The 111380-nt window shown below is 47.8% G+C and carries 138 protein-coding genes, 5 tRNA genes and 1 pseudogene (2 of these 144 cut by a window edge); 48 read left to right on the top strand and 96 right to left on the bottom strand.

The window, feature by feature from the left end:
- The 6 genes in view from HGT70_RS04195 to ccmA are tightly spaced (at most 31 nt apart) and all read right to left on the bottom strand, a layout consistent with a single transcriptional unit that may run on beyond the window.
- Positions 1-661 carry the start of a heme lyase CcmF/NrfE family subunit gene (locus tag HGT70_RS04195; protein WP_214194990.1) on the bottom strand. Its footprint begins 1301 nt before the window's first position, so 661 of the gene's 1962 nt are visible here — the first part of the coding sequence; the start codon lies at positions 659-661; the stop codon falls past the left edge of the window.
- Entirely contained in the window at positions 658-1137 is a 480-nt protein-coding gene (gene ccmE / locus HGT70_RS04190; RefSeq protein ID WP_071430891.1) for a cytochrome c maturation protein CcmE, read from the bottom strand. Before ccmE ends, HGT70_RS04195 begins: the two co-directional genes overlap by 4 nt.
- Complete coding sequence (gene ccmD / locus HGT70_RS04185; RefSeq protein ID WP_214194989.1) at positions 1134-1358, bottom strand: heme exporter protein CcmD; 225 nt, start codon at positions 1356-1358, stop codon at positions 1134-1136. The genes ccmE and ccmD overlap by 4 nt, the downstream gene beginning before the upstream one ends.
- Positions 1355-2095: a heme ABC transporter permease gene (locus HGT70_RS04180; RefSeq protein WP_071430895.1), complete on the bottom strand. Its 741-nt coding sequence runs from the start codon at positions 2093-2095 to the stop codon at positions 1355-1357. Before HGT70_RS04180 ends, ccmD begins: the two co-directional genes overlap by 4 nt.
- A 31-nt stretch (positions 2096-2126) precedes the next feature.
- Complete coding sequence (gene ccmB / locus HGT70_RS04175; RefSeq protein WP_244968820.1) at positions 2127-2783, bottom strand: heme exporter protein CcmB; 657 nt, start codon at positions 2781-2783, stop codon at positions 2127-2129.
- Complete coding sequence (gene ccmA, locus HGT70_RS04170; RefSeq protein ID WP_071430898.1) at positions 2783-3397, bottom strand: cytochrome c biogenesis heme-transporting ATPase CcmA; 615 nt, start codon at positions 3395-3397, stop codon at positions 2783-2785. Before ccmA ends, ccmB begins: the two co-directional genes overlap by 1 nt.
- A gap of 365 nt (positions 3398-3762) precedes the next feature.
- Between ccmA and HGT70_RS04165 the strand changes: the two genes are divergently transcribed.
- Positions 3763-4968, top strand: coding sequence for a diguanylate phosphodiesterase (locus HGT70_RS04165; protein ID WP_071430900.1), 1206 nt, complete (start codon positions 3763-3765; stop codon positions 4966-4968).
- 1018 nt (positions 4969-5986) lie between these two features.
- Here HGT70_RS04165 and yfiB read toward each other — a convergent pair.
- From yfiB to pgaA, 7 genes are all read right to left on the bottom strand, one after another.
- On the bottom strand, positions 5987-6466 hold the full coding sequence (yfiB, locus tag HGT70_RS04160; RefSeq protein ID WP_241569219.1) for an outer membrane lipoprotein YfiB: 480 nt from the start codon (positions 6464-6466) through the stop codon (positions 5987-5989).
- A gap of 5 nt (positions 6467-6471) precedes the next feature.
- Positions 6472-7671 carry a diguanylate cyclase DgcN/YfiN gene (gene dgcN, locus HGT70_RS04155; protein ID WP_214194988.1) on the bottom strand — a complete coding sequence of 400 codons (1200 nt, stop codon included), beginning with the start codon at positions 7669-7671 and terminating at the stop codon, positions 6472-6474.
- Between the two features lies 1 nt (position 7672).
- Complete coding sequence (yfiR, locus tag HGT70_RS04150) at positions 7673-8182, bottom strand: regulatory sequestration protein YfiR (protein WP_214194987.1); 510 nt, start codon at positions 8180-8182, stop codon at positions 7673-7675.
- A gap of 133 nt (positions 8183-8315) precedes the next feature.
- Positions 8316-8735, bottom strand: a complete 420-nt coding sequence (gene pgaD, locus HGT70_RS04145) for a poly-beta-1,6-N-acetyl-D-glucosamine biosynthesis protein PgaD (RefSeq protein ID WP_071430910.1) — start codon at positions 8733-8735, stop codon at positions 8316-8318.
- Entirely contained in the window at positions 8732-10066 is a 1335-nt protein-coding gene (pgaC, locus tag HGT70_RS04140; RefSeq protein WP_214194986.1) for a poly-beta-1,6-N-acetyl-D-glucosamine synthase, read from the bottom strand. Before pgaC ends, pgaD begins: the two co-directional genes overlap by 4 nt.
- Entirely contained in the window at positions 10059-12065 is a 2007-nt protein-coding gene (pgaB, locus tag HGT70_RS04135; RefSeq protein ID WP_214194985.1) for a poly-beta-1,6-N-acetyl-D-glucosamine N-deacetylase PgaB, read from the bottom strand. The genes pgaC and pgaB overlap by 8 nt, the downstream gene beginning before the upstream one ends.
- A gap of 2 nt (positions 12066-12067) precedes the next feature.
- Positions 12068-14491 (bottom strand): poly-beta-1,6 N-acetyl-D-glucosamine export porin PgaA, encoded by a 2424-nt coding sequence (gene pgaA / locus HGT70_RS04130; protein WP_214194984.1) that lies wholly within the window; start codon positions 14489-14491, stop codon positions 12068-12070.
- Between the two features lie 694 nt (positions 14492-15185).
- Between pgaA and HGT70_RS04125 the strand changes: the two genes are divergently transcribed.
- Positions 15186-15701 carry a glyoxalase/bleomycin resistance/extradiol dioxygenase family protein gene (locus HGT70_RS04125; RefSeq protein WP_071430915.1) on the top strand — a complete coding sequence of 172 codons (516 nt, stop codon included), beginning with the start codon at positions 15186-15188 and terminating at the stop codon, positions 15699-15701.
- Positions 15702-15802: 101 nt separating this feature from the next.
- Here HGT70_RS04125 and HGT70_RS04120 read toward each other — a convergent pair whose 3' ends face one another.
- From HGT70_RS04120 to HGT70_RS04075, 10 genes are all read right to left on the bottom strand, one after another.
- Positions 15803-16783, bottom strand: a complete 981-nt coding sequence (locus tag HGT70_RS04120) for a glycoside hydrolase family 43 protein (protein ID WP_214194983.1) — start codon at positions 16781-16783, stop codon at positions 15803-15805.
- Positions 16784-16787: 4 nt separating this feature from the next.
- Complete coding sequence (locus tag HGT70_RS04115) at positions 16788-18200, bottom strand: glycoside-pentoside-hexuronide (GPH):cation symporter (RefSeq protein WP_214194982.1); 1413 nt, start codon at positions 18198-18200, stop codon at positions 16788-16790.
- A gap of 481 nt (positions 18201-18681) precedes the next feature.
- Positions 18682-18990 carry a hypothetical protein gene (locus HGT70_RS04110; RefSeq protein WP_214194981.1) on the bottom strand — a complete coding sequence of 103 codons (309 nt, stop codon included), beginning with the start codon at positions 18988-18990 and terminating at the stop codon, positions 18682-18684.
- A 23-nt stretch (positions 18991-19013) separates the two neighbouring features.
- Complete coding sequence (locus tag HGT70_RS04105) at positions 19014-19730, bottom strand: hypothetical protein (RefSeq protein ID WP_214194980.1); 717 nt, start codon at positions 19728-19730, stop codon at positions 19014-19016.
- Positions 19730-21610, bottom strand: coding sequence for a hypothetical protein (locus tag HGT70_RS04100; protein ID WP_214194979.1), 1881 nt, complete (start codon positions 21608-21610; stop codon positions 19730-19732). The genes HGT70_RS04105 and HGT70_RS04100 overlap by 1 nt, the downstream gene beginning before the upstream one ends.
- Before the next feature lie 50 nt (positions 21611-21660).
- Positions 21661-22578: a glycine-rich domain-containing protein gene (locus tag HGT70_RS04095; RefSeq protein ID WP_214194978.1), complete on the bottom strand. Its 918-nt coding sequence runs from the start codon at positions 22576-22578 to the stop codon at positions 21661-21663.
- Positions 22571-23350 (bottom strand): baseplate wedge 1 family protein, encoded by a 780-nt coding sequence (locus HGT70_RS04090; protein ID WP_214194977.1) that lies wholly within the window; start codon positions 23348-23350, stop codon positions 22571-22573. Before HGT70_RS04090 ends, HGT70_RS04095 begins: the two co-directional genes overlap by 8 nt.
- Positions 23347-24546, bottom strand: coding sequence for a baseplate J/gp47 family protein (locus HGT70_RS04085; RefSeq protein ID WP_214194976.1), 1200 nt, complete (start codon positions 24544-24546; stop codon positions 23347-23349). The genes HGT70_RS04090 and HGT70_RS04085 overlap by 4 nt, the downstream gene beginning before the upstream one ends.
- Positions 24546-24899, bottom strand: coding sequence for a contractile injection system sheath initiator (locus HGT70_RS04080; RefSeq protein ID WP_214194975.1), 354 nt, complete (start codon positions 24897-24899; stop codon positions 24546-24548). Before HGT70_RS04080 ends, HGT70_RS04085 begins: the two co-directional genes overlap by 1 nt.
- Positions 24896-25552: a Gp138 family membrane-puncturing spike protein gene (locus HGT70_RS04075; RefSeq protein ID WP_214194974.1), complete on the bottom strand. Its 657-nt coding sequence runs from the start codon at positions 25550-25552 to the stop codon at positions 24896-24898. Before HGT70_RS04075 ends, HGT70_RS04080 begins: the two co-directional genes overlap by 4 nt.
- A 221-nt stretch (positions 25553-25773) precedes the next feature.
- Between HGT70_RS04075 and HGT70_RS04070 the strand changes: the two genes are divergently transcribed.
- Positions 25774-26142 (top strand): hypothetical protein, encoded by a 369-nt coding sequence (locus HGT70_RS04070; RefSeq protein ID WP_214194973.1) that lies wholly within the window; start codon positions 25774-25776, stop codon positions 26140-26142.
- Between the two features lie 11 nt (positions 26143-26153).
- Here the strand turns inward: HGT70_RS04070 and HGT70_RS04065 are convergent, their stop codons facing one another.
- The 29 genes and pseudogenes from HGT70_RS04065 to HGT70_RS03935 form a co-directional block, all read right to left on the bottom strand.
- Positions 26154-26510, bottom strand: a complete 357-nt coding sequence (locus tag HGT70_RS04065) for a hypothetical protein (RefSeq protein ID WP_244968819.1) — start codon at positions 26508-26510, stop codon at positions 26154-26156.
- Complete coding sequence (locus HGT70_RS04060) at positions 26510-26788, bottom strand: hypothetical protein (RefSeq protein WP_244968834.1); 279 nt, start codon at positions 26786-26788, stop codon at positions 26510-26512. Before HGT70_RS04060 ends, HGT70_RS04065 begins: the two co-directional genes overlap by 1 nt.
- A 74-nt stretch (positions 26789-26862) precedes the next feature.
- Entirely contained in the window at positions 26863-27894 is a 1032-nt protein-coding gene (locus HGT70_RS04055) for a baseplate hub protein (protein ID WP_214194972.1), read from the bottom strand.
- Between the two features lie 2 nt (positions 27895-27896).
- On the bottom strand, positions 27897-28196 hold the full coding sequence (locus tag HGT70_RS04050; protein WP_214194971.1) for a phage baseplate plug family protein: 300 nt from the start codon (positions 28194-28196) through the stop codon (positions 27897-27899).
- Between the two features lie 10 nt (positions 28197-28206).
- Positions 28207-28809: a phage baseplate protein gene (locus HGT70_RS04045; RefSeq protein ID WP_214194970.1), complete on the bottom strand. Its 603-nt coding sequence runs from the start codon at positions 28807-28809 to the stop codon at positions 28207-28209.
- Entirely contained in the window at positions 28809-30689 is a 1881-nt protein-coding gene (locus HGT70_RS04040) for a lytic transglycosylase domain-containing protein (RefSeq protein WP_214194969.1), read from the bottom strand. The genes HGT70_RS04045 and HGT70_RS04040 overlap by 1 nt, the downstream gene beginning before the upstream one ends.
- Positions 30679-30831, bottom strand: a pseudogene (locus HGT70_RS16585) (DUF6889 family protein); the annotation flags it as partial. The gene HGT70_RS04040 and the pseudogene HGT70_RS16585, both read right to left, overlap by 11 nt.
- 35 nt (positions 30832-30866) lie before the next feature.
- Positions 30867-31295 carry a phage tail assembly chaperone gene (locus tag HGT70_RS04035; protein WP_214194968.1) on the bottom strand — a complete coding sequence of 143 codons (429 nt, stop codon included), beginning with the start codon at positions 31293-31295 and terminating at the stop codon, positions 30867-30869.
- A gap of 10 nt (positions 31296-31305) precedes the next feature.
- Complete coding sequence (locus tag HGT70_RS04030; RefSeq protein WP_214194967.1) at positions 31306-31746, bottom strand: DUF3277 family protein; 441 nt, start codon at positions 31744-31746, stop codon at positions 31306-31308.
- 10 nt (positions 31747-31756) lie between these two features.
- A complete protein-coding gene (locus tag HGT70_RS04025; RefSeq protein ID WP_214194966.1) occupies positions 31757-32902 on the bottom strand; it encodes a DUF3383 family protein in 1146 nt (381 codons plus the stop codon).
- 2 nt (positions 32903-32904) lie between these two features.
- Positions 32905-33450 (bottom strand): phage neck terminator protein, encoded by a 546-nt coding sequence (locus HGT70_RS04020; protein WP_214194965.1) that lies wholly within the window; start codon positions 33448-33450, stop codon positions 32905-32907.
- On the bottom strand, positions 33440-33829 hold the full coding sequence (locus tag HGT70_RS04015) for a head-tail adaptor (RefSeq protein ID WP_214194964.1): 390 nt from the start codon (positions 33827-33829) through the stop codon (positions 33440-33442). The genes HGT70_RS04020 and HGT70_RS04015 overlap by 11 nt, the downstream gene beginning before the upstream one ends.
- Positions 33816-34364, bottom strand: coding sequence for a hypothetical protein (locus HGT70_RS04010; RefSeq protein WP_214194963.1), 549 nt, complete (start codon positions 34362-34364; stop codon positions 33816-33818). Before HGT70_RS04010 ends, HGT70_RS04015 begins: the two co-directional genes overlap by 14 nt.
- On the bottom strand, positions 34361-34768 hold the full coding sequence (locus HGT70_RS04005; RefSeq protein ID WP_214194962.1) for a DUF4054 domain-containing protein: 408 nt from the start codon (positions 34766-34768) through the stop codon (positions 34361-34363). The genes HGT70_RS04010 and HGT70_RS04005 overlap by 4 nt, the downstream gene beginning before the upstream one ends.
- 11 nt (positions 34769-34779) lie before the next feature.
- The gene (locus tag HGT70_RS04000) at positions 34780-35721 is read right to left on the bottom strand and encodes a DUF2184 domain-containing protein (RefSeq protein ID WP_214194961.1); all 942 of its coding nucleotides are present in this window, start codon (positions 35719-35721) and stop codon (positions 34780-34782) included.
- A 13-nt stretch (positions 35722-35734) separates the two neighbouring features.
- Positions 35735-36214, bottom strand: a complete 480-nt coding sequence (locus HGT70_RS03995; RefSeq protein WP_214194960.1) for a structural cement protein Gp24 — start codon at positions 36212-36214, stop codon at positions 35735-35737.
- A 9-nt stretch (positions 36215-36223) separates the two neighbouring features.
- Positions 36224-37441, bottom strand: a complete 1218-nt coding sequence (locus tag HGT70_RS03990; protein ID WP_214194959.1) for a DUF2213 domain-containing protein — start codon at positions 37439-37441, stop codon at positions 36224-36226.
- 45 nt (positions 37442-37486) lie between these two features.
- The gene (locus HGT70_RS03985) at positions 37487-38140 is read right to left on the bottom strand and encodes a phage head morphogenesis protein (protein WP_214194958.1); all 654 of its coding nucleotides are present in this window, start codon (positions 38138-38140) and stop codon (positions 37487-37489) included.
- Positions 38097-39560 carry a DUF1073 domain-containing protein gene (locus tag HGT70_RS03980; protein WP_214194957.1) on the bottom strand — a complete coding sequence of 488 codons (1464 nt, stop codon included), beginning with the start codon at positions 39558-39560 and terminating at the stop codon, positions 38097-38099. The genes HGT70_RS03985 and HGT70_RS03980 overlap by 44 nt, the downstream gene beginning before the upstream one ends.
- An 18-nt stretch (positions 39561-39578) precedes the next feature.
- On the bottom strand, positions 39579-40823 hold the full coding sequence (locus HGT70_RS03975) for a PBSX family phage terminase large subunit (protein WP_214194956.1): 1245 nt from the start codon (positions 40821-40823) through the stop codon (positions 39579-39581).
- Positions 40816-41214: a DNA-packaging protein gene (locus tag HGT70_RS03970; protein ID WP_214194955.1), complete on the bottom strand. Its 399-nt coding sequence runs from the start codon at positions 41212-41214 to the stop codon at positions 40816-40818. The genes HGT70_RS03975 and HGT70_RS03970 overlap by 8 nt, the downstream gene beginning before the upstream one ends.
- A 55-nt stretch (positions 41215-41269) precedes the next feature.
- The gene (locus tag HGT70_RS03965) at positions 41270-41542 is read right to left on the bottom strand and encodes a DUF2560 family protein (protein ID WP_214194954.1); all 273 of its coding nucleotides are present in this window, start codon (positions 41540-41542) and stop codon (positions 41270-41272) included.
- A 110-nt stretch (positions 41543-41652) separates the two neighbouring features.
- Positions 41653-42327 carry a phage antirepressor KilAC domain-containing protein gene (locus HGT70_RS03960; protein ID WP_214194953.1) on the bottom strand — a complete coding sequence of 225 codons (675 nt, stop codon included), beginning with the start codon at positions 42325-42327 and terminating at the stop codon, positions 41653-41655.
- 280 nt (positions 42328-42607) lie between these two features.
- The gene (locus HGT70_RS03955) at positions 42608-42868 is read right to left on the bottom strand and encodes a hypothetical protein (RefSeq protein WP_214194952.1); all 261 of its coding nucleotides are present in this window, start codon (positions 42866-42868) and stop codon (positions 42608-42610) included.
- A complete protein-coding gene (gene lysC / locus HGT70_RS16830; RefSeq protein WP_425328678.1) occupies positions 42865-43098 on the bottom strand; it encodes an Rz1-like lysis system protein LysC in 234 nt (77 codons plus the stop codon). Before lysC ends, HGT70_RS03955 begins: the two co-directional genes overlap by 4 nt.
- Entirely contained in the window at positions 42992-43396 is a 405-nt protein-coding gene (locus HGT70_RS03950) for an Rz lytic protein (RefSeq protein ID WP_214194951.1), read from the bottom strand. Before HGT70_RS03950 ends, lysC begins: the two co-directional genes overlap by 107 nt.
- A 34-nt stretch (positions 43397-43430) precedes the next feature.
- Positions 43431-43877 (bottom strand): lysozyme, encoded by a 447-nt coding sequence (locus HGT70_RS03945; protein WP_214194950.1) that lies wholly within the window; start codon positions 43875-43877, stop codon positions 43431-43433.
- The gene (locus HGT70_RS03940) at positions 43874-44227 is read right to left on the bottom strand and encodes a phage holin family protein (protein ID WP_214194949.1); all 354 of its coding nucleotides are present in this window, start codon (positions 44225-44227) and stop codon (positions 43874-43876) included. Before HGT70_RS03940 ends, HGT70_RS03945 begins: the two co-directional genes overlap by 4 nt.
- A 247-nt stretch (positions 44228-44474) precedes the next feature.
- Positions 44475-45098: a hypothetical protein gene (locus HGT70_RS03935; protein WP_214194948.1), complete on the bottom strand. Its 624-nt coding sequence runs from the start codon at positions 45096-45098 to the stop codon at positions 44475-44477.
- An 82-nt stretch (positions 45099-45180) separates the two neighbouring features.
- Here HGT70_RS03935 and HGT70_RS03930 point away from each other — a divergent pair, with 82 nt between their 5' ends.
- Complete coding sequence (locus HGT70_RS03930; protein ID WP_214194947.1) at positions 45181-45354, top strand: hypothetical protein; 174 nt, start codon at positions 45181-45183, stop codon at positions 45352-45354.
- A gap of 1 nt (position 45355) precedes the next feature.
- On the opposite strand, the gene HGT70_RS03925 is transcribed toward HGT70_RS03930, so the two are convergent.
- Genes HGT70_RS03925 through HGT70_RS03905 form a run of 5 tightly spaced genes read right to left on the bottom strand, consistent with a single transcriptional unit; the run spans position 45356 to position 47899 of the window.
- A complete protein-coding gene (locus HGT70_RS03925) occupies positions 45356-45979 on the bottom strand; it encodes a recombination protein NinG (RefSeq protein WP_214194946.1) in 624 nt (207 codons plus the stop codon).
- On the bottom strand, positions 45942-47075 hold the full coding sequence (locus HGT70_RS03920; protein ID WP_244968818.1) for a DNA cytosine methyltransferase: 1134 nt from the start codon (positions 47073-47075) through the stop codon (positions 45942-45944). Before HGT70_RS03920 ends, HGT70_RS03925 begins: the two co-directional genes overlap by 38 nt.
- The gene (locus tag HGT70_RS03915; protein ID WP_214194945.1) at positions 47068-47253 is read right to left on the bottom strand and encodes a phage NinH family protein; all 186 of its coding nucleotides are present in this window, start codon (positions 47251-47253) and stop codon (positions 47068-47070) included. The genes HGT70_RS03920 and HGT70_RS03915 overlap by 8 nt, the downstream gene beginning before the upstream one ends.
- A 10-nt stretch (positions 47254-47263) precedes the next feature.
- The gene (locus HGT70_RS03910; protein WP_214194944.1) at positions 47264-47713 is read right to left on the bottom strand and encodes a DUF1367 family protein; all 450 of its coding nucleotides are present in this window, start codon (positions 47711-47713) and stop codon (positions 47264-47266) included.
- Positions 47714-47716: 3 nt separating this feature from the next.
- Entirely contained in the window at positions 47717-47899 is a 183-nt protein-coding gene (locus tag HGT70_RS03905) for a hypothetical protein (protein WP_244968817.1), read from the bottom strand.
- A 133-nt stretch (positions 47900-48032) separates the two neighbouring features.
- On the opposite strand from HGT70_RS03905, the gene HGT70_RS03900 reads away from it, so the two are divergent.
- The gene (locus tag HGT70_RS03900) at positions 48033-48548 is read left to right on the top strand and encodes a DUF4145 domain-containing protein (RefSeq protein WP_342355565.1); all 516 of its coding nucleotides are present in this window, start codon (positions 48033-48035) and stop codon (positions 48546-48548) included.
- Between the two features lie 144 nt (positions 48549-48692).
- On the opposite strand, the gene HGT70_RS03895 is transcribed toward HGT70_RS03900, so the two are convergent.
- The 6 genes from HGT70_RS03895 to HGT70_RS03870 all read right to left on the bottom strand — a co-directional run bounded on the left by HGT70_RS03895 (position 48693) and on the right by HGT70_RS03870 (position 52136).
- Positions 48693-48962, bottom strand: a complete 270-nt coding sequence (locus HGT70_RS03895) for a DUF7301 family protein (protein WP_214194941.1) — start codon at positions 48960-48962, stop codon at positions 48693-48695.
- A gap of 21 nt (positions 48963-48983) precedes the next feature.
- Positions 48984-50417, bottom strand: coding sequence for a DnaB-like helicase C-terminal domain-containing protein (locus tag HGT70_RS03890; protein ID WP_425328677.1), 1434 nt, complete (start codon positions 50415-50417; stop codon positions 48984-48986).
- Positions 50414-51271, bottom strand: coding sequence for a DNA replication protein (locus tag HGT70_RS03885; RefSeq protein ID WP_214194940.1), 858 nt, complete (start codon positions 51269-51271; stop codon positions 50414-50416). Before HGT70_RS03885 ends, HGT70_RS03890 begins: the two co-directional genes overlap by 4 nt.
- Positions 51268-51423: a hypothetical protein gene (locus HGT70_RS03880; protein ID WP_198363405.1), complete on the bottom strand. Its 156-nt coding sequence runs from the start codon at positions 51421-51423 to the stop codon at positions 51268-51270. The genes HGT70_RS03885 and HGT70_RS03880 overlap by 4 nt, the downstream gene beginning before the upstream one ends.
- A gap of 34 nt (positions 51424-51457) precedes the next feature.
- Positions 51458-51793 carry a hypothetical protein gene (locus tag HGT70_RS03875; RefSeq protein ID WP_214194939.1) on the bottom strand — a complete coding sequence of 112 codons (336 nt, stop codon included), beginning with the start codon at positions 51791-51793 and terminating at the stop codon, positions 51458-51460.
- Positions 51794-51908: 115 nt separating this feature from the next.
- Positions 51909-52136 carry a transcriptional regulator gene (locus tag HGT70_RS03870; RefSeq protein WP_214194938.1) on the bottom strand — a complete coding sequence of 76 codons (228 nt, stop codon included), beginning with the start codon at positions 52134-52136 and terminating at the stop codon, positions 51909-51911.
- 106 nt (positions 52137-52242) lie between these two features.
- Between HGT70_RS03870 and HGT70_RS03865 the strand changes: the two genes are divergently transcribed.
- The 20 genes from HGT70_RS03865 (at position 52243) to HGT70_RS03775 (ending at position 61769) form a co-directional block, all read left to right on the top strand.
- Entirely contained in the window at positions 52243-52938 is a 696-nt protein-coding gene (locus HGT70_RS03865; RefSeq protein WP_214194937.1) for an XRE family transcriptional regulator, read from the top strand.
- Between the two features lie 393 nt (positions 52939-53331).
- Positions 53332-53586, top strand: coding sequence for a transcriptional antitermination N peptide (locus HGT70_RS03860; protein ID WP_214194936.1), 255 nt, complete (start codon positions 53332-53334; stop codon positions 53584-53586).
- A 2-nt stretch (positions 53587-53588) separates the two neighbouring features.
- Complete coding sequence (locus HGT70_RS03855; protein ID WP_214194935.1) at positions 53589-53984, top strand: DUF2528 family protein; 396 nt, start codon at positions 53589-53591, stop codon at positions 53982-53984.
- Between the two features lie 104 nt (positions 53985-54088).
- Complete coding sequence (locus HGT70_RS03850; protein WP_214194934.1) at positions 54089-54346, top strand: DUF7446 family protein; 258 nt, start codon at positions 54089-54091, stop codon at positions 54344-54346.
- Positions 54347-54475: 129 nt separating this feature from the next.
- A complete protein-coding gene (locus HGT70_RS03845; protein WP_214194933.1) occupies positions 54476-54832 on the top strand; it encodes a DUF551 domain-containing protein in 357 nt (118 codons plus the stop codon).
- Positions 54833-54882: 50 nt separating this feature from the next.
- Positions 54883-55074: a hypothetical protein gene (locus HGT70_RS03840; RefSeq protein ID WP_214194932.1), complete on the top strand. Its 192-nt coding sequence runs from the start codon at positions 54883-54885 to the stop codon at positions 55072-55074.
- 170 nt (positions 55075-55244) lie between these two features.
- On the top strand, positions 55245-55670 hold the full coding sequence (locus HGT70_RS03835; RefSeq protein WP_214194931.1) for a tellurite resistance TerB family protein: 426 nt from the start codon (positions 55245-55247) through the stop codon (positions 55668-55670).
- On the top strand, positions 55670-55822 hold the full coding sequence (locus HGT70_RS03830; protein ID WP_214194930.1) for a DUF3927 family protein: 153 nt from the start codon (positions 55670-55672) through the stop codon (positions 55820-55822). Before HGT70_RS03835 ends, HGT70_RS03830 begins: the two co-directional genes overlap by 1 nt.
- Positions 55823-55907: 85 nt before the next feature.
- A complete protein-coding gene (locus HGT70_RS03825) occupies positions 55908-56942 on the top strand; it encodes a coiled-coil domain-containing protein (RefSeq protein ID WP_214194929.1) in 1035 nt (344 codons plus the stop codon).
- A 19-nt stretch (positions 56943-56961) separates the two neighbouring features.
- The gene (locus HGT70_RS16710; protein ID WP_280527724.1) at positions 56962-57087 is read left to right on the top strand and encodes a hypothetical protein; all 126 of its coding nucleotides are present in this window, start codon (positions 56962-56964) and stop codon (positions 57085-57087) included.
- Positions 57088-57199: 112 nt separating this feature from the next.
- Positions 57200-57520 carry a hypothetical protein gene (locus tag HGT70_RS03820; RefSeq protein WP_214194928.1) on the top strand — a complete coding sequence of 107 codons (321 nt, stop codon included), beginning with the start codon at positions 57200-57202 and terminating at the stop codon, positions 57518-57520.
- A complete protein-coding gene (gene bet / locus HGT70_RS03815) occupies positions 57520-58266 on the top strand; it encodes a phage recombination protein Bet (protein ID WP_214194927.1) in 747 nt (248 codons plus the stop codon). Before HGT70_RS03820 ends, bet begins: the two co-directional genes overlap by 1 nt.
- A complete protein-coding gene (locus HGT70_RS03810) occupies positions 58266-58886 on the top strand; it encodes a lambda exonuclease family protein (RefSeq protein ID WP_214194926.1) in 621 nt (206 codons plus the stop codon). The genes bet and HGT70_RS03810 overlap by 1 nt, the downstream gene beginning before the upstream one ends.
- Positions 58883-59212: a hypothetical protein gene (locus tag HGT70_RS03805; protein WP_214194925.1), complete on the top strand. Its 330-nt coding sequence runs from the start codon at positions 58883-58885 to the stop codon at positions 59210-59212. Before HGT70_RS03810 ends, HGT70_RS03805 begins: the two co-directional genes overlap by 4 nt.
- A gap of 85 nt (positions 59213-59297) precedes the next feature.
- Entirely contained in the window at positions 59298-59888 is a 591-nt protein-coding gene (locus HGT70_RS03800; protein WP_244968829.1) for a hypothetical protein, read from the top strand.
- Positions 59888-60427, top strand: a complete 540-nt coding sequence (locus HGT70_RS03795) for a phiTE_072 family protein (protein WP_214195200.1) — start codon at positions 59888-59890, stop codon at positions 60425-60427. The genes HGT70_RS03800 and HGT70_RS03795 overlap by 1 nt, the downstream gene beginning before the upstream one ends.
- Positions 60424-60828 carry a hypothetical protein gene (locus tag HGT70_RS03790; RefSeq protein ID WP_214194923.1) on the top strand — a complete coding sequence of 135 codons (405 nt, stop codon included), beginning with the start codon at positions 60424-60426 and terminating at the stop codon, positions 60826-60828. Before HGT70_RS03795 ends, HGT70_RS03790 begins: the two co-directional genes overlap by 4 nt.
- A gap of 1 nt (position 60829) precedes the next feature.
- Positions 60830-61144, top strand: coding sequence for a DUF551 domain-containing protein (locus tag HGT70_RS03785; RefSeq protein ID WP_214194922.1), 315 nt, complete (start codon positions 60830-60832; stop codon positions 61142-61144).
- Positions 61145-61277: 133 nt separating this feature from the next.
- Positions 61278-61514, top strand: a complete 237-nt coding sequence (locus HGT70_RS03780) for a DUF4060 family protein (RefSeq protein WP_425328676.1) — start codon at positions 61278-61280, stop codon at positions 61512-61514.
- A gap of 72 nt (positions 61515-61586) precedes the next feature.
- The gene (locus tag HGT70_RS03775) at positions 61587-61769 is read left to right on the top strand and encodes a helix-turn-helix transcriptional regulator (protein WP_214194921.1); all 183 of its coding nucleotides are present in this window, start codon (positions 61587-61589) and stop codon (positions 61767-61769) included.
- Here the strand turns inward: HGT70_RS03775 and HGT70_RS03770 are convergent.
- A complete protein-coding gene (locus tag HGT70_RS03770) occupies positions 61753-62922 on the bottom strand; it encodes a tyrosine-type recombinase/integrase (RefSeq protein WP_214195199.1) in 1170 nt (389 codons plus the stop codon). The two genes, HGT70_RS03775 and HGT70_RS03770, sit on opposite strands and share 17 nt — an antisense overlap.
- 194 nt (positions 62923-63116) lie before the next feature.
- Between HGT70_RS03770 and HGT70_RS03765 the strand changes: the two genes are divergently transcribed.
- A tRNA-Arg gene (locus tag HGT70_RS03765) sits at positions 63117-63188 on the top strand.
- Positions 63189-63218: 30 nt separating this feature from the next.
- Here HGT70_RS03765 and HGT70_RS03760 read toward each other — a convergent pair.
- From HGT70_RS03760 to HGT70_RS03750, 3 genes are all read right to left on the bottom strand, one after another.
- Positions 63219-63344 (bottom strand): DUF2256 domain-containing protein, encoded by a 126-nt coding sequence (locus HGT70_RS03760; protein WP_157725332.1) that lies wholly within the window; start codon positions 63342-63344, stop codon positions 63219-63221.
- 74 nt (positions 63345-63418) lie between these two features.
- The gene (locus HGT70_RS03755) at positions 63419-63940 is read right to left on the bottom strand and encodes a GNAT family N-acetyltransferase (RefSeq protein WP_214194920.1); all 522 of its coding nucleotides are present in this window, start codon (positions 63938-63940) and stop codon (positions 63419-63421) included.
- 132 nt (positions 63941-64072) lie between these two features.
- Complete coding sequence (locus tag HGT70_RS03750) at positions 64073-64927, bottom strand: SDR family oxidoreductase (RefSeq protein WP_214194919.1); 855 nt, start codon at positions 64925-64927, stop codon at positions 64073-64075.
- 198 nt (positions 64928-65125) lie between these two features.
- Between HGT70_RS03750 and ahr the strand changes: the two genes are divergently transcribed.
- Both ahr and HGT70_RS03740 read left to right on the top strand, forming a co-directional pair.
- Positions 65126-66142, top strand: coding sequence for an NADPH-dependent aldehyde reductase Ahr (gene ahr, locus HGT70_RS03745; protein WP_071430934.1), 1017 nt, complete (start codon positions 65126-65128; stop codon positions 66140-66142).
- 149 nt (positions 66143-66291) lie between these two features.
- Positions 66292-66720 (top strand): GNAT family N-acetyltransferase, encoded by a 429-nt coding sequence (locus HGT70_RS03740; protein ID WP_157725333.1) that lies wholly within the window; start codon positions 66292-66294, stop codon positions 66718-66720.
- A 205-nt stretch (positions 66721-66925) separates the two neighbouring features.
- Here the strand turns inward: HGT70_RS03740 and HGT70_RS16770 are convergent, their stop codons facing one another.
- The 6 genes from HGT70_RS16770 to HGT70_RS03710 form a co-directional block, all read right to left on the bottom strand.
- Positions 66926-67108, bottom strand: coding sequence for a DUF2474 domain-containing protein (locus tag HGT70_RS16770; protein ID WP_214194918.1), 183 nt, complete (start codon positions 67106-67108; stop codon positions 66926-66928).
- Complete coding sequence (cydB, locus tag HGT70_RS03730) at positions 67092-68099, bottom strand: cytochrome d ubiquinol oxidase subunit II (protein ID WP_214194917.1); 1008 nt, start codon at positions 68097-68099, stop codon at positions 67092-67094. Before cydB ends, HGT70_RS16770 begins: the two co-directional genes overlap by 17 nt.
- A 1-nt stretch (position 68100) precedes the next feature.
- Positions 68101-69522 (bottom strand): cytochrome ubiquinol oxidase subunit I, encoded by a 1422-nt coding sequence (locus HGT70_RS03725; RefSeq protein ID WP_071430940.1) that lies wholly within the window; start codon positions 69520-69522, stop codon positions 68101-68103.
- A gap of 296 nt (positions 69523-69818) precedes the next feature.
- Positions 69819-70115, bottom strand: coding sequence for a hypothetical protein (locus tag HGT70_RS03720; RefSeq protein ID WP_232526840.1), 297 nt, complete (start codon positions 70113-70115; stop codon positions 69819-69821).
- Positions 70116-70229: 114 nt separating this feature from the next.
- The gene (locus HGT70_RS03715; protein ID WP_157725335.1) at positions 70230-70940 is read right to left on the bottom strand and encodes a hypothetical protein; all 711 of its coding nucleotides are present in this window, start codon (positions 70938-70940) and stop codon (positions 70230-70232) included.
- A gap of 185 nt (positions 70941-71125) precedes the next feature.
- Complete coding sequence (locus HGT70_RS03710; RefSeq protein ID WP_071430946.1) at positions 71126-71587, bottom strand: universal stress protein; 462 nt, start codon at positions 71585-71587, stop codon at positions 71126-71128.
- A 362-nt stretch (positions 71588-71949) separates the two neighbouring features.
- Between HGT70_RS03710 and ypdK the strand changes: the two genes are divergently transcribed.
- On the top strand, positions 71950-72024 hold the full coding sequence (ypdK, locus tag HGT70_RS03705; RefSeq protein WP_143056412.1) for a membrane protein YpdK: 75 nt from the start codon (positions 71950-71952) through the stop codon (positions 72022-72024).
- Positions 72025-72058: 34 nt separating this feature from the next.
- Here ypdK and glk read toward each other — a convergent pair whose 3' ends face one another.
- Both glk and HGT70_RS03695 read right to left on the bottom strand, forming a co-directional pair.
- Complete coding sequence (gene glk / locus HGT70_RS03700; protein ID WP_071430948.1) at positions 72059-73024, bottom strand: glucokinase; 966 nt, start codon at positions 73022-73024, stop codon at positions 72059-72061.
- Between the two features lie 136 nt (positions 73025-73160).
- Entirely contained in the window at positions 73161-74402 is a 1242-nt protein-coding gene (locus HGT70_RS03695) for an Nramp family divalent metal transporter (protein WP_214194916.1), read from the bottom strand.
- A 355-nt stretch (positions 74403-74757) separates the two neighbouring features.
- Between HGT70_RS03695 and HGT70_RS03690 the strand changes: the two genes are divergently transcribed.
- Positions 74758-75942 carry a NupC/NupG family nucleoside CNT transporter gene (locus HGT70_RS03690; protein ID WP_214194915.1) on the top strand — a complete coding sequence of 395 codons (1185 nt, stop codon included), beginning with the start codon at positions 74758-74760 and terminating at the stop codon, positions 75940-75942.
- A gap of 58 nt (positions 75943-76000) precedes the next feature.
- Here the strand turns inward: HGT70_RS03690 and HGT70_RS03685 are convergent, their stop codons facing one another.
- From HGT70_RS03685 to HGT70_RS03670, 4 genes are all read right to left on the bottom strand, one after another.
- Positions 76001-76498, bottom strand: a complete 498-nt coding sequence (locus HGT70_RS03685; protein WP_071430954.1) for a DUF2938 family protein — start codon at positions 76496-76498, stop codon at positions 76001-76003.
- Between the two features lie 146 nt (positions 76499-76644).
- The gene (locus tag HGT70_RS03680) at positions 76645-77799 is read right to left on the bottom strand and encodes an AI-2E family transporter (RefSeq protein ID WP_071430957.1); all 1155 of its coding nucleotides are present in this window, start codon (positions 77797-77799) and stop codon (positions 76645-76647) included.
- A 152-nt stretch (positions 77800-77951) separates the two neighbouring features.
- Positions 77952-78027 (bottom strand) — tRNA-Ala (locus HGT70_RS03675).
- Between the two features lie 48 nt (positions 78028-78075).
- A tRNA-Ala gene (locus tag HGT70_RS03670) sits at positions 78076-78151 on the bottom strand.
- Between the two features lie 285 nt (positions 78152-78436).
- Here HGT70_RS03670 and HGT70_RS03665 point away from each other — a divergent pair.
- Positions 78437-78787: a YfeC-like transcriptional regulator gene (locus HGT70_RS03665; protein ID WP_071430959.1), complete on the top strand. Its 351-nt coding sequence runs from the start codon at positions 78437-78439 to the stop codon at positions 78785-78787.
- Positions 78788-78823: 36 nt separating this feature from the next.
- Here HGT70_RS03665 and gltX read toward each other — a convergent pair whose 3' ends face one another.
- Positions 78824-80239 carry a glutamate--tRNA ligase gene (gltX, locus tag HGT70_RS03660; RefSeq protein ID WP_214194914.1) on the bottom strand — a complete coding sequence of 472 codons (1416 nt, stop codon included), beginning with the start codon at positions 80237-80239 and terminating at the stop codon, positions 78824-78826.
- 267 nt (positions 80240-80506) lie between these two features.
- On the opposite strand from gltX, the gene HGT70_RS03655 reads away from it, so the two are divergent.
- Positions 80507-80582, top strand: a tRNA-Val gene (locus HGT70_RS03655).
- A 4-nt stretch (positions 80583-80586) separates the two neighbouring features.
- Positions 80587-80662, top strand: a tRNA-Lys gene (locus HGT70_RS03650).
- A gap of 41 nt (positions 80663-80703) precedes the next feature.
- Here HGT70_RS03650 and HGT70_RS03645 read toward each other — a convergent pair.
- Positions 80704-81621: a LysR family transcriptional regulator gene (locus HGT70_RS03645; RefSeq protein ID WP_214194913.1), complete on the bottom strand. Its 918-nt coding sequence runs from the start codon at positions 81619-81621 to the stop codon at positions 80704-80706.
- Positions 81622-81714: 93 nt separating this feature from the next.
- On the opposite strand from HGT70_RS03645, the gene HGT70_RS03640 reads away from it, so the two are divergent.
- The 4 genes from HGT70_RS03640 to HGT70_RS03625 all read left to right on the top strand — a co-directional run bounded on the left by HGT70_RS03640 (position 81715) and on the right by HGT70_RS03625 (position 87078).
- The gene (locus HGT70_RS03640) at positions 81715-82692 is read left to right on the top strand and encodes a bile acid:sodium symporter family protein (protein ID WP_214194912.1); all 978 of its coding nucleotides are present in this window, start codon (positions 81715-81717) and stop codon (positions 82690-82692) included.
- Positions 82693-82841: 149 nt separating this feature from the next.
- Positions 82842-83978 carry an HlyD family secretion protein gene (locus HGT70_RS03635; RefSeq protein WP_214194911.1) on the top strand — a complete coding sequence of 379 codons (1137 nt, stop codon included), beginning with the start codon at positions 82842-82844 and terminating at the stop codon, positions 83976-83978.
- Positions 83971-85542 (top strand): DHA2 family efflux MFS transporter permease subunit, encoded by a 1572-nt coding sequence (locus HGT70_RS03630; RefSeq protein ID WP_214194910.1) that lies wholly within the window; start codon positions 83971-83973, stop codon positions 85540-85542. The genes HGT70_RS03635 and HGT70_RS03630 overlap by 8 nt, the downstream gene beginning before the upstream one ends.
- Positions 85543-87078: an efflux transporter outer membrane subunit gene (locus HGT70_RS03625; RefSeq protein WP_214194909.1), complete on the top strand. Its 1536-nt coding sequence runs from the start codon at positions 85543-85545 to the stop codon at positions 87076-87078.
- Positions 87079-87106: 28 nt separating this feature from the next.
- Here HGT70_RS03625 and HGT70_RS03620 read toward each other — a convergent pair whose 3' ends face one another.
- The 3 genes from HGT70_RS03620 to zipA all read right to left on the bottom strand — a co-directional run bounded on the left by HGT70_RS03620 (position 87107) and on the right by zipA (position 90352).
- A complete protein-coding gene (locus HGT70_RS03620; RefSeq protein ID WP_071430971.1) occupies positions 87107-87322 on the bottom strand; it encodes a DUF3820 family protein in 216 nt (71 codons plus the stop codon).
- The gene (gene ligA, locus HGT70_RS03615) at positions 87322-89334 is read right to left on the bottom strand and encodes an NAD-dependent DNA ligase LigA (protein WP_214194908.1); all 2013 of its coding nucleotides are present in this window, start codon (positions 89332-89334) and stop codon (positions 87322-87324) included. The genes HGT70_RS03620 and ligA overlap by 1 nt, the downstream gene beginning before the upstream one ends.
- 67 nt (positions 89335-89401) lie before the next feature.
- Positions 89402-90352 carry a cell division protein ZipA gene (gene zipA, locus HGT70_RS03610; RefSeq protein ID WP_214194907.1) on the bottom strand — a complete coding sequence of 317 codons (951 nt, stop codon included), beginning with the start codon at positions 90350-90352 and terminating at the stop codon, positions 89402-89404.
- A gap of 214 nt (positions 90353-90566) precedes the next feature.
- Here zipA and cysZ point away from each other — a divergent pair, with 214 nt between their 5' ends.
- The 5 genes from cysZ to crr all read left to right on the top strand — a co-directional run bounded on the left by cysZ (position 90567) and on the right by crr (position 95394).
- On the top strand, positions 90567-91322 hold the full coding sequence (gene cysZ, locus HGT70_RS03605) for a sulfate transporter CysZ (RefSeq protein ID WP_214194906.1): 756 nt from the start codon (positions 90567-90569) through the stop codon (positions 91320-91322).
- Between the two features lie 115 nt (positions 91323-91437).
- Positions 91438-92406, top strand: a complete 969-nt coding sequence (gene cysK / locus HGT70_RS03600; RefSeq protein WP_071430981.1) for a cysteine synthase A — start codon at positions 91438-91440, stop codon at positions 92404-92406.
- Between the two features lie 323 nt (positions 92407-92729).
- Positions 92730-92987, top strand: a complete 258-nt coding sequence (gene ptsH / locus HGT70_RS03595; protein ID WP_071435029.1) for a phosphocarrier protein Hpr — start codon at positions 92730-92732, stop codon at positions 92985-92987.
- A 134-nt stretch (positions 92988-93121) separates the two neighbouring features.
- The gene (ptsI, locus tag HGT70_RS03590) at positions 93122-94849 is read left to right on the top strand and encodes a phosphoenolpyruvate-protein phosphotransferase PtsI (RefSeq protein WP_071430982.1); all 1728 of its coding nucleotides are present in this window, start codon (positions 93122-93124) and stop codon (positions 94847-94849) included.
- A gap of 41 nt (positions 94850-94890) precedes the next feature.
- Positions 94891-95394, top strand: a complete 504-nt coding sequence (gene crr / locus HGT70_RS03585) for a PTS glucose transporter subunit IIA (protein ID WP_071430983.1) — start codon at positions 94891-94893, stop codon at positions 95392-95394.
- A 35-nt stretch (positions 95395-95429) separates the two neighbouring features.
- On the opposite strand, the gene HGT70_RS03580 is transcribed toward crr, so the two are convergent.
- The 10 genes from HGT70_RS03580 to HGT70_RS03535 all read right to left on the bottom strand — a co-directional run bounded on the left by HGT70_RS03580 (position 95430) and on the right by HGT70_RS03535 (position 103919).
- On the bottom strand, positions 95430-96758 hold the full coding sequence (locus tag HGT70_RS03580) for an ATP-binding protein (RefSeq protein ID WP_071430985.1): 1329 nt from the start codon (positions 96756-96758) through the stop codon (positions 95430-95432).
- Positions 96755-97435, bottom strand: coding sequence for a response regulator transcription factor (locus HGT70_RS03575; RefSeq protein ID WP_071430987.1), 681 nt, complete (start codon positions 97433-97435; stop codon positions 96755-96757). Before HGT70_RS03575 ends, HGT70_RS03580 begins: the two co-directional genes overlap by 4 nt.
- A gap of 88 nt (positions 97436-97523) precedes the next feature.
- Complete coding sequence (gene cysM / locus HGT70_RS03570; protein WP_214194905.1) at positions 97524-98408, bottom strand: cysteine synthase CysM; 885 nt, start codon at positions 98406-98408, stop codon at positions 97524-97526.
- An 84-nt stretch (positions 98409-98492) separates the two neighbouring features.
- Positions 98493-99569 carry a sulfate/thiosulfate ABC transporter ATP-binding protein CysA gene (cysA, locus tag HGT70_RS03565; RefSeq protein WP_071430991.1) on the bottom strand — a complete coding sequence of 359 codons (1077 nt, stop codon included), beginning with the start codon at positions 99567-99569 and terminating at the stop codon, positions 98493-98495.
- Positions 99559-100404 (bottom strand): sulfate/thiosulfate ABC transporter permease CysW, encoded by an 846-nt coding sequence (cysW, locus tag HGT70_RS03560; protein WP_071430993.1) that lies wholly within the window; start codon positions 100402-100404, stop codon positions 99559-99561. The genes cysA and cysW overlap by 11 nt, the downstream gene beginning before the upstream one ends.
- Positions 100404-101237: a sulfate/thiosulfate ABC transporter permease CysT gene (gene cysT, locus HGT70_RS03555; protein WP_071430995.1), complete on the bottom strand. Its 834-nt coding sequence runs from the start codon at positions 101235-101237 to the stop codon at positions 100404-100406. The genes cysW and cysT overlap by 1 nt, the downstream gene beginning before the upstream one ends.
- Complete coding sequence (cysP, locus tag HGT70_RS03550) at positions 101234-102244, bottom strand: thiosulfate ABC transporter substrate-binding protein CysP (protein WP_071430997.1); 1011 nt, start codon at positions 102242-102244, stop codon at positions 101234-101236. Before cysP ends, cysT begins: the two co-directional genes overlap by 4 nt.
- Before the next feature lie 125 nt (positions 102245-102369).
- Positions 102370-102984, bottom strand: coding sequence for an RpoE-regulated lipoprotein (locus HGT70_RS03545; protein WP_071430999.1), 615 nt, complete (start codon positions 102982-102984; stop codon positions 102370-102372).
- Positions 102985-103058: 74 nt separating this feature from the next.
- Positions 103059-103487 carry a DUF2919 family protein gene (locus tag HGT70_RS03540; protein WP_071431001.1) on the bottom strand — a complete coding sequence of 143 codons (429 nt, stop codon included), beginning with the start codon at positions 103485-103487 and terminating at the stop codon, positions 103059-103061.
- 6 nt (positions 103488-103493) lie between these two features.
- Positions 103494-103919: a GNAT family acetyltransferase gene (locus HGT70_RS03535; protein WP_214194904.1), complete on the bottom strand. Its 426-nt coding sequence runs from the start codon at positions 103917-103919 to the stop codon at positions 103494-103496.
- A gap of 173 nt (positions 103920-104092) precedes the next feature.
- On the opposite strand from HGT70_RS03535, the gene amiA reads away from it, so the two are divergent.
- The 3 genes from amiA to ampH all read left to right on the top strand — a co-directional run bounded on the left by amiA (position 104093) and on the right by ampH (position 107174).
- Positions 104093-104956, top strand: a complete 864-nt coding sequence (gene amiA, locus HGT70_RS03530) for an N-acetylmuramoyl-L-alanine amidase AmiA (protein ID WP_071431005.1) — start codon at positions 104093-104095, stop codon at positions 104954-104956.
- A gap of 37 nt (positions 104957-104993) precedes the next feature.
- Positions 104994-105902 carry an oxygen-dependent coproporphyrinogen oxidase gene (gene hemF / locus HGT70_RS03525; RefSeq protein ID WP_214194903.1) on the top strand — a complete coding sequence of 303 codons (909 nt, stop codon included), beginning with the start codon at positions 104994-104996 and terminating at the stop codon, positions 105900-105902.
- 135 nt (positions 105903-106037) lie between these two features.
- Complete coding sequence (ampH, locus tag HGT70_RS03520) at positions 106038-107174, top strand: D-alanyl-D-alanine-carboxypeptidase/endopeptidase AmpH (RefSeq protein ID WP_244968814.1); 1137 nt, start codon at positions 106038-106040, stop codon at positions 107172-107174.
- 80 nt (positions 107175-107254) lie between these two features.
- On the opposite strand, the gene ansP is transcribed toward ampH, so the two are convergent.
- Complete coding sequence (gene ansP / locus HGT70_RS03515; protein ID WP_071431011.1) at positions 107255-108724, bottom strand: L-asparagine permease; 1470 nt, start codon at positions 108722-108724, stop codon at positions 107255-107257.
- Between the two features lie 375 nt (positions 108725-109099).
- Here ansP and HGT70_RS03510 point away from each other — a divergent pair, with 375 nt between their 5' ends.
- The 3 genes from HGT70_RS03510 to HGT70_RS03500 are packed head-to-tail and all read left to right on the top strand — an operon-like array spanning position 109100 to position 110810.
- On the top strand, positions 109100-109480 hold the full coding sequence (locus tag HGT70_RS03510) for an ArsC family reductase (RefSeq protein ID WP_071431013.1): 381 nt from the start codon (positions 109100-109102) through the stop codon (positions 109478-109480).
- A complete protein-coding gene (gene dapE / locus HGT70_RS03505; protein ID WP_214194901.1) occupies positions 109481-110608 on the top strand; it encodes a succinyl-diaminopimelate desuccinylase in 1128 nt (375 codons plus the stop codon).
- A 10-nt stretch (positions 110609-110618) separates the two neighbouring features.
- Positions 110619-110810, top strand: a complete 192-nt coding sequence (locus HGT70_RS03500) for a YpfN family protein (RefSeq protein WP_071431017.1) — start codon at positions 110619-110621, stop codon at positions 110808-110810.
- A 46-nt stretch (positions 110811-110856) separates the two neighbouring features.
- On the opposite strand, the gene ypfH is transcribed toward HGT70_RS03500, so the two are convergent.
- Positions 110857-111380 carry the 3' portion of an esterase gene (ypfH, locus tag HGT70_RS03495; protein ID WP_071431019.1) on the bottom strand. 181 nt of this gene lie beyond the right edge of the window, so the window shows 524 of its 705 coding nt (coding positions 182-705); its start codon lies beyond the right edge, outside the window; its stop codon occupies positions 110857-110859.

Below are 111380 nucleotides of genomic sequence, written 5' to 3'. Positions count from 1 at the left end.
TGGTTAAGAATACCCACGCGGCCGTCGTCCAAGGGCGCGACCACCTTGCCCACGCGGTATCAAGACGCCCTGTCATCAGTGAGGCAATCGCGAAGGCGAAGGCAACAGAAAATCCGACATAGCCCATATACAGTAAAGGAGGATGGAAGATTAACCCGATATCTTGCAGCATCGGGTTAAGGTCGCTGCCATCGACAGGAAAATTAGGGAGTGTTCGGATAAACGGATTCGAGGTCAAGGTTAGAAAAAGCAGGAAGCCGAGATTAATCATCCCCATCACGGCAAGCACGCGTGCCACCGAATCTAACGGCATTTTACGGCTCAAACAGGCAACCGCGAAAGTCCACCCGCTTAGCATCAGCAACCAAAGCAGTAAAGAGCCTTCATGGGCGCCCCAGGTGGCTGCAATACGATACCAGACCGGCAGTAATGTATTCGAGTTCTCGACCACATAAGCGACGGTAAAATCATTTTCAACAAATGCGTTCACTAGGATAAGGAAAGCGGCCACGATACACAGAAAGAGTGCGTAGCTCAGTGGCCTTGCCAACGACATTAAACGCAGATTCAGCGTCCTTGCCCCCCATAGCGGACAGAGACTAAGGACGAGAGCGAGGCCAGTGGCCAGACATAACAGAAAACTTCCAATCTCGGGCATCATGAGTCGCTACCCACCTTCGTCACTCCGGCTTGCTGGTGATTTTTCTTCATGGCATCCTCAATTTCCGGTGGTGTATATTTCTCATCGTGTTTCGCTAACACTTGCTGTGCAGTAATCAACCGGTTGGACGTGAGCACTCCTTGCGCGACCACCCCCTGCCCTTCCCGGAACAAGTCCGGCAAGATCCCAACATAGCTAACGGATACGACACCATTGGCGTCATACAGTTTGAAACTCACCGCTAAGGTCGTCGGATCGCGTTTGACACTGCCAGGCATCACCATTCCCCCGACACGCAGACGCTGTCCAGGCTCAGGGATTTGATGGTCTTCGCCCTTACCATTGATGATTTCGCTGGGAGTATAAAAAAGATCGATATTTGAGCGCAGTGCGTACATGACGAGCGCAGTGGCGATCCCCAGTCCTACGACAATCGCTAATACGGTGATAAGCCTCTTACGGCGGCGAAGGTTCATGCGCGCTCTCCTGGAGTCTGTTTACGTTTCTTCGCCGCGAGGATACGCCGCTCTCGGTCTTGTTTTAGCGCTATTGTCTGCAATAGCCGCTGACGCTGATATAAGGTATGGGCGACCATCGCCCCCATAATCAATACGGCGATACCCACCGATAGCCAGACATAAAACGCATAGCCCCCCATCGCAAAAAATTGCGACCATGAATTAAAAGCGGGTGTCATGATGATTTCTCCTTGTTGGCTATCTCACGCGCCCAAGGTCTATGCTGCTCAGTGAGTAATAATAAATTGCGCAGTCGAGCTAAGGTCAGCGTAATGAAGAAGAGGAGATAGCCCAGGATCGACCAGCGCAAAGGCGTGCGCATTGCAGGAGCGATCGCTTGTTGCAATAGTCCAGAAGAGCCTTGGTGTAAGGTATTCCACCATTGAACCGAGTAGTGGATGATCGGTAAATTAACGACACCAACAAGGATTAAAATACTCGCGGCACGCCCTGCTGCACGGCGATCATCAAAGGCGTGGTAGAGCGCGATAATCCCCATGTAAATGAAGAGTAGAATAAGCTCTGAAGTAAGTCGCGCATCCCAAATCCACCACGTGCCCCACATAGGTTTCCCCCACGCGGAACCGGTAATGAGTGCTATTAGCGTAAACGCAGCGCCTATCGGAGCCATTGCTCTAGCGACCAAGTCAGACATTTTCATCTGCCAGACTAATCCAGTGAAGGCGCTTACAGCCATCGCAGCATAAATACCCATCGACCACATGGCTGCCGGAACGTGCAGATACATGATGCGATAACTCTCACCCTGCTGATAGTCTGGGGGCGCAAACACAAAGCCCCAGCCCCAGCCTAATGCTAGGCTTATCAGTGCTGACACACCGAACCAAGGCAGGCATTGGCTACAGAGTCGATATAATCGATCCGGTTTTGCCAAGAGATGTAACCATTTCCACATAACAATGCTCGCTTTTATAATTTTATATTTTTTACTGCAAACTGACACGTAATGCTGCAGCGATCGCAAACGGAGCAAGTACCACGCTGACCACTAACATCGCGGCAAGAATGGCCAAATACCCCGTGATCGCAAGTCCCTGGCTGGCCGCATCGACGGCACTGCTCGCAAATATCAGAATAGGGATGGCTAAAGGTAATACGAGTAGGCTTAACAATACGCCGCCGCGACGTAATCCTACCGTTAGCGCAACGCCGATTGCACCGAGAAAACTAAAGGTCAACGTCCCGAACAATAAGGTGAGTACCAGCCCCCACCAGCCATTAAAATTCAACGATAGAAACAACGAGGCCAAGGGCGAGAGAATGATGAGTGGCAAGCCACTGGTTAACCAATGGGCAAATACTTTAATCAATGCCACGCTAGGTAATGAGGTGGGAAGTAATAATAGTTGCTCTAGCGAGCCATCCAGATAATCATCGCGGAACATTTTTTCAAGCCCGAGCAGCGAAGCCAGTAACGCCGCAACCCAAACAATGCCCGGCGCTATCCGTGCGAGCAAATTACTCTCGGGACCGATTCCTAACGGGAACAGCGTAATGATAATCAAAAAAAACCATAGTGGATTAATGATATCGGCACGATGACGAAACGCTATTTTTAATTCTCGGCGTAGCAGTTGTAACATTATACCGTTTCCTCACTAAGCCGTAATCTTCTCAGTGACGGCATCGAGGACGGTAAGTCTTGATGGGTTGTCAGCACTATCATCCCCTGCTGAGCAAGGTGGTCGGTAAATTTTTTAACCAGTGTACTTACCCCCCATTTGTCGATAGCGGTCAGCGGCTCATCGAGGATCCACAGAGTCGCTTGGCTCAACCACAAGCGGGCCAAGGCGACGCGTCGCTGCTGGCCTGCTGAAAAATTCGCGACAGGGATTTCTTCATATCCGGCCAGATCTACTTCTTCTAACGCACGATAGATCGCTTCTCGGGATGCCTTCGGGTGGTAGAAGTGGAGGTTTTCGTAGGCGGTCAGTACCTGTTTAATTCCCGGCTGATGAGCTAGGTACAACATTTCCTGATGCCAGAGTTCCCGTTGCTCAGTAATCGACTGGTCACGCCAAGAAATGAGGCCTTCCTCGGGCCGGCTTAAGCCGGTCACTAGCCGTAGAAGCGTGGTTTTTCCTGCGCCATTTTCTCCCTCGATCTGCATGATCTCGCCTGCAGAAAGCGTAAACGTTAAGTCTTTGAACAAGACACGTTCATCGCGAAAACAGCTGATATTGAGGGCTTGTAGCATGGTTAAATGGCTGGTTGGCAGTAAGAATAGACAAAACTATACCATAAGCCGCTACATTGCCGAATCTTGTTTCACTACAAATGTTACAAAAAGGTTTAATTACGCGGAATTATTGTCGATAAATACAGCAAATGTAAAGTTTTGTTACTCAATCTCATACAATATTAAATTCTTTTCATATCGATTTTGCACCGGACGCTGAATAGCACTAAACTCATCGTTAATTGCCAGGATTCATGCAGGCGAGTTATTTGATGGAATAGGTATGTAAGGCTAGGCAAAAACAGCTTTGCCCTGGTCATTATCTTATTCCAATAAAATTTGTTAGAGTGCTAACTAATTCACATCCTTCATTAGGATCATCAATGCTTACGACCATCATCTATAGAAGTCATATCGGTAAAAATACTTCAGAACCCGAAGTAGAAAAATTTATTGAAAAGGCTAACCAGCGTAATGCTAACGCGGAAGTAACGGGCATTTTACTATTTGATGGTGAGCATTTTTTACAGTTACTCGAAGGCCCTGAAGATAACGTCGAAAAGATTTATCGCATAATTTGCGATGATAATCGTCACTTCTCGTTAACTGAGCTATTGCGTGATTATTCTGTCGAACGCCATTTCGGTAATGCCGGCATGGAGCTTTTCGATCTGCGTAACTACGATAAATCAGCAGTACTCGATGCCGTATTAGAGCGTGCCACGTCAAAGTTTAAACTGACTTACGACGATCGTACTCTACAGTTCCTCAAAACCTTTATTGAATGTGATAACAAAGACAGCTATCTCGAATTAACGGAAAGTGAGACGTGGCAATTCGAGTCTTACCAGCAGCCTTCTTTAGCAGCAGAATGTCCTGAAGATGAGCCTTATACTTTTGGCTTCCAACCGATCATCGACCCGTCGTCTCGTAAAGTCCTGAGCTATGAGGCAAAGATGCGCGCACCCGACGGACAATCCCCACTGAAGTTCTTCGCGAGCTTGCAGCGTGACGAGATCTATCAGGTCGATTTGGCATCGAAGCGAACGGCTCTGTGTATGGCAAAAGCCTTACAGTTACAAGATTCTACCTTGGTCCTGCGACTACTGCCGATGACTTTGGTTAAAAATCCTGACGCCGTAACGTTTCTCCTAGAGTCCATTAACGAAAACGGCTTCGTTCCACAACAGATCGTGATTTCCATCTCAGAAGATAGCGTCGTTAACGAGGATGAGGCCTTTACTGCCGAGGTGATGAAGCTAAAACGATCCGGTATCCGACTGGCGATTGATAATTTCGGTGCGGGAATGGCTGGCTTACTCTTGCTCACCCGAGTCCAACCCGAAGTTGTGATGATAGACGGCGATATGTTGCGCGACGTTCATAAGAATGGACCTAAGCAAGCGATCAACCAGTCCATCATTAAGATTTGCAGTTCTCTGGAAATCCAAGTCGTCGCGTCCGGTATCACTCAAGCCGAAGAGTGGTCGTGGCTGCGCTTAGCGGGTGTTAAGGCCTTCCAAGGCAACTTATTTGCTGACGTTATCCCACGTAAATTACCCGCCATACAATGGCCAGTGAAATCCTAAACTCAGGAAAACGCACATGCCCCTTCTACCTGGAAGGGGTCTACACTCTTATCAGTTCAAGACGTATTATTATCTAAAACGCTTCGCTCACGGTAATTTAACGTCTAAAAAAATCATAACGAATACCGCCATTAATACGCTAACCCAGTATAACCAAAACCATAGCAGACCGAGGTTATTGTTGTGTTGACGTTTAAAAATATAAACCGGCAGTAGAAAATACCACCACCAATGTGGGACAAACGCATGATGGGCCTTGAGGAATTTTCGATCATTAATAAAACTCCAAACTGTCATGACTGAGAAGATGATGGGCGAATACATCGGCGCGACAACCATAAGTGCAATATAAATAATATTAATCCAAACAGTGAGAAATTGAAAATTACTATTATTCAATAAATCTGAACTGTTCGTTCTATTATAAGCAGACACCATAAAATTTCCTTCTAATAAAAAAATTCACATCAATTAGCCAACTCCCCTCTACAATTTAACTTTTTACGATGATTATTCTTCATCCCATCATCATCAGTGGCGGGATAAATATTACTAGACGGTGATAATACAGTTAACACCCTCTATAACACTCGTAATAACGATATATTGTTAAGATATTCTAGGGCAGTCTAACGGATAAATTCCGTTCTAATTTGCGCCAAGCACACGTAGATGTTCATGATCTTGATCAATGAGTTCTGCTTATTACGGGGGGGTAATTTATGGTTTCCAACGATTGAAATTATATAAATCGATGCTGTAAGAATTAATTAGAAATGAGATATTTAATAGGCGATGGTTAAGGTAAAAGTACATTGACACGATCCACAGTATTGAACAAAGCGTCTTACCGAAAAAAACCGGTAAGACGAAAAAAACAGTTTGAATATTATTCTCTTAGTAGAGCGCTCCAACTATTATTGCAGTGGTGAAGAGGATCGATAATCAAATATAATTTAGCATAGTTCTTCGGGCTGCTTATCGACGTCATATCACTCCTGAGGGATATTCGTTACCCTTAAGGTGCCTCTATAACAATCGCAACTCGTCTATTCAGTGCTCGTCCTTGTGCGGTCTTATTACTCGCTATCGGTTTAGACATCCCGTAGCCATTTACCGTAACATGACTCGCATCATAGCCTGTGCTGCTTTCCCATATCTGCGCGACACTTTTTGCACGCCGATAGGAAAGCTTCTGGTTATAATCAGCCTTACCGTAGTTGTCAGTGTGACCATTAATTGCTACGTGCGAAATACCGACTCGTTTTAAATTATTAGCGATAGTAGTAATTTTTTGATGACTTCCCGGTGTGAGTTTATATTGCTCAGTTCCGAACAAAATTTTATCGTTAAGCCCCAATTCCCAATGAGTTCCTAAGTACTGAAATCCTTGTTGGTGTAAGGCCTTTTTTTGCGCCGTATTAAATTTACCCTCAGTTTGGCATCCGGATAATAATAATGTCAAGGCGAGAGAAAAAACCATCAATATAAATCGCATGTCATTTACCTTTCCGTTTTTTTGTTCAGATACATGTGAGAATCTGCTCTCAATAGTATGTCGCTTACTTCTTCATCCTTATTTGCCATGGTGAAACCTATTGTCAACGAGAAGGAAATTGAATGGCCGTCTACAATTTCAATAGGAGTTCTAAATCTCTCATGTAGAACCGAGATAAATGTCCGGACCTGATGGTCGCTCTCCATATTAGAAAGAATCATTGCGAACTCATCTCCGCCCAAGCGTGCGACGCAATCCTCCTCTTTCACCAAGGATTTTAATCTATTACTTACCTCTTGTAGCACTCTATCGCCAGCCGCATGGCCCCACGTGTCATTAATTTTCTTAAACTTATTTCCATCCATAAATAAGATATAAAAAGAAGAACAAGGACCATTATCACTTAACATAAACTGCAACTGGTTAATGAATGCTGCACGATTATCAAGACCGGTTAGCGAATCCTGATAAGCTTTAATGGCCAATGTTTTATTTTCATAGACGAGATCGCCATTTAGTCTTTCGATCTCGTTGATGAGACTATTAACATTATCTGAGAAATGCTGAAACTCCTTCAATGAATTATCCGGTAAACGTTTCGTAAAATCCTTAGTATGAATAACGTGATTAATCTTTGTAGTGATTTGGTTCATCGCCACCAAGATCTTTCTATACATGATAGAGCTTAATATGAAAGAAAATATAAATATCAATATCATTCCAATCGTTAGAATTAATACTGAGTAAAGTATAAAGTTAAATAGATAACTATCATTACCCACAATAAATAACCAACCTACCACTTGCTTATCGTGAAAAATCCCTATTTTCTTTTTATTTGGGTAGAGCCAACTATGAAGATAACACCAAATGTACGATGTCTGTTGGCGATGTTCCCAACGAGCGATAACATGGCCATCTTTTGCATACAGTACTGCTGATTCAAACATTTTCTGCTGACCCAAAGCGTTAATTTTACGATTAGCATTATAGCTATCGTCAAAGACAGTTGCTGCGGTTAAACTACTACTCAAACTGGTTGAAAGCAGATCCATATTACGCTGTTCGTAGTCTTTTATAAAATAGATTGCCGTGGAAAATAACAACACCCAGCATGCAAAGAGATTGAGCAGTGAATTGAGCAAGCTCACTTTTCTAATTTTTTTTCTTATTGAATTTTTCTTTTTCTTTTTCAGACGAAGCATTTTACTCATCCCCATCTTTGGATAATAATAGGACATCTGAGTTTACTCTAACGCCTGAGCGAGAAAGAGAATCTAAGTTAACCGAAAATTTAAATACTTGTTGACGCCGCTTAAGACAAAAAGAAGCGCCTGCAACACAATCGGGATTATTTTCGCTAATCGTAAGGACATTTTTACCTGTAAGAGAATTGATAATATCATTCTGTTCTTTAACCGATTCTCGCCCAAAATAAATTGCATCACATCCAGCAGAAAGAAATTGGGTAGGATTACTGATAGCAACTACTTTATAGATGGGGTTACCCGCAGCCTCACCCATATTAAAATAGTTTATCTGCTGCGAGACGCAAAGCAAGGGTTGGCCTTCAACATTAGGCCAATGGGAGAAACTCAATATTCCCTCAACTATTTTATTGGTAGAGACTTGCACGTCCCCGTCTCCAGTCATCGACAAAGCAAAGTGGGATATAAAAATAGAGATAAAAATCAAAAATCTACTGGCCAATTTCATTGTTTTTCTCTTAATTAGCCATCAATGTTGTATCGTAACATTTTATCATTTAACCCTTACCGGTGCCATATCTTGATGCATTTCCTTATCCTCATACAGTATTCAATAATGAGGATACCCTAATATATTTTCCTTACGGCTTTGCAGAGAGTCTAATTATTTCGCTCTGCATTATTTCTCCAGAGGGTGAATGAAAGACTTTTATCACTCTATGAGTTTCTAATTTCTCCAGTTCGGTAACACTAATGTCGAAACTCTTAGCTAAGCATTCCTGATTAGGTATATTCTTCCTTGCCCTTCTCTCTTGACTAAAAAACAACTGGTTATACTTCGCCCACAAAATAAAGAGAAAAACATAAATAAGTGCAAATAATAAGTAGTTAAGCAGTGTTATCGCAGGCGAAGCCTCTAAGCGATATTGACCAGAAAACAACAACTGATATTCATGGAATATTAGATAAAGAAAACCTCCCCAAGCAATTAGAGTTAACAAACTATCTATTATTCTTATGGTGATACGTGGTTCGGTAATAATGATAGGCCGAGTATTCATTTTGTTGTCCTCTCTATTCCTCGATCTGAATGGCTCCATCGCGCACGACGTTGTTGTTTTTTTAACATTACCTTCGGGAAGGCCACCAGTGTGGTGAATAGGCTTAACATCCAATAGACAACGGGAAACCACACCACCCAAAATAGTGACTGAAATATTTTATTTTCATATCGATGCTCAATAATAATACTGACTAAAAACTGGAATAGACAGACTACCGCTAACGTAATTCCCGTGAAATGTGGGGGGAATAAGGTTTCGACGTGGAGATTAATCGGTAATGTCACAAACAACCCAACGATAAACAGTAAAACACTCATAGCATAGGAGAAAGCCCACAGGGTGGATAACATAAATTCCCCTAACAATACCCACATCCGTTTATGTTCAAAAGACCAAATATTTTTCATGTTTTTGACGAATACTTCGGCTCCGCCTTGCGCCCAGCGTAGTCGTTGTTTCCACAGCCCTTTAATTGTCTCAGGCATTAAAATCCAACAAATCGCTCGCGGTTCGAAGAAAATCGACCAGTGCTGTAGTTGAAGCTTCCAACTAATATCAATATCTTCCGTAATCATCTCAGGGCTCCAGTAACCCACCTCTTCCAATGCCGTCCGGCGAAAGGCGGTAATCACTCCAGAGACGGTAAATACATGCCCATAAATTCTCTGCGTTCGCTTAATCAATCCAATAATCGATGAAAACTCACCGACCTGTATCCGCCCCACCAGCGTTGAGCGCGTTCGAATCCTAGGATTACCGGTCACGGCGCCGACACGAGGATACTTAATTAATGGAGCGACCAAAAAAGCGGCCATATCAGGCTCCGGCAATGCATCGCCATCGATACACACTAAAAAATCACCCTTAGCCGCTGCGGCACCGGTACGTAATGCGATAGCCTTACCTTGGTTTTCAGCAAGATGAATCACTCGTAATGTCGGGTACTCTATCGCCAGCTCGGTTAAAATATCTCCGGTATTATCAGAGGAACCATCATTGATCGCGATAACTTCCAGATTGGTATAGCGTTGTTTTAATGCCGCCTCCACCGTTTCTCGTACGTTTGGACCCTCGTTATAACAAGGGATTAACATGGAGATCAGCGGAGAATCCGCGCCTTGATTATTACTAATATCCGGTGTTGTTGACCAATAGCGCTCGCGATGAAACCAAAAATAGATCCCACCGGCCATCCACAGAGCCGCCATAAACAACGGCCATAAAAACACGAAATTAAGCATAACTTCGCCCGTAAAGGTGGCCGCGAATCCCAATGGGAAACTCAAGACTAAACAAAGAATGGTAAAAGTGAGAATACGATCAGTCATGAGCAGGATACCAAGCCGATGAGAGGTAAGGACGAATAGAAGAAAGCGCCGGTTTATTCGTCAGAAAATTATCTGGGTAATAGCCGTAATTTCGTACACCAAGTAATTGCAGTGTTTCAATCCATTCAATCAACTGACGGTCACTGAGCGATTGCGCCATAGAGGGACGATGCCAATCGACACTCTGCAACTCGATGATAGTTTTATCGAGCCCCCCTGGTATTTGCTTGATGCGTTCCACCACTTGCTTGAGCCATCGGGCTTGTTCAGAAGCTGGGATATTTTCCATTTCAGGCATGGCCATGGGGACGGTCCAGCGGTAACTCCTTATAAATTGAGCGAGATTTTGTGCCGTCCACTGTTCACTTTCAGGATTAAGAACAGGCTGCGCGTAGATATTTCTCGCCGATTCGACGTGCGGTCCCCGTATTTCTCGGACGGCATGCATCAAATATTGCGTAAAGTCGATGAGTACTTGGCTTTTATAAGTGCTCCAGCGAGATAATACGGCTGGTGATTGACGGATGGCGCTGATCGATGCCGGAAAGCCAGCCTCTTTATACGCTTGTAGTGCTTGGGGACTGCTATCTTCGAAATCGGTTAGTACGGCATCATCATGAAATAAAATACCGTTTAAGGAGGCATTCGCCGCAAGATCTTGGTAGATCTCCGTAATCTGTTGCCGAGCTTCAGGGCTCCAGGGTGAGAGACGCTTGTATGCTCCCTGTTCTGCAGTGTGTCCCTCCTCCCCTGCCACTCGAGGTAGATTTTTATCCAGATCAAAAGCAAGGACCGGCATCCAAGCGAAGACTTTTACATTCGCTCTATTTTGTAATTGCCAAGAGACGAAGTTAAATAAGTCTGCTCGAACGGGCAGATGGCGGTTCGGAAAATAGAGCGATTTAACTAAACCGTTGCCTTGCGGATCGGCAAATGCTTGTAAAAATACATGCGTCACCCGTAAATCGAAGACTCGCTGGATCAGCTGATCGATATTTTTCTGTTGTTGATGTGGATTGGGGTCATACACATAATCTAAATCAACGTGGATCATCCTGACTGCGGCTTGGTCGCCGGTCTGTGTGATATCCGTGACGAAGCTTTGCAAGGACGGGTTACCTGAAATGAGTACCCGTGGGAGTGTCATCAAGTTATCGGCATGGCCAAGCCCATCATTCAATGTAAAAGCCATGGTATAACCTTGTCGCTGAGCTAATGCTAAGCTGGTGCCATTCTCTGCACCATAGGGCCAGACAAGAACTCGCGGAGACTTCCCGATAACTTTCGTTAATTTATCGGTGATTTTTTTTATGTCGGTACTAATACGCTGCTCGAATTGCTTTGTATTCTCATAATGCTTCGTATTGGGATCGTAATAACGGCTCGTCATCGCCGGCTCTAGACTACCTTGCGGATTAGCGGAAATGCCAAAATGCGCATTCCAAGTATGAGAACCGATCTCGACCAGTCCTGAATCACTCACCTCTTTAACCATTTCCCAGGTTGCAAACTTTTCTCTAGCAGTAGGAAGTCCTCCGAAATCGATAGGTTTATGCGCAGGGCTATCGACCCAACTTCCTACGGGCGCCCATAGCGCTGGCCACTTCCATGCTTTGAGTAGCGGCCAGACACGCGTATAGAAACTGCTGTAGCCATCGTCAAAACTCAGTAATACGGCTTTAGACGGTAGCGTCCCCTTGTGTCGATGTGCGTCTAAAATTTGTTGTACGCTGACTGGCTGATAGCCATTGTCGCGAAGCCAATTCATCTGTTCAATGAGTGCGCTAGTGCGGACCGCAAGATAGCGCTGATCTGCCCCCCCATCTTCCACATCATGGTAAGCAATGGTGAGAAAACTATTCTTTGGCCAGGGTTGTTGCGACAGGGGGTGCCCGCGTTCAGAAGGGGGCGTAAATGGGACCGATGCAGCCGTAGCAAAGCGTGAGCTTACCAGTAACGTAAAGACCAGCCATAAGAGCCCGTTGATTAATTTTTTCATCCTTAAAACCTCAGCGTCATATCAAGCTGTGCAGAGAGGGTATTCTCATACTGACCATCCCAAGGCTGACGGCCCCAGATTAAGGTCAGTCCTGAGGTAAAGCGCCTGTTCCATTCTATTTCGTGACCATAACGGATTTGCGTGCTTGAGCCGGTGGGTTGCCCGTGTTGTTGATACACCCCACTGCCGACGCTCAGCTGCTGACGCCATACTTGAGCATAGTGGCGACTAATTTGGTGGGTTAAGGTAAAACCCGGGATCACGGAGAGATCATTCTTAGGGCTATAATAGGCGACGTTTTGCTGACTATTTTGGCTACCACTAATTTCCGGGGTAAAATCGAGGGTGACCCGCGGGGCTGTCCACAACCGCTCCTTAGCGGATAACTGATACTCAATACGGTGATTACCATCAGAAAAATGGGTGGGGCTGAGTGAAAATTGGTACTCACGTCGTTCATTTTCACGCCATCCAAGCCCTACGCTCGCATTATCGGCGGTAACATGATTTCCCCGAGCGCGTAAGGGCGCTTGGGCAGAAAAACGGGCGGCTTGACCGGTAATGCGCCAGTGATCGTCGAAGTCGTGCCAGCCAGCGAGCTGCCACCCCGTATGCTCATCCCCAGAGACCTGTTGATGGTTGATCTCCATTTCAGCCTGATAGTCTCGTCCCCGCCATTCAGCACCCACCGAGCCGATTGAGGCGTGTTTTTTGCCCTCCTCAAAATGGCTCTGTTCGAATTGATAGCCGCTAAAAAGTCGCACATTAGTGCTTATTGGCGGTGTGTAGAGACGACTTATCGTCGTGATATCCCGACTCCCGGTTACCGGGCTGTTAGAGTGCAGGCCGTGATTGACTCCAACTTGCAGCTCCCAACTCTGCTGTAAACGGCGAAAAGCATCTAGCGCTTGGATAGCGGGTGAGCTAGCGGAACGCGCAACAAGATCATCCGTCAATAGGTCCATTTGGTGCCACTCTTGCAGGTTACCCGCCACATAAGCCTGCTCCGTTTCCAGAGAAATATTATCCGGCATCAGGCTTTCAGCCCGCTTTAGTACTCTCTCAGCATGACGATCCGCCCCCCGTGCAGAGAGAACGCTCGCGTATTGAATCGCAAGCCCCTGATTACCGGGGGCACTGGTCGCTAGGCGCTGGCTTAACCGCTGCGCATCACTGAGGTTCTGGGTATCAACGAGGTAATCAATTTTTAAAGACTGTAAGCTGAGCCAACTATCGTTAGGTTGTTGCAGGGCGAGTCCCCAGACTTGTGTTTTCCATGGAGTTTGCACGGTGCGCAGGGCCAACTGCTTACCTGCCTCTTGAGGCTGATCGCTTTCTAGCAAGGCATAAAACTCGGTCGCAAAGCGATCATCATCTTGCCGCGCGACAGGAACCGGTATCGACGATAATACCGTTAAGGCTTGGCGTGGCTGTTTGCGCGCCAACAAGGCGGTTGCAACCCAAGGTTTAACGTAGTCGGGCAGTGACTGTTTTGCGTGTGATAATCGATGATATTCTTCAATAACTTCATCATAATGTTCTCGCGAAACCAACGCCCCTAGGCGGTCATTACGTAAACGTCCCAACTGTTGTTGGGCTTCAGGTAATTCTCTCCATTGGCGGCACAATTGCCGGTAAAGGGCTAACGCACGGTCAGCCGTTTCAAAACGCGATTGAGGGTTATCCGTCTGGATGAGTGCATCACGTACCAACCCCGCAGCATAGTCGAGTTGTTTTTCTCTCAGTACTTGCGTGGATAACGATAAAGAGTGCGCGGCATCTAACGCTGGTCGAGGAAGGCGGTTAATGGAATAGAGTTCGGCAAGTTGCTGCTGAACACGTTGGTCAGCAGGCGCGCGCTGTACGGCTTGGGTAAGTATGAATAACGCTTCTGATGGCTTTTGTTCGCGCAACCGTAGATACGCGAGCACTAATTGGTAGTCAAGCGGCTTTCCGAGGCGATAAATCTGCTCGGCGGTATCGGCGGCTGCCGTAAACTGGCGGGCGTCTGCTTCTGTCATTGATAACGAAGAGAGATAGTCGATCGCTTGAGGGTCTCGCTTTACCGCTTGTCGCCAATGTTCGATCGCCTCAGGCCAGCGCTGCTGATTACGTTCTGCCGATGCCACCGCCGCAAAGGCTCTTGCTGGAAGTTCTGGCCGAGTTCCATAACGTTGCCACACTGCAAGCACCGTATCGTTATCTTGTTGCCAGCTCGCCACCTGTAGCCAATCCGCAATCTGGCTGCTGCTAAGAGAATGGCGCGCTGATCTGTCAGCGAAATACGTCATCAACTCGCGAGTATGCCCTTCCCGCGCTCGCAAGATCAGCTCATCGTAAGAAGTCGCCTTGGCATCAGTGAGTAAAAGCAGGGAGAGCGAGCATAATAATGCTGGCCACCGTCTAGTTAATAGTACGCTCGTCATTGAGTTTCTCTTTCGCATCCTTGCCATTTCATTTTTTCTGCAAATACTGCTCAGAAAAAGTGTAAAGTTCGAGTCGAGGCACTTTACTGGATAGGAGATGCTCTTTAAGAAACAAATACCAATCAATAAGGATAATTTAATTGCTAAAACCTATTTAAATAACCTTAGATTACTGAAAATCAAACTAAAACAGACTATTAGAGCGTTTATTAATCACGATGTTTTTCGGATGGGAGCCATTCCTATCGATAAATTAAGATATATCTGGTGTCAGCAGTTCGTCTTAATTACGTTGTTACTCTCTTTATTCGTTTATGAATGACGTTCAACGTCGAATTATTCTCTGAGACTGAGAGATTTACTCCTATTTTTTGACATGCTTGATAGATAGATTATTTATCGTATTCCATGAACTAACATTAGAATATCTAATAGGTATTTAAATTAAGCCATTTCCAACCCAACTTAAATTACTCTCTCACTACATAAAATTCTTATTATTTCTCAACGCTTATTCTTGTCCCTATAAGCCAGACGGGTATAGAAAGGCTAGTTTACTCGTATTATTGAGTTAAGCGTTTTTTCTCCGCTTTAAATATAAGTTTTGAACTGTATAAGCGCTTACAGCGCTATTGAGCTAACTACGCAATCTTATGCTAGCCTTTAAGTAGACTCTTAGATAAAGGTGATTGACATGATCCGTGGTATTGAACATATCGGCATTACCGTTGAAGATCCCGATAAAGCCGAACTCTTTTTCAAGAATACCTTTGGGGCCGAGGTCCTACATAGGGTGGTGCCTTATGGTGATAAGAGTAAGCATATTGCAGGCGACAAGCTTAGCCCCCTTCAAGGCTTCCCTCCCGAGCTGGCGATGACATCGGTCACGATGTTGCGATTAGCCAATGGGCCTAATATCGAAATTATTGGTATTACTCCATCGATAACTAATCAACGACGCAATATTGCGGATGCCGGGTTTAACCATATTTCTCTCTACACCGACGACATCCTAGCGGCGGGTGAGAAGATGCGCCTCAATGGAGCCACTCTGTTCGAGGGACCCAACGACAATTTCAGTCATGAAGCGGGAGAAGGGAATCAGACGTGGTTCGGTATGACACCTTTCGGGTTGTTAATCGAACTGATCGCCCTGCCCTCAGGCGTTGAAACGGTCGGCGAGACCTCACGCTGGATACCTGAATCTTAGCCTTCGACAACTAGGCACTCTCTTACCCGCTAATCTCCTAGTGAGGTAAAGTGCCTAGTACCTACCTAATTCCTCGCTTGGGCTGCTAGTAGCCAGACACATTATCTATTCGTACGACCTTGTAACAGCAGCGGCCGATTATCCGCTGCCGGCTCCCCAAACTCGGGCCAATTATGCTCGTTCCACGAGAAGGTTTTGATACGGGTATGACGATTGGGGTCGTAAAGCGGATCACCCTCAATCTCCGTATAATTACGCGCATGGTAGACCAGTACATCTTCCCCCTGCTCATTACGGGTAAAACTATTATGCCCGGGGCCGAACTGACGATTCGTACGCTGCGTAGAGAAAACCGGCTGCGCCGATTTCTGCCAGCTGGCGGGATCGAGAAGATTACTCGCGACACTGGCCCACAGTAGCCCAATACAGTAGTTCTCGTCGGTAGCGCTCGCGGAATAGGTAATAAAAATAGTCTCTCCACGAATAATAACCGCTGGTCCTTCGTTGACCCAAAACCCGATGGTTTCCCATGCAAGCTCAGGCTGACTGAGTCGTACCGGTGACGATTTTAGCGTCCAAGGATTAGCCATCTCTGCCAAGTAGAGGTTTGAATTACCTCGTATGGCCGGATCTTTCTGCGCCCACAGATAGTAGTTTTTACCCTGATGGCTGAAATGCGTCGCGTCGAGAGAGAAACTATCGATGGGCGTATAGACCCGGCCTTTCTCTTGCCAGCTTCCCGTTAGCGGATCGGCATCCTCACACACTAGCGCGTACATCCGATGCTGAAAGAGCCCGTCGACAATCTCTTGTGACGGAGCTGCCGCGTAGTAAATTACCCATTGATTATCGATAAAGTGTAACTCGGGTGCCCAGATCAACGCGCTCATCGGTCCACTGTCGGGCTTGCGCCAGATGACCGTGGCGGGCGTATCGGCTAGCCCAATCAGCGTTCGAGAGCGTCGAATCTCTAATCGGTCATATTCGGGTACCGAGGCAATAAAATAGTAGCAGCCATCCTGATGTAGCCAGATATGAGGATCTGCACGCTGTTCAATGAAAGGGTTAGGATAATCACTCATCTGTTCATTCCTTGTTAGTCTGTGTGAGACGCTGGGGTTTAGTCTGTTGAAGGTCTGCAAGCTCGCGATAATGGCGACGGCGAGTCGCCAGATCGTCTTGGATCCTACGCATAGTGTCGCGATCGACTTTTAGAAGGCGTACCACACAGGCGGTAATTAGATAGCCGGCCGCCGGGATGAGAGTAAAAAGAAGAAGGATACCGTTTATCGCCCGCTCGCTCTGTTGCGCCGCCGCAGCGCTATAGCCGTAAGCGGATAATAAAAACCCGACCATCGCCCCCGCCACCGCTAAACCAAACTTGATAAAGAAGATGTTGCCGGAGAAGCTTATGCCTGTCACCCGCTTACCGGTTTTCCATTCGCCATAGTCATCCACATCTGCCATCAACGACCAGTGAAGAGGAGAAGGCAGTTGATGCAAGATATTCAGCAGAAAGTAGGCGACGAGGATCAGCGAGGTCGCATGCGGGTCGAGAAAATAGAAGCCGAATGAAAATAGCGTGAGACTAATATTGGCCCAGAAAAACACCTTTAACTTACAAAATTTATCGGTAAGCGGTTTTGCCAAGGCACTTCCGATCATCATACCGATCACGCCGAGACTGATAAACATACTCGCAAATGAGGTCGATTTCTCCATCACCCAGGTCACGTAATACATAGTGGCCGCCATACGAATAAAGCCCGGACAGACATTACAAAACGTCAGCAGTAAGATACGGACCCACTGATCGTTCTTCCAGACATCTCTCAAATCCGCTTTCAAGGCATGAGTCGAGGGTACTGCCGGTTGAATGCGCTCTCTTACAAAAGCGAAACAAAATAAAAACATACCTAATGCGATAAGGGCCATGACCCCCATCGACAATTGATAGCCAAGCGCCTTATCTCCCCCACCGAAAAAATCGGCCATCGGCAGTAAGGTCGAGGAGAGGATCAATGTGGCGATGCCTACCATCACAAAACGATAAGATTGGCAGGCGACACGCTCGTGCGGATCAGCGGTGATAACGCCCCCCAACGAACAATAGGGAATATTGATTGCCGTATAGGTAACTGACATCAAAAAGTAGGTCACAAAGGCGTAGATAACCTTACTGTGATAGCTCCAATCCGGTGTGGTGAACATCAATACGCTAAAGAGTACATAGGGCAGTGCTACCCAGAGCAAGTAAGGTCGAAACCGGCCCCAACGGCTGGTCGTGCGATCCGCAATCGCCCCCATAACAGGGTCGATAATGGCATCGATAACCCGCACCGATAATAAAAGAATACCGACCAACGCGGGGGCAAGCCCGAAGATATCCGTATAAAAGTAATTAAGGAACAACATAATTGCTCCGCCAATCATGTTGCATCCGGCATCTCCCATGCCATACGCAACCTTTTCTCTAAAGGACAATAGACCTTCCTTCATGGGTATTACCTCCCTCTCGATGGGCAGAAACGTGATGTTTTTAAATTCCCGTGCTGCTCTGGAGTATCGTCGAAGGAAGAGCCCTTAGTCAGGAGCAATATGCCATCAATATGGACAATTAGGTTGTCCCTCGAAAAGTGTTAGCGAGTCAGCAATTTTGCGGGATGGCTGGAAGTTGCTGCTGAGCCCAGCATTACAATCGAAGGCCATGAGCGATGAGAATAGAGATAAGAGCATGTCGCCAATAGAAAAGCGGCATGGCTTAGCTTGATAGAAGGGCGATAAATGCGGTAGTATTCGCACGCTGATTCACTCGGCGTATGTCTCCTTAGTTAAATGGATATAGTTAGTGTAATCGGTAAGTGCATAATTAATAACTAAAATGCCGAACTAACGCCAATCTCCCTGTACACATATATGTACTCACTCGACAATTTCTACCCCATTTTTCATCCTTGATATCAAAATTATTATAATTTTTTTACCCTTCCCCTCTCGGTATTTCCTTCACCATAAATGTCACCACTCCTAACACTCTGGCATCATCAAGAGCGTCACCCTCGATAATGCCATCGTTAGTTTTGAAAACTCCATCCCCCACTTCTGCAAACATCATTTTGCCGTTTACGTCCAGAAGCACAGTTGCGCCCTTCTTCACTTTATGCCCCGGTTCGGCCACGGCGTAACCCTCATTGGTTGGGATGATGATTGAGGATTGTGTGACATTCATAATCGACTCGGGAGTAAGTCGTGCTTCAACGTAATCTATTGCGGGGGATGGGAAGGCCATGGTTACCTCATAAGGATAACTTATCAGATAGCGACATTCAGCCCACTCATTCTTACCTGGGCTTTCTTGTATTTTCTGACAAGCTCGGCTTGAGTTAGAGCTTTATTATAGGTGGCAAACTCATAGAAGGATAACTGACTAGTAAGACCTCCAACTAGTGAGCCTAAGAGTATGTTGCTTGCGCCGCTGGCATAAGCGGTATCAAAAAAGGAGCCTGAAGCTTCGAAGGATAATCCCGAATTTTGATGGATAACAATAGAGAGTGTGTTTTGTAATTTACTGATAGATACACCGAAAAATATTGGCTTTGTGGCATCAAAGCTTCCAGCATTGGATTGTTTAGATGCCGCGTTCACCTGCAGAGTTTGGCTAGCAGTTTTGTAGATCGAAACGCCCGCAACAGGATTGTTGGTGTAGTTTCCAGCGATGATTAATGCCCCGGATGCATTCCCTATAGGCGCGATAACTCCTGTAAAAGATAACTCCCCATTATCGGCGAGCCCCGTAACTAAGTTATTACCTCCTCCGCTATTGAACTTTATCGCGCTATCTGCAAGAGAATAAGAACCTGTTGGCGACAGATTTTTTGAATTATCATTAGTCGCTTTTAAAGTGCCAGAGCGGAAATTCCAGAAATCATAAGCTTCAGTATCATATGGCAGGAAAGGTGATAGGTCGCCTGAGCTTACAGTGCCAAGCTTAGAGGGCGCAGAAACCGGTAATTGAATAACTAAGGACATTAGAACACCTCGCTTGTAGCAGTAAGTTTGAAATGGGGGCAGATGTAATACATTGGTTTGGTCTCATTATTGATAAAGCAAGTGTCTGAACATGAGTCGCGTAAATTCCCACTGGCTCCATTCGAGATATTCAGTCCATCCCCTAGATTATCGAATGCATAGCGAACCTCTGGAGCGCTCGATGGATTTGCACCTAAAGTTATTACAACGCTATTACCATCACTGCCTATTGCAATAGAGGAAATGGATTGTGCAGTGCCAGCAACATACACGGAAAATCCATAGTCCTTGGTTTTAGCTAACGTATCTGTGTCGAGCACCAAAGGCTTAAATGGAACATCGAAGAACACCTCGATAACATTCTCTCGATATAGTGCTGATATTGGGTTAATAGATAGTGGCTTTTTCTTATCAATGACTGCTTGCTTGTAAGCACGTCCATAGTATGCTCCTATCCATTTATAGCCTTCCGCTAATAGATGAAGCCCGTCTGTGTAGTGAGGGAATGGATACGTTGGCGCCACAAAATAAAAATAATCACTTTGCTGACATACCTCTAATAATGCTAGAGGGACTGCATCATTAATTTTCACCCGAGAGCTATGTTGATAAGTCAAAAACATAACGGGTGATGACTGACCGAATATATTCTGAGCGTCAGTCGTCAGGCCTGCTTGCAAATCTAACAGGGCTTTCTTGTGGGTTGCTTTTGTATAGGACTTGTCATTAGAGTTGGTTTCGCCCTGAAGCCAAGCTACGGCATGAAGTGCAATACTATCATTGAGAGAGTTAGCCCCATTGAGATGCTTAAGTAACTGATTAGTATACCACGCACTCCCCCTGGCTAATTGCTGGATAGTGTACGCCCCATGCCCCGCAGTGCTGCTAAAAATGATATGTGATGCAGGATTAACACCATTTTCTTTAAGCATGCATAAAGATGCGAAATTTGCAGAGCCTGAACACACTGTCTCTGCAGCATCAGGCTCTCCATCGGGTGTGGGTTTTGCATCATCTTCAATCAGCGGTTTTACTGCGCTGAAATCTCCACCATTACCTCTCACGCCGCTACCAAAAGTCAGGTTGCTAAATGGCTGATTACTGCTAATCACTGATTGAGCGCGAACGCCTGTACTTAGTGATTGGCCGTAGCCTAAGAGGTAGTTTGTTTCTACCTCATCAAATTCAAAAGGCATCAAGTCTTTTGAGCTGATATAGGATAAAGATGGAAATAAACCGACTAATTCATTTTTACTCGCATCATAGCCAAGAATAATATTGTTATTGTTGCCAATATGCAGGGGGATGATGCCGGTTGTTTGCCCATGATAGTTCGTAAAACCTAAACCCGATTTAATAGCCTCTTCTACATCACTGCGACTGATTCCAAGGCCATTTAACACCTGTAATTGGTCATCATATGCAAGCATTATATTCCCCTGCTTATCGATAATTACTGGGTATTTAGCTCCTCTGTAGTCGACAATACCAGTCGCTGACTTAACAAGCTGACTGACTAAGTCACTATTATCAGCAACATCTTCTGAAATAGAGTTCCCAGCTAGACGGGCAATCTCCGCCGCACTTCCATTATCATTTTTATAATAAATAAAGGAAGCCGATGCATCCGGCCCTTGCGGAACTCGGAAATATTGCCCGCTAGTCGTCCCAGCCAACCCAGAAGCAGTATCAGAGAAAGTAAAACTACCTAGGTCAAGTGATGTGATAATACTTTGCAGAGCAGCAATGCCTTTTAGCGCTTTGCCCGTTCGGCTAGTAACCTCAATGGAATCTCCGTTTATGAGTTGGTCAAAGGTGTCAGCATTATCCCAAATATCGCGCAGGTCAGAAGAACCAACAGGATTGTTAGTGTTATACATTTTTAATGTCTCATTTTAAAAAAAGTTGAGGGATTAGATTTACTGCGCGGTTATGCGTATTCTTCAATAATAACTATGCCTTGACTTCCTGCCGCCCCGTTCACTGATGATTGAGACTGCCCAATAGCACAGCCAGATGCCCCAGCGCCATAACCGCCACCTTGATTAGCCGCATTGTTAATTGCAGGGATTGAGCCACCTGAACCGAATGCACTGTTAGCACCTCTGGAGCCAATAGAGAAGGCAGTAGATACCGCAACGGCAACCTCAGCTCCACTTCCTGAATAGCCGTAAATATTCCATCCGCTAGGGCTGTCTGAGTTATTGTTAGTCACTGGCTGGTAAGGTGGAACTGCTGGACCAGCTGGTAGGCCTGCTTTCCCGCCTGGTGCAGAAATTATGGTCCCGACAGATGAGGTTCCACCATCTGCGCCGTATTGAGTAGATTGATTGCCTCCTCTGCCACCTTGACCCACGACAACCGCCAGTGTTGATAACGAGGTAACATCATAAATACCCTCTGCATAAGCTCCAGCTCCGCCGCCGCTACTCACTGAGGTCTGACCACTGCTTGTTGCTGAGGTGGCTGAACTTCCGCCGCCGCCGCCGACCATTCTTATCCGCCACCTTTTAGCGCCAGTCGTTTTGTTCATGTTCCCATTGCTGGTGAAGACTTGCGTGTTAATTAATCTTCCCGGAGCGGTATTTTGTAATCCTAATTTTAGGTTAGCCAATAGAGTTGCTGTATCACCATTGTCCAGCGCGTCCTTACCTGATGAGTCAACGATAAACTGTGCAAGAACCTGCGCCATTGTGGTTCCTTGGCGTAATGCCTTGTTTACCTGTGCTGATGATGCCTTACCTGACTGAAACCCTAGCATCAGGGCTGACAGCGCCTCCCAATCAGCTTGGTTAGTGACATTAGCTCCATTCCCAGCAGCAAAAGCCTTAAAATTATTATTAGCCATTAAATTTCTCTCCCCAGGAACCGCTATCGAATCCCTGCACATAATCAGTTTCTATATCAAAACCAAAGAAGGTATAACCATCCTTAGCCGTCTCTATTTCTCTAACGCGAACTCCGGCTGATTTGATGTTGAAATAACCACTATTAATGGCCCACCAAAGCTCGCTATTTATTGAATCGATTGGGTTGTCTGCATATCGTGAAGGCGTGTAATTCTCTGGAACCTTAATGAAGGGCCCTTTATTTATGGCGCTATCGAAAATCATTCTTTCTAATTCAGATATAGCAACATTCGGGTCACCGAGAATCCACAGGGATATGGACATGTCCTGGTTATCCACGATAGCGATGCGGATTCCCGATCCCTCGATTGCAGAATTTATGATTTCGGGCAGCGTATCGTTTTGACCATTCCAGCTGTTGATGCCTATTTTTATTTTCAGCACCAATCGGTAAATATCGTCACTCAGGTCAAGCAAGCCATCATCTGAGTCGTAGGGCCCTTGCCAGATGCCTTGGTCAAATCCTAAGTTGATTGTATCGAATGCGAAATAAATCCCCGATAGCGGCGTGTTCACCCTCCGTGAGCGCCCAATCCACTCACCCAAAATATCTAATTGCTTACCCACAGCAGTGTCGATATCGAAAGCCGACACAAGCGAATTTAGTGAGGTGTTGATGTCAATCAATGGCCGGGTAGATAGGTCGACATGCTGCGGAAATAGCACCTTAGAAGCGTGATAGTTTGATATTAGCTCGGTGTATTTACTCATGATGTCACCGTTATCGATATATTATCGACTGAGCACGAAGCCGCACCGTTGAAAGGTACGGTTATATTTTTTGCTGCTACGGCCCCGCTAGCAACGCCAATAAGAAGCTCGGTAATATCGTAATACTTTGAATCTCCGCCACTCACTACGCCTATATTTGCCGGTGAATAAACCCTGCTCAGTAAGACGTTAGAACCAATGGCGAGGCTATTGATGTAAGAAACAATGGCACTTTTAATCTCCAGCCCAACCTGTGACGTGTAACCGGTCAATGCTTCAATCGTTATCGACACATAGATAGGAATGTCTACTGGCCTCGAAAACCCAACATTATGTGGGTTACCATACCTATCGCTAACCGTTACTACGGTCGTTCCGTAAGGTGTGACCCCTTGGCCTTTAATGGAGCGTATTGTTTTAGCAATAACCTCAGCGTCACCACCTTCAACTACTGCAGCAATACTGTGCGGCGGGAGGCCATTGCTGTCGGTACTATCCGTATCGTTCTCATAAAGCTTGTGCCGGCTAACCCCTGAGATATTAGCCACAGCACCATCAACGGCATCGAAAGGGCTGATGCTCGCGAGAGATACACTGATTGCTTGCCTCTGCTTTAGCTCTGCATCCGTTTCAATGGCTCTACCAACTGCTGCCGAGGACGCGTTAGTCACCGACACCCACCCGAGGGTCGGTGTATTGATTGAAGTCACTATCCCGGGTTGAGCGGATATCGCGCCACTAGAGTTACAAGTCGCCGTAACCGTCACCGAGCCTGCAGAGGAGATCGTGGTAGTCGCTGGTAGATTCCAGATAACACCATTATTGTCTTTCACGGAACCGTTGGTGATAGTTGTGCCTGGTGTTCCAGTTAGGGTCACATCGACCGTCGAGCTAACCGCTGCCTTCCTAGCGATACCGTTTATTTTCACGTTTCGACTAAGGGCGTCAGACTGAGCTGTGGTTGGGCTAAAAGAGTTGTAACAGGCAATGGCAGTGTTATTGGCATCGTGAATAGCCAGAGATACTAGAGCGACCATCTGTCCGTCTTTGCTGTCTGGTTCTAGGTAAGCATCGGTGCCATAAATCTGCTGAAAATAACCAGTTAATGTTGTCAGGATAGTCTGGTAGTCAGGCGCACTTATCCCCTCAGCGATTACCGTTGCCGATAAGCCGAGTGTGTCTAAATCTAAGGCCATTACGCCTCCGAGGTTACTGTGGTTGTTCCGTAGATAGTTTCTACTGTTGCGGTGAAAATTACGCGGCGAGAGCTTGAATTTAACGTGGTATCAAAGGCTGTTATCGAGCTTACGCCCTGCGTTTCAAGGATTCGCTGTCTAATCGCCATGCTGTAAACCTCTGGCTTTTGTTTACCGAGAACTGACTGAATCCATGGAGTGCCTTCAGTGGTATCGAGGAACCATTGGCCCCGCCAAAGTAGAAAGCGTGTCTTGATGGCCTGTGCGACGGCCTCCGGGGAGTTGGTCAGCCATGTCGCGTCACCTTGCCCAAAAGAATAATCGCCATCGTCTGTTTCTCGCCTATATCTCATTCCGGCTTACCTGTGCTTGAGTTACCGGGTTGAACTCCGGTATGGGTATGCGATTGAACGCTGATACTTCCGGCCTTCATATCGCCAGTAGAAGTCACTGCGCCATTAACCTGAACATCCCCGTTGAGTGTAATAATCGGGGCCGTGATATTTACCGAGCCTGATTGCGTTAACTCGATGAATTGTGCGCCGCTGTCGGTGCGGATCTGAATACTGTTAGTAGACACGCCTTTCAACGCTCTCGGGTTAGAGGTTGGCCCCGGTATAACGAATGCATCAGATAGGTCGTGCATCCTGTCGTCTACTGCCTTATTAATACCGCCAGATTGATGCCAGAAGTCGATACCACGGTCAGCGAACATAATCAGACATTCATCCCCCTCACTGAGAGGAAAGGTTATCGACACACCTCCACCGCGGGGGAATATCACAGGGCAATCTTGCAGTAATGGTAGGTCTTTCGATACCAGATTTCCCGCGCTATCCTGACCCCATCCACTAATCGCTGGCTGTACGGTTGCCGTGCAATTCTCAGCATCGAACGATTGAATGATGCCGGGCGTTGATACGCGCACGCTAGCAGAGGTTTTCCGTCGTAGCGTTTCATCAACCTGTTCACTGCTTCCGGTCTGTGAATTCAGCTGTACGGGCATATTTACTCCAATAAAAAACCCGCCGAAGCGGGTAATAGCTGTTCAAATATCAGGATTTATACCTTAGCCCTTTAGTGGTAAAGATCTGTCACTTCTGACCTGGAGTAATCTCTACGCCTTCAAGTTGGATCTTGCAAACCTTGTTGGTTATCAATTTCAGTGAAACCAACAAAAGTTTAGCGCTCAGGCTAACCCTATCTCTAAAGGAACCCTTCAAGTCTATGGATAAGTCAGTTTTCACAATAAACCTCCAAGGTAATGATTACCAAGATTTAATATCAAATATAAAAGAGATAATCCCCAAAGAATCTGTGAAGACATCTGTAAGGATGAGGATAGGTGATTCTTTCGACGGAGGAACATCCCAGCTTGGGGCTATCCTTGAGTTTCTGCAAAATAAAGATGTTTGCTACACGGTAGCAGCCATTGTAGCTGCATGGATTAGGTCAAAAAATAACAAGAAAATTTCAATCAAAACGAAAGACTCAACAATCGAAGCGTCTAACCTAAACGAAAAACAACTATTCGTAATCTTTCACTCCAAAGGCTGTTCAATTGACCTATTAAAGGAAGATAAAAAGCCTGAATAATCAGGATAGTTTTATAGATTCTGATTTAACACGATGCTGCAGTCTGCAGCACTTAAACCAAGAACATCCGCAGACTCGCTATACTGGCAGGACTGTTTTACTCGACGGAAACCAAGCAACCCATAACTATCCCCGTTGGTCTTCAATAGCTCCTTAGCATCACCACCTTCTCTTCTTGCTTGCCCGGAAGCCTCCATATCAGCAAATTTAGATATGGCAACGTGTACCGCTAAGTTGTCATTAAGATCTGGATGACTATTAAAGAAGTCAGAAAGCGTCCCTGCATTAGATGAAAGTGATAATAGAAGCAGGCTCGCGGATAGAGCCATACCTAAGTATGAACTTACGTTTAGCTTTATGTTTTTCATTACTTAACCCTCACACAATCATACGTCAAGAACTGCCGATGCTCGTCCATGTTCATCCTGACGACTTCGACGTTGAGGATGGCTTTGCCGTCGCGCTTGATATAGTCCAACCCTAGCCAGCGACCTATTTTCGGGTCGGGTAGCATCCATTGGTATTTGATATTGCGATAGTCTTCTTTCGCACCTAGAAAAGTAAATTTCTGAGATTCAGGCCTAACATTGTTAATGTGCATAAATCCATCATTACTTGAAGATAGTGTGAATGGCCCGCAATTCATTAAAGGCCTTGCAACATCATCCGCAACCGCACCAAAAGACAGCGCCGCCAAAAATGCAACCACATATTTTTTCACTACAACCCTCCGCTTTTATTCAGCGTACTGGCAGATTGCAAATCCTGCCCACCCTTAGCCAGACAAAGCAGATCCATATACCAGTTCTGCCCCCGTGTATCACCAGTATAATCAATACTGCCCACGAAGTAATCGCCATCGGTATTAATTGCGGCCGGTTGCGCCCCTGTGATGCCATTAACGTAGATATTACCACCTGATTCTGTCTGCGTAATCGCTCCGCCTTGTGAGCTGGCAATCTGTTCAGTTGTCAGGGCCGTACGGTATACCGAACCTTGGTCTAATCGAATGAGTCCACCTAACTTGATATTCGGGTTAATCAGGCAGCGTACGTTAACGCCAGCACCCATCGTCTGCTGTGGCCTACCGATAAGGCCAGTATCAGCGTTTAGCACCACTAGATTATCGATGGGCTTAGACTCTTTGACGATATGCACCTTGTTATCTTCGTACCACCAGTGCGCATCACATTGCCGAGCTAGGTCATTGATAATTTCATTCGTTGAAGCATGAAGCGTTTTAGCGCGGGGGAATACCGTGTCGGGAAAGTTGGTTACCTCTCCTGCGGTGATCCCATAGGGCGCATAGCTGTTCATGGCCACGCGGAATACGTCGTCAAACGTCCAACCTGCAGCAATGGTCGTACTGATTGCCGCCTTCAAATGGCCTTCCCAGCTATCGATACACTGCAGCAATATCCATGAGTCGGTGATATTGTCCTGCCCCGCTATAGAGAATCGGATATCGCCATTAAAAATCAGGCCGATGTTCTCGTCAGGGTAATTGCCAAACTGGTCAGGATTCCCCTTGTAGCCAGCGATAACCCTGATTCGGGTAAACTCTTGCGACAGTAGAATGTTTTGCGTGGTAGATGACAGGTTATAGATTTTGAAGTTGCCGACGAATCCGTTGAAAATGGTTGCTGGCTGTTTCTGAATCTCAAACGTTACCTTCAAGTCAGTCAGGCTGATACCCTTCCCGTCCCTCCCGAAGACCTGAATTTCAAAATGTCGCATCCAATTAGCTGACATACTTACTCCGTTACCACGCAAAGTTTATTGTTAACACCCAGGTCATACTGAGTCGGGTCAGTTAACCCATCGTTCCCAATGACGTACAGAGAGAATCCTAGCGATAGGTGCTGATACTGACCTAGCAAGTCAGCACCAGACCCCATGGGAATACCGCTAACAATCGCTGCGCCCGAGGAATCCATTAAGTCCATACACCAGAAGGCCCCGCGCCAGATAATCTTGAATTTATAATTCGTATTATTAATGGACGCGTCAAACACCTGATTCTCGGGAACCAGTGGCAATACTGTTGTGGTCATAGTCGGCCTATTATTTGATTAGCGAGGCTACAGAACTGAGAAGAGACTGATTAGCAGCAACCGGTGTTTTGACGCCTGTAGACTGCACGGCGCTAGTATTTGCACCCTGAGTCATGTTTTCTTTACTGGCTACAGTAATTGTTTTTGACTGTGTGACGATTACTTCACGAAACGTCACTGTCACCATCAGCACGTTCTCAGAGGTTTTATCGGTGGTAACATCGAGTGAGCGGATCAGCATGTTGCTGTAAATACGCTTGCCGGTCACCACATCCATCGGCTCACGGGATCGCTGCAGAGCCAGTAATTCGTCATAGCGCTCTCTTGGACTACTGCCCAACGAAAGGCCAACGCTCGACGTATCAAATAGGTCCGTTAAGCTCCCCCCACCGGAAAACCCTATTTCCATAACCAGTTCAGAGGGTCGGCGGTAGGCATGGTCAGAGACAAAACCCGTCCCGCCATCGGTACTCGATGTCATGGATGTTGGGCGCTCTACGGGGTGCTCGGTGATTTCCAACATATCCGAATGTCGCTCAGTGATAACGACATCAGGAATAATGGTGTCTATCTTTCTAGTGCGCTGATGTAACAGAACTGAGAGAAAATCCATTAACTATTCCTCCCTGATAGTTGCTGTGCTGCCCGTGAATTAACCTGACTTTGACGCTCTGCTATAACGTTTCCAGCTTCGCGGGGGTTATTGACGTCATGGATATGGATTACCGTTTCTTGGTTGAGAGTGTTACTCGGCCTCATATTAGCCATTACGCTAGGGATATAGTTCTGTGTTTCCCGTGGCATTAAATCCAAGCCGTGCTTCTGAACGTTACCTAGCCCCCAGTTATATGAGGCAAGCGTTTTTGACAGGTCTCCACCGTTAGCTCTCATCAGCTGAGAAAGATACTTAGCAGCAGCTTGGGCGGCTTTGGTGGGATCGAAAACATCATTGCCGCGCAATCCTAAATCAGAGGCCGTTCCGGGCATTATCTGAAATAATCCCTGCGCCCCTGCCTTTGACTGAGCGTTAGGGTTTCCAGACGACTCAGTAGTCGCCACTCCACGGAGTAACCCTTGAGGTAGCTTGTACTGACTCTCTAAACTATCGAAAACAGGCTGTAATTTATTGAGGAGTTTATACCCAGCGCCGATAACCCATTTTCTTGCACTTAATGCGCTTTCGGTAACGCCCGGCAAAGCATCTTGCGTGGTACTGCTACGCTGGTTAAGAATTTCTTTCCCGGCAGTGTAGGCATCTTTCCATCGACCATCTTTGATGGCACTTAGCATTTGAGAGATGTAATTGAGCATCTTCCCAAAGTCGCCGAGATTGGTCATCAGGTTTGAAAAATCCCACTGTCCTGTCCACTTTTTCGGATCGATACCAAAGAGACCTAAAACACTATCTTTTAGGTGATTTACACCCTTAACAGCACTATCAATCTCCGGCTTCCACCTAGCCCAATCAATAAGCGACTGCCCACCTTCTCGCCACGTTTGGTAATCTTCGAACAGCAACGCAATGGCTGTTGCTAATGCTATGACTCGACCAATAGGCGACATCATGAATGCGCTATTGAGTAATCGCCACGCAACGACTAACCCACCAATAACCTCGATGAGCTTTCGGGTTCCGCTGTCGAGCTTGTCCCACCAATCAAGAACGCTTCCCACACCATCAACTAAGCGCAGCACGACCCTGGTTAATATGGTCGCAACCCACATTAAGCCGTTAGCGCCTGATGTGATGGTCTGCTCAATACGAGGGAAGTTATTCACCACTTGCCGACGGAGGTTATCGATTGACCCCGCCAATCCGCCAGCCAAGGTTGAGCCTATTTTGTCCCGTGCCATGCCAGCCATAAGCCCAAATGAGCGAAGGCTGGTCATGAACTGGTTAGACTGTACTGCGGCTGTGTTAGCGTTGTAGCCGATAGCCTTAGCCATCTGAGTGTATTGCGTGGAGAAGGTACCAAGACCCCGCCGCATTGCCATTAGAGTGTTTTCATCGATACCCAGCATCTGAGCGAACTGATTAGCTCGATAGTAAGGCATGTTACTGAGACGCTGCCCGACGCCTGTGAAGATGGCTGACATATCCCGCATATTGCCGCTAGCATCGCGGGTCTGCACACCTAAGCGATTAAGAAACCCCTCGGCGCCCGGATTATTACGCATGAACCTCGAGAGCGACTCAAGTGAGCCTCTAGCCCCCTCAACCGTGCCGCCCATTTGTGAGGCTGCATAACCTATCGCCTGAATGCCTGAGACACTCGCGCCTGTCCGTTGTGAAGCCCAATAGAGGTTATCAAGGCCAGAGGCGATCTTCGCGGTAAAGGCAACGACAGTTAATGCTGATGCCTCCACAGCGGTCGCCATCTTCACGGTATTAGCAGCGACACTAACCAGTGTTTGCTCAAACTTCCTTTGCCCTGATTGGTCTACTTGAAAGCCAAGAGAGACAAGGAAGTCTTGAATTGTTTCAGCGTTCATTTGCCTCTCTCCATCGCTGTATGCGCATTTCATTATCTGCTTTCATGTCTAGGTAGTCATTCATCAACGCAACGTCATAGAGACTCAATGAGCCATCTTTAAGCGCGATATAATGACAAAGCCCTGCATCAACAGGGCGAAGTAGGTAATCAAGGCCATCGGAAAGTGTGTCGAGGGTTAAGCCGCTGGCAGGGTTTGCGTCTCGCTGGCGGGGAGTTCTTGCAAAAAATCACCAATATTCTCCCCGATAACCTTACCGACGATTTGCAGCATAGTTGGCAGGTTAATGTCATCAAACATTAGCTGACCACTGTTAATCAGACTGGCCCAGTTAGTTCCGTTCTGGCGCGATACGACTGACAGGCAGGGCTTGATAATCGCATCAACGCTATCGTCCGACATATCAGCTAACGCCCCAGCAACTTTCGGTAGCACTGATTCAACCGCGCTCATTACCTTTTCTTGATTGCCGGCAGCGTCTTTGATGATGTTCAGGTCTGAAACCATCCCCGCTAGCACCGGTAGTAACTTACGCGCCACTTTGAACTGGGTGAACACGTCCATATTAGTAGTGCGGTACTGTTGACCTTTTAATTCAAACTGCATGATTTACCCCTTAAAACGTGCCTAGTACTTCATCGATTTTTCCGCAATCAAACACCCACTCAACCGTGCCGCCGTCTTTGGCATTTACATGGTCAGGTTGCTTCTGGAATGCGACAGAGCGAGCCGTGGTAATGTCTCCTGATGCATGGTTACGAATAACGATTATGTTATTTCCCCACGTTGCAGATGATTGGCTTTGCGCGTTGTAGGCAAGAGACAGTTGCTTGTTCTTCGGTGATGTTTTGAGATACCGGACGCTAATGGTTCCGCTTTTCCCAGCGTGTAGAGAGTGCATAACCTCGCCATCCGCACCTACAGTCATGGTGTTTTTATTTTCGGTCATGGTAACGGTGATACCTTCCTCGGAGTTGGCAGAGCCATAACCTAGGTCGATATTCCCTGTCACACCCGTTAGGGACGCTGATACGTCCATAAAGCTATAAGTTGACATTCATTTCCCCTTAACGGACAACGTTGACTTGTACATCAGCGTAGTGAATCGCACCCGCTAACTTGATTGCACTCTGGATAAGCGTTGATTTACGCTTCTCTCGGTCAGCCTGTGATTGCTGAGTGAGTGGTGTTGCGTAAACGTAGTAACCTTTGGTCAGCGTGTCGCCCGTGCTGAGCTGGCCTAAATCACCACCATTCCAGACACCAGGAGCAACTAAACCGTTGTTAGCCGCCTGCTCAAGAGACTGCTCGACGTTAGCAATTAGTCGCGTAATACCTGCTTCGGTCTGCGGAATCTTCGTTGTAGACGTATAAAGTAGATTAAACAGGTTGGTCTGGATGTAGTCTTGCAGCCAATCAAGGCCGTGGCGTTCATCAAAGAAATCACCATTAGCCATGACACCCTGCTGGATGATTGCCGTGTCATTTGCGTAGTAGACGTAAACGTTACAGTTTTTGCTATCCAGCGCTGCGGCTTGGCTGGTCGTCAGGGTTTCGTAGGTGATACCCGGCTCTTGCTTAAACTTCAGCGTGATGGCGGTATTGTTACCTGTGAAGTTCACGGTAAATGCACGACCGAACAGTGAGGCAGAAGCGTACTTACTTGACGTTGAATACTGAACGAAAGTGCGAGAGTAGTTAGCAGCTTTTAGTTTTGCAGCAATATCATCAGTCGCAGTTGAAACTAGCGCATCAGGTTCAGCAGTCGTCACCCCTAACACACGGCTAACTGTTGATGACTCAATCGCTCCCGCCACGGCCAGAATATCCGCATCAGAAATCGCATCGCTATCTGCCAGTTCAAGCCCGTACCAGTTGGTATAACCAAGCGCAGCATTAACAGCTTGTAGCGCAGTTTCAGCCTCACCAGTTTCACCCGTGGCCAGAGTTTTCGCCCAGCGACCGACATAGACCTGAGTCGGCTTCGGTGATTGACCAAAGAACGGTGTAGCCGCCAAGTATTCCGGGCTAGATACGCCAAAGTCGTTGCCAATATCAGCTAATGACGAGTAGAGGCGAATGCGCTCCGTGATGGGGATAACGGTTGATGTACCTAAGATAAGTAACGAGCCGAAGTTACGACCCGTTGCCGCAGACGGTGACATGATGATGTCAACATTCACGACATTAGAGACAGGTAGACCCTGTGCCATAATTAATCTCCAAAGAGTTTTGTTTCTGCTGATTTGATGGAGCGGATCGCAAATTTGCGCGTCACTTTCCGGCGAACAGTGATCGATACGTCGTAGCGGCGCATCCACTGATTATTGATAAGCTCGGGGAAGTTGATGATGTCGCCCACGTTATAAAGCGTCATGCCAGCATCCTTGATTGTTTCGTTGTTTTGCTCGACCGAACTACCATCGCGGAAGATGGAGGCCATGGACATGCCGTTAGGGCCGTAGAATGAAGCAAGGCAATCAATCGACTCGTGCCGAAGCAAGTTATCCGACTCTGAATCGACAGCCTCCATTGCTACCGAGAAGTCACCGCGCACACCCGTTACCCCGAAAGCACACCAATCGGCTGTTACGGGAGGGAGGGCTGCTTGAGTCTGCTGCCAACGTGGTTTAACCATCTTGGCATCGTAACCGCTTACCCCACGAAACCATCGGCTCAGCAATCGGTCTAAGTCCTCGCCATATACCGCATCAGTGCCTTGCTCAGTGAGATAGCCAGCCTGTGTCGAATCAGATGCCATTTGCAGGACCTCCATCGAAAGGAAGTAGCTCACAGTGAGCCTGAACGAATCCAGCGCCGTATTCGGTGTAGTAATCCACGAACGACACACGGTAATCGCGGCCCCGGTATGTCACTACGTCGGCATCAGTATCTGTCGCACCTTCAGTTAACGTGAATTTCGTGATAACCAGTATCGCACCGCGAACAACTTGCCCTGCCTCAAGCCTTGCATTCTCAAGCGATTTATCGACCGTAACCACGCCCGCAAAGGGTATCTTTGAGGTTGTATTGCTCGTGAAACCATCGTCGTCTGTTGTTTGTGCTGAGCGAGTGGAGACTAGCGTGGTGTCCATGAACTCAGGCGAGAGAAGTACCTCACTAACGTCAAGAGTTGGCATTTTTATCCCTCACGACATAGGTGATTGAGTCTCGATACTCACCGGTATCTATTAGCGGCATGGCATTAGCGTTGTTAGGATCTCCGCCGTTGGCTCTACTCTTCATCTCAGCTTTCGCACCTTTCCGACCCTTCCTAGCCCGAGCCGCTACGGTACCGTCTGCTAATGGCACAAACCCAGACTCATCAATGACGGCTTTCACTGCATTGACCGCTAAAAACCCAGCCCTATTTAAGTCACGAGTAGCCGCGCTACCGTCACCCGTCAGGATGGACTGAGCGGCAGACTTGAGCAGGGGAAGCGTTTCAGACTGAGCCTTGCGAACACCAGGTACTAAATGAGGTCGGGCGGGGATATTCTGAGCAGGTGATCCGTTCTCGTTGATATAGCCAATCGCAGCATTACCGATATCGGCATCCTCACGCTCGCTTTTACCTTCGGGAATGCCGACCAGAACATCCTTCTTACCAACCTCTTTCAGTGCTTGCAGTATCTTACCGCTCAGGTCTGAACGGATAGTTAAGCCAGACTTCATAGTTGCCGACCTCCCATTCCGAACATGCCGATAAGCTGCCAGAACTCAGCACCATACCGGGTGTAGTTCCAGAATCCCGCGTCAGGGCTAAGGGTCGAGCCGTTATCGAACGACACCGACACCTTGTCCACTGACTTAGACGAAACCACACCACTGGTTGAACCTGTCGCCCCGCCTATCAGAGAAGCCGCCGAATCAGCGGCATACAGTGTTAGGTAGTGCGCCACAAACAACTCCGCGAAATAAGGGAATAGCTTAACGCCAGTTAACTTTTCAGATAACAGCGTGTCGGCAAGCGTAAGTCGGAAGTTGATTTGTGAATCAGGAAACTTTGTGGTGTCTGCGAACTGCGGGAAGTCTTTTCGGAACTGGTCAGCATCTGGCAACGATTGATTGTTGCTCATGCTTCACCTCGTTAGATGCCGTCCATGTAGGCAAGCGTCTCTTTGTACACTGGCTCTACCGCACCCAGCTTTCCGTAGTAGGTTACCAGTTGGTAAATACCGCGGTACTGGACAGGGATTGAACGCAACGGAACCATCGGGAAGCGAATGAACTTCTTATCGTTGGTATATGCCAGCGCACGGTCAGTACCCTTGGCACCGCGACCTTTCAGCCACTTGACGGGCTTAATGTTCAGCGGAACACCGTTGTTATGGTACGCAATGGTGTTAGTGCTTAGGTAGGTCAGCAATGATTGATTACCAGCAGAAGACACGATGATTGTACCCAACAGAGCGTATTGCTCTGGAGGAAGTAACAAGTCAGTCGGGACCATTGAATAACCCGAGTTTTTCCACGCCGCTGTTAACACTGCGTTTACGCTATCGCGGATTTCATCAGCAGTAGAGGTTGCCCACGTTTTTGTAGCCGCAGTCGTCGCAATGCCAGATAAGGTCAGTAACCCCTTAGCGTTAAGGTCGTCGTCACCGATATAAACCTGTTCATCGGTGTCCATGTTCCACTTCAACTGCATACCGTCATACTTCTGCGTATCGATTGGGCGACCAACCTTTGCAGCGGCTTCAAGTTCGATTACCGTCCATCCTAGCTCTTGGCCCCATAATTGGAGGGGGAACCCTTGCTTTTGAATATCGAGGTTTACGCCAGCGATAGCGGTAGAGTCTTTTCCGATCCAGTTTTTACCGTTTGGCTTACCACCGGTACCCGCAGAGGCGAAGTTAGTGTTGGTGAAGGATGAGATATCATCAGCGATGGACACATCTTCACGAAGCTGAATATCACGGCTCCAGGTGTAAGCAACCAGTGGTAGGTTCAGGGTTTGGTCTAGGCGCTCAAGCTCGCCAACCAGAAACGCACCAGTTGAGTCAACGGTCGCGCGGTCAAATGTTTGCATAGTTAATCAGTCCTTAAATCTTGTAAGCCAGCTCAGTGTTACCGTCAGCATCACCTGCACCAGTAAACACAGCGTTTGGAATTTCGATAACAGTGGTCACGCCTTCTGCTGGCGCGGTAGCAGTCAATGCCCCTGCCGATAGGTCGAAGTAGACCGGTGCATTTTTAGTGATCGCCGTAGCGTCACCGCCGATATTCACCGTGATGTAGCCACGTTTCAGCGCATCACCTTGCTGATTACCACCAGAGGTAACGTTTCGAGCAAAGTCAGCAGCTGAAGTAGTTGGGTATGGGCGAACCAAGAAGCCAACGATTGATGCGGCAGTGTCGGTCGCTGTTAGCGGTACGAAATTATCGCCAGAGTATTTACCCGGTAGTCCGTAAGCTGTGAATAGCTTAGTTTCGTCCAGAATCACTGGTTCGGTTGTTAAGTCGCGTGGGCGTGAAATAGCACCGGCAATGCCCGCAGGCATCCGGAATAGATATGCTGTCATGTGGTTACCTTATTTTTTAGACCAGAAGTCGCGAGCGGCTTGGTTAAGTGACGCAGGAGTTGAAGAAGATGAATACGGTGCAGAGTCAGTGGTGCGACCGCGGGTATTGCGTGATTTCGCAATCTCAGATACGGCGTTAAACGCCATGTCCACTACCTGTTTCGGTAGTTTGGAAATTGCAGAGTCACCGACAACTTGACGCACTAGCTGTTTATCAGCAGCACCCAGTACATCGCGCTTGAATGAGGTTGGCTTGGCTTTCTTCGGAATATCGAAGCCCGGCACGATAAGGTCAGCACGGTAGGCGCTATCGCCTGTTACTTGTCCTTCTTCCTCATCATCTTCTGAGTCAGTGGTTTTATCCTCGTCATCAGAGTCGCCGGACTTCTCTTTGTCATCATCGTCAGAGTCACCAGTTTTATCATCTTCGTCACTATCGCCAGTTTTTGGTGATAGGCCTTTGATGGCTGTTAGGAGTTCATCCACCCATGCTGGTCGGTCAGAGTCCATAGTGGGAGTTTCCTGCTCAGGCTTCTGAGGGGGTAACGAGTAATTCGGTGGTGTATCGCTATCGCCACTTGCCATTTCAGCAAGCTCAGCAATATCGTCAGCGTCGCCAGTTTTCACAGCCCGAGCAAATAGGGCGAGAAATCCGGTTTTCTTTTTGGGTTGCATAGAGTCTCTATCTCCTATCGCGCAACGTGAACCAGCACGGCCTTTATCGACCAGTGCCACATGATTACCTCTGATTGAGACTTGCTTAGCCCTTCCTTGGCTAATCCGCTCGTAGTGAGCGTCATAACCGCAGGAGACTTCGCGGAGTCCATCCTCAATGGCTTGGATTGCTTCTGCTGACTTCACTACGAGGTCGGCAAGAATTAGGTCGGCGTTAATACCTTCACCACGGCGCACGTTCTGGACGTGTCCGAAAGAAAGCTCTCGCCAGTTATCGGGATTGATGAATAAAATTGAGCCGTCGATGTCGTGGGGATGGTCAATCGTGATGCTCATACCTTCAAACGAGGCCAGCGTTTCGTCGCTGAATACCTCATCATCGTGGCGCTCTACCACAATCAATCCACCGGGTGACGGCTCAATATCTGGTAAATCATCAGCTGTGTAGGTTTGCTCGCCTGTACGGGCGATAGGGACGTCTCTACATAGCATCCCGCCATCGCTCATCTGGAAACGCGAGTTACCTAGCTGAGTATTAAAAAAGTATTTCATTTCTCACCTGTGAATTTCAGGCATAAAAAAAGCCGCCTAAGCGACCTATTCGGGTTGTTTGAATACCACTTCTGGATAGCATCGACAGTTAGGAACACATCCCGCATGGCCCGTTAACCCGTCTAATGTTGGCGGTGACTCCCAGTGCACAAATTTTCCTTCCATTTCTTTATGCGAATGCCTCACGTCACTGTCATGTGCTGTACGCCAGATATACCCGATTGAGCCAGCAGATAACGCCCTAGCCTGTGTTAGTGCGCCACTTGCGCGACCTAGCTCTGTCCGAGCGATTAGCTTAGCTCTCGACTCGGCAACGTCACCGGAGCGCATAATCTCTTTCTGTAATTCCGAAGCCCGTTCACCATTCACTACAGCCTGAATCGCTCTATTTTGAATGTCGTAAACCCTGTCAGCAGCCTCAAGCGGTAGCGACTTGATGTACTTCACCTGGTCATGGACGATAGAGCGCATCACGTCGCCAATCGGCGCATTGTCGACAATATCCTTTAACCCAACGTGGATATCACGGCTCATCTCTCGCCACTGCCGATCATTCTCTCGAAGTATTCCGGCAGCAAAGGACTCAGCGACACGATTAGCCCAACCATCAATCACATTACTGTAGGCTTCTAGGTTCGCCATGATTTCAGTAACGCTATCGTTTGAACCATCGTAGGAACCGCTTACTATGTCTCCCACTGCTTGCGCTATCCTGCGTAGGCTTGTTCTGTACCGGGTCTCCGCTTGAGTGCTCCGGGGTTGCCTCCTCGACTTGTCCAAGGTTCGGCGGCGGCTCATCCTCTGCATTGCTAATATCCTCATCAGTGATTGAAGCGCCTACACCCGTTATGTCAGAGAGTTCCCGCAAGTCTGTGGCACCTGCTTTAACCGTCATTAGACCAGAGTCTACAGCCGTGCTTAGTGCATTCACTGTGTTGAGTGCCACTGTGGAGCGGTCAAGGTCAGACATTTGCCATAGAGGGTTAAACTCAAAGGTGAAGTCATCCTCTATCGGCTGACCTAGCTCAGAGCGGCTGATAATGTCGATGATACGGCGTAGCGGGTTTCTCAATCGTCGCTCCTGCTGACTCCCGATTCCGTCGTAGTAGTTGGCAAGGTCAGCGTCACCCGTTGAGAATCCTTGGGGGGATTGCCCAAACAAACGAACAAGTGGTATTTGTACCGCGCCTGATATTTGTTCGGAGAACTGAGAAAGAACACCATCAAGCCCACCGAATGAATATTGGTGCGTCTCAAATGTGTCCTTCGCATCCATCAGTGTCAGCCCTTCGTTGGACTGAAACTGACGAATCATATTCATGTGCTTGAGGAACCCTTCGTAAGCAGGGCCGCCCGTAGCGATTAACTGTCTCAACCCATCAACGCTGTACGTTCTCAAGTGAGCCTTAAACACCAACTGAGCAGCCCCAAGAGTTGAGCTATCGTATGCGGTCAGTCGGTCGAATATCCGCTCAATGATAGACATGCCCCACTCATTCTCGGTTATCTTCTGCTGATATGGCAGTGTTACGCCATCGAAGCGAATTAGCCTTGAGTGGTGAATCCTCCAACCTTGCAACCCGGTACCAGTGGTTACCAAGTCGTAAAACTTAGGCATGGTGTAGTGTGGGCCGAGTTCGGTAATTCTCTCTTCCAGATTGGGATTAAGCTGCCAGCGGTCTAGCGGAAGAATACCCTTGAATGATCCCCTACCAATCGTTTCTAGCCTTAATGGGGTTGACGGGTCTTGGCCGTCAATCATGATGTAACCAACAGCGCCACCATAAAGCCGCGCCCACTTAATTACATCGTTGAGTTTATCCCATATTTCCAACGCATCGAATTGGCTCTCAATTACGCCTCGCGCTTTCGGGTCAATCTCTGAGGTGATACGAATCCCCTTACGGGTCATATCGTCCGCTATAGCGTCTACAGCAGCGCCAACTATCCAAGATGACCGATAGCACCACTCAATCTCTAAACGATTGCGAGAGGTAAAATTAGGTCGGTATTCTCCTGCTGCGCTCTGGTTCTCTGTCTGCATCCCTGTACGAGCGACAAGGTTGTTGTAACCATCCGAAGTTTTTACTCCGCGATGGCTTTTGTTTTTTCGTGACATATTCCCTCGCGGAATTGATTAACGCTGACGGCCGAGAGATACCCAAGTACCGATACCGCCCTCTGACGTAATGTAGCCGTCTAGGCCGTAGCGTATTGCGTCGATACAGTGGTTATGAGCATCAGCAATGATAGGCAACACTTCGCCCGTGATGCGGTCGGTCTTGTAAGAGTAAAGCCTTGCTTCTTCTGCGGTATGTTTGCAGCGAGGATGGACGATTATCTTCTCGAATCCGCGCAGGTAGGTAATACCGTCTTCAACGCAGCCTTGCCACTTAGCAGCAGCATCGATAGTGAACCCCTGCCTGCCGAGATAACTGATTGTCTCAGGTCGAGCAGCATCACCCTTGATGGGCCAGCGTCTGACCTCGGGGATAGAGTCATAAAACTCAGCCATCTCATCAAGTTCTACGCCGACACCGTAAGCCTCATATTCGATATAAAGCCTACTGTTAAGCATGAACATGCGAATGAGAGTATTGGGGTCTTGCGCGAATCCGAAGTCAGCACCGAAGAATAAGCGGTCAGCTTGCTTCCAGAGATCGCCATCAAACTCTTCGATAGCGTACTTGCCAGCAAGAACCTGTTTCTCGGAGTTTTCGAGATAGGCACCTTCCCACACCCAAGCATATGTCGCAGGGTCGAGATTCTTCTGGTCTTTAGCACGGACAATCTCAAGCACCTCAGGGAACCACGGGTTATCCGTATAGTTCATTTCAACAGTGATGATTGAATCGTCTTGGCTTTTACGGAATCGCTTATCAGTCGGGCTACCGTCTACCTCAGGGTTCCATGTCACCCATATCTCAGAGCCAGCCTCACGCACTGTAGGGTCAAGCTTCTGCCAAGCCACTTCACTCACCGTCTCGGCTTCATCAACCCAGCACAGCAAGATACGCGCCTTTGATTTGATGCTATCGAGGTTATGACGTAGGCCGGCAAAGACATAACTCACACTGCGGTCAATTGTTCGAATGTACTTCTCGCCGATATCGAAGTTAGCCGCCAACAAAGGAACTGAGCGTATTGCTTGCTTAATCTCCTCCATACTCGACTCTTCCAATGAGTTCATAAACTCACGGGCACACAGTATTACGCCTGACTCGCCATTCATCATGGATTGATAGGCTTTAACGGCTGTCATTAGTGCGAATGTTCGAGTCTTAGCGCTGCCACGCCCACCATGTGAGCATCGATAACGTTTTTTTGTGGCAGTGAAGAGTGGAGCAAGTTTGGCTGGTATGGGTAGCTGTACGCTACTCACGCTTAGCCTCAACGGGTAGTAATTGGATAGTGGTTGGCTTAGGAGTCATGCTGCCGTCGGATGATTTATTATCAATCTCGGCTTTGTCGCTGTAACCATGGTTAGCCAACATGAGCTTGGTTATCGTAGGGTTGAAATCGCCGACAAGCCCCTTATTGATAAGCTTATTCTCTTGTAGTGTCTTAATTGCCTCTAACGTGCCCGAAAACTCTGCGTTGTCTTTGGCGTACTCCTGAGCTGTTGAGCGGCTAATGCCAAGATAACAGGCTAAGCCAGCCACGCTCGGGACTACATCCCCTACTGCTTCATAGCCGCCCATTAAGTATTCTTTAGCCTTTTCGATACTCTCGGCCAACTTACTTGGGCGACCAACTTTGTTTTTAGTCGCCATTATTTATTCCTTATCAATTATCAATATCGAGCACCTGGGTAGGTGCTCTGTATTGTTAACTCGCTGCAGCGGTGTCAGTTGTTGCCGCTGTGGTTGTCACGCCTAACGCAGATAGAGACTCTTTCGACTCTTGCACTGCCTTGATTGTGCGGGCCACTACGTCTGACTCAGCGTACACTCGGCCATATTGCTGAATGAACAGCTTATGTTTGAAGGTGTCGTTTTGAGTGAAGGCCAATGCTTCGGTGACTGCTGCAGTGTCGTAGTTGAGGGTCTGGAGTAGTTCGAGTTGGTTTTGCTGTGCTTCGGTGATGCTAGTATCTGCCATTGTCATGTCCTGAGGTTGATTGCATTAAACAGCACCCGATAGGATGCTCTGTGATGCAGAGAGCCGTTGTGAAAGTGGCTCTCGGGTTAATGGTGTAAAAATTACACCTTTTACGCAGCCTTGATATTTTCTCTCGCAAGTAGTCCTGCTAGCCACTCAACACCTTTCGGAGTGAATTTAGCTTGAGAGAACGCGTGCCCGTTGCCAGCCTCACCCGTTTTCACCTCAAAGCGACCTGCATCAATGTGCTGTGAGTAAGGTGTCATCTTTCCTGCTAGTCGATACATGACCCCATGCTCAATTAGAAAGAGGCGCAGATAATTTTCTTTCACCTTCAGGATTTTTGTTACTTCACGAAACCCCATGAGGCCAGTGGCATTGACGTAATGATCAACAAAGTCAGCCTTAGGTCCAGCGATAGCTAACTTACTCTCTAGCTCTGCTTTCTGTTCTGCTAGGTCGGCAGCTAGTCGTAGTGCTTCGGGTAGCGTTTGAGGGACTCGAGTCTTTTCTTCTAGTTCATGCATGCGCTTAATGACTTTCATGCGAAGCATTGCGCTGTAACCAGTAACCAAGCATTCGGTATGCTCTTTATCGAGAACGTACTCTGCTTGGCTACGGTTCATGCTGTCTGTATAGATACTCGCAAATTTGCTCACATCTTCTTGCAGCTGTTCAAACATCACTTCAATGTCTCTTTTGACATCTGGGTGACGCTTGCCAGTAACCTCGGCAATTTCACGGCTGGTCATTGTTAACGCTTGGTCGTTCACTGGATAGTTCATATCGCTTTTACCTTTTGGTGATAGAGCCTGTTCTCGTAGATAGGAGCAGCCCAAGAGTTGGTCAGCGATAACCGCTGCTTAATCTCAGGCTCTATCCCGAAAGGGACTCTTGGAGTTAAATACGCACGAGAATGCGCCAATAAAAAAGCCCACCTTTTGCGGGCGGGCTTAGATTCGGAGGTTAGAGATTTGCGACAAATAGGCGGTCAACAATTTTTTTAAGTTTTTTATTGTTTTTTAATAACCACAATCGAGGCCACGTTAATGACCTCTGTTCTGGCTACTTGGTTGCTGGCTTTAGAATTTCAGCCTTCACAAACTCAAATACTTTTTTCGCCTCTTCCAGCTCAAAATGCTCAAGAGCTGTGAAGTAAACAGCAAACGCCTTATCGACATCTTCCGCACGGTAATAAACATCTGTGGTAGATGGGGTTGTTGCTACGGCAGGAACGGCTTCTGCTGGCTGCTCGGTAGTTACTGGCTCTGTCATGGGTTTACTCTCTTTGGTGAATAGGCTGATTAGCCACTGGATGATTTTCATTGGCGTTGCGCCTCAATTGTTCTGATTATCTGTCGGTCGATATTGGCCTGATTCAGTAACCCGAATAACTCAGCATTGAGAGCCACACTGTCGCCATAGGTGAATGAGTCGCTTATCTTTGGCTTAGTGAGTGGGCTGGTCAGGTCTGCTGGTATTGCCAGGCACGGAACCTTTACCGCTTGATACTCGACTGTCTTCTGCGGCTTCGCGCAACTTGCTAACAGCGACACTATTAACAGGAGACAAGGCGCACTTATCAGTTTCCAGATAGCGTTTAATTTCATTCTGTAACTCTCTGTTATGTTCTGCGGTGTCGGCACGTTGAGCGAGTACATCAGCCATTACAGCGTTTTGCTTGGTGACCGCCTCGGTAAGCTGTTGTACGCCATCGGCCAGATTATCGTTTTTGGCGCGGAGGTTATTTATCTGCTCGTCTTTACTGTCAGATAACTGTTCTAACCGTGTGTTGGTCGCTTTAAGCTGTGAATTACTAACATTCAGCCCCCACAGCATCAGGATGATTGCCACCGGAATGACGTACCTGATGCTACCTTTTAAAATGCTAATTAATCGCAGCATTGAATAGACCCCGCTCTCTTTGGCGTCTAGAGGCAAGGATGTTTTGATTACTCCCAGCTCTTGACCACATCAACATACAATCAGCGGCTTTACTGTAGTGGCCTGCGTTAAGCTCTTTAAGCATGGTGGAACTCTTGAAGGCATTCACTCCGATGTTGAATACAAAGGAGCAAAGCGCGTCGTATTGATTCTGATTGAGTTTTACTTTCACGTTGTCAGTGATTGCAGACTCTACCCAAGAGAGGTCTTTTTTCAGTATCTCAGAGGATTGCTTACTGGTGATCGCCATCCCCTTTCCTATGGGGATTAGGTTAACCAACCCTGTGTGGCCTACGCCTATCGTCCAAATTCCGCGAGAGTCCTGATAAGCACTTAGGCGCTCACCTTCTTCGTTTTTGATAAACGCGATGCCGTTATTACTGATATTCATTTTTTGTCTCCATCATCCAACCCGAAGCGATGACGGGCATAAGCGAATATAGAATCGACCCCGGCATAACCGATTGCTGCCGATATAGGCCAGCACAGTTCCGGGGAGAAATCCCAGTGAACGATAGCGAAAAGGGCTGTCAATGTAGGCTTAACGAAGAAGCATAAAATCCCACACATCAAAGCCCCTGTTATCACATCCTTGGGATTGCCGTTTTTCTTTCTAACGCCAGCAAGGATTGACATAACAGCCGCTAAGACTGAGTAGCCGATTTCATTACGATGATTCGCTAACCATGAAAGCCATGCAGCCCACCAATCAGGTCTGTCTTGCATAGTCTGTTTCTTCATAGTTACCCCCGAACGGGGATTTACAGTAGGGATTCACCGCCTGTCACTTGATAGTATCTGTATAGGATAATGGGATTGACTTGCGGTGAAATAAAAAAGGCCTCACCGAAGTGAAGCCTTGAAATTTGGGCATAAAAAAACCCCGCCGAGGCGAGGTCTAATATTGGTTTGCTCAGTTCGCTTTTACTCCCAGAGCGTATATCAAATATACTCTACCGAATGCCCGATCTCTTTAGCCATTCGTGCTTTATGCTGCATTTTGTAGAATTTCTTTCTTCAATTCACGCTGTGCGGCATAAAACATTTCTCCTTCTAGTATTGATTCTGCCCATTCCATTCTATTGCGCGCCTCTTTAGGAGTTATGCCAGTGAGATAACCTAAGGACCGCTGAATATCTTGCGAGCTTTTGCACTTACAGTATCTTAATCTTGCTACTGAGCGGATCGGGTTATCCCTGCCGAATGTTTTAGTAATTACGCGTTCCATAAAGTCAGCATCATCAGATTCTTTGGCGAGAGCGATGATGTTGGCTGCTGAAGATTGCGGCACCACTAAGTCACGGGCCTTGCGCATTAACTCTTCCCCTCGGTAGCCCTCACAATAAAGCTGAGACACGACCTTTTCGATTTGTTTGCCCTTCTGTTCACTCCACTCACAACGCATCATTAGACGACCAAGGATGTTTATTTCTCCCTTGTCATATTCTTCGTTGCCGAGGTGCTGCCCCCATAGCTTCAGTAGATGACGAATCCATGCTCGCTGTGACTCATTGATAGTCTTCCAGCCGTTGCCGAATAAACGCCTCATATCAGCCGAGGATCGTACACCTGATATTTTCACCACTAACCGGTAATCGTGTTCAATGCGCATTCTTCTTCCTCCGCTTATTGCCAGGTTGGGCTGGATAACTCTGTGGGGTTTTGTACTGGACTGTTGGGGTTATGGGTGAGAAGTGGTTAAGGAGCTTGGTTATCCAGGTCATTTCATCATCCTTTCTGAAATAATAGATAGAATCGTTGAAGCCCAGAATCCTGATGCAAGAGATATTGCATATCCTGCATCCGAGCAAAAAATGCTTGATACCGACACAGCAACTACAGCTCCAGACAAACATGAAATAATCTGACTCATACTCCCTCCCTCTGCTTAATTAGCTCTCTGGTTTTCTGCCTGTAGTGGTCCCGAATACGAATAAAGTCATCACGCCTGTAATGTGTCATGTCGTGTGGACCATTCAGCCAATCGACCAATTCCTGCCCGAACCTTCTCACCAGATTGGCTTCGTATTGTTGGCTTACGGTTGCTGCCTTTTGACCATACTTAGCTGAGCCTGCATTACAGGATTTGCACTGCCGATAAGCGTTTTTTTCTACGAACCGTAATTCTGGGAACCCGCCAACCGTCTTAAAGTGACCACAATCCCACTGTCCGCCATGTAAGTCGGGCGGGTTGGTTTCACCACAGCTAATGCATGGCTGGTCATGGTCACGGGTTCTAATGAATGTATTGAAGGCTTGCTGTGCTTGCTTTTTGAAGTGGCTATCTGGCTTGAGTTCGAGCTTTCTTATCTGAAGGTGACGTCTTTCTTGCTGGACTTCTTTCTTGCGTTGCTGCTCTTTTTTGATTTTCTCCTTCTCCCTGAGGAGCAATCCGTACTCTGCGCCGTGTTCTGGACTGCACCACCATTCGTTAGGGAATCGGGGATTAAACCACTCACGGCATATCTTGCATCGGCGTCTTGGCTTGCGCATCACTCCCTCCTAAATCGTAATAGTTCGGGTCCTTAGCCTGATATATCGCTTCGCAAGCTTCACACCACCTGTCATCTTCTGAAGGAAAGCCGCAGAGGTTGCATTCAGCGCATGGAGTTGAATCCATGAAGGCACCTATAAATTCAGCAGCTACCTGTGGAACTATGGCATTGCCGTAACCGCGCAATCGTCCCACTCTGGCGGGAATCCCATTAGCCAGCGGGAATGTGCCGGGTTCAACTGGCCTAAAATAGCCATCCCTGCCGCTGAGCCAATCAGGGTCTGACCAGTTATTGCAAGGATTCTGATTGGTTTTTCTACCAGACGAACTGCCCCTCCCAGTGTCGTTCCGCGATTCGTTCCTTGTGCTTTCCCTTCTCCTCGAACCTGTGGGTTGTCTATTGTCGTTGGTGTCGGCCAGTAGGTTAGGTGACAGGCTTGACCTGTCAAAGTCTGCAATCCCCTCTTGGTTGCGGGCTGCATGTTGGTATTTGTTGTCGGCGTGTACCACCAACTTTGACCCGAAGAATAATCTGTCTCTTTTATGCGGGGCGCCGATGCTGCACGCTGGCAATACTGCCGCCCCGCAGGCGTAACCTTGTTTTTCCAGCTCATTGAATAAATCGTCGAGCCAGTGCTTTCCAATCGCTGCCGCAACTTGCTCGCCAAAGAGGATTGCAGGCTTGCACTCATCAACGAGGCGCATAAAGGTTGGCGCGAGATGTCTATCATCAAGCTGTCCGAGTTGCTTACCGGCTGTGCTAAATGGCTGGCAAGGTGGGCTTCCTGTCCAGCACGGGAAATTGTCTGGTATTCCTGCAAGGCGCAGTGCGTATGACCAGCCACCGATGCCAGCGAAGAAGTGACATTGTGTGAATCCTGCGAGGTCTTCTGGTTTAACATCTGTGATACTCCTTTCATCGACTACGCCGTCAGCGATGTGTCCTTGTTTGATTAGCTCTTTGACTTGCTTTAAGTGGTCGGTGTACTGAAAGGTTTTCACTTGCGATTCGAGGGGGATAATTTGCTTCTTGTAGGCTCCGGTTCGCTTGAATATCGCGCCATCCATAGCGACTTGAGTTACCGTCTTAGCCATTACCTGAGCACCTCGTTTCAGTCATCAACCGACCACGCACCACGATGTGATGCTTGCAGTCTTTGTCATCCTCTAATCGCCTTACTGTGTAGCGGTGAACGTGTAGCTGCCTAGCGACCTCGGAATAGTTGTGCTTGTTCTGATTAAGCATTACGGGTATTGATGTGATTTGTTCCATTTGGCATACCTCAAAAAAAGGCTTGTAGCCTGTTGAGAATTGATTGGTCTTTGGTGTTAGCAAAGACGTGTTTAATGGCGGCGTTAATCATGGCGCTGTAGCAGCTCTCGAACTCTTCCTGCTCCATGCTCGCAAAAGACAAGCTTTTGGCTTCTGTTCTGATAGTCCCGTCCAATCTCATCGTTTGCTCATAAAAGCCAGCGAGAATAGTTAGGTCTTTCCTGAACCTATCGAACTGGCTTTTCTCGTCCATGCAATCAAGCCCTAAGCGTTCAGCCGCCCAGTAGCTGAAACAGAACTTAAAGAATACGAACATCTTTTGATGAAATATCGGGTGACGGGATAACTTAATTTCAGCCGTGTAAGTCAGGCCTGTTTTGAATCGATTGATGCGAGGAAGGTCTATATCGTCCGCTAATGCAAATACGCCGCCCGGATGTTTCACCAGTTCGAATTGCAATGGTTATCCTCCTTTTCGATGTTTAATTATCCTGTCTTGTTCAATAACCTTACCAACAATCGCCGCTAAAAATACTAATCGTTGATCTTCAGATGAAGACTGGTAAATTTGCATGAGCTTAACTTCTGGCCGGTCTGCCGATAAAAGGCAATTCGTAATTTCATTTGATAAATGGGAAATGTTCATGGGTATCCTCACTTTAGATATAACCTGCCCTCACTGCCTGAGAGAAAAGGCTGTGTTAACTGCTTTTGGACAAGTAGCTAAATCCGAGAGCGAATATTGCGTAAGTTTCTTGTGTCGGAGTTGTGGAAACCCCGTGTCAGCAAACGTTATCTGTGGTGTTAGATTATCTCCTATGGATTACGTGAAGAGTGGCAGCGATGAATCCATACCGGGCAGTAATCGAATCGGGTTAATTGATTACTTCCCAAAGCCAGAAATAAACTCAGCCCCAGAAAGCTGCCCTGATAGGGCTGCAAAATTCTTTGTCGAAGCGAAAGACAATCTTAAGCGGAGCAATTATGAAACTTCGGTAATGCTATGCCGTAAAGTGATAGACATATCTACAAAAATTATCCTAGGGGATGAATCAGGCAAAGAGCAGCTTTCGAAACGGATCTCTATGCTCCACGCTCAAGGTAAAATTACTGAACAAATGAGGGAATGGGCTCACATTGTGAGATTCGACTCAAATAGTGCCGTTCATTCAGATGAGGAGTTTACTGCACAAGAAGCAGAAGAGATGATTGGATTTACAGAGGTATTCCTGATTTATTCATTCACTCTGCCTGAAATGGTTAAGGCCAAACAGGAAAAGCCTGCTGCTGTTTAGTATTAGTTCGTAGGGGTTATTGGCAATTCCATATTTCTGCGACCCCTTCACGACGCTCCTGCTCCTAGATTTGATGCTTTATCCATTCGCCTAGCATATCCCTCTCCTACTGACATAAAAAAACCGCTTTAAGCGGTGTGGGGGTTAGCTGCCCGATTCGAGGCTTAGTGGCTCAAATGCCTCTATCACATATTTCAATTCATCTGAGCAATCCTGAATTTTCTTCACGGAAGCCATCATTTCTATGCGAAGAAGTCTCGAAAGCACCTTATCTCTTCGAAAGATTATTTTCGGTCTATTTCTGTATCGCTCTCGCGCCGGTAGTGATGATGATTTCCAATAGCGTTTGAAGATGCTACTGCCTTGGTTCATATCGTGGAATACAAGGTCTTGTGTGGTGCTGAGTTTTTTCATAATTAATCCTTGATACGTTAGCTAGAATGCCGACTCTTTCTGGCGCCGTGATGGCTGCTGCCTAGAGTCTCTATTCTGTCGGGCGGCGTGCTGGTCCATGTCGTAGATTGCTCCGTTCTTCTGCAAGCAAAATACCGTACCGGTTTCGCCGTGTCGGTTCAGTCGCAGGATTAACTCCGTTTCGCCAGATGGGACATTTTCATCAAATGCGCCTTCACGGTGGATGCCGACCCAGTAGTCACAGTCCTGTTCAATCTGTCCAGTGTCGCGGGAGTCGCTTGGCAGTGGCCGCTTGTTAACTCGCTTTTCCAGTTCACGGTTAAGCTGAGTAAGTAGGACTACAACGCAATCAAGCTCTTTGGCTAGGTTCTTCAGGCCTTTGGTAATCATCCCGTATGCTAGGTCGTTACGATCTGCTTTCTCTGCGGTCATCAGCGTTAGGTAATCGACAAGAATCATTCCGACACAACCCTTATCACGTTTAACGCGGCGCGCCTCTGCAACGATGTGGGCCAGTGATAATCCAGGAGTATCGTCGATGTAGAACATATCGAGTTCACGCATACGGGTAGCGACCATCAGTGACTTGTTGAAGTCATCGTCGTAGTCACCCTGATATTTCTGCATGTCTTCATCGGTTCGCATGTAGAAAATATTCGGGTTAACGCCGGACTTCTGCCCTACCAGCTTCTCAAGGATTTGGTCGGATGGCATTTCAAGGCTGAACATCAGGGCTGGCTTACTCTCGTTTATCGCACAGTTGATTGCCATCTGGCCGTAGAGCGTGGTCTTACCCATTTTAGGCCGAGCGCCGATGACGAATAACGAACCTTTCACAAGCCCTTTAGGAGCCAGCATGCTATCCAGTGATGGAATGCCAGTGGTTAATCCGCGGGAGGCTTGATTAGGGTCTAGGCGCTTTTCAAGGTCAATCATCCATCCGTCCATCACATCAGCGAAACTGCGTAGCCCGCGGCGGCTTCCCGTCTTGGCGTAGTCGCTAATCTGGTTAGTCATGGCTGAAACTGCCTCTAGCTTCTCGGCAGCGGATAGCGTTGACTTGGTGTAAAGGATTTCGGTTGCCGCGGCGAGTTTCTGGATGCCGTAGCGTTCCATAGCATGGTCACGGACGATTGAGGCGTACTGCGTTAGGTTGGCTGCGGACGGCGTGTTTTTGCAGAGTTCCGCAAGGTAAGCAAATCCCCCCGCCGCTTCGAGTGAACCGCGCTTCTCCATTTCCTCGGATACAGTCAGCATGTCAACCGGTTGATTGCGTTTTAACAGGTCGCGGATGGCTTCGAATAACTGGCCGTGCATCTTGTTGTAAAAACTCTCTGGCTTGATTAGCGTCAAGACCTTCTGCGTCCGTTCCTCGCCGCCGTCCAGCATTAACCCACCGATTACCGCTTGTTCCGCTTGCGTGTTATGCGGAGGTAACATCATTCCATCACTCACAGGCTACCCTCCCGAGTTTTAGTTATCGTGTCTGGTTGCAGTAGGTAATCAAACGAGGCTTTCCAGCCGCGATTATTGTCACCAAAGTAAAAACGTCCGGCAGTCTCCATGAATCGCTGGAAGTATGCCGTAGCAGCTTCGAGCGTTGGTTTATTCAGGTCGCTCAGAAGCATCCGTTTGATGGCGGTTCGTCTTTTCGAGTTTAGCTTCTCAGCGTTGGGTAGTCTGTCACCGACCGTTTCGTTGTAGGCGTTTAAGATTGCTTGGTATGGAATAGGTTTTGATTTCGTTTTCTTGCAAGACGATTGGTCATCACCAGATGACATATCTAATACGTTAGTATTAGATTTATTAGTATATTCTTTATCTGTGGACAAACGCTGGACATCTGCTGGACACACATCACCGCTAGGCGTTGGTGTTACTGGCTCTCGCTTGGACATCTGCTGGACATCTGCTGGACACGAAAATTGCTGATATTCGTCGTATTTTACGACCTGAATTACCGTGAATCTGTTGGTTGATTTAGTCGAAATCATACCGAGATTTTTAAACTTTCTGAGTAGCGATTTAACTCGGTCAGAAGTCAATCCCGTTTCCTCTGCCAGAGTATTTCTACCTGTCAGGAACTCACCGCGCTGGCACATCACATCGCCATAATCCGTTTGGATGACTACTGGTTCATAGTTAGCTCTGAGTAGCAGGTGAACCCATAAGTGTGAGGCTTCGGCATCCTTGTAGAACGGCGTCTCCATAATCTTTCTGTGCAGCAAGGCGAACCCCTTACCGACTGAATTCGGTCTATCGTTATGACTCTTGCGAGCCGTAAAGTTTGCATACGCTACGTTACTCATTTTCTGCTTACCCCTGCTTTAGCTAGTCGAAACTCTCCGATTAACCGTGCGGCAAATGCACGATTGTTGGCGGCTACATCAACCAGCCCTACAGGGCGATCAGGTTGGTAACGCTCCTCTTTTTGCTGGAAATTACTACGCTTTTTTGTCATAATTACTCCTGTGAATTCTTCCAGTTATTCGCACTTACGCCTCTAGTGTTCCAGCACTCGGGGCGTTTTCATTTCCGGTAATCTCTAGCTGAATTTTCGAGTATTCCATTGCCACTGTTAGTAACCAGCGATACTGGTCGAGTGGTAACTTCTTTTCTCCCTTCATAACGAAATCCTCAACACCTGAGGCAGCTAACTGCTCCATCATCTCGGGATATTTCTCAGCTCTGCGTAGAACCGTTGAATCGGCAACACCTAATATCTTTGCTATGACTGTTTGCTTGGTCTTAACGAGAGCCTGGTGGGCTGCTGATAACAGGTGGCGACTGATAAAATCGATATTCATGTTGCGTGTTTTTGCTAGTTCCATTGGGTAATATCCTTGTGTGTTTAGTTGAGCGATCAGCTAATAGCTGAATGCTTAGAATTGGTTCCCCACATTTCGGCAGGGGCGCAGATTATTAAAGAGCGAAACTACTAATTACTTATGCCGCTGACCGTGGCTTTCTGAACAAGTGAGGCATGTCTGGGCGAAGCTCGTAACTTTTAACCAGACCTTTAGTGGCTTTGACAATCAAAGGAACCTTGTCAGGAGAAACCTTTGTTTTTCCGTTCAACCACTTACCTACCGCTTGTTGAGTAACCCCACAGGCATCACCTAGTTTTTTCTGGGAGCCTACATGGTCAATGGCGGTTTTAATTACGATGTTCATAACAACCTCCATTGTGAATATGGTTGTCATTATAAAACTTTAGTTGTTTTATTTGCAACAACTATATTCGTTTGAATTTAAACAACCTACGTTGTAGGTTCATAATATGAAAACTACTTTTGCTGAACGTCTGCGCGAGTCGCGGAAAAATAAAGGATTATCTCAAAAGGCTTTGGGCGAGATGGTTGGCGTATCACAGGCTGCTATTCAGAAGCTTGAGAAAGGCATAGCTACCTCATCCTCCTATACTAGCCAGATTGCTGCTGCCCTTGGCGTCCCATCAATTTGGCTTGCTACCGGAGAGGATAAGGGTGGCGAGTCGATCCCTGATGAGAGTAAATGGGGTAAGGTTTCACCTTGGGATAAAAACACACCTCTTGATGATGATGAGGTTGAGGTGCATTTTCTAAAAGATATAGAGTTTGCTTGTGGCGACGGCACTTACGGCTCTGACGATCACAATGGATTTATGCTCAGATTCTCTAAATCCACATTGCGAAGAGTCGGGGCAAATACTGATGGTTCTGGAGTTCTCTGCTTCCCTGCCACGGGGAACAGCATGGAGCCAGTTATACCAGACGGAACGACAGTAGCAGTAGACACCAATAATAAAAAAGTCATCGACGGGAAGCTTTACGCTATCAATCATGGTGGGCTGAAGAGAATTAAGCAGCTCTACAAAATGCCTAATAATCAAATAAGCGTACGTAGTTTCAACAAGGATGAGTTCGTTGACCAAGAAGTACCCAGCCAAGAAATAGAGGTTATAGGCCGGGTATTCTGGTACTCAGTCATACTTTAAATGCTCTAAATCACAAAAGTCCGCCACTGTGCGGATTTTTTTTCGCCCCAAATCCATTCAAAAACAACCAAATAAAACCTAACCGCATAAAAACAACTGAAATAAACAACCTTTGTTGTTGACATAATGACAACCATAGTTTTAAATAAGCACATCGAAACGAAACATCGATGCGGTAAACGGATTACCTACCGCGCCAGACAAGAGTCAGGCTGCTTCTTTAAAAATAAGGTTGGTATGCCGAGAGGTGTACACCAGAGTGTAGTTGGCTCTGGGATAGTGAATAAGTGGAGCTAAGGAACGGGTAAAGCCGCTGGACTGAGAAGCTTATCGAGAGCGTCAGGATTGAAATAGGACTGGCCACTATCACCAAAGCCAATTACGGAGGTAATCATGAACGCAAAGAAACGCTGTAAGCAGCGCCGTATTGAGCGCCGCAAGTTAGAGCGTGAACAATTAGCCACTGAGAGCCGATTAGAGCAACGCATTGAGTCGATTATGACTGGTTGCTCAGGTCGAGTCAGTAAAGCTCTTAACGGCACTCTGACGCTAAGAGATAGAAGCAGTGAGCCAGGCTCCCAATGCCTGCCAGAAGTCGGAATATTTTTCGCAGGTCATCGTAAATCAGTTTCAGTTAGTGCGAGGTAAGTATGGGTAACGTGAATAAATATAAAATCGACTATGACTGGAAAGCAGAGTTAATAGTCGAGATAGATAGCGATAAAATCGACGATAACGGGTTTGCAGAAATTAATAATTTTTGGAGCGATGCAGACTACCGAAAGCGCAATCATGGTTGCGACAAGAACGCTGTGCTGACGATGCTAGCTAAAGTTTGTATACCCATGGCTTACGAGCAAGGACTTAGCATTGATGGCCTGATTCGGACATTTGATTGGGATAAGGGTTACGGCGTAGAGGGATGGCCTCCGATGAACGGCAGTCACGGAATTAAAATAGTTGGAATTGATACTTACGGATTGTTCGATTCTGACGACATAACGATTTCTACGGTTACTGATTTTACTAAGACAGTGAATAACTAGCTACTCACAACCTACCCTTACCAGACAAGGGTTAATACAGAAAGTGAATAGCTTATTGAATAGATACAAGTCGCCTAGAGCGGCTTTTTTTATGGGAGTAAATCATGAAGATTAAAACTATGGGTGCAAGCCCACTCACCGGCCAGATTTTTCAGGGAACGTTAAATACTGAAAAAGGAATGTGGGTTGGTAAAAAAGAAGATGTAACTGAACAGGCTGTTAAGTCCGTAGCTGAACACCTTCTGATTAAAAAGACTCGCTATGCATACAGAATGCAAGACGGCAAGTATGTAGTTCTATCCCATGAGATTGTTGATTCGTTATCGGATGACTTCATAGCAAAAGCCCACCAGATACGCTAACGGGGACGATGCAATGACGTACAACCAAAAGGTTTACATGATTTTGATGGCGGCACTTGTGGCGTTCTGGTCAACGGTTATCGGTATGCTTGCTTGGGGCGTGATTAGTTATTTTAACGGGGGTTGGTGATGATTTTAGAGCAGTCAATCAAAGAGCATTTTTCCCAGGCATCGAAAAACGCAGACATTGCAAGAGCTGCGGAGAAGCTTGTTAAGTGCAAGGGTCGATATCATGCGGAACTTAATTACAAGGCGCTTGCTGAATTATTTGGGGTCACTGTTCCTACCGTTGAATTGGAATCGAAGTGGGTTAAATGTAGTGATCGGATGCCTGATGATGAAATCGATGTAGTGATAATCAATAAGCATGGGGATCACATTGCAGGTTTTGTAAACGTTCAATATCTGGATACTCACGATGGAACGGGGATAAATATGAATCAGGCCATTTACTGGATTCCATTGCCGCCACACCCTACTGAGTAACCCCCTATAGCTCATTTAAGTTAATATACGCCAATAACAGGAGGATCATCATGGCTAGTCTAATGTGTGTTAAATCAGCAGTTAACTCTGCATTTGTCGAAGGTAAAATCTATACAGCATCAACTGGTTTCAAGACTGTTGTTGGTGAGGACGGAGATACTTCTGAGCCTTGGGAACTTCAAAATTTATCAGTGGTTAATAGTGATTGCGGAATGGTTGCGAAGTTTAAAATATGTAAGTGAGCTATGTGGGTAATACTGCCCTATGAACAGGATATGAGGATAACCTGTTCTGATTAAATTTGAGAAGTCTTCGCCCTTCAATCGAAGGGCTTTTTTATGCGCGGTGACTAATGAAAGCCTGTTAATTCTACTGGCTTCCCTGAGTTACTAACCTAAAGAGAGATAAAACTATGTTTGGATTACTAAAGAAGAAAACCCGTAAAGCTGTCGTTGAAGTTAAGAAGATGGAGAATCGTGACGCAGTAGAGGCCACCGTGTGGGGCGCTTACTCTATCGCCTATGCAGATGGTAACTGCGACTCGAAAGAAATCGCTGTACTCGAGAAGACCATCTCCGCCCTCCCTGCTTTCGCTCCTTTCGCTGGAGAGATTGCCCAAATGAGTAGCAATATCCGCGCTCGTTACGAAGCATCACCTCGTTCTGCAAATGCTCAAGCGCTTCGTGAACTTGCTGATGTAGCAGGAACAAGCGATGCGGTAGATGTCCTCTGCCTTTGCTTAGATATTGCTGACAATGATGGCATTTCACCAGAAGAAGAAGTGGCACTGAAGAAGATTGCTCAGGCGCTACAACTTCCACTCGACCAATACCTGTAATGCTTAAATTGCGATGGGCACTAGCTGCCGTCCTGTTATTTCTGGTTGTAGCTGTAGATTTCACTAGCAAGATGATGTCCATCCTAGCCGATGGCGTACTTGTTGCTGGGGTCATAGCCATTCTGCTGCCAGTCATCAAAAAGAACTTATAGCCCACTTCGGTGGGTTTTTTATTTCCTCATATCAGCGCCTATTCAATGAGTGGGCGGTTATATGACAAACATTCAGGAGAGTGACATGACAGAAACTACAGATTTGGCAGTGCTGGAGATTAAACCTGAGCAGGCTCCGGCACTGTACGTTGAAAATGGCCTTGATGCTTATCTGGCAACTATTCGTGAGATGGCAAAAGAGGTTCCAGACGTTACCACCAAGAAAGGCCGTGACCGTATTGGCTCACTAGCTCAAGCAATCAGTCGCAGTAAGACAGCAATCGAAAAACCGGGTCGAGCTTATCTAAAGCACCTCAAGGAAGCGGTAAGGCCAGCAGAGAAAGAGCTTAAACGCTTTGTCGATGAATGTGACGGTATGCGGGATGAAGTGCTTAAAATACGTTCCGATTGGCAGGATGAACAAGACCGGCTGGCAGAAATTGAGAAGTTAAATGCCGACCATGCCGAAGCTTTGGAAATGAATGCAGCTTTTGATAAGGCACTGGCTGAGCGCATCGAGTCAGACCACGAAATCGCCCTACTCATGAACGAGAAAATTGACCGTGACCGAGCAGAAGCAGCCCGCATCGCTGAGCAGCAACGTATTGAGAATGAACAGCGTATCTCCCGCGAAGCAGAAGAGCGTGCTAAGCGTGAGGCAGAAGAAAAGGCACAGCGTGAGCGTGAAGAGTCAGCCCGCCGCGAAGCTGAACTAAAGGCTAAGGCTGATCAAGCTGAGCGTGACCGCATCGCTGAGAAAGAACGTGCAGAGCGTCAGGCTAAAGAAGCTAAAGAGCGCGCTGAGCGTGAAGCCAAAGAGCAGCAAGAACGCAGCGAACGACTAGCCCGTGAAGCCAAAGAAAAGGCCGAGCGTGAGAAGCAGGAAGCTATCGAAGCAGAGCGCCGTAAGGCTCAAGAGGCTGAGCAAAGACGCTTAGCGGAAGAGAAGCGTATTAAGGATGAAGCCGAAGCGCGCGCGGCAAATCATGAGCATAAGCGCCAGATTAATGCAGCAGCAGTCGCCGACCTTATCAATGCCGGCCTCACAGAAGAATGTGCACAAGCCTGTATCAGAGCAATCGCTAAAGGTCATGTTTCATCAGTATCAATCACCTACTAATCACATCGGAGTATCGCCAATGAAAACGTTCATCGGCGGCGTCATTGGCGCTGCTACCACCCTATTCAAATCTTTCTACACCACTCAATTAGACCGCATTCAGCAGTTCGTTAACGATGCGGCCAGACCGGAGGCTTATGCATGAGAATTTCACTAGAACGTCAAAAGATAACAATTTTTCGCAGTGGTGAGTTCCGAGTTTATCCGCGTTCACTGTCTGGTTGCGCGTTAATCATCAAAGATTTCTGGAGGTCAAAATGAACATTCAGGATGTAAGAGAGCTAAAGCAGATTGTCGAAACCCTGCGTTCAGGCTCCAATGAGCTAGAGAACGAATTAATTAAGCAACGTACCGGCGAAGTATTAGCATCTATCAAGTCAAACCCCATCTTTGAGTTACTCATCAAGTTAAACGAAACAGACAACACCAAGCGGGCCGTCCAATACTTGCAAGATTACGACATGGATGCTCAGTGCAAAGGGACTGAATCACTTTATGACATGGTTGAGTCGCGTGTTATCGCTGAGCGTGCATTTGAGATTTACGACCACAGAAAAGACTTTCAAGGGGCAGCATAATGACTACCGCATTAGCAACAATGGCAAATAAGCTAGCAACCCGCCTAGGCATGGAAGCTGGCACAGAGTTGATGAACACCTTAAAAAATACGGCATTCAAAGGCGGAAACGTTACAGATGAACAGTTTACTGCCCTACTGATTGTTGCAAACCAGTACGGCCTGAACCCATGGACTAAAGAGATTTATGCGTTCCCTGATAAAGGGGGAATCGTTCCCGTGGTTGGCGTTGATGGCTGGGCTAGGATTATCAATGAGCATCCTCAGTTTGATGGCATGGAATTTAATTACGACAAGGATGAAGGAGCTTGTACTTGTAAGATTTACCGCAAGGACAGGAACCACCCGACAATCGTTACCGAGTACATGGGGGAGTGTAAAAGAAATACCCAGCCTTGGCAGTCACACCCTACCCGTATGCTACGTCACAAATCGCTTATACAGTGTGCAAGGATGGCATTCGGCTTTGCTGGAATATTCGACCAGGATGAAGCAGAGCGAGTAATTGAAGGTACGCCAGCGGGCGTTGACGCTGGTAAGCAGTCAGACGAAAGGCGACCTGATTTAGTTTCTGCTGCAGAAAAATCCGCGCAGTCTGGAATAGAGGCGTTCAAGTCTCACTGGTTAAGTTTGTCTCCGGCAGATAGAGCAATTATCGGCAATGACGAAAAAGAACGTATCAAGCGTATTAGTGAGGATGCTAGCGGCGTGGTAGATGGTGAGGTAGTTAATCAGGAGGTCGCATAATGGAACAGCGTACTGATGATTGGTTTGCGGCCCGTTGCGGTCGCATTACTGCAAGTCGTCTTGCTGATGTAATGGCTAAAACAAAGTCTGGTTACTCTGCAAGCCGTAAGAACTACATGATGGAGCTGATATGCCAGCGATTAACAGGGAAAGTTGAGCAGGGGCTTACCAGTGGGCCAATGATTCGAGGTACTGAGCTTGAGCCAGTTGCTCGGGAAATGTATGTGCTTAATCAGTTCGATGCTGAGGTTAAGGAAGTAGGATTTATCCCCCACCCTGTCATTGATGGATTCGGCGCTTCACCTGATGGGCTAGTTAATGATGACGGCCTTATCGAAATCAAATGCCCGAATACCGCTACGCACTTGGAAACCATGCGAACTGGCAAGCCAAAGCGTGAATACCTTCTGCAAATGCACGCCCAGATGATGTGCACGGGGCGTAAATGGTGTGATTTTGTCAGTTATGACGACCGTTTACCGCAGGACTTAGCTTACTTCGAGACAAGGATTCATCAGGATGATGAGCTGGTCAAGGAGATAGAGGTCGAGATTGCTTCGTTCCTATCCGACATGGAGCAGGAAATCTCTACAATCCTGAGTCACAGGAAGGTGGCATGAAAAAGATACCCCACTTTCGTAGAAACGCAGGTGGGCCACTGGCAGGGATAACAGAAAAGATAGAATGGAAGCTATCTAAAGGCCCACAAACAGGACAGCAACTCGCCGACCACTTCAAGTTAACCCTCGGTCAAATCAACACAATCATGCGCGGTAGTTTTCGAGGTGAAACCAGCAAGGTTTCATTCGGTGAACCATACCCAACAGAAGGCCGAGCCATGGATAGGCTCTATACGCTGGAGAAGAAACCTAAGCGTGTTATGCACAAGAAAAAGAAACAGATAATCCTCAACTACCGGCAATTTGAAGAACAGCAACGGGCATAACCCCATCGCCAAGGAAGGCTAACTTATAGTGGAGAGTAAAGTGGATAAACAAATTAAAGAACGCGGCATTATCTTCAACGGTGAAATGGTAAGAGCGATTTTATCCGGCAATAAAACGCAGACGAGGCGAATTATTAAGATTCAGCCACCGGACGGATGGGGTGGAACCAGTAGCGTAGTAGCACTTGCCGGTCACTGCCCTTTCGGTAAGGTAGGTGATCGCCTATGGGTTAGGGAAACGTGGAGTAGTGATTTTGCAAATTACTACCCTAACGACGATGTTTGGTATGCAGCTGATGATAACCGCCGTTTAGATATTGAAGAGGTCAATGGTGTTAGAGGTATCTATAGCCCTGAAAGCGATGTACACGTTCCTTTCCGCTGGCGTCCATCAATCCACATGCCCCGCTGGGCTTCACGTATAACGCTTGAGATTACTGATATTCGGGTAGAGCGGTTACGGGCTATCAGTGAGAGTGATGCAGTTAAAGAAGGGGTACCCCCTGCAGGAGACTTATTACCTAATTACCCTGACACATATCTAACGCCAAAAGGCGATTTTGCTACAGCTAAGGTGGCTTTTCAGCGTCTTTGGGAATCAATTTACGGCCAAGATAGCTGGCAGTCTAACCCGTTCGTATGGGTAGTAGAGTTTAAGCGAGTGGAGGCAGTATGATAACTGTTGAGAAAAATAACGTTCTATCACTAACGATAACTGGCGCTGAGCGACTAGACCCAATTCGAGTAATGATTGAAAACTACGAACCCGGTAAAGGAAGAATTACAGTCACTTGTTACGGGAAGGCATGGACAGGGGCTTGGTTTGCGATGGGTGGCGATACGGTTCAAGAGTTTATTCAACGAGCCAGCAATGATTACCTTATCGGCTATTTTGATAGTTCGCTAGAAAGCACAATTGATGACGAGAATGATGCGAATATTAATTTCGTCCAGAAAGAAATAATTAAACTTCGAAGAGATGATGAAATAAATGCTATAGAAGCTAGGGATATGTGGGATGAGGCCATCAATTCCGATGATGTGAAAGAAAGTTGTTGTAGTCGCCTCGTGGGGAATCATCTATTGAGTTTATTTGGTGATGACCCGTTCTATGCTGGCTGGCCCACCGTCCCGAATCCTAAATATCAGTACCTATCAAGAATAATTGATGCAGTTCGCGCGGGACTTAAACAGCTTGAATTGGAGGCATCATGATCGCATTAACACAAGAGAAGCGTCAAAAGAGAATTGACTGGCTAAAGGACCGAATCTCTAGCATGGAACAGTGCCGGGATGAAATACCATTTGGCTTGAGTGATGATGAATCGATGGAGCTTTCTGCTTATAAGGATTCACTGGCATCACTAACGGCAGAGCCAGTGGCTGTCTTATATAGAACTGGTGAAACCTTAACAAAGAAAGAGTGCGGTGACGATAAGGTATTCTCAATCTGCTGCAAGGTAGAAACTGCACTTTACCCCGCCCCGCCAGTGCAGGATATTAAGTCGCCTGGTGACCACGAAGGGACTGAACATACCGATTACCATTCTGGTAAAAAGGATGGATGGAATGAGTGCCTAGCAGAAATTAAACGCCTAAACGGATGGGGGGAGTGATATGCGAATAACAGAAGAAGCACTTAACGAAGCGATCGAAGGGAAGAGAGAGCTTGGCGAGATTGGGCTACGCTTTGCGCTGAAGGAGTTGCGAGATTTTCGACAGGGTCTGCAATGGATTTCAGTCAGTGAAAAACTACCGGACAAAGAAGCGTGGTATTTAGTGAAGACTGTATTTAATGACTCACGTTACGAAGTTCAACGCTGGGATGATAAAGGCAGGACATGGTTAGGTGACGATTACAGCTATGAACTCGATGACATAACTCACTATATGCCGATACCGAAATCACTCTCGGCTTCACCCTACCCCTAATCATCAACACTCAAGCATTACCCCTCAATAACACAATCTACCCCACCCAATCACAATGCGAGCATCAGATAGAGGCTATGAAAGATATTCAGCCTAAGCATGAGCTTGTGTGTGGTGAAGTAAGAAGGAATACATGATGCGTGAGGTTATCCGTGGCGATACCGAGCCAGTGCATATCGTGGTAGCTAGTAAAGCTATCGATAAGCATCGACTGAAGTACGGAACTGGCAATAAGTATCACCATGTCGTGTATTCAGTCGGCTACCGTGACCGGCATTATCAAATCGAAGTAGTCACCAGAAAGACAACCATATCCGCAACGGTAATCACCGGATGCAGGAACCTATCAAGAGTTCATCACGAACAATAAATCAAACCACCCTATTCCCGCACCGATAATCGGCGGCATCGTCATGTCTGCGGGAGGGTAAAGGAGAATGCTATGCAACAGTCTGACTTAATGACACAAGAAGAAGTATTCAAGCTAATCAGTAAAAAACGAACAGCTCTTTACCGGCTAAGAAAAAAAGAGGGATTCCCGGAGCCGGTATTGCAATACCCATCGCAGTATTTACGCAGTGACGTCGATGATTGGTTATCAAGAAATCCTAACCGATTCTCTTAACGTGCCAGAATATTTTATCGGCATACAGTTCGTAAGCGTCCTTCTGCTCACTAATCCAGTCGTGTTTGTTGTACACGGCCATCACTCCCCCAAGTTCATGCCCCAGCATCTTCTCGGTGACGTGGGGCGGAACCCCTTCTCCGGACAGGTTTGTGACGATGGATCGTCTAAAATCGTGCGTCCGCCAATCTGGTATATCAACCTTCTCCCTTAGCTTAGCCATATAAAGGTTAGACGATGACCTATCGATAGGTTTATCAAGCTCCATCCCCGGAAATAGAATGTGATTCCCGTTATTCATCAGCCGCTCAATGTAAGGCTGAACATGCGAGAATATTGGCCTCCTGATGACATTACCCATCTTTGAAATACTCGATGGTGTTGTCCAGATTAAGTCATCGAGGTTAAAGTCATCCATCGTCGCCAGGCGCATTTCTGATAGGCGGCTTCCCCATAGAAGCAGAAGTTGATGCAGGAGGCGATTAGAGGAATGTATCTTGGAGTTCTCAAGCGCGACCCACACTTTAGCAAGCTCGCCATAGGTAAGAACACGGGTTCCGATATCTGAGCGTTTGCCGATAGTTTTTACACTGAGCTTCATCACTTCACATGAAGGTATCAACTGCCGGCTAATACACCAGTTAATAACGGACCTTAGCTGAATTAGCAGAACCCTCGCCTTCTTCTTGTTGTCCTTCTCCTGCCTATCGAAGAACCGGACCCACTGAGAAACAGGGATATTGTGTACAGGCATACCCTTAAACTCTGTGTACATCGTGTTGTACACGACGGAGCGATAAAGTATTTGGGTGTTCTTCCTTAGTCCGCTGACATACTTTTCCCACCATTGGTCTAGGCAGACCTGCAGGGTAATATCATCACCAGGGGAAGATAAATAGGTTTTCGGGTTGATGCCTCGCGTGTACAATTCGCGCATCTCACCGATAGTGATACGGGCATCCTTTAATGACATAGATGGGTACCGCCCGATAGTCAGGCGAACAGGCTTACCTTCCCATCGGTAGCGGAACTGAAACGCGATAGTTCCCGATGGTGTGATTCTGGCACTAAGCCCCTCAGCGTCAGTTATCTCCGCTGGGCCGTCATAAGGCTTGCCATTTATGTTTCTGAGTTTGGTATCGCTGAGAGCCATAGTTATGAGAATGTACACAGTTGTTTCTTTCATTATGTACGCAATATGTACTCAATGGCAAATGAACAACCGCGAACAACATAGAACAAAATAAAACAAGGTGTGTACATTGACAACAGAACTACTTGATAGGATGTGAGGAATTGCGGTAACATCGGAACAGTCGCGAACAACCAGAAACACTAACGCGCAACGTCTCCTTAGTTAAATGGATATAACGAGCCCCTCCTAAGGGCTAGTTGCAGGTTCGATTCCTGCAGGGGACACTTCAATTCCCCCTATATAACCACCCCCCCCTATTGCCGCCGACAACGCTCGGAACATTTCTTCACCTCGTCCCAACAATTTTCCCACTTCTTTCGCCAGGTAAAAGGGCGGCCACACACCGTGCAGATCTTGGTAGGCCGATCACATTTTTTCATTGAGAGACTCCCACTCGTTTAGGAAGAAATGAGCCATCTGCGCTTAACGCCTTGCCGCAAATGGCTTTGATCCATTAATCCGTCGGTGCGTCGACGAAATACTCGCTGGCGAGTATCGACATCATTATCGTGTCTTGATAGCGCCCGTTTTTAAATGCCGCCTGGCGTTGTGTGCCTTCAGTCACGAATCCTAATCGCCGATACAGCGCGATGGCGGTCGGGTTATCGGCGAAAACCGAGAGTTCGACCCGCTGTGCGGCGAGCCAGTTAAACGAATAATCTAAGGCGAACTCGATTAACTGCCGCGCAATTCCCCGGCGCGTGAAGTGGTGGTCGACAGCAAGTCCGAACGATACCGAGTGTTTAAGACGTACAACCTGCTGAGTAAATAAGGTGATATTGCCTACAACCTGCCCGTCTAATTCGGCGACAAAACCGATGTGTCCGACATTCGGATAGTTGATGATTTTTTGTTCCCAGAGTTCAACCGAAGGATGAGGGAGCTGTAAAGTATTTTGCTGCGTGTCGGGTTGGCCATAGATCTCGGCTAGCCGTGGGGCGTCGTGTCGGGTGACAGCACGTATCGTTACGCTCATCTCATCTGTTCCTCTTAAGATTAAGAAAAACTTATCTATAACAGAGCGTTAAGCGAAGTGCAAGATAGAGGATGCTAGGCGAATTAACGATGAGGCTAAGGAGCCCATAGCCTCAACGAGTGGTTTGTAAAACTAACGACCGTTTGGCGTCTCAGGGTCGATATCGTAAGCCGTCTGCACCAGCGGGTGGCGAGAGGCTTGTGAGGTGACTTCGCGTGACCACACTTCCTGCATCTGTTTCTGCGTATCTGCCACGATCTCTTCTGGTACGACGTTGCGGTATTGAGTAATTTCTCCGCTAACTACGCGGGCAATCACTTCGGATACTTGGAAAGGATGGAATTGTTCGTGAGGGAACGCCAGCTCTTCGTAATCAAACACCGTGTCCAGTTTATCTTCCGGCCACCAGTGGGTCCAGGCTTCGAACATGCGATCATTGAAGCCGGTAAGGATTGGGCCTGGATTAACGGTTGCGACCTGTACCCCAAACTCTTGCAATTCTTTATTAAGGGCTTCTGCGAAACCTTCTAGCGCATGCTTAGAGGCTGAATAAGCGCCAGCGAAGGGATCGGTAGTAATCCCTGCCACTGAGGAGATAAAAACAATTTTCCCTTGTTTCTTCTCGACGAATTGACGCGCAAAGTGTTGGGTAAGGAGGATAGTCCCGAAGACGTTAACCTCGAATTGACGACGTAGTTTGTCCTCAGGCAGGTCCACCACCGCACCGCCCTCTGAAATCCCAGCGTTGTTGACTAATACGTCGATCGACCATTGCGCCGCACGTAAGCGATCGTTTTCGTCGCTAATATCTAATTTCTCGACCTGAATGTTCAGGCCCAGCGCGTGAGCTTCATTCTTCAGGGGTTGGATCTGTGCAACGATTTCCGTTGTGGCAATGACATCGTAGCCTTTCTTCGCTAAAAGGAATGCACTTTCACGTCCAAAACCACTACCTGCACCGGTAATTAGCACCGTCTTCTTGCTCATAATTCCTCCTGAAAGAGTGAATCGACTCTGGATAACGCTCGGCCGACACAAAGTAAATACTCCTATAAGGCTAGTGTAGGGTTGTTCAATACGCAACCAGCCGCACAAAGTGGCTTTGTCAGCTACACTACGTGGGTGGCAAAATATCTGCTTAGCCATCTATTAAATTTTTGAAGTGTCACCAAAATGGGAAAAGAGATGAAAATTAAAAGTTACGCTGCTCCTGCTGCCGGTCAAGCCTTAGAACTCTATGAGTACGATGCAGCACCACTCGGTGAAGAAGAAGTTGAAGTTACCGTTGATTATTGTGGATTATGCCACTCAGATCTCTCGATGATCGATAACGAATGGGGGATCTCAAGCTATCCCTTAATCGCCGGTCATGAAGTATCAGGCCGTGTTTCTGCGCTCGGTGAAAACGCAAAAAATAAAGGCCTAAAAATTGGCCAAGCCGTGGGTATCGGCTGGTCAGCAAAAAGCTGCCAACACTGTGACGCCTGTATTCGCGGCAATCACTCTAACTGTGAAGCCGGGGCGACGCCTACCATCTTAAACCGTGGTGGGTTTGCCGAAAAAATTCGTGCAGATTGGCAATGGGTCATCCCCCTCCCAGAACAGTTGGACCCAACGCTGGCTGGACCACTATTATGCGGCGGGATCACCGTATTCAAACCACTACTGATGAGCCAAGTTAATGCGATGAGTCGTGTCGGCGTAATTGGTATTGGCGGCCTCGGCCACCTTGCGGTGAAACTATTGAAAGCTCTAGGCGCTGAAGTTGTCGCGTTCAGCTCTAACCCGAGCAAGAAAGAGTCAATCCTCGAGCTTGGAGCGGACGAGGTGGTGAATAGCCGTGACGCGCAGGCCCTCAAGGAGCAGGCGGGACGCTTTGACCTGATCATCAGCACCGTCGCCGTCGACCTCGATTGGAAACCTTATTTCGATGCACTCGCCCCTGAAGGTAAATTCCATACTGTTGGCGCAGTGATGAAACCTATCCAAGTCGCTGCCTTCGATCTGATTGCGGGTGATAAATCGATCGGTGGGTCATCGACCGGTTCTCCAGGAGAGCTGCGTTCGCTGTTAAAATTAGCCGCACGCAAGAAAATTACGCCAAAAATCGAAACATTCCCGATGTCGAAAATCAACGATGCGTTAGACCATTTACGTGAAGGTAAAGCTAACTTCCGTGTCGTACTCAAGGCCGATTTCTAAGGCCTAGGATGAGGAGGGTTCCTCCTCATCCCCTTCGTTCGTCCCCTTTCAATTAAATTTTCTGTTTCTCAGCATAAGTTACTTGAATTTTAACGCGCTTATGTCCACATTAGCCTGTGTCCTTAACTCTTTGCTAGTGGTAGATGACTGTGAAAATTGAGCCAATTACTCTTGAACAATGTTTAGACCTTCGCCAACACGTGCTATGGCCAGACCGCCCGCGCGAGTCATTACGCCTAGCAGAAGATAATGACGATACCGCTCGCCATTTCGGCTTATTCGTTCACGATAAATTGATCAGCTGCGTATCATTGTTTATGACCAGTAATGATTGCTGGGTCATCCGCAAGTTTGCCACCTTAGAAGAGTATCAGTCTCGCGGATATGGTACCCAACTCTTACAGCAAACCTTAGCGATCGTCGATCAGGCGGGTATCAAGAAAGTCAGTTTAGATAGCCGCCGTACCGCTATTCGCTTCTATCAAAAGTCAGGCTTTCAGATCTGTAGTGAACCGTTTATCAAAGATGGCGTCGAGTTTGTTAAAATGCAGCGCTATACCGACTTAAGCTTGCAGTAAGCCAAGCGCCTAAGAGGCCTTTAGCATAATTAAAAAAACCGGAGCCTGTCTCCGGTTTTTTTATACGGATTCTTTAACTATCTCGATGAGAGAAGAACTTCACCACCCAGTAAGTGAATAAAGAGTAATTATTGAGAAAACAGGGAAAAAAAAATGCCAGCGGGATTAACCGACTGGCATTTGTGGCTGTACAACGACTAAGTTTTTAGCGGGTCATCCCCGCACTGTGCATTAACAGCCAGATAATCGCTGCTACCACACCGAGAGCGGCGACACTGCCCGCCCACAGTAGCAGTAGCCAACGCAATTGCGCAGCTTTATCGGGGACCTTCTCATTCCCTGATTTAACCGAACGCACGTTGCTCGACAACTCAGTGGTATCCTTCATCTTCAGAAATTTTTCCGCGGAAGACATAGTAGCTCCAGAAGGTATACGCCAGAATCACTGGGATAATCAATAACCCGCCGACTAACATAAAGCCTTGGCTCTGTGGCGGTGACGCGGCTTGCCAAATTGAAATCGAGGGCGGAATAATGTTCGGCCATAAGCTGATGCCAAGACCGGTAAAGCCCAAGAAAATAAGCCCCAGTGTTAATAAGAATGGCGCATAATCAGCGCGGCGCTTAATCGCTTTTAAGATGCCAATCCCACACAGTACGACCAAGACCGGAACAGGCATGAACAAGTAGAGGTTCGGGCGGGTAAACCAGCGCTCTGAAATAGCGTTATGTGCTAGAGGCGTCCAGATACTAATGATGCCAATCACCACTAATAGCCCAATAGTCAGCGGCTTAGTCAACTGTGACATCTTATCGTGCAGCGCATGTTGCGTCTTCATGATAAGCCAGCTGCTGCCTAGCAGTGCGTAAGCGAGTACCAGTCCAACCCCGCAGAATAATGGGAAAGGCGAGAGCCATCCCATAACATCTCCGGTAAAGACACGCCCGGTGACTTGGATGCCGTTAAGCAGCGTTCCGACTGAGATACCTTGCATAAAGGTCGCTAAGAAAGAGCCACCAATAAACGCTTTATCCCAGAACGGTCGATGGTGCTCTGTCGCTTTAAAACGGAACTCGAACGCCACACCGCGGAAGATTAAGCCGAACAGCATCAAGGTGATCGGAATAGATAATGCGTCAGCAATCACCGCGTAAGCCAATGGAAAGGCGCCATAGAGCGCCGCGCCACCGAGGATTAACCATGTCTCGTTACCGTCCCAGACAGGGGCGACGGTATTGACCATCATGTCACGTTCGACAGGATCTTTGATAAAAGGGAAAATTAGGCCAATCCCTAGATCGAAGCCATCCATCACGATATACATCAAGATGGCAAAGATAATAATGGTGAACCAAATAATTGAGAGATCGATACCCATGTTATTTTTTCTCCTCTGGTTTCTTAGAGGCATCTACCGCAGACAATGGACGCGCCGGCGTATGATGCTGACCAGGACCGCCGTGGATCTCTTCCCTGCCCTCGCCTTCTACAGGACCTTTCTTAATCAGACGAATCAGGTATACGTAACCAATACCAAATACCGAGGCATAGATCACGATGAAGGCAATAAGGCTAAAGGTCATTTGTAACGTACTATGCGGAGATACCGCATCGCGGGTACGGAGTACACCGTAGACAACCCACGGTTGACGACCAATCTCTGTAGTAAACCAACCGGCTAACATCGCAATTAAGCCCGATGGGCCCATCAGCAACGTGAACCACAAGAAAGGACGTGAATCATACAGACGCTTCTTGTAACGCATCCAGAGGCTCGCGACCCCAAGCAGCACCATTAGCATCCCCAGACCGGCCATCACACGGAAAGACCAGAACACGATGGTCGAGTTAGGACGATCTTCTTTCGGGAAGGTTTTTAGCGCTGGAACCTGTTGGTGTAAGCTGTGAGTCAGGATCAAACTACCTAAGTAAGGGATTTCCACCGCATATTTAGTCCTTTCCTGCTGCATGTCCGGTACGCCGAACAAGATCAGCGGTGTTGGCTCGCCAGGAGGGTTTTCCCAGTGACCTTCGATCGCTGCAATCTTCGCCGGCTGATGCTCGAGGGTGTTAAGCCCGTGAGCATCGCCGAGGAAAGCCTGAATAGGTGAAACAATCAACGCCATCCACAATGACATCGATAGCATCTTTTTAACGGCTGGAGTCTTATTGCCACGCAACAAGTGCCAAGCCGCTGAAGCACCAACGAAAAATGCCGTTGCCAAGAAGGCTGCGGTGCTCATATGTAATAAACGGAAGGGGAATGAAGGGTTGAAGACAATCTGCATCCAGCTCTCTGGAATTACGACTCCATTTTGGATACTAAAGCCTTGTGGCGTCTGCATCCAACTGTTAGAGGCAAGGATCCAGAAGGTCGATAGGATGGTTCCCAGCGCGACCATGCAGGTTGCAAAGAAGTGCAAGCCACGTCCAACGCGATTCCAGCCGAAGAGCATAACACCTAAGAACCCTGCTTCCAGGAAGAAGGCGGTCAATACTTCATAGGTTAATAGCGGACCCGTGATACTGCCCGCGAATTGGGAAAATCCACTCCAGTTTGTCCCAAATTCATAAGCCATTACCAGACCAGAAACGACACCCATCCCAAAGTTAACCGCGAACGCTTTTATCCAAAAATGGTATAAATCGCGATAGGTTTCGTTTTTCGTTTTTAACCACAATCCTTCGAGTACAGCAAGAAAACTCGCTAGACCGATTGTGATCGCCGGAAACAAGATATGGAAAGATACAGTAAAACCGAACTGTAATCTCGCCAGATGAAATGCATCAAGCCCGAACATTGCCACCTCTTACATTACAATTAAAAGACAATTAATGAAATCCATTAACATCTGGGTTTTTCATTTAACATGTTGATTTTTATCAAACTATTTTACGCTTCTCGTCTCATAAGAACAGAATTAATAATGCTTATTTATCGGTTTTTCGCGGGCAAGTGGGTCGCTGATGTTACGCGGTAAATATAAGGTAATTAAAGTGTAGCTTGGAATGGCGCAATTAGAAGGAAGAGGCTCATTAATGTTAATAAAAGGTAAATAAGTAAAACATTTAGCCAGCATGTCGCTGGCTTATATGATTAGTTTTTAATTGAATAGTTACATTGGAACCAACGGGTTTTATAACCGGGTAGCGCTGCGGGCCCTTCCGGTAAAGGATCGACTTTATCAAATCCTTCTTGCGCGCAGCGCTGGCTAATATAGGCATTAAGCGCGGCTTGGTCTAAATTTTGAGGCTGGTAGCGAAACTGATATGTGTGAGCGACTTTATCCCGAGCCACCTCTGTAAAGCCTCCGGGATGCTGTTTAGCGCACCCTGTTAAGAGAATAGCGGTTCCTATTGTCATACCCATTAACACTCTATTGTTTAACGCCATATATCGCCTCGTAGGTAGAATCGAATTTTAAGGCGTTTACTATAGAGGAATCCCCGTTCACCCAAAGATTTTTCCAACTAAAAACTCAGATTATCAGCATTTTCTGAGTAGCCATTAGCCCATCACCATCTGACGAATAAGATTCGCTGCCGCATGTTGAGGACGTTTTAGAATAGTGTGATACAGATCTATCGACATTGCACAAAGCTTCTGGTGATCCGTGGCTAAATCCTCAGGTTGATTGAGTTGTTGTAACTGGTTCCCCCAATAAGGATAGAGGTCATTGACTACAGTTTTTAAAGTTTGATTAGCATCATTGACATTAAGTGGGCGATCCTGACCTCTGCTATGTAGAAATAGCCCCTCTAAAGCCTGCTGATCGGCAGTATTTATCGATGGCGACAGAAGCACGCCTATATTGACGCCACCTGATACCTGAGGATAGAGGAAGCGAAAGCAACTTTCGGCAGAGATTTTATTTAATGCTTGCATCTCACTGACTGCCACGGCGATATACTCGGTCACGGCCTGATCATCGGCTTTAATGATTCTTAAATTCACCAGCCCAGTAAGTTGTCCCCGTACTTCGCCGATTGCTTGTGCGAAAGAGTGTCCTTGGGCAATAGAATGCGCGAAAGTCTCACTCACTTCGTGCCACAATTGCGGTTCTTGCTGTTTAAGAAGTCGATACCCAGGCAACGCTGCAAATTTTTCCATCGCTGCTTGCTCAGCAAGTTGTCGCGGGTCCGGTGAGGCCGGATAAAAATAATAACCCATAGCACCCAGAACAACGGCTGTAATAATAATCAAAGACACTTTACGCACTAATAAAATCCACTTATCAAATACTGCGTCATGTCTAGCCGTTAGCGCCTGACATAAGGCAACATCGTTAAAAGTACTCAGCGCGAGGTAAAATAACCGCTCGGCCCGTTACCTCATGCTAACAATAGCACTTACTTAGCATCAGGTTGACCCGGCAACACGCGGGTCTTAATCCCAATGAATATTTACTCTTTATCTATATCGATTAATACCGGACAACTCGCGGTTTCGAGTACCGCTGCGCTAACAGATCCCTTAAACAGTCGATTAAACGGGGTAAGATGGCGTCGGCCCATGATAATCATACTGGCAGATAACTTTAACGATTGCTCGACGATGGTGTCCGCAGGCTCCCCCCGGCATAGTAGACCTCGAGCAGAGATACCCGCTTGTTGGAAAGGAATAAGGGCTGTTCGCACCGCGCTTTCTGCGCAGTTTAAGGAGTCTTGAGGTGAAGTGACTTGCTGCAAACTTTCATCAATCGCACAGTCAATATTCATGACCTCCCCTCCTACACTGCCCTCTATCGGAATACAGCAAAGGATCACTACCGATGCATCGCGAGCGCTCGCTTCTTCGAGTGTAAGCCGCGTGAGAGAGCGTGAAGGGGGACTTAGAGGATCGATCGCCATTAGTAGTGTCTTCATCACATTATCCATTAACTGATAAAGCAGTCACTCTACTGCGATTTCAAATCCTGACTCAAGTAAATTTGTGGTTTTAGCAAAAATATCACTAGCGCTATTAAGCCTTTTTACACGCTATAAATAACACCGATACCACTCCGGAATAGGTTTAGGCTTTACTTGGCCGAGACAACGCTACAACGTCATCTTTTTTATTTAGCTTTATCCAAACATGTTAAATATCAGTAAGGGATTCTATCTTTTTTCGTTAAACCGACGTACATTATGCGGGATCAAAAACGTGATAAACGTCACGTTGTAAGATGGTGATGAAGCTGTACCCAAGGTATTCAGCGTAAAAAAATGAGAATAGAGGATATCTTATGAAATATGCACTAATGGGAATTTCGTTTTTCGTTGTTCTGTGGTTAGGGACTTTTGTTCTACTACTGAAGTAAAAAACAGGGCTTTAGCCCTGTTTTATCGAGTTCGCTACAAGACAGTGCCTAACGTCTGGCGAAGGTGAGCGCCAGCGCCAAGTAAGCCCGGCTGTTCGTGGGTGATCATATAAACCGGAATATCCTTCACATAATCGCGAAAGCGGCCTTTATCTTCGAAGGCAGCACGGAAGCCCGATGCTTTGAAGAACTCAAGGAAGCGCGGAACAATCCCGCCCGCAATATACACCCCGCCAAAAGTCCCTAGCGTTAAGGCAAGATTTCCACCAAAGCGCCCCATAATGACACAGAAAAGAGCCAGTGCTCGGCGACAGTCAGTACAACTGTCTTCTAGCGCACGCTCACTCACTTCGCGTGGTTTTAACTCTGCGGGCACGCGATGATCAGCTTTGACGATACCACGATAGAGATTAACCAGCCCCGCGCCAGAAAGTACGCGTTCAGCAGAGACGTGCCCCATTTCTTCGCGAAGAACTTCTAAAATCTGATCTTCTTCTTCACTGTTCGGGGCGAAATCGACATGCCCACCTTCCCCTGGTAATGGAACCCAGCGTTTGTCGACATGGACTAAATGGCTGACGCCTAACCCAGTTCCTGCGCCATAAATAGCGATAGGTTTGTCGGCAACCGGCTCTTCTCCCCCAAATTTCAGGACGTCGTTATCGCCAAGCATTGGAATAGCCATCGAGACTGCCGTGAAGTCGTTAATCACTTCAAAGTGTTCGAAGCGCAAATTCTCTTTCATCGTTTGGATAGAAAACGCCCAAGGATGATTAGTCATCGTAATCCAATCGCCTTTAACAGGACAGGCAATCGCGATACAAGCATCAACCACTTCAATGTGTTGCAGCGTTAAATAGTGGCGAATAACCGCCTCAAGACTCGGGTAGTCTGATGTTGGAAAAGTATCAATCTGCGATATCAATCCGTTAGCCACATCACAGAGCGCTAACCGTGCATTGGTGCCACCCACATCGCCGACTAATGCATATTTAGTCATTATTTTAATGCTCCACTCGGGATAAATCGTGCTCGCAAGCTTGAGCTTACGAAGCTGAGTTTGGAGTAAAGTCCGTTACAATCGACCACCACATCGTGATCATTCCTCCGGCCTTACTGTTTTATTATGTTGATTATTACGTCAAGCCAAAAAAATCGCCGAATAATAATCCTAGATTAAGACAAACGACAATAAGAATGATCCCCCATGCTGCGATTTTAATCCAGCGGGTATTAACCAGATCACCCATAATTTCAGTGCGGTTAGTAAACATCAACAATGGGATCAGAGCAAGCGCAATCCCAAAACTTAGAACAACTTGGCTAAGAACTAATATTTTCGTTGCATCCATACCCGCCAAAATAACGATAAAAGACGGGAGCATAGTAATAGCCCGCCGCAGCCATAAGGGGATACTAAAGTGTACAAAACCCTGCATCACGACTTGTCCAGCTAAGGTCCCTACTACCGTGGAAGAGAGGCCCGCCACGACTAAACTCAAGCCAAACACGACCGTAGCAGCACTGCCTAACAAGGGTTTAAGGGTCATATAGGCCTGATCAAGCTCACTAATCCCCGTATGGCCATTAAAATGGAATACGGCTGCAGCCGTCGCCATCATCGCTAAATTAACAAATCCCGCAATGGTCATCGCTATCGCCACGTCCAGCTTGGTTGAGGCATAGCGTTGTGCCTTGTTCTCGACGTCCCCACGCTGCGTCAGCGCGGAGTGCAGGTAAATAACATGCGGCATGATGGTCGCACCCAGCACACCAGCGGCTAAATACAAGGCATTAGTATCAGGAAGTTTAGGAACCGCCATACCGATCAGTAAACCGCGAGGATCGGGCTGGGAGAAAAATAGCTCTGCAATATAAGCACCAGCAACAAATAACAACATTAGGCCGATTAACCACTCTAGGGGTTTAGGGCCTCGTCGCTGTAGCATAAGAATCAGAAACGTTGCGACTCCGGTAATCATCGCCCCTTCGAGCAAACTGATCCCGAAAAGTAATTTAAAACCAAGCGCCGCACCAATGAACTCAGCGATATCCGTCGCCATCGCGATAATTTCTGCCTGCACCCAGTAAAACCAAACTAGCGGTTTGGGAAAGCGATCGCGAATATGTTCAGCGAGATTTTTACCCGTCGCAATGCCTAGCTTGGCAGAGAGCAGCTGAATTAACATCGCCATGATATTGGCCCACACGACTACCCACAGTAGTTGGTAGCCGTAGCTGGCGCCGGCCTGAATATTTGTCGCGAAATTACCCGGGTCAATGTAACCAATGGCCGCGATAAAAGCAGGTCCTAGTAACGACATTTTGGCTTTACGTTGCGTCATGAGAGTAGCTGTCGTTTTAGGGCGACTAGGCATAGATAAGTCCTGTTAAACATGATGGCCAACTCTAGGGGATCTCCACACCTAAAAGAAATCGGTATGAGTTATCACTCTGATAGTCGTAAAGTTAAAGTATAGCAAAGGCTATACCTAGTGATAATAAGGTACCTGTTGATTTGCTAATCAGCAACCGATTTATTACCAACTGATGTACTTGCTATGCCCGCAGTAACAGAAGTGGGGATTGACGTGACGACTCGCTTAACGATTTCATTTCCGAGAAGAAAAATGAGATCTATTGCTTATAATACGCAACTTTACTCGTTTTTCGTCTGAGTCTGCCCTAGAATAGCGCCCAACGAACTATCCCTTCAGTTTTAAGGCACTCTGCATGGCACAAACATTCCATTTTGTATTAGCACTGATAGTTATAGCTGTTTTAGCGCTATTGGTAAGTAAAGACCGTAAAAATATAGGTTATCGCTATATTATACAGCTGCTAGTCATCGAGCTACTTTTGGCCTGGTTTTTCCTCAACTCGACCGCTGGATTGGGCGTCGTACAAGGTTTTTCAAACTTTTTCTCCCTATTACTGAAATACGCAGCAGAAGGGACCAACTTTGTATTTGGCGGGATGAATGACAAAGGGATGGCCTTCTTTTTCTTGAATGTCCTCTGTCCGATTGTTTTCATCTCAGCGCTGATCGGCATTCTGCAACACTTTAAAATTCTTCCCATCGTTATCCGTTTTATCGGAACTGTCCTCTCAAAAATTAATGGCATGGGAAAACTAGAATCGTTTAATGCCGTCAGTTCTCTGATCCTTGGCCAATCAGAAAACTTCATTGCCTATAAAGATATCTTGGGCAAAATGTCTGAGCGTCGCATGTACACCATGGCGGCAACAGCGATGTCCACCGTCTCGATGTCCATCGTCGGCGCTTATATGACGATGCTACAACCTAAATATGTAGTTGCTGCCTTAATCCTGAACATGTTCAGTACCTTTATCGTGTTATCGATTATCAACCCTTACACCGCTAAGCAAGAGGAAGATCTTTCGTTAAAAAATACGCACGAAGGTCAAAGCTTTTTCGAGATGTTGGGTGAGTACATTCTTGCTGGGTTTAAAGTCGCGATGATCGTTGCCGCTATGCTTATCGGGTTTATTGCCTTGATTTCGGCGGTCAATGCCCTATTCACCGCTATCTTCGGGATAAGCTTCCAAAATATTCTCGGCTATATTTTTTATCCGCTAGCGTGGGTTATTGGTGTTCCGGCAAGTGAAGCCTTACGGGTAGGAAGTATTATGGCTACCAAGTTAATGTCTAACGAGTTCGTTGCGATGATCGACCTGCAAAAAATGGCAGGACAGTTATCACCTCGCTCTGAAGGGATCTTGTCGGTATTTTTGGTGTCATTTGCTAACTTTTCATCGATTGGCATCATTAGCGGTGCAATCAAAGGATTAAACGAAAAACAAGGTAACGTTGTTTCCGGATTTGGTTTGAAACTTATCTACGGGTCTACGTTAGTCAGCTTATTATCGGCGGCTATTGTCGGTTTCGTCCTCTAGTAGTTTCCCCACATCGGTATTTTTCATACACCGGTGTGGGGGCGCTTGAAACACCTTTCTACGCTATCCCTACACTCGCATACAGCAGCGCAAATAAGTATTGTCCCAGCGTAAAAACGCCATGGGCAAGTACCATCATGCCAAAGGTATTACCTGGATGTGGGAGCTTTCGCCCGCAAAAACCGGCTCCCATTGCTGGCATAAATAGAGTCAGTCCAGCAATAGTACTTAAGATCAAACCAACACTTACGATAGGCATCAGTGTGGGCACCTCTATAAAACCCTGCCCCCAGATAAGAACGATTATGACTGCGTAGGCGATACCGACTAGGTAATGAAACATCCACCCGCTAAACAGTTCGATTGTGGAGATAGGTGCCCGACTATCTTGACGTGCGACCCACTCCCCGCTTCGCAGCCCTAACAACCAGCGCCCCACCTGCCCCCAATCCGTTGGTGAGACTCCCTTAAACTTGAAAAGTAACAATGCCCACAGGTCGAGGACTATCGTCGAGCCAATCCCAACCACCAGACTAAAGATAATCATATCGTTCATTTTTCTTACCCTACTAATAAGTGATTACTCAGAGCCTAGTATAGTTATCTTCGCAACACTGGGGTGGATAACTGAGAAGTGCTGTCCATAAAAAAGCCCCTCAATATGAGGGGCTTTACGTAATAGGCAAATGGGCTAAGCGTCAGTTACGACGATTTGGTATTCTCAGCCTGTTCAGCGTATTTTGCCTGCAGAGCTTCTGTCTCATCCCTACCTTCGGCAATAAAATTAGGATCGATCTCTTCCATGTTATCTTGATTTTCACGGCCAGAGAGTAAATTCCAACAGGCGATAAATAGCGCAGCAATCAGCGGCCCAATGACAAAGCCATTGATCCCGAATAGCTCCATCCCCCCTAAGGTTGAAATCAATACCAGATAATCGGGCATTCTTGTTTCTTTACCGACTAAGAGAGGACGCAAGAAGTTATCAACCAGACCGACCACCACGACGAAGAAGGCGATCAAGAACAACCCTTTCCAAACCGGACCTAATACTAAGAAGTAGATGGCTACTGGCGCCCAGATGATAGCGGAACCGACAGCGGGTATCAGTGATAAGAACGCCATTAACGCTCCCCATAAGACGCTTCCTTCCACCCCTAAGAACCAAAAGGCAATGCCGCCCAGCGCACCTTGCACGATGGCGACGACGACAGTCCCCTTCACTGTCGCTTTCGAGACTGCCGCAAACTTCAGTAGAAGGTGATGTTTAGCATGCTGGGTTAGAGGAACCGCGTCTAGCAATAAACCGACCAGAGAAGAGCCATCCTTTAACGTGAAGAACAATAGGTAGAGCATAATCCCGAAGCCAACCGTAAGGCTAAACGTCCCTTGACCAATTAGCAGTGCGCTGTTGGCGAGTGTATGGCTCCCCTGCATCGCAATAGCTGACACTTTCTGTTGTAACGTATTGACGTCGGTTAACCCATAACGCTCGAGGAAGTTCTGAGCGAAGGTAGGAAGATGATGGATAACCTGAGTAATATCTCCGGCTAAGTTACCGCGGTTTTGCGATACGCTCTGATAAAGTTGGTTACCTTCATAAGCCAAAGAGGTTGTGACCAAGGCCAGAGGAATGAAAACGATTAGACAGATAATGCCTAGCGTGAGGAACGAGGCAAGTGTATTTCTATCTCCAAGCCATGCGCGTAGCCGGGTTTTTAACGGATAAAACAGTACGGCTAAAATTACCGCCCAAAAAATAGATGAATAGTAGGCTTTTAGAACAAAGCAAAATGCGACAGTGGTGAGTAGCAGTAATAATATGAAGAAACCTTCATTAATTCCCTTGAGCTTCATAGCGTAATCTCAATTAACAGATAAAAATTCAGATAGGTATCGTAAAGCCTTCAATGGCTTACCGCCTAAGTATTACTTAATCTGCCGAGAATTTCACTTTACTAAGCGAATAAATTTTTTTAATGAGTCAAAACAAGGAAAGGAAAAAAGAGTGGTGGAGATAAGCGGGATCGAACCGCTGACCTCTTGCATGCCATGCAAGCGCTCTCCCAGCTGAGCTATACCCCCATACCTAGGAACTTCATCGTAATACCAACTCATCAAAGATAGAGAGTTTGGTGGAGCTAAGCGGGATCGAACCGCTGACCTCTTGCATGCCATGCAAGCGCTCTCCCAGCTGAGCTATAGCCCCTTCAATGAAGGTGTCAGTGTCACTGACGCCCGAATAATAGGTAACTCGTTGATAACTGTCAATGGCATTTTAAACTCGACGCGGCAAGCGCTGAAAATAACAGCAAACTGCTGATAAAACCATCGCCAGAGACCGTCATTTCTCGCCAAAGTCACTAGTCAGGGGAATAAACGAAAGTATGAGTCAACGCATAATCTCTATGATTAGCGCTTTTATTTTATTCCACTTCACGTTATTTTCATAATTACGAGTTAACGTTAAACAATCAACTAGAAGGAACTGATTGTGAATAAGGAATGGATGACGCCTGAAGAGCTAGCACAGGAAACGGGTTACTCGCGTCAAACGATTAATAAATGGATTAAACGTGAAGGATGGACGACGGTTGCGAAGCCTGGAGTACAAGGTGGCAAAGCAAGACTCGTGCATATCGATACACATGTTACTGAATTTTTGAAATCAGTGCGCCACGCTGCAGAGCCCCGCAGTCATTATACTACCCGTAAAGATCAATTAACGCAGATCTTACTCAGCTCTATCCAACAGATGAGTCCAGAAGAAAGGGAACAACTCACTTCTTTATTATTACGCGAGGGAATTAGCGGGATTCTAAATCGGTTAGGGATCGCGACTTAAAAGATACCGGCAGTAATAACTGCCGGTAGAATTACATTAAGCTTGGTTTTCACGCTCTTGGATAAAGGCGAGTGCTTGTTTGATTCTCGCTATACTGCGTGGTTGACCGATCGCCTCTACGGTTACATCCAACGCGGGAGACTGCCCTGCTCCCGTCACGGCTACGCGCAATGGCATACCTACCTTACCCATACCAACGTTGAGCTCACTTGCGGTCTGCTCGATAGCTTCGTGAACCGCTTCAGTGCTCCACGTCGTTATTGCCGCCAGTTTCTGCGCGATCAGCTCCAGTGGTTGACGAGCGACAGGACGTAGGTGTTTCTTCGCTGCATCTGCGTCAAACTCGCTAAAGTCTTCATAGAAATAACGGCAGGTCTCCGCCATTTCTTTTAGAGTTTTACAACGATCACCCAATAGCGTAACTAATTTCGCGAGCTCTGGTCCCGTCCGAGTATCAATCTGCTGTTGATCGATATGCCACTGTAGCTGCGTCGCGACATATTCAGGCGCCAGCGTAGTAATGTAGTGATGGTTCAACCACAACAATTTTTCGGTATTGAAAGCACTGGCAGATTTGCTCACGGCTTCCAGTTGGAACAAGTTAACCATCTCTTGGACAGAGAAAATTTCCTGATCGCCATGCGCCCAGCCCATTCTTACCAGATAATTCAACAACGCTTCGGGTAAGAATCCATCATCACGATACTGCATAACGCCGACTGCACCATGACGCTTGGACAGTTTTTTACCGTCGTCCCCTAGGATCATCGAGACGTGCGCATAGGTCGGAACTTCTGCACCAATGGCTTTTAAGATATTGATTTGACGAGGGGTATTATTAATATGATCTTCGCCACGAATCACGTGTGTGATCCCCATATCCCAGTCATCAACCACGACGCAGAAATTATAGGTCGGTGAACCCTCTGTACGACGAATGATCAGGTCATCCAATTCTTGGTTACTGAATTCAATCGGACCGCGGATTTGGTCATCGAAAATGACCGATCCCGTTTGTGGGTTACGAAAACGTACCACATGAGGTTCGTCTGCCGTATGACCATGATCGGTATCGCGGCAGCATCCATCGTAGCGAGGCTTTTCGCCTGCTTCCATTTGCTGTTCGCGTAAGGTTTCTAATCGCTCGCGTGAACAATAGCAGCGATAAGCCGTATCGGCTTCCAGCATCTGGTCGATAACCTGATTGTAGCGATCGAAACGTTTGGTTTGGTAGTAAGGGCCTTCATCCCAGTTGAGGCTCAGCCAATTCATACCGTCCATTATCGCTTCGATCGCCTCTGGAGTTGAGCGTTCCAGATCGGTATCTTCGATACGCAGAACAAATTCACCCTGGTGGTGACGAGCATAAAGCCATGAATATAACGCGGTACGCGCGCCACCAACATGAAGGTAGCCAGTAGGACTTGGTGCAAAACGTGTTTTGATAGTCATTTAAGAGTTGCCTTAACGTACAGGGGTTGAAGACCCGATAAAACCGTGTGGAGTCGTAGTATTCTTCGCACAGTGTAACAGTTAGCGTTTTTTCCTCAATAATAAGACATGACTAATCGAGTCCATGCGTAGGGATACCGTCGCTATTTTCAACAAATCGTTTAAATGGCCGACAGAGTGGTGAAATTTAAGCCTAACGCAAAATTAACTGATAAAAAAGCGTTGACTCAAAATCAACTATCCCTATAATGCGACTCCACACAGCGGGGGTGATTAGCTCAGTTGGTAGAGCATCTCCCTTACAAGGAGGGGGTCGGCGGTTCGAATCCGTCATCACCCACCACTTCGGGTCGTTAGCTCAGTTGGTAGAGCAGTTGACTTTTAATCAATTGGTCGCAGGTTCGAATCCTGCACGACCCACCAAATTTAGTAAAAAAGCACCCTTCTGGGTGCTTTTTTCGTTTCTATACCGCTGGGATATTTCGTCCATGCGCCAACTGCTCGGCCTGTTGCGCGATAAGCTGCCACACTCTCTGCGCCGCGGGAGTCAACGAACGATTCCTGCGCCGAATAAGCGTCAGTAAGCGTCCCTTTTCTGGGATAACTTTTCTGACCACAAGCTGACTTTCTCTCGGTAGAGGTAATGCCAGCGCAGGCAAGATGCTAATACCGATACCGGCATCAACCATGGTGAAGAGCGTACTGGGATGCCCAACTTGCTGCACTACCTCAGGCATTTCGCCATATTGTCGAAAAATGGCATCAATCAACACGCGACTGCCCGAGGCATAGTCTTGCAACACGCATTGACGTCGAGCAATCTCAGACCAACTGACCGTCTGTTGATACGCAAGCGGATCATCGTCTCGGCATAGTAGAAGAAAGGGATCGTGCAAAATAGTCTGAGTATCAAAATCGCTACTGTTCGGTAACTCAATCACAATCCCGAAATCCACCTCTTCTTGTCTCACCGCTTGCACCACCGATTGTTGAACGCTATCGTGCAGATGCAGACGGATCTCAGGATAATCTCTCTGGCAGACGGCCAGGCAATTGGGCATCAGTTGCGCAGATATCGTTTGGCTTGCCGCCACCCTCACCGTTCCCGTGTGCTGACCACCATAATGATGCAGATCGTTGATCAGGCTATCCATATCCTCTATTAGCAGCGCCATCCGCGCGGCGAGCTGCTTACCCGCTAATGTCAATACCACCTCACGCGTAGTACGATCAATCAGTCGCAACGAGAGGGTTTGCTCAAGCTCTTTTACCGCATGGCTGACCGCAGATTGACTCAATCCAATCAACTCACCAGCCCGACTAAAACTCTGCTGCTGGGCAACCGCGATGAAAATCCGTAGCTGGCGTAAACTATAATTCATCGATTCTCTTCATATATTCATATAATAAATCAATTATATTTCTAACCTAATTTCAAGCACAATCCCATCATTATCTACTGGAAGGACACAACAATGGGCTTTTTACGGCTTGACCCGATGATGGTCAAATTAATTATTACAGTATTACTCGCCACTTTCTTCCCGGCTCGGGGGAGTTTCGTCCCCATCGTTGAAGGCCTTACCACTGCGGCTATAGCGCTATTATTCTTTATGCATGGTGCTAAATTATCCCGTGAGAAAATCATTGCAGGGAGTAGCCATTGGCGGCTGCACTTATGGATTATGTGCAGTACCTTTATCGTATTTCCAATATTGGGTTGCTTGCTAGTGTGGTGGCATCCGGTCAACGTCAGTAATGACATTTATACCGGATTTATCTATCTGTGCATCCTTCCCGCTACCGTACAATCCGCTATTGCCTTTACCTCGTTAGCCGGCGGCAATGTTGCCGCAGCGATTTGCAGTGCCTCCGCCTCAAGCCTACTCGGCGTGTTTATCTCACCGCTACTTGTTAATTTAGTCATGAATGTTCACAGCCAGATGCCGGGTAACGGCCTTGAACAAATCGGTAAAATCATGCTGCAACTGCTGTTACCCTTTGTGCTCGGCCATATCGCGCGTCGTTGGATTGGTGGATGGGTAGAACGCCACCGTAGTTTGATCGGTAAAACCGATCAAACATCGATTTTGTTAGTGGTCTATACCGCCTTTAGCGAAGCGGTCGTCAACGGTATTTGGCACAAAGTCGATGCCACAACGCTTGGCTGGATCGTCGTCGGCTGTATTCTATTATTAGCCATCGCTCTGCTTATCAACCTGCTGGTCGCACGTCTTTTTGGCTTTAGCCGCCCCGATGAAATCACTATTCTATTCTGCGGGTCTAAAAAGAGCTTGGCCAATGGGGTACCGATGGCAAACATCCTTTTCCCGGCAAGCATCGTCGGCATTATTGTTCTGCCATTGATGATTTTCCATCAAATTCAATTAATGACCTGTTCGTGGATCGCACAACGCTACAAGAAGACCGGTGAGCAAACCCCTAGCGAATAAAACAGCGGCTTTCACCTTCGCCTGATAAGGTTTTTGGGCGAAGGTTTTCTAGCAATTTTTAGCGCCAAGCTCGCATATTTTATCTACACTCATGGTGTGTAGACGCAATAGACGTCACCTTAAGGTTATTTTTTAGGATGGAAGATGCCATGACAGACAATAAGCGAGATGATCGCGATCAGGACGACACTGAGCAAGACTCCTCTCAGTCCACGGCTACCGATAATAACGATACCCCGCCACGACAACGTCCTGGTAAAAAACCTCTCGTTATTTTGGCGATAATCGTCATTATTCTCCTTATCGTTGCCCTCATTTTCTGGTTGCTCAACCGCGGTATTGAATCTACAGACGATGCCTTCACCGATGGTAACGCGGCGACCATTGCGCCAAAAACGAGTGGCTATGTAGTCTCCCTTAATGTTCGCGATAACCAATTCGTTCATCGCAACGATCTCTTGGTCGTTATCGACCCACGCGATGCCACCGCTCAGCGCGATCAGGCTGTCTCGCAACTCGGTAGTGCAAAAGCGCAGCTTCAACAAGCAGAAGCGCAATACGCATTAGCCAAGGTTCAGTATCCGGCTCAATTACACCAAGCTTTAGCCGATCAAGCGAAAGCACAAGCGAATCTTGCTAATGCTGAATCGGTTTACCGTCGTCAACATGGCGTCGATCCCCGTGCGACGACACAAAGTAATATTGACAACGCCACCTCGCAATGGCGTGCGGCTCAGGCAGATTATCAGCAAGCTCAAGCACAGGTCGAAATCGCCTCGCAGGTGCCATTACAATTACATCAACAAGAAACGAATATCGCTGCCCGCCAGCAACAAGTGGCGCAAGCTCAGGCTCAGCTCGCCACAGCCAATCTAGCGCTTTCCTATACTGAAGTTCGTGCACCGTATGAGGGTTACGTTACGAAGCGTAACGTACAGGTTGGCAGCCTAGTACAGGCAGGAACGGCATTATTCTCGTTAGTTTCTCCGCAAATTTGGGTGACCGCTAACTTCAAAGAATCACAACTTGAACATATGCATCCCGGTAATAAGGTCAGCGTTACCGTCGATGCGTGGCCGGATCTCAAGCTAGAGGGGCATGTCGACAGCATTCAGATGGGATCAGGCTCTCACTTCTCTGCCTTCCCCGCTGAGAATGCTACCGGAAACTTCGTGAAAATCGTGCAACGCGTCCCGGTAAAAATTATTATCGATAAAGGCCTCGACCCGCAACACCCTCTTCCGCTTGGTCTGTCGGTAGAACCTAAGGTTCATATTGATGAGTGATGCACAGCGTTGGCAACCTCGTTGTAATCCTTGGCTGGTTGCCCTCACCGTCACGCTCGCGGTCTTCATGGAGGTACTGGACTCAACGATTGTTAACGTCGCCCTCCCCCACGTCGCCGGCTCACTTTCGTCCAGTTATGATGAGGCGACATGGGTGTTAACCTCCTATTTGGTGGCCAATGGTATCGTTCTGCCTATTTCTGCCTTCTTTAGCCGACTCTTTGGCCGTAAAAACTACTTTCTAATCTGTGTTGTGATGTTCACGCTCTGCTCTTTTCTATGTGGAATTGCCACCGAGCTATGGCAGCTGATTTTATTTAGAATTTTACAGGGTTTTTTCGGTGGTGGGCTGCAACCCGTCCAGCAGTCCGTGTTATTGGATTATTTTAGTAAGCAAGATCGCGGTAAGGCCTTCGGCCTCTCGTCGATCGCGATCATTGTCGCCCCGGTTATCGGCCCTACGCTGGGCGGCTGGATCACCGATAACTATAGCTGGCGTTGGATTTTCTTTATTAATATTCCGGTCGGTATCCTTACCGCCTTAGCCATCTATCAGCTCCTCGAAGATCCCCCTTGGGAACGTAAAGCGAAGAAGGGGCAGTTACGTATCGACTATATCGGGATAAGTCTCATCACCCTTGGATTAGGGTGTTTACAGGTCTTCCTCGATCGGGGTGAGGATGCAGATTGGTTCAATTCATCGTTTATCATCACCTTTGCGGTTCTCGCGGCGGTGGGGCTAGTCGGTGCGGTATATTGGTTGATGTACGCGCGCCGCCCCGTTGTCGATATCTTAGTGATGCGCGACCGTAATTTTTGGGTCGCCGGGCTATTAATGGCAGGGATGGCCTTTATTCTATATGGCAGCTCGGTCGTCATCCCACAATTGGCACAACAAGATCTTGGCTACACGGCAACCCTCGCAGGACTCGTTCTTACGCCGGGTGCATTCTTTATTATTTTAACGATCCCGCTCGTATTAAAGTTGATGCCGATTGTCCAAACCCGTTTTATCATCATGTTTGGCTTCATCTGCTTAATGGGATCGTTTTTATACTCCGGTCTACAAATGACGCCGACGCTCGATTTTACGTCCTTAGTCATCATGCGTAGCTTACAGTCGATTGGCTTAGGGTTTCTCTTTGTCCCCCTAACCACTATCGCGTTCATTACTATTCCACAAAGGCTTAACGCTGATGCTTCGGCGCTGTTTACCATGTTTCGTAACGTAGCAGGATCGATTGGTATCTCGTTATCTACCGCGGCGATTACCGAACGTCAGCAAGCACGTTCGGCCTATTTATCCGACCATACTACGTCGCTCAATGAAGCCTTTACGCAGTCGATTCACCAGATCAGTATAGCGATTGAAAATTTCACCAGCCTTGTAGGAGATAGCGCTCAGCTCGCGACCGCACAGCTCTACAAGCAGATGATCAGCCAAGCGCGCATTCTCGCCTATATTGACGTCTTTAACGGGCTATGTTTAATCGCCCTTGTCATGATCCCCTTCTGTCTTCTCCTCGCCCCTGTGAAGAGTGAAGGCAGCGCAGGAGGCCACTAAATGAAAGGAAACCTCATGAACTCACCGCGAGTAGTCTTCCCGTTATTACTGGTCGCCCTGTCGGGCTGTGCCGTCGGCCCCGACTATCATGCGCCGGAAAACCAACTAACACACGCATGGCGAGCCGGACAATCAGACCAAACCTCACACCCATTGATGACCGATACTCAGGTGAGTTGGTGGGAGAATTTCAACGATCCCCTCCTCAACAGCCTGATCCAGCGTGCGACACAAGGTAATCTTAGTCTACAGCAAAGTGTGTTGCGCATCGCGGGCGCTCGCGAACAGGTCTCCAGTGCGCAGGGGGGATTATTCCCTACCTTGAATGGCCAAGCCGCCTATTCACGTCAGCAATTAGGGTTAAAGGGGGAATTACAATCGCAAGGCGTTTACGATGCCATCCCGAATAATCTTGCCAACCAAGCCACTGGTAGCGTCAATTTCTATCAGGGTGGGTTTGATGCGAGCTGGGAGTTAGACCTATGGGGAAAAACGCGTCGCCAAATCGAACTCGCCCGCGCCAGCGAACAGCAACAGATTGAGCAACATAACGATGCATTAGTGTCGCTTGAAGCTGAGGTAACGCGAACCTATCTCCAACTCCGCGCGGCACAAGCCTCGGCAGCCTCACTGACTCAACAAATCGCTATCGCGCAGCAGAGCCTTGAACTCACTCAAAGCCAGATGCAAAATGGTCTGGCGCCAACGAGCGATGTTGAGAGTGCGACCGCTCAGCTCGCTGCCCTACAAGCACAGCTGCCCCAGTATCATTCGCAAATCGCACAGGCTAAGAATGCGCTTGCCGTACTGATCGGACGCACTCCGGGCGCTCTTGATAATGAACTCGCTGCGGCTAAACCCCTGCCACACCTGCCACAACTCGTGGCGGTAGGGGTGCCTGCTCAACTGACTCGTCGCCGCCCCGATATTCGAGCTGCAGAAGCAAACCTTCATGCGCAGACTGCAAATATTGGCGTCTCTGTCGCGCAGCTCTTCCCAAGCCTATCGTTAACCGGACAATTGGGCGTGCGCAATACCGATATCAGTTATATGGATAACTGGAGCAGTCATTTTTATAGCATTGGACCGGGGATTAACTTACCGATTTTCGAAGGAGGCCGCTTGGTCGCTAATGTTAAATTAGCGCGCGCTCAGCAGGCTGCGGCCGCTCTGAACTATCGTCAAACGGTACTTACTGCGTTGCAAGAGGTGGAGAATGCGCTGGTAAGCTATCGAACCGGACAGCAGCAAGAGACCTCAATACTTCAGTCACGGGATGCGCTACAACGTGCTTTCGCGCTGGCATCAGAAAACTATAAAAAGGGATTTGTCACTTATATTACGGTGCTGGATGCACAACGCCAGCTTGCCCAAACTGACCAGCAAGCTATCCAGGCGCAAGCGCAGACGGCGGTTGATCTCGTCGCACTGTATAAAGCGTTGGGCGGAGGCTGGGAGCAACAGTCTGCGGCGTCGCTGCCGCACTATAGCGTCTTCGGTGAAGTCGACAAGACAGGGGTCACCGATAGTCAATAAAATGTCGCCCCGAACTGGGGCGACCTGTTTACACTTTTAGCGGATCGACTAAGTGTTCAAGGCCTTCGATACGTATCGCTAAGGCAAGTTGCAATAACTGTCCTAAGTGGCCTTCAGGAAACGCTTCTTTGCGGGCAAACCACAACAGGTACTCTTCCGGTAAGTCGATAAGTCGACGCCCTTGATACTTACCGAAAGGCATCCGCCAGTTTGCCAGTTCTACCAACTGCTCTTTATCTGGCATTATTCCTCCAGCATGGTAATCAATTGTTGCTCATCAATCACCGGTACGCCTAGCGCCTGGGCTTTCTCAAGCTTAGAGCCTGCCGCCTCCCCCGCGATAAGTAGATCAGTTTTTTTCGATACGCTTCCCGTAACCTTCGCGCCCCGACGTAACAGCTGCTCTTTCGCTTCATCGCGCGTCATCTGATAGAGCGTTCCAGTCAGTACCACCGTTTTACCGTTAAAGGCAGAATCGGTAGCCTCGGCAATAGCGGCCGCCGGCCAATGTATCGTAGCCTCGTCGACTAATTGACGGATCACCTCACGGTTGCTCTCTTCATCCATAAAATGTCGGAAGTGCGTGGCAACCACCGTACCGACATCAGGTACGGTAATCAGCGCATCAATCGAGGCCTCCATCAACGCCTCCAATGTCTTAAAATGCGTCGCTAAGGCCAAAGCGGTCGCCTCGCCAACCTCGCGAATACCGAGTGCGTAGATGAAGCGTGCGAGCGTCGTGTCGCGAGCCTTGTCTAGCGCTTGAATGATATTTTGCGCTGATTTTGGCCCCATTCGTTCTAAACCGGTTAACTTCCCTGCCGTTAAACGGAAAAGATCCGCTGGCGTCGTGACATATTCTTTATCAACCAGTTGCTCGATTAATTTATCGCCTAAGCCATCGACGTCGAGCGCCTTACGCGATACGAAATGCTTCAACGCCTCTTTACGTTGCGCGCCGCAAATGAGCCCACCCGTACAGCGTAGAACAGCCTCGCCTTCGACACGCTCGCTATCCGACCCACATACAGGGCAATGACTTGGGAACACAATGTCCCGTGCATCGGTCGGGCGTTCGGCCTCAATTACATTAACGATTTGCGGGATAACATCCCCCGCGCGTCTCACTACCACGCGATCGCCGATTTTTAAGCCTAGACGTTCCACTTCATCGGCATTATGCAGGGTCGCATTACTCACCCAGACACCTGCCACCTGCACCGGCTCAAGACGAGCAACGGGGGTAATAGCACCCGTGCGCCCAACTTGAAACTCGACATCGCGCACGTAAGTCAATTGTTCTTGGGCGGGGAATTTAAATGCCGTTGCCCAGCGTGGGGCGCGGGCGACGAAACCCAGTTCCTGCTGCTGCGCGAGATGATTGACTTTAATGACCACCCCGTCGATATCGAACCCGAGCGTCTCTCGCTGTTCGATAACGCGATGATAGAAGTCGAGCACCTCTTGTGCAGACTGGCATACCGCGACGTGAGGCTCCATCGGTAATCCCCATTCGCGCAGTTGCACCAACCGTTGATAGTGGGTCGGTGCTAACTCTCCGCCCTCATGAACGCCTATGCCATAACAATAAAAGCTAAGTGGGCGCTGTTGGGTGATCGTCGGATCGAGCTGGCGTAGTGATCCTGCCGCCGCATTACGAGGGTTAGCGAAGACCTTCCCCCCTCTCTCACGCGCTTTTTCATTTAGCGCTTCAAACCCTTTCTGGCGCATAAAGACTTCCCCCCGAACTTCGAGCCGACGAGGAATGTTTTCACCTACCAGAGAGAGAGGAATAGCTTTGATGGTACGGATATTCTGCGTAATATTTTCTCCCGTCGCGCCGTCACCACGCGTTGCAGCGCGCACGAGAATTCCCTCTTCGTAAAGTAAGCTGACGGCTAAACCGTCTAGCTTCAATTCACAGCAATACTCGACATGCTGCGTGCCGGGTAGCCGTTCATTAACGCGACGGATAAAGGAGTGAAAACTGGCCTCATCAAACACATTATCGAGCGAAAGCATGGGCACTTCGTGACGAACTGAGTCGAAGGCACTGAGCGGTCTAGCACCGACACGTTGTGTTGGCGAATCGCGGGTCACTTTATCAGGGTTATCTGCTTCCAGTTGCCGTAACTCCTGCATTAAACGGTCATATTCCGCATCCGGTACTTGTGGCGCATCTAAAACATGGTACTGATATTCGTGATGACGAAGTTCCTGACGTAAGCGGTCGATGCGTTGCTGGAGATTAGCCATAAATTACCCTGATAAAAAACCCCCGACAGGCGGGGGTTGATAGATAGACTGGTGAAAGCGACTGAACTTAGTGACTAATCACTTCACGAATTCGCGCCTTATACACTTCAACTTTTTGTGGTGTCAACATATGACGCTCATCATCCATGACTACACCGCCGACATCGTCAGCGATCCGTTGCGCGGACTGTAGCATGAGCTTGAAGTTCTGCAAGGCATCGCCGTAGCAGGGAACCATCATAAAGATGGAGACGCTTGGCGTCGTAAAATCAGACATCGTGTCTGGATCAAACGATCCCGGTTTAACGCTATTTGCCAAGCTGAACAGGACCGGACCACTACCCGTTGGGCTAAGGTGGCGATGGAAAATATTCATCTCGCCAAATTGGAAGCCTGCTTGGAGAATGGCTTGCAATAATGCCTCGCCATTAAGCTCACTCCCTGCGTGCGCCGCAACATGGAACACTAATACAGTTTCCGTCAGACGCTCCTTCACAGGCGCTGCTTCACTGATTTTTTCAGGCGTACTAGGTTTTTCTTCAGCGGGCTCAAAAGGTTCTGTCGGAACCTCGGAGTGAGGGACTGAGCTAGGCGCAGCAGTCGGTACACTCTCCTCTTCGATAGAAGGCGTTGCAACCGGTTGAGGCTCTGCTTTTGTCACGGCTTCATCGTTACCGAGCAGGGGATCGCCTTGCAGCGCGATACCTTCGCGTAACGTATTCGCTTTTAGTGGCGCAGGATGCGAGGTCGCAGGCGCAGTCTCATTCGCGCGTGGTGCAGCCGGGGCTGCTTTAGCTGGCGTAGGTTGACGCGGTTGTACGAGCGACCTCTCCTCAGTAGGAGAAGTTGCTTCGTCGTCATCGAGACTCTCATCACGACGTTGTGGAAAGTGCTTATGAGGGCGATCACGGAAGATGCTAGACCGCTCTTTACGATTAGTCCATAAACCGTGTGCCAGTAACGCGATAATCGCGATAGCACCAACAACTATTAAGATCAGACGCAAATCCTGCATCACTATATTCTCTGTTGTTCAAACACTTTGCCTATAAAGGCACCTATATACCTCTAAATGTATTGGTCAGCGCGAATAAGTGCAAGCTTACACTGCCAATTATCTTGAATAATATCACTAATCTGGTGTGATTGATTAAATTAACAGCAGCGACCCGTTTGCACGGAAGGAAAAAGCGTTACTATACTGTCGTTATTCCAACTGTGAGTATTAGGATATGTCCCAACCCTCTTCGACATCGCCCTCATCGGGTTTCACCTATGTGAAAATAGGCTGCCACCTCGTCTGTTTACCTGGGATACGTCGATATGTCATCGTTCCTCTGCTGATAAACATTATCCTGCTCGGGTCGGCATTCTATTGGCTATTCACTAAATTGAATGAGTGGATCCCGCAACTCATGAGCTACGTCCCACATTGGTTAGCGTGGCTAAACGTTGTGCTGTGGCCGCTTGCCGTAGTTTCTATTGTCCTCGTTTTTGGCTATTTTTTTTCGACCATTGCCAACTGGATTGCCGCGCCGTTCTTTGGGTTACTCGCAGAGCAACTTGAGCAGAGGCTCACTGGCCACGTTCTGAATGACACGAGCTGGTGGTCGTTACTCTCTGACTTACCGCGGATTATGAAACGCGAGTGGCTAAAACTACGTTACTACCTGCCGCGCGCTATCGGCTTATTGCTGATTCATTTTATTCCCGGCGTCGGCCAACTCCTCGCTCCGCTCCTATGGTTTATCTTCGGCGCATGGATGATGGCTATCCAATATTGCGACTATCCTTTCGATAACCACAAGGTGTCATTTGCCGCGATGCGCCGCAAACTTGCCGAAGACAGAAAACTTCATCTAGAATTTGGTGGATTAATTAGCGTGCTGACGATGATACCGATCATCAATTTGGTCATCATGCCCATCGCGGTCTGTGGTGCGACAGCAATTTGGGTAGACCGTTACCGTCGATCATTGCTCAAATAAACCGATACAGTTATTGCGCTCTGACATATCGATATATCATTTCGTCACTTCACTGCTTCTAGATAAAGCGTATTCTCACTACGTTCCCGAAATTTCAAAGAGTTAAGGAAAGGATATGAGTAAGATTTACGAAGATAACTCGTTAACGATTGGCCACACGCCTCTAGTGAGGTTAAACCGCCTAGGTAATGGACGTATCCTTGCCAAAGTAGAGTCTCGCAATCCTAGCTTCAGTATCAAATGTCGGATTGGCGCGAATATGATTTGGGATGCCGAAGAGAAAGGCTTACTCAAACCAGGCGTAGAGCTCGTCGAGCCAACGAGCGGGAATACTGGGATAGCATTAGCTTATGTTGCTGCCGCACGCGGCTATAAACTCACCTTAACGATGCCAGACACGATGTCGGTTGAACGTCGTAAGCTCCTCAAAGCGTTGGGCGCAAACCTCGAATTGACCGAGGGCGCTAAAGGAATGAAAGGGGCTATTGCTAGAGCTGAGGAAATTGTCGCGAGTAATCCCGCAAAATATCTTATGCTGCAGCAGTTTAGTAACCCGGCAAACCCTGAGATTCATGAAAAGACCACGGGACCAGAAATTTGGGAAGACACAGACGGCGAAGTCGATGTCTTAATTTCCGGCGTAGGGACTGGCGGTACTCTTACCGGAATCGCTCGCTACATCAAGCAAACAAAAGGCAAAACTAGCCTCTATGCGGTAGCCGTCGAGCCGACCGATTCACCGGTTATTTCCCAAGCATTGGCTGGCGAGGAACTGACTCCGGGCCCCCACAAAATTCAGGGTATTGGCGCTGGGTTTATCCCAGGAAACCTCGATCTCGGCTTAGTGGATAGAGTCATTACTATCACTAACGATGAAGCTATCAACACTGCGCGTCACCTCATGGAATCCGAAGGCATCTTAGCGGGTATTTCATCAGGTGCAGCCGTTGCCGCCGCCATCAAGCTTCAACAAGAACCTGGTTTCGCTGAGAAAAACATTGTCGTCATCCTCCCCTCTTCCGGCGAGCGTTACCTATCGACCGCACTCTTTGCAGATCTGTTCACAGAAAAAGAAAATGGCTAGGCCACTTTCTTCTTGCTTTTAAAAAAGTCGTAGACAAAAAGCACCTTCGGGTGTTTTTTTTGTGCGCCAGATCTCATTTTTTATCAGTGCGGGTTTGCTTTACTCCTTCCTCATCTGGTATCAACGATAGGATTTATTTCGAACCGAAAAATAATGCGTTACTTTTTATGCGTTTGATCAACCACACCCTGTAAAAACGGTAGGGAATTCGTCGTAATTGACGTATAACTTTTGTTGGTCCACGGCGTAGAAGGATGTCAAATACCAATGAACGCCTTGGTCAATTTTCGAGAACCACCTTCAGATTATTTTGGGGAAAAAATATGTTCCAACAAGAAGTCACCATCACTGCACCAAATGGATTGCACACTCGCCCCGCGGCACAGTTCGTTAAAGAAGCAAAAACGTTTCAATCTGACATTACCGTCACCTCTCAGGGGAAAACGGCGAGTGCAAAAAGCTTGTTTAAATTGCAGACCTTGGGCCTTACTCAAGGCACCGTCGTAACGCTCAGCGCGGAAGGCGAAGACGAACAACAGGCTATCGAACATTTAGTTAAATTAATGGCTGAACTTGAATAATCGTGGCGAGCGCCCCAAGGTCTATTGATCCAAGGTGGGTCGCCGCTTTACACTCAAACACGCCATTGAGCCATACCCTTAGGCACTGACTTCCAGTATTTACACATAGGCATCGTTGATTTAAAGGTAAGATTATGATTTCTGGTATCCCTGCGTCACCCGGTATTGCATTCGGTAAGGCACTGCTCTTAAAAGAAGACGACATCGTCATCAATAGCCATAAAATCGATCCTAGCCAAGTAGATCAAGAAATTAACCATTTTCTTGAAAGCCGCAAGAAAGCCTCTGCACAGTTAGAAATAATAAAAACTAAAGCGGGAGAAACTTTCGGGACCGAGAAAGAGGCCATCTTCGAAGGGCATATCATGCTACTGGAAGATGAAGAACTCGAACTTGAAATCATCGATCTTATTCGTAAAAACCACCAGACAGCCGATGCCGCAGTGCATGCCGTTATTGAAGACCAAGCTACAGCGCTGGAAGAATTGGACGACGAATACCTTAAAGAGCGGGCAGCCGACGTTCGGGATATTGGTAAGCGTTTACTACAGAATATTCTTGGTCTAGCCATTGTTGACCTCAGCGCCATCGCAGATGAATCTATTCTGGTAGCTAAAGATCTGACCCCATCAGAGACTGCGCAGCTCAATCTTGAAAAAGTATTAGGCTTTATTACCGATTTAGGCGGCAGAACGTCGCATACCTCGATCATGGCACGGTCCTTAGAACTCCCTGCGATTGTGGGGATTGGTACAATTACTCAAACGGTAAAAAATGGTGACTTCCTCATCCTTGATGCGGTGAATAACCAAGTACTGATTAATCCTTCCGAGGAACAGATCTCCGAATTACGCGAGATTCAAACAACTTGGCTAGATGAAAAACACGAGATGGCCAAGCTTAAAGACTTACCTGCAATTACCTTGGACGGCCACCACGTAGAGGTCTGTGCCAACATCGGTACGGTTCGCGATGTTGCGGGAGCCGAGCGCAACGGTGCTGAAGGGGTTGGTCTCTATCGAACAGAGTTTTTGTTTATGGATCGCGAGTCATTACCTTCAGAACAAGAACAATACGAGGCTTACAAGGCAGTAGCAGAAGCGGTGGGCGCTCAAGCGGTGATCATCCGTACCATGGATATCGGCGGTGACAAAGATCTACCCTATATGAATCTGCCGAAGGAAGATAACCCGTTTCTAGGCTGGCGTGCGATCCGTATTGGTATGGATCGTAAAGAAATTCTGCATGCGCAACTCCGCGCTATTTTACGCGCCTCCGCTCATGGCAAACTCCGTATCATGTTCCCGATGATTATCTCGGTAGAAGAAGTCCGTACATTAAAGGCTGAACTAGATACCCTTAAGGCCCAGCTCACCGCGGAAGGTAAAGCCTTCGACCAAAATATCGAAGTGGGTATCATGGTGGAAACACCCGCCTCGGCAACCATCGCCCATCACCTTGCAAAAGAAGTCGATTTCTTCAGTATTGGTACCAATGATCTGACACAATATACGCTCGCGGTAGATCGTGGTAATGACCGAATTTCGCATTTATACAACCCGATGAGCCCTTCTGTACTGCTGCTAATCAAGCAAGTTATTGACGCATCTCACGCTGTTGGAAAATGGACAGGGATGTGTGGTGAGTTAGCTGGCGATGAACGTGCTACACTATTACTATTAGGCATGGGATTGGACGAATTTAGTATGAGTTCTATTTCTATCCCTAGAATTAAAAAAATTATTCGTAACACTAATTTCGAAGACGTTAAAGTTTTAGCCGCAGAGGCGCTCGCGCAACCGACAGCTGAAGCATTAACGGCTATCGTTGATAAGTTTATTAAAGAAAAGACACTTTGCTAGATTGTCATTAGTGTTTCGACGTTATTGCTTAGGAGAAGATCATGGGATTGTTTTCTAAACTTTTTGGCGACAAATCGGATAGCGAATCTGGCAGCATTGAAATTGTTGCCCCGCTTTCGGGCGAAATCGTTAATATCGAAGATGTACCGGATGTGGTATTCGCAGAAAAAATCGTGGGTGATGGAATCGCTATTCGTCCTAACGGTAACCAAATCGTCGCTCCCGTTGAAGGAACGATTGGTAAAATTTTCGAAACCAACCACGCCTTCTCTATCGAATCAGACAACGGTATCGAGCTGTTTGTCCACTTCGGTATTGATACTGTAGAGTTAAAAGGTGAAGGCTTTAAACGCCTCGCTGAGGAAGGACAAAAGGTCAAGAAGGGCGACCCAATTATCGAGTTCGATCTCGCTTTCCTCGAAGAAAAAGCAAAATCGACGCTGACGCCGGTTGTCATCTCTAATATGGATGAAATCAAGTCGTTATCTAAGCTATCCGGTCATGTCACTGTTGGTGAAACGCCAATCATGCGAATTCAGAAATAGTGATATAAAAGCTCATCTTTTTAGATGAGCTTTTTTTATTCTGGCCAACGTGGTAATCGAATAGAAATTTTAAGCCCCCCTTCTGGACGGTTCGTCGCAGAAACTTCTCCCTGATGTGCCAAAATCACTTTTCTAACTATTGCTAACCCTAATCCATAGCCCTTGCCGGACAGGCTAGACTGTAAGCGTACGAAGGGATCGAAAATACTCGATATCTTGTCTTCTGCCACTCCCGGGCCACTGTCGGAAATGGTGAGCAGCAACGTCTCTCGCTCCACATCAAGCTTTATCACGACTGCCTGCTTACGCGATGAATAGCGCAGAGCATTACGTAAGACATTCTCGATAGCGCGGCGAACAAGCTCTGCGTTGCCCTGTACGGTCACTGATTTCAAACTATCATAATAGGCGATGACATCCACCTGCAGCGGATGCGCTTCGTAACGGATATCGACGAGGATAGCTTCCAGTAACGCGATAAAATCAAAGTACTGATCAATATCGATACCATCGTGTTCCGCTCTCGATAATGTTAATAACTCCCCGATCATCTTATCGAGTCGTTTGGTTTCTAGATCGATACGATCGAGAGAGTGAGGAATATTAACATCACTTTGCCGAGCTAATCCGACAGCTAATTGTACTCGCGCTAACGGTGTGCGTAATTCATGGGAGATATCATGCAGTAACGCTTCTCGCGCCTTCACTAAGACATCGATACGCTCTACCATTGCATCGAAATCTTGCGCCACGATAGATAACTCGTCGTAACGCCTTTTCATGGAAGGATAGAGCCGTACGCTCAGGTCACCCTGTGAGATTTTTGCGAAGCCTTCGCGCAATTGGCGTATTGGCCGAGTCATGTTCCAAGCCAGTAGCAAACTAAAGAATAGCCCTAAGAAAGGGGCAAAAAATAGCATCGGTGTCGGAATATGCAGTGAATCATGCCATGAATGGTGATCATGCTCGTCAAAATGCTCTAGTGCACGATAATCCAAGCTCAGCAGATAACGCTGGCCCTGACTATCCATAACGCGCTGTACAACTATTAAGGGAACTCCGTGGTCTCTATCTTCAACGACCGGCGTTGTCTCGCTCCCGTTACGCAGCGTCATTACCGGACGAATCTCTGGGCTCCAGCTATTAACCAATGACTCGGCAGCGACAGTATCAGAACGAGCAATAAGCTGTGCGAGTGACGTGAGCTGAACTTGCTGCAAGCTACGTTGTTGTTTAACGAAGGGGGAACCATCGTGGCTAAACAGCGAGAAGCCCAGCCATATCACTTGGCTTATCAACAAGAACACGATTAAAAAGGCGAGCAACATCTTACTAAATAGCCGCCGTGGATAACGCTGATTCATCGAATTTTATAGCCAATACTACGGACTGTTTCGATAAAAATTTGATCGCCGGTCGTTTTGGAGAGTTTCTGGCGAATATTGCTGATATGCACATCGACACTGCGATCGTAAGCCTCTCGCGTGCGTCCTAATGCTTTTTCAGAGAGTTCGTCCTTCGATACCACACGATCTTCCGCGGCTAACAGTAACTCAAGTAAGTTAAATTCAGAGGCGGTCAAATCCAGCGGCGTTTGTTGCCAAGTCACCGCCCGCATCGCGGGGTTTAACACTAATGCTTTCAGTGTCAGAGGTTGATTATCGCCGGGTGCCGTCGGGATCTCTTCGAATCGACGCATTACCGAGCGTAAACGCGCTACCAGCTCGCGCGGATAACATGGCTTCGGCATGTAGTCGTCGGCGCCCATTTCAAGGCCAATCACGCGATCGATATTCTCGCCCTTGGCGGTAAGCATAATGATCGGTAAACGGTGCTGCTGGCGCACCTGACGTAATACTTCAATACCATTAATGTCCGGAAGCATAATGTCGAGGATCATCGCATCGTAATGCGCTTGATTAATCATTTCTATCGCGCGTTTCCCATGAGTGATCACATCAGTCTGCATCCCCTCACCGACTAAATACTGGCTTAACATCTGCCCTAGCTCTTGATCGTCTTCAACTAATAAAATTTTCATACTTATCCCTATGGCTCGCTTACCCCATAATGACGACTTTTCTCGTAATATTCTGTTAGTTTTACACAATCATTACGCTTTACTCGGCCTATCCGCCGAAAATACCCGTCGATAGGTAACGATCGCCCCGATCGCAGATTATCGCCACCACGACTCGCTCAGGGTGTCCTTGCGCCAACTCTAGCGCCGCTGACACCGCCCCTCCCGAGCTGATACCACCGAAGATCCCTTCCCGCTGCGCAAGTGCACGAGCTGTCTGCTCGGCACGATCTTGCGTCATCATCACGATATCATCTACCCACTGGGGCTGATAAATCCCCGGTTGGTAAACGCCTTCCCAATGGCGAATCCCCGCTATTTGGCTACCCGCGGCGGGCTGTAAACCGATAACCTGGATCGTAGGGTCCTGTTGTTTGAGGAAACGGCCCGTTCCGCTGATGGTACCCGTCGTTCCCATGCTGGAGACAAAATGGGTGATACGCCCCGCGGTTTGTCGCCAAATTTCGGGGCCTGTGCTCCGATAATGCGCCAGTGCATTATCGTGATTATTAAATTGGTCCAGGACGACCCCTGCCCCCTGTGCCGCAAGTTCCTGCGCATAATCGCGAGCATACTCCATGCCCTGCTCACAATTAATAAGAATGAGTTCTGCGCCATAGGCTTGCATCGCGGCTTGGCGCTCAATGCTCATATTATCCGGCATGAGGAGTTTGAGTTTGTATCCCAGTAGAGCGCTAATCATCGCTAATGCGATACCCGTATTACCACTGGTCGCCTCGATTAAGGTATCGCCGGGAGTAATCTCGCCTCGCAACTCGGCTTCGCGTACCATAGACCACGCAGCCCGGTCTTTCACCGAACCTGCCGGGTTGTTACCTTCAAGCTTAACCCATACCTCACCGCCTCCCGCCACGGTCAGGCGTTGTAACCGGACTAATGGGGTATTGCCTATCGTACTCTCAAGGGTAGTCACATTATTTTCCTATCGCTCAAACGCCATCAGCCTAGGTAAGAACCTAGGCTGATGGCAACGCTAACCTCGAAATTATCAGTCTGATCACGCAAAGGCAAGGGGTGCTAAAAGATTGTCTTGCTGGTAGACACGGGCCTGCTTGAGGTTGAGATAGAGTGTCGAGCCACGTTCGGGAGGTACCCCCGATTGACTGACCACCGATAGCGGTTCGATTGCCACCCCTTTGGCCTCAACACTTAACTGCCAGAAATGCCCGCGCGGGGTCACTTCGAGCACTGTAGCCGGTAAACGGTGGTCGTTATCCGCTTGCGCCGACCAGCTTAGCTCCCAAGGACGCAGAAAGAGATCCACCTCACCCTCTACGTCATACGGTTTACTTAATGGCCAATGCTGCCCAGCTATCTGTAGGCTGTTACCGCGAACGATGGCCGGTAGCCGATTGATCTCCCCTAAAAATTCCAAGACGAAGCGGCTTTCGGGGTTCTGCCAGACTTGTTGTGGCGTGCCATGCTGTTCGATATTACCTTGGCTCATCACCACAATATGATCCGCAACGTCCATCGCCTCTTCCTGATCATGAGTAACGAAGACACTGGTGAACTTTAACTCTTCGTGTAGCTGACGTAACCAGCGCCGTAGTTCCTTACGCACCTGCGCATCCAGCGCACCAAACGGCTCATCAAGTAACAAAATAGCCGGTTCCACCGCTAGCGCTCGCGCCAATGCGACACGCTGTTTCTGTCCACCAGACAGCTGAGCCGGATAGCGATTGGCAAACTCTTTAAGCTGCACCATCTCAAGCAATTTCGTGACTTTTTCACGGATCGCCGCCTTACTCGGCCGGGACTTGCGCGGCATAACTGTTAAGCCGAAAGCAATATTATCGAAGACATTCATATGACGAAATAGCGCATAGTGTTGGAAGACGAACCCAACTTGGCGATCGCGGGCATGCACCTGGCTGACGTCTCGACCATGGAACAGGATTTCTCCAGAATTCTGGTTCTCGAGACCTGCAATAATCCTTAATAGCGTCGTTTTACCCGACCCTGATGGTCCGAGTAGCGCCACCATCTCACCCGATGGAATATCGAGACTGATATCGTTTAGTACCTGAGTGCTACCGAACGATTTAGAAATCTGATTAATATTAATGCTCATTTTCGCCTGCCTGTGCGCCGTGCTGCTGACGTTCTAAGCGCCATTGCAATACACTTTTTAAACATAAGGTGACCATGGCCATCATAGCCAATAAAGCCGCCGCGGTGAAAGCGCCAACGGTATTATAATCTTGGTTCAGTAATTCGACCTGTAACGGAAGGGTGTAGGTTTCGCCACGGATAGCTCCCGAGACGACCGATACCGCTCCAAATTCGCCAATCGCCCGCGCATTGGTTAATACGACGCCATACAATAGTGCCCAGCGGATATTAGGTAGGGTCACGCGACGGAACATCTGCCAACCACTCGCCCCAAGCAGGATCGCCGCTTCATCTTCTTGGCTTCCTTGGCTCAGCATGACCGGCACAAGCTCGCGAATGACAAACGGACAGGTCACGAAGATAGTGACTAGCACCATGCCCGGCCAGGTAAACATCACCTGAATATTATGTGCGTCTAACCAGCTACCCGCCGGACCATTGATCCCCCAGAAAAGGAGGTACAGCAGCCCCACCACGACCGGCGATATGGCGAAGGGAATATCGTAGAGTGTCAGTAAGAACTGCCGACCTGGGAAGTTAAACCGGCTCACTAGCCAAGCTAATAATGTCCCAAAAATTAAATTTACTGGGACAGTGATTAAGGCAATAAGTACCGTGAGCCAGATAGCATGCAGCATGTCGCCATCGCGTAAATTATGTAGGGCAACGCCAACCCCTTCGCTTAACGCTTGCCAGAAGATATAGACCAGAGGGACGAGCAGAAAAATCGCCGCACTGACGATTGCCAGTGTAATTAAGATCCACTTTGTCCAAGGGCGTGTCGAGACAGCCATTATTTCCCCCCCAGACGGCGCCCATAGCGGCTCTGTAGTGTGTTGATGGTAAAGAGTAAGACTAACGATGCCCCCATAATCACCGAGGCAATCGCGCTTGATGCCGGGAAATCGAACTCTTGTTGGCGTACGAAGATGAGTAACGAAATGACTTCTGTTTTCCACGCGATGTTACCGGCGATGAAGATAACCGCACCGAACTCTCCCAAGCTGCGGGTAAACGATAATGCAGTTCCCGCCAATAACGAGGGGGCAATTTCTGGCAAGATAACTTTAAAGAATGCCTGTGCAGGGCGTGCGCCAAGTGTTTCGGCTGCCTCTTCATACTCGGGGCCTAGCTCTTCGAGCACGGGTTGTACCGTGCGGATCACAAATGGAATACTCGTGAATGCCATGGCAACGGCGATCCCTAACCACGTATAAGTGACCTTAATACCGTGCTCGGCCAGCCAATGACCATACCAACCATTGGACGAGAACAGTCCTGCCAGAGTAAGGCCGGCCACCGCCGTAGGTAAGGCGAAAGGGAGATCCATTAAGCCATCGAGGAAGGTACGACCTGGAAAGCGGTAGCGCGTTAATACCCACGCCATCAATGTCCCAAATACGGCATTAAACAATGATGCCACCGCCGCACAAAGCAACGTTATTTTATAGGCGGCGACCAGCTGCGGATCACTTATCACACGCCAGTAATCCGCGAGTGTCATCTGCGATAACTGTAGTATCAGCGCACTGACCGGTAATAACAGGATCAAGCAGGTGAAGAATAAGCTAGTACCCAAACTCAACCCGAACCCGGGTAACACACGGCGTTGACGTGAAAAAATCATAATGATTGTCCTGCGGACTGCAATGTATCGAACTGCCCATGCGGGGCAAATTGTGATTGCATGGCGTGCTGCCATGACCCAAACTGCTGTTCAACCGTGAAGAATTGAACCGGCGAGAAGTGTTGCTGAGCTACCAGACTTGGCGTCGCATGGTAAGTCCGGTAATAGAAGTTGGTTAAGATATTCTGCGCCTCAGGTTGATAAAGAAAATTTAAGTACGCTTTAGCGACCGCAGTCGTATGATTCCGCTCAGTGTTTCGATCTAGCCACGTGACGGGAAACTCGGCTTTAATATTTGTTCGCGGAACGATAACCTGATATTGCTCGGCAGGATAATGCTGTTGTAACGCCCGTGCCTCCGCTTCGAACGTGATAAGCACGTCGCCTAGGTGTTGATTAACAAAACTTTGCGTCGCCCCTCTCCCGCCGATATCGGCGACCTGCGTATTCCTTACCCACTGGCGCATCGCGCGTTGTACCGCGCCGTCGTCATTGTGATGGGAAATCCGTAAGGCTCCCCAAGCAGCCAGCCACGCATAGCGGCCATTGCCAGAGGTTTTAGGATTGGGGTAAATAAGTTTCACTCCAGGCTTAACTAGATCATCCCAGCCATTAATTCGCAATGGATTACCGCGCCGTACAACCAGCGCCATCGTCGAATAATAGGGGGAACTATTATTGGCCAAGCGCCGCTGCCAATCGCTAGGAATTAGTCGGCCCTTGTCATGCAGGATCTGTATATCGGGAACTTGGTTAAAGGTCACCACATCCGCCCGCATCCCCTGTAGCAACGCTAGCGCTTGTTTCGATGAACCACCATGTGACTGACGCAGGGTCAGTTTATCCTGGGGATGCTCAGCATCCCAGTGCTGAATAAAGAGGGGATTGAGGCGCTCGTAAAGCTCACGTGAAACGTCATAGGAGCTATTAAGTAACTGGGCTGGATAGGCAGACGGGGCAGCAAGCAGCATGGTGCCCACTACCGATAATGCATAGAGTCTCTTCATACCTGAAAATCCCACTCTCAACCTCAGTTAATCTTGAAGTTATCAGTGTATTAACAAGGCTAAGAAAGCAGTAATAGTTTTATATACCGATTACTGCTGTGTAATTGCTAAAAAATATATAACGATCAGGCGTGCCAGATAATGTCAGAAAGCGTCCACTGTTTAAGTGTCGCGTCGGCAGGCATGATACCGGCAGGCCCACTGAACTCCCCTTGATAAATCACCTCGAGGTGTTGGCTATTGGGGACCTTACACTGGACATGTTGGCTATCAGCACCTGGTTGACAATGCCCATAGGCTTTATCAAATAACGCAGAGAACGGTGCGCCGAAGCGAATATCGCTCGGGGTTCCGACACTATTGTCGGCGATCTCAATCTTGTTTACTGTGCTATCACCGTAGAAGGTCATAGCCACCTGTTGACCTTGTAGCGCCTGAATATAGCTTTCGATCTGTCCATTGTGCGTGCCCATACCTTGGCGCAAGGTATAATCGCCACCAATACCTTTAGTGATGGCTTCAACGTTAAAGGCGGTTAAACTCGTCACCTTCCCTACGCCTTCCTCACTCACTGCCACGGAAGAGCCAAACCAGTTCCACGGTAACGCGGATGACCAAGAATAGCTTAATGGGTTATACCAATGGACGGAACTACTGGACGTTTCAGTAGGATGGCTAGAACCGGCACAGCCACTTAGTAACGCCGCACTGGCTAACAGGGCACAGGGCAATACTTTCATTTCTATTCCTCTTGCGACTCGAGTCAATGCTACTAGGAGTCGTCATCACGTAAAAAGTTTAGTTTGCAGTGTGCTTATTGCACAAAACACTTTTTTAAGTGCGGTAGGGTAAAGAGTGCGAACTCATTCAGGCCGTCGAACAACGTCATAATGAATAGTGTCGGCGAGGCTTCAAGTGCAACGGTATTCCATTGACTCAATTGCCCGATACACAACAGCGCTCCGCTCACCAATAGGACATAGCGGCACACCCGCCATACGCGGGGAAAGCGTTGCCGATAGCCGCTAAGCACCATGCACAATAAGGCCGGTAACCCCATCGCTAGGCCGACAAAGAATGTCGAGGTGTCGGGAACAAATAGACGCAGCAGTGTATCGCCTTGTTGTCGAGATGCTCCAGCCATCACTAAGAGTAACCATGCGCGTGCTTGGAACAATAAGATGACCCAGAGTAGAAAAGGCAGCGGCGCGACTTCATCATCGAGATCGAAATGTTCCCTCATCGGCGTCTAATATTCACGGTCTTCAATCAAGCGCTTACCGAGTGTAGTGACTTCATTGATTTCATAGTCTAATTTTTCATAGAAGCCGAGAACTTGATCGTTATCATCTCGAATCTGCAAATTGAGCTTCGGGCAGCCTCGGGCAATTAATTTCTTTTCCAATCGATTCATCAGTGCGTTGGCAAAGCCGCGACCTTGGTAGTCGGGATGGACTGCGAGGTAATAAGCGGAACCACGATGGCCGTCATAGCCTCCCATGACGCTTCCCACGATTTGTCCCGAGAGGATAACGACCAGAAAGAGATCGGCATCGTGACGTAATTTACGTTCAATATCCAGTTCTGGATCATTCCAAGGTCTGAGTAAATCGCAGCGCTCCCACAGAGTGATGACTTCGTCGATATCTTGTTGTTCGAAAACACGAATTTCCATTTTTTCACCTCCCCTATACACAAACGCACTATTATGCGGGTGAGTATGGGTGTTAGAAAAGGCAATACTCAGTAAAAGGCTGAAATATTTCAATGTTAGCAATATCGCTAATGTTATTATATAACCTAATTATTAGTAGTAATTCTCATTAACTCTTCACGGATCTGAATATAATGAAAAAATTGGCCTCTCTAAAACAGCTCGTCAATCGCCGCCAATTACTCTTTTCTGGTCTCGCGCTGGCCGTCCTCTCGCCGCGGGCTGTGTTGGCAGAAGAGTCGCGGCTCCCGACGTCTCGCACTCGGCATTCAGCAGCGAAAAAGAGTAACTCAGGTAAGTTCATCGTCATGCTGGACCCAGGTCATGGCGGAATCGATTCTGGAGCCGTCGGTGAAGAAGGTTCAATGGAAAAGCACGTCGTGTTGGAAATAGCGAATACTGTTCGCCAACTATTGAGCAGCCACCCGCATATTGAAGCGCGTCTGACCCGTGACAGTGACCATTTTATCCCGCTCTATCAACGCGTTGAAATCGCTTCACAACATGGCGCATCGCTTTTTATGTCCATCCATGCCGACGGCTACACCGACCCTAGCGCGCGTGGCGCATCAGTCTTCGCGCTCTCTAACCGTGGGGCAAGTAGCGCAATGGCACGCTATCTCTCTGATCGCGAGAATGCTGCAGATGCCGTCGGTGGACTAAAGGTCCAACAGAAAGACCAGTACCTTCAGCAGATCCTTTTCGATCTCGTTCAGACAGATACCATTAAAAATAGCTTAACACTCGGTAAACATGTGCTCGATACCATTCGCCCGGTACACCATTTACACAGCCAACATACCGAACAAGCCGCCTTCGCCGTCCTAAAGTCGCCGTCTATCCCTTCTGTGTTAGTCGAAACCTCGTTTATTACGAATCCCAGCGAGGAAAAGCTTTTAGGAACCACCGCATTTCGTAAAAAAATTGCAGGCGCTATTTCTGATGGCATCGTCAACTTTTATAATGAACAACAACGCCGTAACCGCCGAGTCAGTTGATTCGCCTAATGTTCACTCAAGGTTGTAGATAAACATCATGAGCACGCAGACTATCGAGCAAGTTAAACACTTTTTTCTCACGCTGCAGGATACGATTTGCCAGCAGCTCACTAATATTGATGGCCAAGCCTCATTTCTTGAGGATAATTGGACACGCGACGCCGGTGGCGGTGGCCGCACACGCGTTCTCACGCAAGGCGCAATCTTCGAACAAGCGGGGGTAAACTTCTCCCATGTGTACGGCAGTGAGATGCCCGCGTCAGCGACGGCTCACCGACCTGAGCTAGCGGGACGCAGCTTCCAAGCGATGGGCGTATCGTTGGTAATCCATCCTAATAATCCCTATGTGCCGACGAGCCATGCCAACGTCCGTTTCTTTATCGCTGAGAAACCAGGTGCAGAGCCGGTGTGGTGGTTTGGCGGTGGCTTTGATCTCACCCCATATTATGGTTTTGAAGAGGATGCCTACCATTGGCATAAAACCGCTCAATCTCTCTGTCAGCCCTTTGGCGAAGAAGTCTATCCACGCTATAAGAAGTGGTGTGATGAGTACTTTCATCTGCGCCACCGCAACGAACAGCGCGGGATTGGTGGCCTCTTTTTTGATGACCTTAACTCCCCTGATTTCGAACACTGTTTTGCGTTTACGCAGGCGGTTGGTCTCGGTTTTCTAGAGGCTTATCTACCCATCGTCGAGAAGCGTAAGGATCTCCCTTACGGTGAGCGCGAGCGACAATTCCAGCTATACCGACGAGGACGTTATGTTGAGTTCAATCTACTGTGGGACCGCGGTACCTTATTTGGCATCCAAAGTGGCGGGCGTACCGAATCTATCCTGATGTCGATGCCTCCTCTGGTACGTTTTGAATATGATTACCACGCAGAGCCCGGCTCGCCGGAGGCAGCGCTGACCGATCACTTTTTGACAGTCCGCGATTGGTTATAACGCAATAACTCGGCCTGATAGGCCGAGTTATGACTAAAAAGAGACATAATTATTAATAGTTTTTTTAATTAGCTTCGTGGAAAGCCGCTATCATGCTGCATTATCTTTCGCCCACTGTGTATGGATCTCTCTCCCTTGAATAAACTGACTTTATCCCTCGCAGCAACACTTGCTATCACTGCAACCAGTACCAGCTTCGCTACCCCGAGAGTGGCTCCACAGCTTAGCGCTGATATCGTGCAGCGCTACGCACAACAGATTTTTCAACAAACGGCCCCCGCCAGTATGACGATGGTCGTGATTGATGGTAATCAGCACTATTTCACCAGTGCGGGAGAAACACGAACGGGAAGTGGTGTACGTCCGACGAAAGAGAGCCTGTTTCGCTTAGCCTCGATTACGAAGTTATTCACCAGCGAAACGTTGGTGAAGCTCGATCAGCAGGGCACCGTGAAAATCTCCGATCCCCTAAGCAAATATGCGCCTAAAGGCATGACGGTTCCGCCGTTTCGTGGCTACACCATTAAGTTACAAAATCTTGCTACGCATACCGCAGGACTCCCCCGCGAGATGCCAGGAGGCCGTGCTAACCGTCCAGTCTTTGTTTGGCCTGAAAAAGCCTCGCGCTGGCAATGGCTACAACATGCCAAGCTCAAAGCGATCCCGGGTACCGTGGCAGCTTATTCGAATCTAGGTTTCGACTATCTAGCCGATGCCCTGTCGCGTGCGAGCGGCAAGCCTTATCCGCAACTCGTCCAATCGTTAATCACGCGCCCACTCGGGATGAAAGATACGACATTTACCCCCTCTCCCGATCAATGTCGTCGCCTGATTATCCCACGTGACCATGCCAGCCCTTGTAATAATACCCTCGCAGCTATCGGCAGTGGTGGGCTGTATTCGACGGCTGATGATATGGAGCGTTGGATGCAGCAGTTCTTATCGAGTTCGATTAAGCCTCGCTCGCCACTCGCCAGTACGCTACAGCGCGTCGTTTATCCACGCAGTCAGCTCGTAAGAATGAACGGAATGGACGTGGCCGGCCCGGCCAGTGGACTTGGCTTCGGCTGGGTACATATGAATGCCATCGGTAATCAACCCGCTCTAGTGGAAAAAACCGGTGGCGGGGGTGGCTTTATGACCTATATCGTAATGGACCCACGTACCAATGTCGGCGTATTTATCGCCGTTGCACGCGCGCCAGGCAGCCACTTCACGCCGATGAGCCAAGGAGCCAATCAGCTAGTTACGGCACTCGCTAATAACCGCTAATACGATATAAAAAAAAGGTAGCGCATGAGGCGCTACCTTTTTTACTTTCTCGATGACGGGGCTGCATCGCCCCCTCACCCCTACTCTTCGTGATGCGCAGACATATGCTGTTGCTCGCGCAGCGAAACCTCGTGAACACGTTTTCTCACACCGAACCAGCCAATCACTAATAGAACGATGATCAACGGTACTGATGCGATAGTATAGGTTCCATTCGGGTAATCGAAGGCCATCAAGACTAATACGCTAGCCAAGAACAGCAGCGTCAACCAGGAGGTAAACGGCGCTCCCGGTAGCTTAAAGGAGATATCTTCTGCCTTACCTTCGCGAATCGCTTTACGTAACCGTAGCTGACAGAGCACGATAAATGCCCATGAGCTAATAATCCCTAGTGATGCAAAGTTCAAGACGATTTCGAACACCTGGCTCGGTACGTAGTAGTTAAGTACCACTCCAAAGATGTAAATCACGATAGTCGCTAAGATCCCGGCATAAGGCACCTGCTGGCGGCTCATCTTCGACATAAAGCGAGGTGCAGACCCTCCCATCGACATCGAACGCAAAATACGACCTGTAGAATAGAGGCCTGAATTGAGGCTGGATAATGCCGCCGTCAACACGACGATATTCATAATGCTACCGATGTAGGGTACGCCTAATTTACTAAAGAAGGTCACAAAAGGACTCTGTCCGGCTTGGTAGGCATTCCACGGCAGTAACAACACAAGGAGAACGACCGATCCAACATAGAATAATCCGATACGCCAGATCACACTATTGATCGCCTTGGGTACCATGATTTTCGGATTTTTACACTCTCCGGCTGCCGTACCGACCAACTCAATAGAGGCAAACGCGAAGACGACACCTTGTACTAGGACGAAAGCCGCCATTATCCCATGTGGGAAAAAGCCGCCATTATCCGAGATCAGGTGAAAACCGGTAGTATTGCCATCGAGAGGCTTGCCGCTGCCTAAGAAAACGACACCGACCACCAAGAAGAGAACGATCGCCAATACTTTGATTAACGAGAACCAGAATTCCATCTCGGCAAACCACTTCACGCCGACCATGTTCATGGTGCCCACAATCGCCAACGCGCCCAAAGCGATAACCCACTGCGGAATATCGCCGAAGGCTCCCCAATAGTGCATGTAGAGAGCGACTGCGGTGATATCGACAATACCGGTCATCGCCCAGTTGACGAAGTACATCCAGCCTGCAACGTACGAGGCCTTCTCACCCATAAACTCACGTGCATAGGAGACGAAGCTGCCGCTGGAAGGACGATGTAAAACTAACTCCCCGAGTGCGCGTAAGATGAAGAAGGAGAAGATGCCACAGACTAAATAGACTATTGCGAGGGCTGGGCCCGCGAGTTGTAAACGTGCCCCTGCGCCGAGAAAAAGCCCGGTACCAATTGCGCCGCCAATGGCTATCATCTGAACTTGGCGGTTTCCCATCTCCTTACGATACCCGGAGTCATGGGAGTTTAACCACTTACGTCTAGCGTGCTGTAAATCAGCCGCTGTTTTTTTTGTATTTTTCATAGGTTTCCTGTTTGTCCACTTCTACAGCAAAGCCCCTCTACCGCATCAGCACAGGTAAAAATTGGCGAATTTATCCAGAGGGTGATGAATCCTACCTGTAAGTCGCTAAATTCGTAAAGCCCTGTAAAGAATTATTCTAGGTTAACGTTTGCCTTTTTTACTGAAATTATCGCTAACCTTATGATTTATTGTAATTTTAAGATAAAAAAATCATTGTATGAATTTCTGATATTGTTCACAGTTCTGACTTTAAATAAATCGATACTTTCGGTTATTCCCCCCCGCCCTGCACAAAGGTGGATAATGGCGGCCAAATCCGGCATTATTCTTGATTACTCGTAAACTTTTGACTTAATAATTAGGTAGTACCGCCTTATGACTCAAGCCACCGCACCGACCTTTACGATTTATGGTATAAAAACCTGTGATACGGTAAGAAAAGCCCGTAAATACCTCACTGAACAATCGGTCACAGCCACATACCATGATTTCCGCCAACAAGGTCTCGACGACGCTCTCCTAGAGCAGTTGATTGCTGCCTTAGGCATCAAGGCATTACTTAATACCCGCGGTACCACTTGGCGTACCCTCTCTGCTGAGGATAAACAGCTGGCGAGCGATCCCGCTCATGCGCGTAGCATTATGTTGGCGCACCCCGCAGTGATTAAACGCCCTATACTTGTGCGCTCCGACGGTCAGATGCTAATTGGTTTCGATACCGCAGCGTGGTCCGCCTTTTTACAAGGAGCCAACTAGATGTTTTGTCCAGTCATCGAACTTGCTCAGAACCTGATTCGCTGTCCCTCATTAAGCCCTAACGATGCAGGCTGCCAGGCGTTATTGATGGCTCGCCTCGAAGCGATAGGATTTCATATCGAACCGATGAATTTCGGTGATACCCAAAATTTCTGGGCAACCCGCGGCCAAGGCAAAACGCTTGCCTTCGCGGGGCATACGGATGTCGTACCGGTCGGTGATGAGCGTAAATGGATTAATTCACCTTTCGAACCCACTATCCGCGACGGCCTCTTGTTTGGTCGCGGGGCTGCCGACATGAAAGGCTCCCTCGCCGCGATGGTCGTCGCCGCCGAGCGTTTCGTCGAGCAACACCCACATCATTCTGGGCGCCTCGCCTTCTTGATTACCTCCGATGAAGAAGCCAGCGGAATTAATGGTACGGTAAAAGTCGTCGAACAGCTGATGGCTCGACAAGAACGCGTAGAATATTGCTTAGTCGGGGAGCCTTCCAGTACCGAGCGGGTCGGCGATGTCGTTAAAAACGGTCGCCGCGGGTCGATTACCGCTAATCTAACCATTCATGGTGTGCAGGGGCATGTTGCCTACCCGCATCTCGCCGATAATCCGGTGCATCGTGCCTTACCCGCACTGCAGGAGTTAGCCGCTACCGAATGGGATCAGGGGAATGACTTTTTCCCTCCCACCAGTATGCAGATTGCCAATGTCCAAGCCGGCACCGGCAGTAATAACGTGATCCCTGGCGAATTATTCGTACAGTTTAATTTCCGCTTCAGTACCGAACTCACCGATCAACGTATTCGCGAGCGCGTGGCCCAGCTGCTTGACCGCCACCAACTGCGTTATACCTTGGAATGGAATCTTTCCGGCCAACCTTTTCTTACTGAAAAAGGTGAGCTGGTCGATGCGGTCGTCGACGCCATTCAGCACTATAATGAAATTAAGCCCGAGTTACTGACCAATGGTGGCACCTCTGATGGACGTTTCATCGCCAGAATGGGAACGCAGGTCGTCGAACTCGGCCCCGTTAACGCCACTATTCATAAGATTAACGAGTGTGTCAGCGCAGCTGATCTGCAGACCCTCAGTCGAATGTATCAACGGATTATGCAGTTATTGCTGACCTAAGGAGTCGTATATGGAATGGATAAAAGAGTATTGGTGGGTGTTAATCATCCTGTTTATGGTGGGGTTACTCGTTAACGTCTACAAAGACTTAAAACGTGTTGATGTTAAAAAATACCTCGATAACAAACCGAAGCTACCACCTCATCGTGATTTTAACGATAAGTGGGACGACGAAGACGACGATTGGCCGAAGAAAAAGTAACTCCTCTTAAGGGGGCTGGGGTAAAACGCCCTAGCCCCCCTTCCTGCTAAACCATTGGGATCACATCGTCATTATCCGGGGCTTCACCCTGCGAAACTTGGTCGAAATAACGTTGTGGAATGGTCTCTTTCAGGTGTTTTAATGCTATCGCGATACCTTGTTCATCGATAGCGTGTGGCAATTCGTCGATGATATCGAGCGTAACATCGCCACCCGCCTCAGTTAGCCACTGCTCTGCATTGACCGCGTGAATTAACGGGATCTGCTCATCGTTATCGCCGTGGATCAGGTGCACGGTGGTGTTGAGCGTAGCGGCCTCGGGGGCGCTGTTATAACGCCCGCTGAAGACGATAGCGCGACCTGCTAGTAACTCAGTATTCTTCAGGGCCTCGAGAATCATAATACTCCCCTCAGAAAAACCAATTAATGCTGTCGCCTCAGCGCTGACTCCACATTGCTTTTGGCATTCGCGGATGGTTTGAGTAAATAGCGGCATAATCTGATCAATTTTTTGTTGTGTACGCGTCATCGAGGCAGCTGGCTCGTCGTCGATAAACCAAGCGCTCCCCC

This window comes from Rosenbergiella collisarenosi (assembly GCF_018494085.1).
GTDB lineage: Bacteria > Pseudomonadota > Gammaproteobacteria > Enterobacterales > Enterobacteriaceae > Rosenbergiella > Rosenbergiella collisarenosi.
The sequence above is the reverse complement of the archived record's forward strand: the minus strand, read 5'-3'. Positions and strand labels throughout refer to the sequence as shown.

Coding starts and splice junctions, on each gene's coding strand:
- ccmE (WP_071430891.1), bottom strand. CDS start 1,137: ATGAACCTTCGCCGCCGTAAGAGGCTTATCACCGTATTAGCGATTGTC.
- ccmD (WP_214194989.1), bottom strand. CDS start 1,358: ATGACACCCGCTTTTAATTCATGGTCGCAATTTTTTGCGATGGGGGGC.
- HGT70_RS04180 (WP_071430895.1), bottom strand. CDS start 2,095: ATGTGGAAATGGTTACATCTCTTGGCAAAACCGGATCGATTATATCGA.
- ccmB (WP_244968820.1), bottom strand. CDS start 2,783: ATGTTACAACTGCTACGCCGAGAATTAAAAATAGCGTTTCGTCATCGT.
- ccmA (WP_071430898.1), bottom strand. CDS start 3,397: ATGCTACAAGCCCTCAATATCAGCTGTTTTCGCGATGAACGTGTCTTG.
- HGT70_RS04165 (WP_071430900.1), top strand. CDS start 3,763: ATGCTTACGACCATCATCTATAGAAGTCATATCGGTAAAAATACTTCA.
- yfiB (WP_241569219.1), bottom strand. CDS start 6,466: ATGCGATTTATATTGATGGTTTTTTCTCTCGCCTTGACATTATTATTA.
- dgcN (WP_214194988.1), bottom strand. CDS start 7,671: ATGCTTCGTCTGAAAAAGAAAAAGAAAAATTCAATAAGAAAAAAAATT.
- yfiR (WP_214194987.1), bottom strand. CDS start 8,182: ATGAAATTGGCCAGTAGATTTTTGATTTTTATCTCTATTTTTATATCC.
- pgaD (WP_071430910.1), bottom strand. CDS start 8,735: ATGAATACTCGGCCTATCATTATTACCGAACCACGTATCACCATAAGA.
- pgaC (WP_214194986.1), bottom strand. CDS start 10,066: ATGACTGATCGTATTCTCACTTTTACCATTCTTTGTTTAGTCTTGAGT.
- pgaB (WP_214194985.1), bottom strand. CDS start 12,065: ATGAAAAAATTAATCAACGGGCTCTTATGGCTGGTCTTTACGTTACTG.
- pgaA (WP_214194984.1), bottom strand. CDS start 14,491: ATGACGAGCGTACTATTAACTAGACGGTGGCCAGCATTATTATGCTCG.
- HGT70_RS04125 (WP_071430915.1), top strand. CDS start 15,186: ATGATCCGTGGTATTGAACATATCGGCATTACCGTTGAAGATCCCGAT.
- HGT70_RS04120 (WP_214194983.1), bottom strand. CDS start 16,783: ATGAGTGATTATCCTAACCCTTTCATTGAACAGCGTGCAGATCCTCAT.
- HGT70_RS04115 (WP_214194982.1), bottom strand. CDS start 18,200: ATGAAGGAAGGTCTATTGTCCTTTAGAGAAAAGGTTGCGTATGGCATG.
- HGT70_RS04110 (WP_214194981.1), bottom strand. CDS start 18,990: ATGGCCTTCCCATCCCCCGCAATAGATTACGTTGAAGCACGACTTACT.
- HGT70_RS04105 (WP_214194980.1), bottom strand. CDS start 19,730: ATGTCCTTAGTTATTCAATTACCGGTTTCTGCGCCCTCTAAGCTTGGC.
- HGT70_RS04100 (WP_214194979.1), bottom strand. CDS start 21,610: ATGTATAACACTAACAATCCTGTTGGTTCTTCTGACCTGCGCGATATT.
- HGT70_RS04095 (WP_214194978.1), bottom strand. CDS start 22,578: ATGGCTAATAATAATTTTAAGGCTTTTGCTGCTGGGAATGGAGCTAAT.
- HGT70_RS04090 (WP_214194977.1), bottom strand. CDS start 23,350: ATGAGTAAATACACCGAGCTAATATCAAACTATCACGCTTCTAAGGTG.
- HGT70_RS04085 (WP_214194976.1), bottom strand. CDS start 24,546: ATGGCCTTAGATTTAGACACACTCGGCTTATCGGCAACGGTAATCGCT.
- HGT70_RS04080 (WP_214194975.1), bottom strand. CDS start 24,899: ATGAGATATAGGCGAGAAACAGACGATGGCGATTATTCTTTTGGGCAA.
- HGT70_RS04075 (WP_214194974.1), bottom strand. CDS start 25,552: ATGCCCGTACAGCTGAATTCACAGACCGGAAGCAGTGAACAGGTTGAT.
- HGT70_RS04070 (WP_214194973.1), top strand. CDS start 25,774: ATGGATAAGTCAGTTTTCACAATAAACCTCCAAGGTAATGATTACCAA.
- HGT70_RS04065 (WP_244968819.1), bottom strand. CDS start 26,510: ATGAAAAACATAAAGCTAAACGTAAGTTCATACTTAGGTATGGCTCTA.
- HGT70_RS04060 (WP_244968834.1), bottom strand. CDS start 26,788: ATGAATTGCGGGCCATTCACACTATCTTCAAGTAATGATGGATTTATG.
- HGT70_RS04055 (WP_214194972.1), bottom strand. CDS start 27,894: ATGTCAGCTAATTGGATGCGACATTTTGAAATTCAGGTCTTCGGGAGG.
- HGT70_RS04050 (WP_214194971.1), bottom strand. CDS start 28,196: ATGACCACAACAGTATTGCCACTGGTTCCCGAGAATCAGGTGTTTGAC.
- HGT70_RS04045 (WP_214194970.1), bottom strand. CDS start 28,809: ATGGATTTTCTCTCAGTTCTGTTACATCAGCGCACTAGAAAGATAGAC.
- HGT70_RS04040 (WP_214194969.1), bottom strand. CDS start 30,689: ATGAACGCTGAAACAATTCAAGACTTCCTTGTCTCTCTTGGCTTTCAA.
- HGT70_RS04035 (WP_214194968.1), bottom strand. CDS start 31,295: ATGCAGTTTGAATTAAAAGGTCAACAGTACCGCACTACTAATATGGAC.
- HGT70_RS04030 (WP_214194967.1), bottom strand. CDS start 31,746: ATGTCAACTTATAGCTTTATGGACGTATCAGCGTCCCTAACGGGTGTG.
- HGT70_RS04025 (WP_214194966.1), bottom strand. CDS start 32,902: ATGGCACAGGGTCTACCTGTCTCTAATGTCGTGAATGTTGACATCATC.
- HGT70_RS04020 (WP_214194965.1), bottom strand. CDS start 33,450: ATGGCATCTGATTCGACACAGGCTGGCTATCTCACTGAGCAAGGCACT.
- HGT70_RS04015 (WP_214194964.1), bottom strand. CDS start 33,829: ATGCCAACTCTTGACGTTAGTGAGGTACTTCTCTCGCCTGAGTTCATG.
- HGT70_RS04010 (WP_214194963.1), bottom strand. CDS start 34,364: ATGAAGTCTGGCTTAACTATCCGTTCAGACCTGAGCGGTAAGATACTG.
- HGT70_RS04005 (WP_214194962.1), bottom strand. CDS start 34,768: ATGAGCAACAATCAATCGTTGCCAGATGCTGACCAGTTCCGAAAAGAC.
- HGT70_RS04000 (WP_214194961.1), bottom strand. CDS start 35,721: ATGCAAACATTTGACCGCGCGACCGTTGACTCAACTGGTGCGTTTCTG.
- HGT70_RS03995 (WP_214194960.1), bottom strand. CDS start 36,214: ATGACAGCATATCTATTCCGGATGCCTGCGGGCATTGCCGGTGCTATT.
- HGT70_RS03990 (WP_214194959.1), bottom strand. CDS start 37,441: ATGAAATACTTTTTTAATACTCAGCTAGGTAACTCGCGTTTCCAGATG.
- HGT70_RS03980 (WP_214194957.1), bottom strand. CDS start 39,560: ATGTCACGAAAAAACAAAAGCCATCGCGGAGTAAAAACTTCGGATGGT.
- HGT70_RS03970 (WP_214194955.1), bottom strand. CDS start 41,214: ATGGCGACTAAAAACAAAGTTGGTCGCCCAAGTAAGTTGGCCGAGAGT.
- HGT70_RS03965 (WP_214194954.1), bottom strand. CDS start 41,542: ATGGCAGATACTAGCATCACCGAAGCACAGCAAAACCAACTCGAACTA.
- HGT70_RS03960 (WP_214194953.1), bottom strand. CDS start 42,327: ATGAACTATCCAGTGAACGACCAAGCGTTAACAATGACCAGCCGTGAA.
- HGT70_RS03955 (WP_214194952.1), bottom strand. CDS start 42,868: ATGAAAATCATCCAGTGGCTAATCAGCCTATTCACCAAAGAGAGTAAA.
- HGT70_RS03945 (WP_214194950.1), bottom strand. CDS start 43,877: ATGAATATCAGTAATAACGGCATCGCGTTTATCAAAAACGAAGAAGGT.
- HGT70_RS03940 (WP_214194949.1), bottom strand. CDS start 44,227: ATGAAGAAACAGACTATGCAAGACAGACCTGATTGGTGGGCTGCATGG.
- HGT70_RS03935 (WP_214194948.1), bottom strand. CDS start 45,098: ATGCGCATTGAACACGATTACCGGTTAGTGGTGAAAATATCAGGTGTA.
- HGT70_RS03925 (WP_214194946.1), bottom strand. CDS start 45,979: ATGCGCAAGCCAAGACGCCGATGCAAGATATGCCGTGAGTGGTTTAAT.
- HGT70_RS03920 (WP_244968818.1), bottom strand. CDS start 47,075: ATGGCTAAGACGGTAACTCAAGTCGCTATGGATGGCGCGATATTCAAG.
- HGT70_RS03915 (WP_214194945.1), bottom strand. CDS start 47,253: ATGGAACAAATCACATCAATACCCGTAATGCTTAATCAGAACAAGCAC.
- HGT70_RS03905 (WP_244968817.1), bottom strand. CDS start 47,899: ATGAACATTTCCCATTTATCAAATGAAATTACGAATTGCCTTTTATCG.
- HGT70_RS03895 (WP_214194941.1), bottom strand. CDS start 48,962: ATGAAAAAACTCAGCACCACACAAGACCTTGTATTCCACGATATGAAC.
- HGT70_RS03885 (WP_214194940.1), bottom strand. CDS start 51,271: ATGAGTAACGTAGCGTATGCAAACTTTACGGCTCGCAAGAGTCATAAC.
- HGT70_RS03880 (WP_198363405.1), bottom strand. CDS start 51,423: ATGACAAAAAAGCGTAGTAATTTCCAGCAAAAAGAGGAGCGTTACCAA.
- HGT70_RS03875 (WP_214194939.1), bottom strand. CDS start 51,793: ATGGAACTAGCAAAAACACGCAACATGAATATCGATTTTATCAGTCGC.
- HGT70_RS03870 (WP_214194938.1), bottom strand. CDS start 52,136: ATGAACATCGTAATTAAAACCGCCATTGACCATGTAGGCTCCCAGAAA.
- HGT70_RS03865 (WP_214194937.1), top strand. CDS start 52,243: ATGAAAACTACTTTTGCTGAACGTCTGCGCGAGTCGCGGAAAAATAAA.
- HGT70_RS03860 (WP_214194936.1), top strand. CDS start 53,332: ATGAACGCAAAGAAACGCTGTAAGCAGCGCCGTATTGAGCGCCGCAAG.
- HGT70_RS03855 (WP_214194935.1), top strand. CDS start 53,589: ATGGGTAACGTGAATAAATATAAAATCGACTATGACTGGAAAGCAGAG.
- HGT70_RS03850 (WP_214194934.1), top strand. CDS start 54,089: ATGAAGATTAAAACTATGGGTGCAAGCCCACTCACCGGCCAGATTTTT.
- HGT70_RS03845 (WP_214194933.1), top strand. CDS start 54,476: ATGATTTTAGAGCAGTCAATCAAAGAGCATTTTTCCCAGGCATCGAAA.
- HGT70_RS03840 (WP_214194932.1), top strand. CDS start 54,883: ATGGCTAGTCTAATGTGTGTTAAATCAGCAGTTAACTCTGCATTTGTC.
- HGT70_RS03835 (WP_214194931.1), top strand. CDS start 55,245: ATGTTTGGATTACTAAAGAAGAAAACCCGTAAAGCTGTCGTTGAAGTT.
- HGT70_RS03830 (WP_214194930.1), top strand. CDS start 55,670: ATGCTTAAATTGCGATGGGCACTAGCTGCCGTCCTGTTATTTCTGGTT.
- HGT70_RS03825 (WP_214194929.1), top strand. CDS start 55,908: ATGACAGAAACTACAGATTTGGCAGTGCTGGAGATTAAACCTGAGCAG.
- HGT70_RS16710 (WP_280527724.1), top strand. CDS start 56,962: ATGAAAACGTTCATCGGCGGCGTCATTGGCGCTGCTACCACCCTATTC.
- HGT70_RS03820 (WP_214194928.1), top strand. CDS start 57,200: ATGAACATTCAGGATGTAAGAGAGCTAAAGCAGATTGTCGAAACCCTG.
- bet (WP_214194927.1), top strand. CDS start 57,520: ATGACTACCGCATTAGCAACAATGGCAAATAAGCTAGCAACCCGCCTA.
- HGT70_RS03810 (WP_214194926.1), top strand. CDS start 58,266: ATGGAACAGCGTACTGATGATTGGTTTGCGGCCCGTTGCGGTCGCATT.
- HGT70_RS03805 (WP_214194925.1), top strand. CDS start 58,883: ATGAAAAAGATACCCCACTTTCGTAGAAACGCAGGTGGGCCACTGGCA.
- HGT70_RS03800 (WP_244968829.1), top strand. CDS start 59,298: ATGGTAAGAGCGATTTTATCCGGCAATAAAACGCAGACGAGGCGAATT.
- HGT70_RS03790 (WP_214194923.1), top strand. CDS start 60,424: ATGATCGCATTAACACAAGAGAAGCGTCAAAAGAGAATTGACTGGCTA.
- HGT70_RS03785 (WP_214194922.1), top strand. CDS start 60,830: ATGCGAATAACAGAAGAAGCACTTAACGAAGCGATCGAAGGGAAGAGA.
- HGT70_RS03780 (WP_425328676.1), top strand. CDS start 61,278: ATGATGCGTGAGGTTATCCGTGGCGATACCGAGCCAGTGCATATCGTG.
- HGT70_RS03775 (WP_214194921.1), top strand. CDS start 61,587: ATGCAACAGTCTGACTTAATGACACAAGAAGAAGTATTCAAGCTAATC.
- HGT70_RS03770 (WP_214195199.1), bottom strand. CDS start 62,922: ATGGCTCTCAGCGATACCAAACTCAGAAACATAAATGGCAAGCCTTAT.
- HGT70_RS03760 (WP_157725332.1), bottom strand. CDS start 63,344: ATGAAAAAATGTGATCGGCCTACCAAGATCTGCACGGTGTGTGGCCGC.
- HGT70_RS03755 (WP_214194920.1), bottom strand. CDS start 63,940: ATGAGCGTAACGATACGTGCTGTCACCCGACACGACGCCCCACGGCTA.
- HGT70_RS03750 (WP_214194919.1), bottom strand. CDS start 64,927: ATGAGCAAGAAGACGGTGCTAATTACCGGTGCAGGTAGTGGTTTTGGA.
- ahr (WP_071430934.1), top strand. CDS start 65,126: ATGAAAATTAAAAGTTACGCTGCTCCTGCTGCCGGTCAAGCCTTAGAA.
- HGT70_RS16770 (WP_214194918.1), bottom strand. CDS start 67,108: ATGAAGGATACCACTGAGTTGTCGAGCAACGTGCGTTCGGTTAAATCA.
- cydB (WP_214194917.1), bottom strand. CDS start 68,099: ATGGGTATCGATCTCTCAATTATTTGGTTCACCATTATTATCTTTGCC.
- HGT70_RS03725 (WP_071430940.1), bottom strand. CDS start 69,522: ATGTTCGGGCTTGATGCATTTCATCTGGCGAGATTACAGTTCGGTTTT.
- HGT70_RS03720 (WP_232526840.1), bottom strand. CDS start 70,115: ATGGCGTTAAACAATAGAGTGTTAATGGGTATGACAATAGGAACCGCT.
- HGT70_RS03710 (WP_071430946.1), bottom strand. CDS start 71,587: ATGAAGACACTACTAATGGCGATCGATCCTCTAAGTCCCCCTTCACGC.
- glk (WP_071430948.1), bottom strand. CDS start 73,024: ATGACTAAATATGCATTAGTCGGCGATGTGGGTGGCACCAATGCACGG.
- HGT70_RS03695 (WP_214194916.1), bottom strand. CDS start 74,402: ATGCCTAGTCGCCCTAAAACGACAGCTACTCTCATGACGCAACGTAAA.
- HGT70_RS03690 (WP_214194915.1), top strand. CDS start 74,758: ATGGCACAAACATTCCATTTTGTATTAGCACTGATAGTTATAGCTGTT.
- HGT70_RS03685 (WP_071430954.1), bottom strand. CDS start 76,498: ATGAACGATATGATTATCTTTAGTCTGGTGGTTGGGATTGGCTCGACG.
- HGT70_RS03680 (WP_071430957.1), bottom strand. CDS start 77,799: ATGAAGCTCAAGGGAATTAATGAAGGTTTCTTCATATTATTACTGCTA.
- gltX (WP_214194914.1), bottom strand. CDS start 80,239: ATGACTATCAAAACACGTTTTGCACCAAGTCCTACTGGCTACCTTCAT.
- HGT70_RS03645 (WP_214194913.1), bottom strand. CDS start 81,621: ATGAATTATAGTTTACGCCAGCTACGGATTTTCATCGCGGTTGCCCAG.
- HGT70_RS03640 (WP_214194912.1), top strand. CDS start 81,715: ATGGGCTTTTTACGGCTTGACCCGATGATGGTCAAATTAATTATTACA.
- HGT70_RS03635 (WP_214194911.1), top strand. CDS start 82,842: ATGACAGACAATAAGCGAGATGATCGCGATCAGGACGACACTGAGCAA.
- HGT70_RS03630 (WP_214194910.1), top strand. CDS start 83,971: ATGAGTGATGCACAGCGTTGGCAACCTCGTTGTAATCCTTGGCTGGTT.
- HGT70_RS03625 (WP_214194909.1), top strand. CDS start 85,543: ATGAAAGGAAACCTCATGAACTCACCGCGAGTAGTCTTCCCGTTATTA.
- HGT70_RS03620 (WP_071430971.1), bottom strand. CDS start 87,322: ATGCCAGATAAAGAGCAGTTGGTAGAACTGGCAAACTGGCGGATGCCT.
- ligA (WP_214194908.1), bottom strand. CDS start 89,334: ATGGCTAATCTCCAGCAACGCATCGACCGCTTACGTCAGGAACTTCGT.
- cysZ (WP_214194906.1), top strand. CDS start 90,567: ATGTCCCAACCCTCTTCGACATCGCCCTCATCGGGTTTCACCTATGTG.
- cysK (WP_071430981.1), top strand. CDS start 91,438: ATGAGTAAGATTTACGAAGATAACTCGTTAACGATTGGCCACACGCCT.
- ptsH (WP_071435029.1), top strand. CDS start 92,730: ATGTTCCAACAAGAAGTCACCATCACTGCACCAAATGGATTGCACACT.
- ptsI (WP_071430982.1), top strand. CDS start 93,122: ATGATTTCTGGTATCCCTGCGTCACCCGGTATTGCATTCGGTAAGGCA.
- crr (WP_071430983.1), top strand. CDS start 94,891: ATGGGATTGTTTTCTAAACTTTTTGGCGACAAATCGGATAGCGAATCT.
- HGT70_RS03580 (WP_071430985.1), bottom strand. CDS start 96,758: ATGAATCAGCGTTATCCACGGCGGCTATTTAGTAAGATGTTGCTCGCC.
- HGT70_RS03575 (WP_071430987.1), bottom strand. CDS start 97,435: ATGAAAATTTTATTAGTTGAAGACGATCAAGAGCTAGGGCAGATGTTA.
- cysA (WP_071430991.1), bottom strand. CDS start 99,569: ATGAGCATTAATATTAATCAGATTTCTAAATCGTTCGGTAGCACTCAG.
- cysW (WP_071430993.1), bottom strand. CDS start 100,404: ATGGCTGTCTCGACACGCCCTTGGACAAAGTGGATCTTAATTACACTG.
- cysT (WP_071430995.1), bottom strand. CDS start 101,237: ATGATTTTTTCACGTCAACGCCGTGTGTTACCCGGGTTCGGGTTGAGT.
- cysP (WP_071430997.1), bottom strand. CDS start 102,244: ATGAAGAGACTCTATGCATTATCGGTAGTGGGCACCATGCTGCTTGCT.
- HGT70_RS03545 (WP_071430999.1), bottom strand. CDS start 102,984: ATGAAAGTATTGCCCTGTGCCCTGTTAGCCAGTGCGGCGTTACTAAGT.
- HGT70_RS03540 (WP_071431001.1), bottom strand. CDS start 103,487: ATGAGGGAACATTTCGATCTCGATGATGAAGTCGCGCCGCTGCCTTTT.
- HGT70_RS03535 (WP_214194904.1), bottom strand. CDS start 103,919: ATGGAAATTCGTGTTTTCGAACAACAAGATATCGACGAAGTCATCACT.
- amiA (WP_071431005.1), top strand. CDS start 104,093: ATGAAAAAATTGGCCTCTCTAAAACAGCTCGTCAATCGCCGCCAATTA.
- hemF (WP_214194903.1), top strand. CDS start 104,994: ATGAGCACGCAGACTATCGAGCAAGTTAAACACTTTTTTCTCACGCTG.
- ansP (WP_071431011.1), bottom strand. CDS start 108,724: ATGAAAAATACAAAAAAAACAGCGGCTGATTTACAGCACGCTAGACGT.
- HGT70_RS03510 (WP_071431013.1), top strand. CDS start 109,100: ATGACTCAAGCCACCGCACCGACCTTTACGATTTATGGTATAAAAACC.
- dapE (WP_214194901.1), top strand. CDS start 109,481: ATGTTTTGTCCAGTCATCGAACTTGCTCAGAACCTGATTCGCTGTCCC.
- HGT70_RS03500 (WP_071431017.1), top strand. CDS start 110,619: ATGGAATGGATAAAAGAGTATTGGTGGGTGTTAATCATCCTGTTTATG.